General features: G+C 71.0%; 94 protein-coding genes (1 of these 94 running past the window's edge). 55 read left to right on the top strand and 39 right to left on the bottom strand.

The features are described from left to right. From BMW88_RS19025 to BMW88_RS19005, 5 genes are all read left to right on the top strand, one after another. Positions 1 to 907, top strand: the 3' portion of a protein-coding gene (locus tag BMW88_RS19025; protein WP_089952386.1) for a Gfo/Idh/MocA family protein. It extends 176 nt beyond the left edge of the window; the window shows 907 of its 1,083 coding nt (coding positions 177-1,083); its start codon lies beyond the left edge, outside the window; its stop codon occupies positions 905 to 907. Next, the gene (locus BMW88_RS19020; RefSeq protein WP_089952384.1) at positions 889 to 1,776 is read left to right on the top strand and encodes a DUF6807 domain-containing protein; all 888 of its coding nucleotides are present in this window, start codon (positions 889 to 891) and stop codon (positions 1,774 to 1,776) included. The genes BMW88_RS19025 and BMW88_RS19020 overlap by 19 nt, the downstream gene beginning before the upstream one ends. Beyond that, on the top strand, positions 1,770 to 2,471 hold the full coding sequence (locus tag BMW88_RS19015; protein WP_089952382.1) for a cupin domain-containing protein: 702 nt from the start codon (positions 1,770 to 1,772) through the stop codon (positions 2,469 to 2,471). Before BMW88_RS19020 ends, BMW88_RS19015 begins: the two co-directional genes overlap by 7 nt. After that, entirely contained in the window at positions 2,471 to 3,859 is a 1,389-nt protein-coding gene (locus BMW88_RS19010; protein ID WP_089952380.1) for a BNR repeat-containing protein, read from the top strand. The genes BMW88_RS19015 and BMW88_RS19010 overlap by 1 nt, the downstream gene beginning before the upstream one ends. A gap of 115 nt (positions 3,860 to 3,974) precedes the next feature. Beyond that, positions 3,975 to 5,738 carry a rhamnogalacturonan lyase gene (locus tag BMW88_RS19005; RefSeq protein WP_089952378.1) on the top strand — a complete coding sequence of 588 codons (1,764 nt, stop codon included), beginning with the start codon at positions 3,975 to 3,977 and terminating at the stop codon, positions 5,736 to 5,738. A gap of 143 nt (positions 5,739 to 5,881) precedes the next feature. Here BMW88_RS19005 and BMW88_RS19000 read toward each other — a convergent pair whose 3' ends face one another. Further along, positions 5,882 to 6,709 carry a helix-turn-helix transcriptional regulator gene (locus BMW88_RS19000; protein WP_089952376.1) on the bottom strand — a complete coding sequence of 276 codons (828 nt, stop codon included), beginning with the start codon at positions 6,707 to 6,709 and terminating at the stop codon, positions 5,882 to 5,884. A 130-nt stretch (positions 6,710 to 6,839) separates the two neighbouring features. Between BMW88_RS19000 and BMW88_RS18995 the strand changes: the two genes are divergently transcribed. Next, positions 6,840 to 7,772 (top strand): NADP-dependent oxidoreductase, encoded by a 933-nt coding sequence (locus tag BMW88_RS18995; protein ID WP_089952375.1) that lies wholly within the window; start codon positions 6,840 to 6,842, stop codon positions 7,770 to 7,772. Positions 7,773 to 7,841: 69 nt separating this feature from the next. Here the strand turns inward: BMW88_RS18995 and BMW88_RS18990 are convergent, their stop codons facing one another. Together BMW88_RS18990 and BMW88_RS18985 are read right to left on the bottom strand one after the other, a co-directional pair. Next, entirely contained in the window at positions 7,842 to 8,807 is a 966-nt protein-coding gene (locus BMW88_RS18990) for an acetylxylan esterase (RefSeq protein WP_143116144.1), read from the bottom strand. Between the two features lie 37 nt (positions 8,808 to 8,844). Beyond that, entirely contained in the window at positions 8,845 to 11,106 is a 2,262-nt protein-coding gene (locus BMW88_RS18985; protein ID WP_218148124.1) for a rhamnogalacturonan lyase, read from the bottom strand. A gap of 225 nt (positions 11,107 to 11,331) precedes the next feature. Between BMW88_RS18985 and BMW88_RS18980 the strand changes: the two genes are divergently transcribed. The 3 genes from BMW88_RS18980 to BMW88_RS18970 all read left to right on the top strand — a co-directional run bounded on the left by BMW88_RS18980 (position 11,332) and on the right by BMW88_RS18970 (position 18,139). Continuing rightward, positions 11,332 to 12,336: a LacI family DNA-binding transcriptional regulator gene (locus BMW88_RS18980; RefSeq protein ID WP_218148123.1), complete on the top strand. Its 1,005-nt coding sequence runs from the start codon at positions 11,332 to 11,334 to the stop codon at positions 12,334 to 12,336. Between the two features lie 279 nt (positions 12,337 to 12,615). After that, positions 12,616 to 14,877 (top strand): cellulase family glycosylhydrolase, encoded by a 2,262-nt coding sequence (locus BMW88_RS18975; RefSeq protein WP_089952368.1) that lies wholly within the window; start codon positions 12,616 to 12,618, stop codon positions 14,875 to 14,877. 181 nt (positions 14,878 to 15,058) lie between these two features. Then, a complete protein-coding gene (locus BMW88_RS18970) occupies positions 15,059 to 18,139 on the top strand; it encodes a glycoside hydrolase family 78 protein (RefSeq protein WP_218148122.1) in 3,081 nt (1,026 codons plus the stop codon). On the opposite strand, the gene BMW88_RS18965 is transcribed toward BMW88_RS18970, so the two are convergent. Genes BMW88_RS18965 through BMW88_RS18925 form a run of 9 tightly spaced genes read right to left on the bottom strand, consistent with a single transcriptional unit; the run spans position 18,123 to position 28,765 of the window. Next, on the bottom strand, positions 18,123 to 19,361 hold the full coding sequence (locus BMW88_RS18965; protein WP_089952366.1) for an SGNH/GDSL hydrolase family protein: 1,239 nt from the start codon (positions 19,359 to 19,361) through the stop codon (positions 18,123 to 18,125). The genes BMW88_RS18970 and BMW88_RS18965 overlap by 17 nt on opposite strands. Before the next feature lie 16 nt (positions 19,362 to 19,377). After that, positions 19,378 to 20,685, bottom strand: coding sequence for a rhamnulokinase (locus BMW88_RS18960; RefSeq protein ID WP_089952364.1), 1,308 nt, complete (start codon positions 20,683 to 20,685; stop codon positions 19,378 to 19,380). Then, a complete protein-coding gene (locus BMW88_RS18955) occupies positions 20,682 to 22,706 on the bottom strand; it encodes a bifunctional aldolase/short-chain dehydrogenase (RefSeq protein WP_089952362.1) in 2,025 nt (674 codons plus the stop codon). Before BMW88_RS18955 ends, BMW88_RS18960 begins: the two co-directional genes overlap by 4 nt. Beyond that, positions 22,706 to 23,860 (bottom strand): L-rhamnose isomerase, encoded by a 1,155-nt coding sequence (gene rhaI, locus BMW88_RS18950; RefSeq protein WP_089952360.1) that lies wholly within the window; start codon positions 23,858 to 23,860, stop codon positions 22,706 to 22,708. Before rhaI ends, BMW88_RS18955 begins: the two co-directional genes overlap by 1 nt. 18 nt (positions 23,861 to 23,878) lie before the next feature. Continuing rightward, positions 23,879 to 24,190, bottom strand: coding sequence for an L-rhamnose mutarotase (locus BMW88_RS18945; RefSeq protein WP_089952358.1), 312 nt, complete (start codon positions 24,188 to 24,190; stop codon positions 23,879 to 23,881). Position 24,191: 1 nt separating this feature from the next. Further along, entirely contained in the window at positions 24,192 to 25,253 is a 1,062-nt protein-coding gene (rhaS, locus tag BMW88_RS18940) for a rhamnose ABC transporter substrate-binding protein (RefSeq protein ID WP_218148121.1), read from the bottom strand. Further along, positions 25,250 to 26,209, bottom strand: a complete 960-nt coding sequence (locus BMW88_RS18935) for an ABC transporter permease (protein ID WP_089952356.1) — start codon at positions 26,207 to 26,209, stop codon at positions 25,250 to 25,252. The genes rhaS and BMW88_RS18935 overlap by 4 nt, the downstream gene beginning before the upstream one ends. Next, positions 26,202 to 27,251, bottom strand: coding sequence for an ABC transporter permease (locus tag BMW88_RS18930; RefSeq protein WP_089952354.1), 1,050 nt, complete (start codon positions 27,249 to 27,251; stop codon positions 26,202 to 26,204). The genes BMW88_RS18935 and BMW88_RS18930 overlap by 8 nt, the downstream gene beginning before the upstream one ends. Then, a complete protein-coding gene (locus tag BMW88_RS18925) occupies positions 27,248 to 28,765 on the bottom strand; it encodes a sugar ABC transporter ATP-binding protein (protein ID WP_089952692.1) in 1,518 nt (505 codons plus the stop codon). Before BMW88_RS18925 ends, BMW88_RS18930 begins: the two co-directional genes overlap by 4 nt. 108 nt (positions 28,766 to 28,873) lie before the next feature. Between BMW88_RS18925 and BMW88_RS18920 the strand changes: the two genes are divergently transcribed. Beyond that, complete coding sequence (locus tag BMW88_RS18920; protein WP_245777906.1) at positions 28,874 to 29,887, top strand: LacI family DNA-binding transcriptional regulator; 1,014 nt, start codon at positions 28,874 to 28,876, stop codon at positions 29,885 to 29,887. Here BMW88_RS18920 and BMW88_RS18915 read toward each other — a convergent pair. Together BMW88_RS18915 and BMW88_RS18910 are read right to left on the bottom strand one after the other, a co-directional pair. After that, entirely contained in the window at positions 29,880 to 30,293 is a 414-nt protein-coding gene (locus BMW88_RS18915) for a hypothetical protein (RefSeq protein WP_089952352.1), read from the bottom strand. The two genes, BMW88_RS18920 and BMW88_RS18915, sit on opposite strands and share 8 nt — an antisense overlap. Positions 30,294 to 30,442: 149 nt before the next feature. Then, complete coding sequence (locus BMW88_RS18910; RefSeq protein WP_143116143.1) at positions 30,443 to 31,876, bottom strand: hypothetical protein; 1,434 nt, start codon at positions 31,874 to 31,876, stop codon at positions 30,443 to 30,445. Positions 31,877 to 32,310: 434 nt separating this feature from the next. Between BMW88_RS18910 and BMW88_RS18905 the strand changes: the two genes are divergently transcribed. From BMW88_RS18905 to BMW88_RS18895, 3 genes are all read left to right on the top strand, one after another. Beyond that, on the top strand, positions 32,311 to 32,631 hold the full coding sequence (locus BMW88_RS18905) for a hypothetical protein (protein WP_245777905.1): 321 nt from the start codon (positions 32,311 to 32,313) through the stop codon (positions 32,629 to 32,631). A gap of 31 nt (positions 32,632 to 32,662) precedes the next feature. After that, positions 32,663 to 33,910 (top strand): nucleotide sugar dehydrogenase, encoded by a 1,248-nt coding sequence (locus tag BMW88_RS18900; RefSeq protein ID WP_089952348.1) that lies wholly within the window; start codon positions 32,663 to 32,665, stop codon positions 33,908 to 33,910. A gap of 89 nt (positions 33,911 to 33,999) precedes the next feature. Then, positions 34,000 to 34,548 (top strand): EF-hand domain-containing protein, encoded by a 549-nt coding sequence (locus BMW88_RS18895; protein ID WP_089952346.1) that lies wholly within the window; start codon positions 34,000 to 34,002, stop codon positions 34,546 to 34,548. A gap of 55 nt (positions 34,549 to 34,603) precedes the next feature. Here BMW88_RS18895 and BMW88_RS18890 read toward each other — a convergent pair whose 3' ends face one another. Genes BMW88_RS18890 through BMW88_RS18865 form a run of 6 tightly spaced genes read right to left on the bottom strand, consistent with a single transcriptional unit; the run spans position 34,604 to position 39,978 of the window. Beyond that, positions 34,604 to 35,005 carry a DUF6917 domain-containing protein gene (locus BMW88_RS18890; RefSeq protein ID WP_089952344.1) on the bottom strand — a complete coding sequence of 134 codons (402 nt, stop codon included), beginning with the start codon at positions 35,003 to 35,005 and terminating at the stop codon, positions 34,604 to 34,606. Continuing rightward, positions 34,998 to 35,879, bottom strand: coding sequence for a Gfo/Idh/MocA family protein (locus tag BMW88_RS18885; protein WP_089952686.1), 882 nt, complete (start codon positions 35,877 to 35,879; stop codon positions 34,998 to 35,000). Before BMW88_RS18885 ends, BMW88_RS18890 begins: the two co-directional genes overlap by 8 nt. Continuing rightward, positions 35,876 to 36,922: an Ldh family oxidoreductase gene (locus tag BMW88_RS18880; RefSeq protein ID WP_089952342.1), complete on the bottom strand. Its 1,047-nt coding sequence runs from the start codon at positions 36,920 to 36,922 to the stop codon at positions 35,876 to 35,878. Before BMW88_RS18880 ends, BMW88_RS18885 begins: the two co-directional genes overlap by 4 nt. Continuing rightward, positions 36,919 to 38,139, bottom strand: a complete 1,221-nt coding sequence (locus BMW88_RS18875; RefSeq protein WP_177221186.1) for a M20/M25/M40 family metallo-hydrolase — start codon at positions 38,137 to 38,139, stop codon at positions 36,919 to 36,921. Before BMW88_RS18875 ends, BMW88_RS18880 begins: the two co-directional genes overlap by 4 nt. Beyond that, a complete protein-coding gene (locus BMW88_RS18870) occupies positions 38,136 to 38,954 on the bottom strand; it encodes a sugar phosphate isomerase/epimerase family protein (RefSeq protein WP_089952340.1) in 819 nt (272 codons plus the stop codon). Before BMW88_RS18870 ends, BMW88_RS18875 begins: the two co-directional genes overlap by 4 nt. Next, on the bottom strand, positions 38,944 to 39,978 hold the full coding sequence (locus BMW88_RS18865; protein ID WP_089952338.1) for a Gfo/Idh/MocA family oxidoreductase: 1,035 nt from the start codon (positions 39,976 to 39,978) through the stop codon (positions 38,944 to 38,946). The genes BMW88_RS18870 and BMW88_RS18865 overlap by 11 nt, the downstream gene beginning before the upstream one ends. 162 nt (positions 39,979 to 40,140) lie before the next feature. On the opposite strand from BMW88_RS18865, the gene BMW88_RS18860 reads away from it, so the two are divergent. Genes BMW88_RS18860 through BMW88_RS18820 form a run of 9 tightly spaced genes read left to right on the top strand, consistent with a single transcriptional unit; the run spans position 40,141 to position 50,314 of the window. Further along, positions 40,141 to 41,286: a DegT/DnrJ/EryC1/StrS family aminotransferase gene (locus BMW88_RS18860; RefSeq protein ID WP_425434665.1), complete on the top strand. Its 1,146-nt coding sequence runs from the start codon at positions 40,141 to 40,143 to the stop codon at positions 41,284 to 41,286. Next, positions 41,283 to 42,401 carry a DegT/DnrJ/EryC1/StrS family aminotransferase gene (locus BMW88_RS18855; RefSeq protein ID WP_089952335.1) on the top strand — a complete coding sequence of 373 codons (1,119 nt, stop codon included), beginning with the start codon at positions 41,283 to 41,285 and terminating at the stop codon, positions 42,399 to 42,401. Before BMW88_RS18860 ends, BMW88_RS18855 begins: the two co-directional genes overlap by 4 nt. Continuing rightward, positions 42,401 to 43,045 carry a class I SAM-dependent methyltransferase gene (locus tag BMW88_RS18850; protein ID WP_245777904.1) on the top strand — a complete coding sequence of 215 codons (645 nt, stop codon included), beginning with the start codon at positions 42,401 to 42,403 and terminating at the stop codon, positions 43,043 to 43,045. The genes BMW88_RS18855 and BMW88_RS18850 overlap by 1 nt, the downstream gene beginning before the upstream one ends. Then, complete coding sequence (locus BMW88_RS18845) at positions 43,042 to 43,974, top strand: UbiA family prenyltransferase (RefSeq protein WP_089952333.1); 933 nt, start codon at positions 43,042 to 43,044, stop codon at positions 43,972 to 43,974. The genes BMW88_RS18850 and BMW88_RS18845 overlap by 4 nt, the downstream gene beginning before the upstream one ends. Next, positions 43,971 to 45,236, top strand: coding sequence for an FAD-dependent oxidoreductase (locus BMW88_RS18840; RefSeq protein ID WP_089952332.1), 1,266 nt, complete (start codon positions 43,971 to 43,973; stop codon positions 45,234 to 45,236). The genes BMW88_RS18845 and BMW88_RS18840 overlap by 4 nt, the downstream gene beginning before the upstream one ends. A gap of 11 nt (positions 45,237 to 45,247) precedes the next feature. Continuing rightward, the gene (locus tag BMW88_RS18835) at positions 45,248 to 46,723 is read left to right on the top strand and encodes a class I adenylate-forming enzyme family protein (protein WP_089952680.1); all 1,476 of its coding nucleotides are present in this window, start codon (positions 45,248 to 45,250) and stop codon (positions 46,721 to 46,723) included. Beyond that, positions 46,714 to 47,496: a class I SAM-dependent methyltransferase gene (locus tag BMW88_RS18830; protein ID WP_089952330.1), complete on the top strand. Its 783-nt coding sequence runs from the start codon at positions 46,714 to 46,716 to the stop codon at positions 47,494 to 47,496. The genes BMW88_RS18835 and BMW88_RS18830 overlap by 10 nt, the downstream gene beginning before the upstream one ends. After that, positions 47,493 to 48,866: a CoA transferase gene (locus tag BMW88_RS18825; RefSeq protein WP_089952328.1), complete on the top strand. Its 1,374-nt coding sequence runs from the start codon at positions 47,493 to 47,495 to the stop codon at positions 48,864 to 48,866. Before BMW88_RS18830 ends, BMW88_RS18825 begins: the two co-directional genes overlap by 4 nt. Continuing rightward, positions 48,863 to 50,314 (top strand): class I adenylate-forming enzyme family protein, encoded by a 1,452-nt coding sequence (locus BMW88_RS18820; RefSeq protein WP_089952326.1) that lies wholly within the window; start codon positions 48,863 to 48,865, stop codon positions 50,312 to 50,314. Before BMW88_RS18825 ends, BMW88_RS18820 begins: the two co-directional genes overlap by 4 nt. A 198-nt stretch (positions 50,315 to 50,512) precedes the next feature. Here BMW88_RS18820 and BMW88_RS18815 read toward each other — a convergent pair whose 3' ends face one another. Together BMW88_RS18815 and BMW88_RS18810 are read right to left on the bottom strand one after the other, a co-directional pair. After that, a complete protein-coding gene (locus BMW88_RS18815) occupies positions 50,513 to 52,813 on the bottom strand; it encodes a beta-xylosidase/alpha-l-arabinosidase (RefSeq protein ID WP_089952325.1) in 2,301 nt (766 codons plus the stop codon). Positions 52,814 to 52,820: 7 nt separating this feature from the next. Further along, positions 52,821 to 53,834: a LacI family DNA-binding transcriptional regulator gene (locus BMW88_RS18810; protein ID WP_089952323.1), complete on the bottom strand. Its 1,014-nt coding sequence runs from the start codon at positions 53,832 to 53,834 to the stop codon at positions 52,821 to 52,823. A 261-nt stretch (positions 53,835 to 54,095) separates the two neighbouring features. Between BMW88_RS18810 and BMW88_RS18805 the strand changes: the two genes are divergently transcribed. From BMW88_RS18805 to BMW88_RS18775, 7 genes are all read left to right on the top strand, one after another. Beyond that, positions 54,096 to 55,238, top strand: coding sequence for an extracellular solute-binding protein (locus BMW88_RS18805; RefSeq protein WP_245777903.1), 1,143 nt, complete (start codon positions 54,096 to 54,098; stop codon positions 55,236 to 55,238). Continuing rightward, positions 55,238 to 56,209, top strand: coding sequence for a carbohydrate ABC transporter permease (locus BMW88_RS18800; RefSeq protein ID WP_089952320.1), 972 nt, complete (start codon positions 55,238 to 55,240; stop codon positions 56,207 to 56,209). Before BMW88_RS18805 ends, BMW88_RS18800 begins: the two co-directional genes overlap by 1 nt. 1 nt (position 56,210) lies before the next feature. Continuing rightward, positions 56,211 to 57,026, top strand: a complete 816-nt coding sequence (locus tag BMW88_RS18795) for a carbohydrate ABC transporter permease (RefSeq protein WP_089952318.1) — start codon at positions 56,211 to 56,213, stop codon at positions 57,024 to 57,026. Positions 57,027 to 57,045: 19 nt separating this feature from the next. Further along, complete coding sequence (locus BMW88_RS18790; RefSeq protein WP_245777902.1) at positions 57,046 to 58,041, top strand: endo-1,4-beta-xylanase; 996 nt, start codon at positions 57,046 to 57,048, stop codon at positions 58,039 to 58,041. Positions 58,042 to 58,054: 13 nt separating this feature from the next. Further along, positions 58,055 to 59,599 carry a glycoside hydrolase family 43 protein gene (locus tag BMW88_RS18785; RefSeq protein ID WP_089952316.1) on the top strand — a complete coding sequence of 515 codons (1,545 nt, stop codon included), beginning with the start codon at positions 58,055 to 58,057 and terminating at the stop codon, positions 59,597 to 59,599. 2 nt (positions 59,600 to 59,601) lie between these two features. After that, positions 59,602 to 59,781, top strand: a complete 180-nt coding sequence (locus BMW88_RS18780; RefSeq protein WP_089952314.1) for a hypothetical protein — start codon at positions 59,602 to 59,604, stop codon at positions 59,779 to 59,781. Between the two features lie 86 nt (positions 59,782 to 59,867). Continuing rightward, positions 59,868 to 61,172, top strand: coding sequence for a jacalin-like lectin (locus BMW88_RS18775; protein WP_089952312.1), 1,305 nt, complete (start codon positions 59,868 to 59,870; stop codon positions 61,170 to 61,172). A gap of 4 nt (positions 61,173 to 61,176) precedes the next feature. Here the strand turns inward: BMW88_RS18775 and BMW88_RS18770 are convergent, their stop codons facing one another. The 6 genes from BMW88_RS18770 to BMW88_RS18745 form a co-directional block, all read right to left on the bottom strand. Beyond that, positions 61,177 to 61,335 carry a nitroreductase/quinone reductase family protein gene (locus BMW88_RS18770; protein ID WP_425434664.1) on the bottom strand — a complete coding sequence of 53 codons (159 nt, stop codon included), beginning with the start codon at positions 61,333 to 61,335 and terminating at the stop codon, positions 61,177 to 61,179. 573 nt (positions 61,336 to 61,908) lie between these two features. Next, entirely contained in the window at positions 61,909 to 62,985 is a 1,077-nt protein-coding gene (locus BMW88_RS18765; protein ID WP_089952311.1) for a terpene synthase family protein, read from the bottom strand. Positions 62,986 to 63,008: 23 nt separating this feature from the next. Then, positions 63,009 to 64,127, bottom strand: coding sequence for a flavodoxin-dependent (E)-4-hydroxy-3-methylbut-2-enyl-diphosphate synthase (ispG, locus tag BMW88_RS18760; protein ID WP_089952676.1), 1,119 nt, complete (start codon positions 64,125 to 64,127; stop codon positions 63,009 to 63,011). Positions 64,128 to 64,139: 12 nt separating this feature from the next. Continuing rightward, positions 64,140 to 65,972, bottom strand: coding sequence for a 1-deoxy-D-xylulose-5-phosphate synthase (locus BMW88_RS18755; RefSeq protein WP_089952308.1), 1,833 nt, complete (start codon positions 65,970 to 65,972; stop codon positions 64,140 to 64,142). Further along, positions 65,969 to 67,186 carry a 4-hydroxy-3-methylbut-2-enyl diphosphate reductase gene (gene ispH, locus BMW88_RS18750; RefSeq protein WP_245777901.1) on the bottom strand — a complete coding sequence of 406 codons (1,218 nt, stop codon included), beginning with the start codon at positions 67,184 to 67,186 and terminating at the stop codon, positions 65,969 to 65,971. The genes BMW88_RS18755 and ispH overlap by 4 nt, the downstream gene beginning before the upstream one ends. A gap of 91 nt (positions 67,187 to 67,277) precedes the next feature. After that, positions 67,278 to 68,291: a polyprenyl synthetase family protein gene (locus BMW88_RS18745; protein WP_089952304.1), complete on the bottom strand. Its 1,014-nt coding sequence runs from the start codon at positions 68,289 to 68,291 to the stop codon at positions 67,278 to 67,280. Between the two features lie 50 nt (positions 68,292 to 68,341). On the opposite strand from BMW88_RS18745, the gene BMW88_RS41945 reads away from it, so the two are divergent. From BMW88_RS41945 to BMW88_RS18730, 4 genes are all read left to right on the top strand, one after another. Beyond that, positions 68,342 to 68,503 (top strand): hypothetical protein, encoded by a 162-nt coding sequence (locus BMW88_RS41945; RefSeq protein WP_177221185.1) that lies wholly within the window; start codon positions 68,342 to 68,344, stop codon positions 68,501 to 68,503. 218 nt (positions 68,504 to 68,721) lie between these two features. Beyond that, positions 68,722 to 69,219, top strand: a complete 498-nt coding sequence (locus BMW88_RS41005) for a hypothetical protein (RefSeq protein WP_143116141.1) — start codon at positions 68,722 to 68,724, stop codon at positions 69,217 to 69,219. An 83-nt stretch (positions 69,220 to 69,302) separates the two neighbouring features. Continuing rightward, the gene (locus BMW88_RS18735) at positions 69,303 to 70,817 is read left to right on the top strand and encodes an ABC1 kinase family protein (protein WP_089952674.1); all 1,515 of its coding nucleotides are present in this window, start codon (positions 69,303 to 69,305) and stop codon (positions 70,815 to 70,817) included. Positions 70,818 to 71,202: 385 nt separating this feature from the next. Next, a complete protein-coding gene (locus BMW88_RS18730) occupies positions 71,203 to 71,607 on the top strand; it encodes a hypothetical protein (RefSeq protein ID WP_089952300.1) in 405 nt (134 codons plus the stop codon). An 80-nt stretch (positions 71,608 to 71,687) separates the two neighbouring features. Here BMW88_RS18730 and BMW88_RS18725 read toward each other — a convergent pair whose 3' ends face one another. The 6 genes from BMW88_RS18725 to BMW88_RS18705 form a co-directional block, all read right to left on the bottom strand. Further along, complete coding sequence (locus tag BMW88_RS18725) at positions 71,688 to 72,113, bottom strand: nitroreductase family deazaflavin-dependent oxidoreductase (protein WP_089952298.1); 426 nt, start codon at positions 72,111 to 72,113, stop codon at positions 71,688 to 71,690. Between the two features lie 160 nt (positions 72,114 to 72,273). Then, positions 72,274 to 73,236 carry a galactofuranose ABC transporter, permease protein YjfF gene (gene yjfF, locus BMW88_RS18720; protein ID WP_089952297.1) on the bottom strand — a complete coding sequence of 321 codons (963 nt, stop codon included), beginning with the start codon at positions 73,234 to 73,236 and terminating at the stop codon, positions 72,274 to 72,276. After that, positions 73,233 to 74,216: an ABC transporter permease gene (locus tag BMW88_RS18715; protein ID WP_089952295.1), complete on the bottom strand. Its 984-nt coding sequence runs from the start codon at positions 74,214 to 74,216 to the stop codon at positions 73,233 to 73,235. The genes yjfF and BMW88_RS18715 overlap by 4 nt, the downstream gene beginning before the upstream one ends. Continuing rightward, positions 74,213 to 74,359, bottom strand: coding sequence for a hypothetical protein (locus BMW88_RS41940; RefSeq protein WP_177221184.1), 147 nt, complete (start codon positions 74,357 to 74,359; stop codon positions 74,213 to 74,215). Before BMW88_RS41940 ends, BMW88_RS18715 begins: the two co-directional genes overlap by 4 nt. Further along, the gene (locus BMW88_RS18710) at positions 74,356 to 75,888 is read right to left on the bottom strand and encodes a sugar ABC transporter ATP-binding protein (protein WP_089952293.1); all 1,533 of its coding nucleotides are present in this window, start codon (positions 75,886 to 75,888) and stop codon (positions 74,356 to 74,358) included. Before BMW88_RS18710 ends, BMW88_RS41940 begins: the two co-directional genes overlap by 4 nt. A gap of 82 nt (positions 75,889 to 75,970) precedes the next feature. After that, on the bottom strand, positions 75,971 to 76,945 hold the full coding sequence (locus BMW88_RS18705; RefSeq protein WP_425434668.1) for an ABC transporter substrate-binding protein: 975 nt from the start codon (positions 76,943 to 76,945) through the stop codon (positions 75,971 to 75,973). A 156-nt stretch (positions 76,946 to 77,101) separates the two neighbouring features. Between BMW88_RS18705 and BMW88_RS18700 the strand changes: the two genes are divergently transcribed. The 6 genes from BMW88_RS18700 (at position 77,102) to araA (ending at position 86,324) form a co-directional block, all read left to right on the top strand. Further along, positions 77,102 to 79,573, top strand: coding sequence for an alpha-L-arabinofuranosidase C-terminal domain-containing protein (locus BMW88_RS18700; RefSeq protein WP_245777900.1), 2,472 nt, complete (start codon positions 77,102 to 77,104; stop codon positions 79,571 to 79,573). Further along, on the top strand, positions 79,570 to 81,024 hold the full coding sequence (locus BMW88_RS18695; RefSeq protein WP_089952288.1) for a family 43 glycosylhydrolase: 1,455 nt from the start codon (positions 79,570 to 79,572) through the stop codon (positions 81,022 to 81,024). The genes BMW88_RS18700 and BMW88_RS18695 overlap by 4 nt, the downstream gene beginning before the upstream one ends. Positions 81,025 to 81,134: 110 nt before the next feature. Next, on the top strand, positions 81,135 to 82,121 hold the full coding sequence (locus tag BMW88_RS18690) for a LacI family DNA-binding transcriptional regulator (RefSeq protein WP_089952286.1): 987 nt from the start codon (positions 81,135 to 81,137) through the stop codon (positions 82,119 to 82,121). Between the two features lie 356 nt (positions 82,122 to 82,477). After that, on the top strand, positions 82,478 to 84,151 hold the full coding sequence (araB, locus tag BMW88_RS18685) for a ribulokinase (protein WP_089952284.1): 1,674 nt from the start codon (positions 82,478 to 82,480) through the stop codon (positions 84,149 to 84,151). Further along, complete coding sequence (locus tag BMW88_RS18680; RefSeq protein WP_089952282.1) at positions 84,151 to 84,804, top strand: L-ribulose-5-phosphate 4-epimerase; 654 nt, start codon at positions 84,151 to 84,153, stop codon at positions 84,802 to 84,804. Before araB ends, BMW88_RS18680 begins: the two co-directional genes overlap by 1 nt. A 17-nt stretch (positions 84,805 to 84,821) precedes the next feature. After that, the gene (gene araA, locus BMW88_RS18675; RefSeq protein ID WP_089952280.1) at positions 84,822 to 86,324 is read left to right on the top strand and encodes an L-arabinose isomerase; all 1,503 of its coding nucleotides are present in this window, start codon (positions 84,822 to 84,824) and stop codon (positions 86,322 to 86,324) included. On the opposite strand, the gene BMW88_RS18670 is transcribed toward araA, so the two are convergent. Further along, complete coding sequence (locus BMW88_RS18670; RefSeq protein ID WP_089952278.1) at positions 86,294 to 87,133, bottom strand: alpha/beta fold hydrolase; 840 nt, start codon at positions 87,131 to 87,133, stop codon at positions 86,294 to 86,296. The two genes, araA and BMW88_RS18670, sit on opposite strands and share 31 nt — an antisense overlap. Before the next feature lie 153 nt (positions 87,134 to 87,286). Between BMW88_RS18670 and BMW88_RS18665 the strand changes: the two genes are divergently transcribed. The 3 genes from BMW88_RS18665 to BMW88_RS18655 all read left to right on the top strand — a co-directional run bounded on the left by BMW88_RS18665 (position 87,287) and on the right by BMW88_RS18655 (position 91,077). Continuing rightward, the gene (locus BMW88_RS18665) at positions 87,287 to 88,030 is read left to right on the top strand and encodes a hypothetical protein (protein WP_143116140.1); all 744 of its coding nucleotides are present in this window, start codon (positions 87,287 to 87,289) and stop codon (positions 88,028 to 88,030) included. 156 nt (positions 88,031 to 88,186) lie between these two features. After that, positions 88,187 to 90,163: an RICIN domain-containing protein gene (locus BMW88_RS18660; protein ID WP_089952274.1), complete on the top strand. Its 1,977-nt coding sequence runs from the start codon at positions 88,187 to 88,189 to the stop codon at positions 90,161 to 90,163. 11 nt (positions 90,164 to 90,174) lie between these two features. Beyond that, positions 90,175 to 91,077: a cellulose-binding domain-containing protein gene (locus BMW88_RS18655; RefSeq protein WP_143116139.1), complete on the top strand. Its 903-nt coding sequence runs from the start codon at positions 90,175 to 90,177 to the stop codon at positions 91,075 to 91,077. Here the strand turns inward: BMW88_RS18655 and BMW88_RS18650 are convergent, their stop codons facing one another. Continuing rightward, complete coding sequence (locus BMW88_RS18650) at positions 91,078 to 92,061, bottom strand: LacI family DNA-binding transcriptional regulator (RefSeq protein ID WP_089952270.1); 984 nt, start codon at positions 92,059 to 92,061, stop codon at positions 91,078 to 91,080. Between the two features lie 65 nt (positions 92,062 to 92,126). Here BMW88_RS18650 and BMW88_RS18645 point away from each other — a divergent pair, with 65 nt between their 5' ends. The 13 genes from BMW88_RS18645 to mmuM all read left to right on the top strand — a co-directional run bounded on the left by BMW88_RS18645 (position 92,127) and on the right by mmuM (position 109,965). After that, complete coding sequence (locus tag BMW88_RS18645) at positions 92,127 to 93,302, top strand: MFS transporter (protein ID WP_089952268.1); 1,176 nt, start codon at positions 92,127 to 92,129, stop codon at positions 93,300 to 93,302. A gap of 244 nt (positions 93,303 to 93,546) precedes the next feature. Then, positions 93,547 to 95,730 carry a pectinesterase family protein gene (locus BMW88_RS43350; RefSeq protein WP_245777898.1) on the top strand — a complete coding sequence of 728 codons (2,184 nt, stop codon included), beginning with the start codon at positions 93,547 to 93,549 and terminating at the stop codon, positions 95,728 to 95,730. Next, positions 95,727 to 96,602 carry a carbohydrate ABC transporter permease gene (locus BMW88_RS18635; protein WP_218148120.1) on the top strand — a complete coding sequence of 292 codons (876 nt, stop codon included), beginning with the start codon at positions 95,727 to 95,729 and terminating at the stop codon, positions 96,600 to 96,602. Before BMW88_RS43350 ends, BMW88_RS18635 begins: the two co-directional genes overlap by 4 nt. Next, positions 96,599 to 97,480, top strand: coding sequence for a carbohydrate ABC transporter permease (locus tag BMW88_RS18630; protein WP_089952266.1), 882 nt, complete (start codon positions 96,599 to 96,601; stop codon positions 97,478 to 97,480). Before BMW88_RS18635 ends, BMW88_RS18630 begins: the two co-directional genes overlap by 4 nt. Positions 97,481 to 97,489: 9 nt before the next feature. Continuing rightward, the gene (locus BMW88_RS18625; RefSeq protein WP_089952264.1) at positions 97,490 to 98,758 is read left to right on the top strand and encodes an ABC transporter substrate-binding protein; all 1,269 of its coding nucleotides are present in this window, start codon (positions 97,490 to 97,492) and stop codon (positions 98,756 to 98,758) included. Beyond that, complete coding sequence (locus BMW88_RS18620) at positions 98,755 to 99,900, top strand: enolase C-terminal domain-like protein (RefSeq protein ID WP_089952262.1); 1,146 nt, start codon at positions 98,755 to 98,757, stop codon at positions 99,898 to 99,900. Before BMW88_RS18625 ends, BMW88_RS18620 begins: the two co-directional genes overlap by 4 nt. Positions 99,901 to 100,070: 170 nt before the next feature. Continuing rightward, positions 100,071 to 101,003, top strand: a complete 933-nt coding sequence (locus tag BMW88_RS18615) for a pectate lyase family protein (protein WP_089952261.1) — start codon at positions 100,071 to 100,073, stop codon at positions 101,001 to 101,003. Positions 101,004 to 101,246: 243 nt separating this feature from the next. Beyond that, positions 101,247 to 104,123, top strand: a complete 2,877-nt coding sequence (locus tag BMW88_RS18610; protein ID WP_089952259.1) for a glycoside hydrolase family 48 protein — start codon at positions 101,247 to 101,249, stop codon at positions 104,121 to 104,123. An 11-nt stretch (positions 104,124 to 104,134) separates the two neighbouring features. Continuing rightward, positions 104,135 to 105,409, top strand: a complete 1,275-nt coding sequence (locus tag BMW88_RS18605; RefSeq protein WP_089952257.1) for a lytic polysaccharide monooxygenase — start codon at positions 104,135 to 104,137, stop codon at positions 105,407 to 105,409. After that, complete coding sequence (locus BMW88_RS18600; RefSeq protein ID WP_143116138.1) at positions 105,409 to 105,861, top strand: hypothetical protein; 453 nt, start codon at positions 105,409 to 105,411, stop codon at positions 105,859 to 105,861. The genes BMW88_RS18605 and BMW88_RS18600 overlap by 1 nt, the downstream gene beginning before the upstream one ends. Before the next feature lie 19 nt (positions 105,862 to 105,880). Continuing rightward, entirely contained in the window at positions 105,881 to 107,623 is a 1,743-nt protein-coding gene (locus tag BMW88_RS18595) for a glycoside hydrolase family 6 protein (RefSeq protein WP_089952254.1), read from the top strand. Positions 107,624 to 107,858: 235 nt separating this feature from the next. Then, a complete protein-coding gene (locus tag BMW88_RS18590; protein ID WP_218148119.1) occupies positions 107,859 to 108,884 on the top strand; it encodes a LacI family DNA-binding transcriptional regulator in 1,026 nt (341 codons plus the stop codon). Between the two features lie 184 nt (positions 108,885 to 109,068). Further along, complete coding sequence (mmuM, locus tag BMW88_RS18585) at positions 109,069 to 109,965, top strand: homocysteine S-methyltransferase (RefSeq protein ID WP_281249416.1); 897 nt, start codon at positions 109,069 to 109,071, stop codon at positions 109,963 to 109,965. Between the two features lie 160 nt (positions 109,966 to 110,125). Here mmuM and BMW88_RS18580 read toward each other — a convergent pair whose 3' ends face one another. The 3 genes from BMW88_RS18580 to BMW88_RS18570 form a co-directional block, all read right to left on the bottom strand. Continuing rightward, the gene (locus BMW88_RS18580) at positions 110,126 to 112,960 is read right to left on the bottom strand and encodes a glycosyl hydrolase family 95 catalytic domain-containing protein (RefSeq protein WP_089952248.1); all 2,835 of its coding nucleotides are present in this window, start codon (positions 112,958 to 112,960) and stop codon (positions 110,126 to 110,128) included. A 24-nt stretch (positions 112,961 to 112,984) separates the two neighbouring features. Further along, positions 112,985 to 114,328, bottom strand: a complete 1,344-nt coding sequence (locus tag BMW88_RS18575; RefSeq protein WP_245777897.1) for an extracellular catalytic domain type 1 short-chain-length polyhydroxyalkanoate depolymerase — start codon at positions 114,326 to 114,328, stop codon at positions 112,985 to 112,987. A 339-nt stretch (positions 114,329 to 114,667) separates the two neighbouring features. After that, positions 114,668 to 115,343: endo-1,4-beta-xylanase (locus tag BMW88_RS18570; protein ID WP_177221183.1), on the bottom strand; the 676-nt coding region annotated here is incomplete at its 5' end.

Here is a 115,343-nt window from a genome sequence, read left to right as displayed (position 1 = left end):
GCTCCGCGCGGAACGGCTCGACCTGGTGCACGTGTGCACACCACCGCGCCACCACGTGCCGATCGCGCTCGACTGCCTCGCCGCGGACGTGCACGTGCTCGTGGAGAAGCCGCCCGCGTTGTCGCTGAGCGAGGTCGACCTGCTGGTCGAGGCCGAGCGGGCCTCGGCGGGCCGGGTCGCGACGGTGTTCCAGCACCGCTTCGGCCCCGCGGCCATCCGGTTGCGGCGGATGGCGGCGGAAGGCGTGCTCGGCAGGTCGCTGGTGGCGAAGTGCGACACGCTCTGGTACCGCGGCGACGCCTACTTCGAGGTGCCGTGGCGCGGCACGTGGGACAGCGAGGGCGGCGGCCCGACGATGGGCCACGGCATCCACCAGTTCGACCTGCTGCTGTCGATCCTGGGGCCCTGGAGCGAGATCCGGGCGCTCGCGGCCCGGCAGGCGCGCGCCGTGCAGACCGAGGACGTCTCGATGGCGCTGGTGACGTTCGCCGACGGCACCGTCGCCTCGGTGGTGAACTCCCTGCTGTCGCCCAGGGAGACCTCGGAGCTGAGGTTCGACTTCGAGCGCGCCACCGTCGAGGTCGAGCACCTCTACGGCTACACCGACGCGCACTGGGCGATCACCCCGGCGCCCGGCCACGACGACGTGGCCGCGAGCTGGCGGGAGAAGCCGTCCGGAGTCGTGAGCGGCCACCGGTGGCAGCTGGCGGCGGTCCTCGACGCGCTCGACAGCGGGGAACCGCCACCGGTCACCCTCGCGGACACGCGGATCACGATGGAGTTCATCGCGGCGCTGTACGCCTCCGCGTTCACCGGCACGGTGGTGAAGGCCGGCGACATCGGTCCGGACGACCCGTTCTACAAGTCCATGGAAGGAGCGGGTGCCCCGTGGGCGGACGCGCGGTGATCACGAGGCAGGACGACGAGGTGCTCGCCGTGTCGGTGGGCGGCGTCGAGATCTTCGAGTACGTGCACAGCCCGTCGACGCCCGCGTTCGAGGGGCCGAAACCCTACCTGCACCCCGTGCGCTCGCTCGCCGGTGACGTGGTGACGGCGTTCCGGCCGCACGACCACCGCTGGCACAAGGGCGTGCAGATGACCGCGACCGACGTGTCGGGCGAGAACTTCTGGGGCGGCGTCACCTACGTGCGCGACCGGGGTTACGTGGCGCTGCCGAACGTCGGCACCATGCGGCACGACGAGTTCGAGATCGCCGCGGACGAGGCGCGGGTGACCGAGCTGCTGTCCTGGTTCACCGAGTCGGGCGAGCACTGGGTCCGCGAGCGTCGTGAGCTCTCCGTGCGCGACGTCGAGGACGACGCATGGACGCTGGAGTTCGCCACGACGCTGATGAACCTGCGCCGGGAGCCGCTGGTCTTCGGCAGCCCGACGACCAACGGCCGCGAGCTCGCCGGCTACACGGGGTTCTTCTGGCGCGGCCCGCGGTCGTTCACCGGCGGCGAGGTGATCGCGGCCGGCGGGGGAGCGGGGCAGGAGATGATGGGGGAGGTGGCGCCCTGGCTCGCGTTCATCGGTCATCACGACGAGGTGGACCGCTCGTCGACGCTGCTGTTCGTCGACCACCCGGACAACAAGGGCACGCACTGGTTCGTGCGCAGCACACCGTTCGCGGCGGTCAACCCCTCGTTCGCCTTCCACGAGACCGTCGAGCTGCCCGCGGGCGAGTCGCTGAGCCTGCGCTACCGGCTCGTCGTCGCTTCCGGGGCGTGGGAGCGGGAGACGCTCGAGTCCTACGTGGAGGCGCACCCGTGGTGACGCCGTTTCCCGGCGGGATAGGCATCTCCGGCCTGCGGGTCTACGACTGGCCCTCGGTCGACGGCTTGTGCGGGGGATCGCCGCACGTCCACCTCGCCTGCTCCGAGTGCTACTGCGTGGTCGGCGGCACCGGCAGCGTGCAGACCCTGACCCGTCGCGGGTTCGCCTCCACGCCGTTGAGCGCGGGAGTGGTCGTCTGGTTCACGCCGGGGACGATCCACCGGCTCGTGAACGACGGCGACCTGCGGATCATCGTCGTGATGCAGAACAGCGGTCTCCCGGAGGCGGGAGACGCGGTGTTCACGTTCCCGGCGGAGGTGCTCGCGGACCCGGGGGAGTACGCGGTGGCGTCCGCCGCGGACGGCGAGGAGGCCGCCCGGCGCCGTCGCGACCTCGCGCTGACCGGGTTCCTGGAGCTGCGCCGGGGAGGCGCCGCCGCGCTCGACGAGTTCTACGCCGCCGCCCTCGCGCTGAAGCGGGAGTCGCTGGCCGACTGGGAGAAGCGGTGGCGGGACGGGGCGCTCGCCTCCGCCGAGCTGACCGGCGCACACCTGGACCGGTTGCGCCACGGCGACCCGGGGCACCTGGCGGAGGCGGACGTCCACGTCCTGCCGGCCGACGCGCCCCGGCGGTTCGGGATGTGCGGCCGGCTCGACGTGCACGATCCGGGTGGAGGAAGATCGGTGCACGGCTGATGACCAGGATTCTGCTGACCTTGCTCGCCGTGCTGTTCCTCGTGCCGGGCACCGCGCACGCCGAGCCGCGCGTCAGTCTCGTCTCCGACACGTTGCTCGACGCCTCGGCGTTGTACTTCGTCTCCTACGACGGCCTGGTGAACAACAACTCGTTCCAGCAGGACGCGATCCTCACGTATGAGGGACGTCAGTACGCCGCGTGGTACACAGCGAGCCGCAACGCCGTGATCGCGCGGCGGGACGTCGGCAGCACGCGGTGGGAATCCGTTGTCCTGTCCCACCGGCTCGGCGCCGACGACTCGCACAACGTCATCTCACTGGGAATCTCCCCGCAGGACAACACGATCCACGTCGCCATGGACACGCATAACACGCGTCTGTTCTACCTGCGGTCCGAACCCGGACTGGCGATCGGCGCGCTCCCGTGGAACGCCGCCGCGTTCGGCGAGGTGCGGCTGACGCTCGGCGGCGTGGAGCTCGGGCCGATGACCTACCCGCGGTTCGTGGTGACGCCCGAGGGCGGGTTGCAGTTCAGCTACCGCACGGGCGGTTCCGGCAACGGCGTCAACGAACTGGCAGAGTACTCCGGCGGCACGTGGCGCAAGCTCGGCGCCTGGACGTCCGCGACGGGGCCGTACACCGGCCCGAACGGTGTCGTCTCGACCACGCGGAACATGTACCTGCACGGGCTGACCTATGACCGGAGTGGACGGTTGCACGCCGCTTTCACCTGGCGTGAGGGCAACCCCGGCGTCCTGTGCAACTCGGGAGGCCTCACCAACCACGACACCGGGTACGTCTACAGCGACGACCGCGGCCGAACGTGGCGCAACGGCGGAGGAGCTGTCGTGGGCACGACCGGCGGCACACCGGTGGGCATCGGCTCGCCGGGTCTCGTGGCCGATCCGCTCGATCCCAACCACGGCTTGATGAACCAGGAGAGCCAAGCGGTGGACGCCCGTGGCCGTCCGCACGTGGTGATCAGCTACGTGCCCGGCCGGTTCACCCAGTGCGTGTCGGACTACGCCCGCCAGCGCGCCCAGCACGGCCGTGTCTTCCACGTCTTCCGGAACGCGGACGGCACGTGGACCAAGCGGGAGGTACCGGTTCCGCCGGAGCACACCCAGCGCACGAAGGTGGTGTTCGACCGCGAGGACAACGTCTACCTCGTGATGCCGCGCGGGAGGATCGTGGCGGCCAGCGCGTCGAGCGGGTGGACGGACTGGACGACGTTGTTCGACCGGCCTTCGCTGCGGGCGTTCGGGGAGGTCAACGTGGATGCTTCCCGCCTCGTCCCGCAGGGCGTGCTGTCGGTGCAGTACCAGCAGACCTCCAGCGGCACCACGCCTTCGCCGATCCGCGTCGCCGACTTCCGCCTGGGCCCGTGACAAAGTTCAATGGCTGACTTTTTCGAATCGGCCGTCGAAGACGGATCGGACCCGCGGTGTTCGACCCGTTCGACGCTATCGTCCTCTTGAAACGTTTCAATTCGGGAGGGGAAGGATGAAGCGGTCAACTCTTTCGGCACTGCTCGCGGTCGTGCTGGCCGCGGGTGGCGTGCCCGCACTCGCCCAGGACGCGCAGGTCTTCCAGGACCGCGCGCTGGTCAGCGTCCGGTCGGTCCACGGCGACGGCAACTTCGTCTCGTGGCGGCTGCTCGGCTCCGACGCCGCGGACGTGGCGTTCGACGTCTACCGCGACGGCAGGAAAGTCAACTCCTCGCCGGTGACGACGGCGACGAGCTACCTCGACACCGGCGCGCCCGCGACGGCGTCCTACGTCGTGCGACCGGTGACGGGAGGCGTGGAACCGGCGGCGGCCACGCGTCCGGTCGGGACGCTCGCGACGAGCAGGGACGTCCCCCTGCAGATCCCGGGGTCCGGCTACGTCGCGAACGACACGTCGGTGGGCGACCTGGACGGCGACGGCGAGGTGGAGATCGTCCTGAAGTGGGATCCCGCCGACGCCAAGGACAACTCGCAGGCAGGCCGCACGGGCAACGTGTACCTGGACGCGTACAAGCTCAACGGCACCCGGTTGTGGCGCATCGACCTCGGCCGCAACATCCGCGCGGGCGCGCACTACACGCAGTTCCAGGTCTTCGACTACGACGGCGACGGCAGGGCGGAGGTCGCCGTCAAGACGGCGGACGGCACGAGGTCCGGCACCGGGCAGGTGATCGGCAACGCGAACGCCGACCACCGCAACGCCGACGGCTACGTCCTCACCGGGCCGGAGTTCCTCTCGGTGTTCCGGGGTACCGACGGCGCCGTGCTCGACACCGAGAACTACCTGCCGCCACGCGGGAACGTGGCCTCGTGGGGCGACAGCTACGGCAACCGGGTCGACCGCTTCCTCGCCGGCACCGCCTACCTGGACGGCTCCCGGCCGAGCATCGTGATGGCCCGCGGGTACTACACCCGCAGCGTGATCGCGGCCTGGGACTTCCGCGGCGGCCAGCTCACGCACCGGTGGACGTTCGACTCGGCGGCCCAGTCCGACCGGGCGGCCTGGGAGGGCAAGGGCAACCACCAGCTCTCCGTGGCCGATGTGGACGGTGACGGCCGCGACGAGATCATCTACGGCTCGATGGCCATCGACGACAACGGCCGGGGCCTGTGGCAGAACAACACCCACCACGGCGACGCGCTGCACGTCGGCGACTTCATCCCGGCCAGGCCGGGGCTCGAGGTGTTCAAGCCGTCGGAGTGGACCACCGAGGTCACCCACTGGATGGGCGACGCGCGCACCGGCCAGATCACCTGGAGCGCACCGGTCTGCGGGTGCGACAACGGCCGTGCCGTCGCCGCCGACATCTGGGCGGGCAACCCCGGCGCCGAGGCGTGGTCGGCCTCGGTCGGCGGCCTGCGCAGCGCGGCCACGGGCGCCCAGGTCTCCGCGCGCAAACCGGGGTCGATCAACTTCGTGGTCTGGTGGGACGGCGACGTCCAGCGCGAGCTGCTGAACGGCACCACGATCGACAAGTACGGCCCCAACGGGGACACGCGGCTGCTCACCGGCTCCGGCGTGGCGTCCAACAACGGCACCAAGTCCACGCCGGCGCTGTCCGCCGACATCCTCGGCGACTGGCGCGAGGAGGTCATCTGGCGCACCTCGGACAACCGGGCGCTGCGCATCTACTCCACCACCGAGCCGACGTCGATCCGGCGGCCGTCGCTGATGGAGGACCGGCAGTACCGGGTGGCCGTGGCGTTCCAGAACACGGGGTACAACCAGCCGCCGCACCCGAGCTTCGCCTCGCCCTGACCGAGCGGTTCCCGCCTGTCGCGCAGAGCGCGGGTGCGGTGGCGACAGCCGCATCTCGCGCTCGGCGCGAAGGCGTTGAGCGCACGGGAAAGCCGGTCGTGGCCGGGGATCGCCCTGGGACGGCGACATGATCGCCCGTGGCGTCAGGACGCCGGGGCGGTGGCCCAGCTCAGCAGCATGCCGAGTGCCTCCGCTGTCGGCGACCCGGTTCGCGGCAGGTAGGTGAGCAGGGAGCGGTCCGGGCGCGCGGGCACGGTCAGCACGTGGTAGTCGAACTCGAGGGTTCCGGCGACCGGGTGCACGAGGCGGGCGGTCCCGAGCCGCTTCTCCCGGACGTCTCCGGTCGCCCACAACCGGCGGAACGGCTCACTGCGGATGGCCAGCTCCCCGACGAGCGACGCCAGGCCCGCATCGCCGGGCCGGCGACCGGTCGCGAGACGGAGCTGGGCGACCGTCTCCGCGGCGATCTCGTCCCAGTTCGCATACCGGGACCGGGCTCCCGGGTCCAGGAACAGCTGCCGTGCGGCGTTGCGCGGGTGTGGCATGCCGCTCACCTCGAAGACCGCCTCCGCCGCGGCGTTCACAGCCACGATGTCCAGGCGAGCGTCGAGCAGCAGCGCGGGCGCGTCGGCGATCGTGTGCAGCAGCCGCACCAGCGGCTCGTCGGATGCGTCCGCTGCCGATGCCGCGCCGGTCCGCTTCGGGCGGGCGAGGTTGCCCAGGTGCTCGGTCTCGACGTCGGAGAGCCGCAGTGCCCGCGCGACAGCGTTGAGCACCTGGTCGGAAACCTGTGCGGTGCGGCCCTGTTCGAGCCGCACGTAGTAGTCGGGGCTGACCCCGGCGATCAGCGCGACCTCTTCCCGGCGCAGCCCCGGCACCCGCCGACGGGTCACGCCCGCCGGTAGCCCGACCTCGTGGGGCTGGATGCGCTCGCGCCGGGTGCGAAGGAACTCGCCGATGTCCGTCTCCACCCGAGCGACGGTACGCCGTCGTGGTGGCCGCAAGGTGGTCCTGCCGGAACCAGGTGCCGGGGTGCCTGTCCCGTCCTCCGGAAGCGGTCGACAGTGGGGTCGGCAACCGGGCCACACGGAAGGCGGGCAGATGCGAGCGGCAGTGGTGAAGGAGTTCGGCGGGCCGGAAGTGCTCCAGGTCATCGACGTACCGACGCCGGAGCCAGGGCCGGGCGAGGTCCTCGTCGAGGTGGCCGGCGCCTCGGTCAGCTTCGCCGACGTCATGGTGCGGACGGGCCTCAACGTCCAGTACGGCGCGACCGCCGCACGAGAGCAGTTCGGGCTGGGTGCGGACGTGGCGGGCACGGTCGCCGCGGTCGGCGCCGGGGTCACCCGGTTCACCGTCGGCGACGCCGTGGTCGGCACGCAGGAGCGGCTGGACCGCCCACTGGGGGCGCAGGCGGAGTACGTCCTGCTGGAGGACTGGGAGCTCGCTCCGGCGCCGGTGGGCGCCGGCCTCGTCGAGTCGGCCACCCTGGGGCTGAACGCGACCACCGCGGACCAGGCTTTGGACGTACTCGGGCTGAAGCCCTCGCAATGGCTGCTCGTGTCCGGCGCGGCCGGTGGGGTGGGTCTCTTCGCGGTCGAACTGGCGCGGCTGCGCGGGCTGCGGGTGATCGCGCAGGGCCGGGCGCGGGACGAGGAGCTCCTGCTGCGCGCGGGCGCGGAGCGGTTCGTTCCGAGCGGTGACGACCTCGTGCCCGCGGTGCGCCGGCTGGTGCCCGGCGGTGTGGACGCCGCGATCGACGCCGCCGACCTGCGGGCTGGTGCGGCGGACGCCGTGCGGCACGGGGGTGCGTTCGTGTCGCTGCTCAACTCGGCACCGATGGCGCGCCGGCAGGTCCGGATGACGAACCTCGCGTGGCACACCGACGGCGAGCGCCTGGCCAAACTCGCCGCGTACGCCGGTGCCGGCCTGATCAGCCTGCGGGTGGCGACGACGTTCCCGCTTGCCCGGATCGCGGACGCGCACGAGGCGCTGGCCGCGGGCGGGCTCCGCGGGCGGATCGTGCTGGTTCCCTGACCGCACCGGGGTGGGAGGTGGTCGTCCCCCTGACGGCCCGGGAACCGCCCGAGCCGCGGGACCGCGGGTTCAGAGGTGCTCGCGCAGGTGGCGCAGCTGCGTCTCCAGGTGGCTGGTGGGCGTGGTGTGCTTGCCGAACGGCGACACCGTGATCTCCTTGGGCGCGCGGACCTCGTGGTACGCGGCGTACACAGTGGACGGTGGGCACGTCTCGTCCATCAGCCCGACGCTGAACAGGCACCGCGCGGTGATCCGCCGGGCCAGCAGAGCGCAGTCGACGTACCGCAGCGTGTTCAGCGCGGTGGGCACGAGCGCGTCGTGCTGCGCGAGGAAGTCGCTGATCTCGGTGTACGGCGGGGTGGTCCCGATGCGGATCGCGCGGTGCAGGTCGCACAGGAACGGCACGTCGGAGTGGCAGACCCGCACCCGGTCGCCGCGCAGTGCCGCCGCGGCCAGGGCGAGCGCGCCGCCCTGGCTGCCACCGGTCACGGCGATGCGACCGGGGTCCACGCCCGGCAGTCCGGCCGCGACGTCCACGGCGCGCGCGGCGTCGAGGTAGAGCCGGGTGTAGTAGTAGTCGTCCGGGCTGGAGATGCCCCTGGTCATCACGCCGGGGTGCTCGGGCCCCGTGCCCGCTCCCGCGTCGGCCGTGGCGCCCACGGACCACCGCCCGCCCTGGGCCCGGCTGTCCATCACGAACGACGCGAAGCCCAGGCTCGGCAGCAGGGTGTGCTGGGCGGGCACGCCGCGGCCGCCGCCGTAGCCGATGTACGTCACGACCACCGGCAGGGGAGCGTCGCCGGGTGGCCGCAGGTACCACCCGCGGACGGGGTGACCGTGCGCGCCGGAGAACTCCACGTCGTACACCGACAACGGCCGGTAGAGGTCCGGCTCGTGCGGCGTCAGCACCGGTGGCGTCGCGGCGGCCGCCGTCCTGGCGAGCTGTGCGGCCCACCACCCGTCGAGGTCGTCCGGTTCCGGCGTGGTGACGCGGTGCCGGAGCAGGTCTTCCTCCGGCATGTCGACAACGGGCACTCGGCTCTCCTCCACAATGTCGCGGTCAGTGCGCCCCTCACCGTACGACGTGCCGGCGTGCCGGGAGGGGAACGCGCGCCCAGTCGACGTCCGAGGCGAGGTGGAAGCCGGGGTAGGAGGGCTGGTTGTAGGAGGTCTGCTGGCGGGCGACCTCCACGCGGTACTGGCGGTCGTGCATGAGCGTGTACATCTTGTGCCTGGTCGGCTCGGTGCTGAGGTGGAACCGCAGTGCCGTGCTGTCCTGGGTGCGCACCACGAGCTCCTCGCGCCAGTCGCCGAACACGTCGGCCACGAGCGAGGGGTTTCCCTTGGTGCCGTTGTTGGTGCGCGTTCCGGTGGCCGTGAGCAGCGTGCCGCGCCGCCAGTCGTCGACGGTCGGCGTGACGTCCTGGGCGCCGTTGACGATCTGCGTGGTCAGGTCGCCGGCCCAGCGGATGCTCATGTTCGTCCCGGGTGACCGGATCTCGAGCTGCCGGCCGTCGGCGCTCCAGATGCCGGCGGAACCGGACCCACCCGGCATGGACGCCCACGTCTCGATGCCGCGCACGTCCGGCCGGACGTCGCCGATCAGGCCGCGGCCGGTGTCCAGCCCGGAGTAGGCGCCGTAGACGACTTCACCGGTCCGCGCGTCGCGCAGGGTGTAGCCGTAGGGGGCCGACCACGCCCCCTCGTGCACCATGTGGATCTCGAGGCCGGGGCGGTCCGGGTCGATGTCGGTGACGTGCAGCGCGTCGCCGTGGCCGATCCGGACCTCGGCGCCGGGGTCCGCGCTGCCCGGTGGCAGGACGCCGGTGGAGCTGTACTCCAGCGATCCGTCGTCGTCGAGCGTCGCGCCGCCGTAGACGACCTCCTGCCGGCCGTCACCGTCGACGTCGGCGACGCTCAACGAGTGCGCGCCCTGCGTGGTGAGCCTCGCGTGGCTGGGGTTGGTGCCGTCGCGGCCGTGCGGGCTGTCGCGGAACGGGTTCGTCATCGGCACCCAGCCGCTGTCGGCGAGCCACCTCTTCGTCAGCCTCCTGCCGTTCCAGTCGTAGGCGGCGACCGCGGACCGGGTGTAGTAGCCGCGGGCGAAGATCGCGGACGGGCGTTCTCCGTCCAGGTACGCGACTCCGGAGAGGAACCGGTCCACGCGGTTGCCCGGTTCGATGCGGCTCATGGCGTAGTCGCCCCACATCAGCCCGTCGTCGTGGCGGCCCGGTTCGTAGCGGACGGTCTGCAGCTCCCGGCCCGTGGCGCCGTCGAACACGGTCAGGTACTCGGGCCCGTCGACGACGAACCCGGCGAACTGCCGCAACCTGTTGCCGGCGCTGCGGGAAGGCGCGTAGACGTCGAGGAAGTGGTCGGCCAGCGCGGCGGCGTCCGGTTCGGACAGCGGGTAGGGGTGGCGCTGCTCGATGCCCATCGCCTGCTCCAGCGTCGCGGGCCAGCGCCCGGCGACGACCTCGGGGTGCGCGTGCCAGCCCCGGAAGACGCCGATCAGGTGCCTGCGGTACCCCTCGGGGCTCAGCCGGTGGTCGTCGCTGTGCGCGTGGCCCGCGCGGACGTCCTCGCGCGGCATCGTGATGAACCGCTCGCGGCCGTCGCGGCCGATGGTCCTGGTGCCCGGCGCCGTCTTCGTCATCAGCTCGGCGCGCCCGTCGCGGTCGAAGTCGTAGACCAGGAACTGCGTGTAGTGCGCGCCCGCGCGGATGTTCACGCCCAGGTCGATCCGGTGCAGCAACGTGCCGTCGAAGCGGTACGTGTCCAGGTACACCGGCCCGGTGTAGCCGACCTGCGAGACGTCCTTGGAGTTGCTGGGATCCCACTTCACGACGTACTCGTACCGGCCGTCGCCGTCCACGTCGCCGACGCTGACGTCGTTGGCGGAGTAGGTGTAGCTCTCGCCGGCCGGCGTCACGCCGTCCGCGGGCTTGCGCAACGGCAGGTCGTGGTGCGCCGCCGCCCACGGCGTCACCGCCCTGCTCCGCCCGAGCGGCACCCCGCGCACGACGGGAGCGACCTGGTAGCGCGCGCCCGGCGGCGCGTCCTGATCGGTGTAGGTGGTGCTGTCGGTGACGGTCGCGACGCGCCGCCCGTCGCGGTAGACCGCGAAGGCCGGTCCCGCGAGTCCGGTGGCGGTCGCGCCCGTGGCCTCGTGCCCGAGCAGGCGCCAGCTCAGGTGCACGCCGTCGCCCGTGGTGGCCGCGACCAGCCCCCGGTCGAGCCGTTCGCCGTATCCAGGTCGCGCGGATGCGGGTGGTTGCCCGGCCAGCAGGACGATGACCACCAGCGGGAGCAGAACGCTTCGTCGCAGGTCCACGGCGGCAACGATGACCCTTCCGCACAGCGCTCCGCAAGGGTCAAATGCCATGCCAGATAAGCGGGTAAGCGTTTTCCGCGACGGTGTGTCGAATGCAGTTCGACGTTCGACGAAGCGTCTGGGTACGGTCAACCGTCAATTGGGAACGTTCCCGCAATCGGCGGTCAACGAACGCGGCATCTGTCCGTAATGTCGTCGAATCGCTTCAACGCCGGAGGTGTCGACGTGGTCACCATCGCGGATGTGGCGAGGCATGCCGGCGTCGCGCCGAGCACCGTCTCCTACGTGCTGACCGGCAAGCGGTCGATCTCGCCGCAGACCCGGTCCAAGGTCAGGGAGAGCATCCGGCTGCTGGGCTACCACCCGCACGCCGGCGCGCGGGCGCTCGCCAGCAGCAGGACGAACGTGGTGGCGCTGGTCCTGCCGCTGCGGCCCGGCGTGCACCTGCCGGCGCTCATGCGGTTCGTGACGGCGGCGGCCACCACCGCGCGCAAGCACGAGATGGACGTGCTGCTGATGACGGCGGACGAGGGTGCCCAGGGGCTGCGGCGCGTCGCGGGCAGCGCCCAGGTCGACGGCTTCCTGATGATGGACGTCGAGCTCGACGACGACCGCGTTCCGCTGCTGCGGCAGCTCCCGCAGCCGTCCGTCCTCATCGGACGACCGGCCGCGGTCGCCGGGCTCACGTGCGTCGACCTGGACTTCGAGGCGGCGGGCGGGCGGTGCGTCGACCACCTCGCCGACCTCGGTCACCGCTACATCGGCTTCCTCGGCGCGCCGAGCGTGGTCTACCAGCGCAACACCGGGTCCGCGCAGCGCGCGATGGCGGGGTTCGGCGCGGCGGCCATGCGGCGCGGCATCGCCTCGACAGCGCTTCCGGCCGACGACGACTACGAGTCGGTCCTGCACTCCGTGCGCGCCTTGCTGCGCGCACAACCGGCGATGACCGCCCTCGTCGTGCACAACGAGGCGGCGCTCGGCTGGGTCGCGGGGAGCCTGCGGGTGCTGGGGCGCCGGGTCCCGGAGGACATGGCCGTGGTGGGCATCTGCCCGGACGACCTCGCCGAGCAGTTGCAGCTCACCTCCGTGCAGCTACCCGCGGAGGAGCTGGGGCACCAGGCGGTGGAGCTGCTCGTCGCACGGCTCAACGGACAGCCGGTGCCGCCGCTCACCCTGCTGGCGCCGAAGCTCATCGGCCGCGCGAGCACCGCGCCGCGTCCGCGCGGCTGACCTCGTCCGGAGCGCCTGGGGCGTGGTAGCGACGGCACGAGAGCTGATCTCGCGCGGATCGTCCGGGTCCGCGGCGGTTTCCGGTGAGCCTGTCGTGGACGGGCCGGTGGAGCCGGGTTCTGTCCGGCCGGACATCCCGACGTCATCGGGTTGTCCGCAGCGGACAGGTTCGGGCGGTGGGCCAACCGGCGGTGCCGTCGGGTCATCGGCTGGCTAAGGTCCGAATTCTGGGAGCGCTCCCAGAACTCTCATCGTCGAGACTTTTCCCAGGAGGTCGTCGTGACCTTGCGATTTCTCCGAGCGGTGGTGACCGGTCTGCTCCTGGCGGCCTGCGTCGTCATCGCCCCGGCCGCGGTGAGCGCCGCGGCCCCCGCGCGCATCATGGCGCTGGGCGACTCCATCACCGGCTCACCGGGGTGCTGGCGAGCGCTGCTGTGGAAGCACCTCCAGGACACCGGCCACACCGGCGTCGACTTCGTCGGCTCGCTGCCCGCGCCCGGCTGCGGCTTCGCGCACGACGGCGACAACGAGGGGCACGGCGGCATCCTGGCGACGAACATCGTGCGGGACAACCTGCTGCCGGGCTGGTTGTCCTCGGCCCGGCCGGACGTGGTGCTGATGCACCTGGGCACCAACGACGTCTGGAGCAACGTCCCCACGGCCACGATCCTCAACGCCTACACCACGATGCTCGGCCAGATGCGGGCGAGCAACCCGGCGGTCAAGCTCGTCGTCGCCCAGCTCGTCCCGATGAACCCGGCCAACTGCTCCGCCTGCGGGCAGCGGGTGATCGACCTCAACAGCGCGATCCCCGGCTGGGCGCGGGCGAACAGCACCGCCGCCTCACCGGTCACCGTGGTCGACCAGTGGACCGGGTTCGACACCGCGGCCGACACCACCGACGGCGTGCACCCCAACGGATCCACCGGCATCCAGAAGATCGAGAGCCGCTGGTACCCGGCGGTGGTGGCCGCCCTGGGCGCGCAACCCCCGGCGGCGGTGGGTCTGCACGTCGAGGGGACGAAGGTCGTCGAGGCGAACGGGTCCGCGTTCGTCATGCGCGGCGTGAACCACGCGCACGTCTGGTACCAGAACCAGACCAGGGCCTTCGCCGACATCAAGTCCTTCGGCGCCAACACGGTGCGCGTCGTGCTCGGCAGCGGCCAGCGGTGGGGACCCACCCCGGCCGCCGAGGTCTCGAGCGTCATCGCGCTGTGCAAGCAGTCGAAGCTGATCTGTGTCCTCGAAGTCCACGACACCACCGGGTACGGGGAGCAGAGCGGGGCCGCGAGCCTGGACCAGGCGGCGACCTACTGGATCAGCGTGGCCGAGGCGCTCAAGGGTCAGGAGAACTACGTCATCATCAACCTGGGCAACGAGCCGTTCGGCAACAACGCCGAGGTCAGCGCCACGTGGGCGAGCGCAACGAGCGGGGCGATCAGCCGCCTGCGCGGCGCGGGGCTGCGGCACCTGCTGATGGCCGACGCGCCGATGTGGGGCCAGGACTGGGCGAACATCATGCGCGACAACGCGGCCTCGGTGCTCAACGCCGACCCGCAGCGCAACACCGTGTTCTCCATCCACATGTACGGCGTCTACAACACCGCGGCGAAGGTCAACGCCTACTTCGACGCCTTCCGGACCGCCGGCCTGCCCCTGGTGGTGGGGGAGTTCGGGCACAACCACAGCGACGGCGACCCGGACGAGGACACGATCATGGCCCAGGCGCAGGCCCGCGGCCTCGGGTACCTCGGCTGGTCGTGGAGCGGCAACAGCGGCGACGTCGCCTACCTCGACATGGTCAACTCCTTCAACCCCGCGAGCCTCACCCCGTGGGGTGAGCGCTTCCTCAACGGTGCCAACGGAGTCCGGCAGACGTCCAGGGAGGCCACCATCTTCGGCGGCGGTCCCGGTGACACCCGGCCGCCGTCGGCGCCCGGCACCCCGGCGGCCTCGGGCGTGACGTCCACCGGCCTCACCCTGAGCTGGACGGCGTCGACCGACGACGTCGGCGTCACCGGTTACGAGGTGCTCCGCGCGGTGGGCAGCGGCTCGTTCGCGCAGGTGGGCTCGACGGCGACGACGACGTTCGCCGACACGGGCCTGAGCCCGTCGACCACCTACCGCTACCAGGTGCGGGCCAGGGACGCGGCGGGCAACGTCTCGGCCGTGTCGGGCACCGGCACGGCGACGACGAGCGCGGGCGGTGGCACCGGCGCGTGCAAGGTCGGCTACTCCGCCCAGAACTGGGGCGGCGGCAACGGGTTCACCGCGAGCGTCACCATCACCAACACCGGTACCGGCGCGGTGAACGGCTGGACCCTCGCCTTCAGCTACCCGAGCGGTCAGCGCGTGACCCTGCCCGGATGGGGAGCGGCGTTCACCCAGTCCGGTGCCGACGTCACCGCGACGAACCTCGCGTGGAACGGCACGCTGGCGCCGAACGCGTCGGCGAACATCGGGTTCAACGGCACGCACGGCGGCTCGAACCCGGCGCCGACCTCGTTCTCCCTGAACGGAAGTGCCTGCACGACGGCCTGATGCGGCGACCACCGGCCCCGGCGCACCGCCGGGGCCGGTTCGCGTTTAAACGATTCAAACGAGCTGTCCGGTTCAGGACAGCTTGGTCGCGTGCGACTTGACACCTCCCGCAAGTCCCAAGACCCTGGCTTCCGCCTCGCGGTGTTGAAACGTTTCATCCAGCGACGAAGGTGGAGACGACGTGCGCAGACGGGAGTTCCTGAGGACATCGGCCGTCGGGCTGTCGGCGGCGGCGCTGCCGGTCGGGACGGCGCAGGCCGAACCGGACGAGCGGCCGGGCGGGATGCGCGTCGTGCGCACCACCGTGGAGTACGCGGAGACGTTGCTGGGCACCGACGTCACCCGGCCCCGGCTGGGCTGGGTGCTCGCGGCGGGCGGCACCGGCGCCAGGCAGACCGCGTACGAGGTGGAGGTCGGCACCGCACCGGGGCGTGCCGACGTGTGGCGGTCCGGCCGGGTCGCCTCCGACCGCACGACCGGAATCCCGTTCGAGGGCGCGCCGCTGAAACCGCGCACCCGTTACCACTGGCGCGTTCGCGTGTGGGACGGCGCGAACCGGCCGTCGCCGTGGAGCACGGGCAGCTGGTGGGAGACCGCACTGCTCGGCACGCCGTGGCAGGCGCGCTGGATCGGTGCACCGGACACCTCGATCGGCTTCACCGGCGCCTCGTGGATCTGGTCCGCCACGACCCCGGCGGCGAGCCGCTGGTTCCGCACCGCCGTCGACCTCCCGGCGGACGCGGTGCGCGCCCGGCTGGTCGCGACGGCGGACGACGACTTCACGTTGTACGTCAACGGGTCCCAGGTGCTGCACGTACCGGAGGAGGCCGACGTCTGGAAGGTCGGCCAGCGCGCGGACGTCACCGGGCTGGTGGGCAGGCGGGCGGTGCTCGCCGTGCGGGCCACGAACAGGTCGGAGGGGCCGGCCGGGCTGCTGGTCCGGCTGCTCGTCGACCTCCGGGACGGACAGCGCGAGGTCGTCACCGGCCCCGGCTGGAAGGTGGCCGAGACCGAGCAGCCGGGGTGGCAGAACGCGGACTTCGACGACTCGGCCTGGACGCCGGCCACCGTGCTGCACCCGTACGGACAAGGCCCCTGGGGCGCGGGCGTCACGGTGCGGGAGCAGCCTGCGCCGTTGCTGCGCAAGGAGTTCACGCTCGGCAAACCGGTCCGGCGGGCCCGGCTCTACATCTCCGGTCTCGCCTACCACGAGACGGAGATCAACGGCCGCCACGTCGGTGAGCGGGTGCTGGATCCCGGGTTCACCGACTACGACAACACCGTCCTGTACGCGACGCACGACGTCACGAGCCTGGTCCGCGGCGGCCGCAACGCGATCGGCGTGACGCTCGGCCGCGGTTTCTACGGCATGAAGACGCCGAACGTGTGGCGGTGGGAGCGGCCGCCGTGGCACGACGAGCCGAAGCTGCTGGCGCAGCTCGAGATCGACCACCCGGACGGCACCCGCACGACGATCACCTCCGACGAGTCGTGGCGGCTGACCGACGGCCCGACCGTGTCGAACTCCCTCTACACCGGCGAGACCTACGACGCCCGGCTCGCCCCGCGCGACTGGACGAAACCGGGCTTCGACGACAGCGGGTGGCAGACCTCGCCGGTCCGGCCCGCGCCGAAGGGCGCGCTGAAAGCCCAGGAGCACGAACCGATCCGCGTGGTCGAGTCGGTCACACCGGTCGCGGTCGCGACCCCGCGGCCCGGCGTCTTCGTGGCGGACATGGGGCGCACGATGTCGGGCTGGACGCAGCTCACCGTCACCGCGCCCGCGGGCACGGTGGTGCGGCTCAAGCACGGCGAGACGCTGAACGCCGACGGCACCGTGCGGATGGAGAACGGTCACGTCACCGGCAGCCGCATCCAGCTCGACGAGTACGTCTGCGCCGGCGGCACGGAGACCTGGGAGCCGAAGTTCTCCTACAAGGGCTTCCGCTACGTCGAGGTGACCGGCCTGACCTCCGCGCCCCGGCTGGTCGGCAGGGTCGTGCACTCGGACGTGCCGCAGGTCAGCACGTTCCGGTGCGCGGAGCCGCTCTTCGAGCAGTACGACGCCGCGATGCGCCGCACGGTGGTGAACAACCTGCACGGCATCCCCACCGACACCCCGACCTACGAGAAGAACGGCTGGACCGGTGACGCCCAGGTCGGCACGCCGTCGATGCTCGCCGAGTTCGGCCTGGCCAAGTTCTTCACCAAGTGGCTCGGTGACCTCGCGGACAGCCAGGACGAAGCCGGGCAGCTCCCGGTGATCGTGCCGAGCGGGGGCTGGGGATACCGGGAGCTGGCGCCCGCGCCGGAGTGGACGACGGTGTACCCGTTCGTGCTGCGCGAGATGTACCGGATCTACGGCGACGACCGGCTGCCCGCGCAGCACTGGCCGGTGCTCACCCGGTACCTGGACTGGGAGATCGGCAGGCTGCGCGACGGGCTCGCGGTCACCGCCCTCGGTGACTACCTGCCGCCCGGCTCCGGCGGCCTGCCGCCCGAGGACACCCGGCTCACGGCGACCGCCTACCTCTACCGGGCGTTGCTGCACACCGCCGAGCTCGGTGACGTGATCGGCAGGCCCATGCCGCGGTACCGCGAAGTCGCCGCGAACCTGGTGGAAGCGTTCAACAAGACCTTCCTCGACGGCTACTACCGCACCGCCCAGGACCCGGACTACCGGCAGACCTCCAACGCGATCCCGCTGGCGTTCGGCATGGTGCCCGCCGGGTCCGTCCAGGCCGTCGCCGACAAGCTCGCCGCCGAGATCCGGGCGAACGGCAACCACGTCAACGTCGGCTGTCTCGGCGCGAGCGTGTTGTTGCAGGCGTTGAGCGACCACGGCCACGCCGACGTCGCGCACGCCATGGCGACGGAGCGGTCGTACCCGAGCTGGGGCCACTGGTTCGAGAACGGCGCCGACACCATGTGGGAGATGTGGGACACCGGCACGCGCTCGCGCAACCACTACTTCAAGGGCACCGTCGTGCAGTGGCTGTACGAGCACGTGGCCGGGTTGCGACCGGGTGACGCGGGATACCGGACGTTCACCGTCAAGCCCAACGCCACGGCTGGGGTGTCCTGGGCGCGTCTCGAGTTCGAGAGCGTGCGCGGACGCATCGGCGTGGCGTGGGCCAAGGTCGACGGCGTGCTGCGCCTCACCGTCAAGGTGCCGGTCGGCTCCACGGCGGAGGTGCACGTGCCCGGCGGATCGGTGGTGCCGGTCCCGCACGGGCGCTGGACGTTCAGCGGAACAGCCTGAGCGGAACGGCCTCGGCGAGCATGCGGTAGCCCGCGGGGTTGAGGTGCAGGTGGTCCCCGACGTCCGCGGCGGGCACGAGCCGCCGCGGACTCGCGGGATCGCGCACGGCGGCGTCGAAGTCCAGCACGGCGTCGAACCGCCGGCTCGCGCGGATCCAGCGGTTCACCGCCTGCCGGGCCGACTCGCGCAGCCCGCCGGGGTCGTCGTAGTTGCTGCCGCCGAAGGGGAGGAGGGTCGCGCCGTAGACCTCGATGTCGTGAGCACGCGCGCGGTCGACGATCTGCTGGTAGGCGGCGATCAGGTCGTCGGCGACCGCCTTCTGCGCCGGCTCGGTGGGCTCGGCCGTGCCGATGTCGTTGACGCCCTCGAAGAGGATCAGCCACCGGACCCGGCTCTGCGCGATGAGGTCGCGGTCGAGCCGGGCCAGCACGCTCGGGCCGAGCCCGTCGCGCAGCACCCGGTTGCCGCCCGCCGCCTGGTTGAGCACCGGGACGTCGTTGCCGCGCAGGCGGTCGAAGAGCTGGTCGGGCCAGCGGTCGTTGCCGTTGGTGGTGGAGCCGCGCCCGTCGGTCAGCGAGTCGCCGATCACCACGACGGCGTTCGCGGAGGACTGCACCTCGACGCCGCTGAGGAAGTACCAGTGGTCCACGGGTGTCGCGCCGGGCAGCTCCACGGCCTCGGTGTGGTTGCCGGCCAGGAGGTGGGACGTGGTGCGGGAACCGGGGTGCGAGGTGATCTCGGCGGATGCCTGCCCGCGTGCCAGGTAGGTGGTCACCGCGAGGTTCGTGCCGGCTTGCAGGGTGAAGTCCAGCGGGTCGGACACGACCAGCGCGCCCGGCGGGACGTCGGCCCAGGGGTGGCCGTTGAACGTGACCCGGCGCGTGGTGCCCGGCTGGACCGCGCTGACACCCGCGCGTCCGTTCTGCGGCAGTGCCACGGTGACGGCGGTGAGCGGGAGCACCGCGCCGCCGAAGGCGTTGCTGAAGCGCAACCGCATCCGCCTCCCGCCGGTGGTGACCCGGACCGTCTGGCGCAGCGTGGCGTCCGCCAGCACCACACCCTCCCCGGTGAAGGGCGGCGGCGGCATGTTGTGCGGTTCGGTGAGCTGGGGCATCGCCACCCAGGTGTGCACCCAGCGGGAGCGGGAGGGAACTCGGGCTCGCGCCACGGCGGGGGTGAGCACACCGGTGGCGGCCAGGCCCAGGAAGGAGCGCCTGCGCATCTGTGCCGTCCTTTCGTCAGCGGGGCTGATAACGGCGGAGCGGCTGCGTCCTTCCTACCAGCTTCCGGAGGTCGGCGAGAGTGCCCCGGACGGCTCCGGCGGCACGCGCCTGCACGAGGACGTTGCCCAACGCGGTCGCCTCGGCCGGTCCCGCCACCACGGGCAGGCCGCAGGCATCGGCGGTGAGCTGGCAGAGCAGCTCGTTGCGCGAGCCGCCACCGACGATGTGCACGACCTCGACCTCCTTGCCGGACAACCGTTGCGCGTCCGCGATGGCGTCGCGGTGGGCCAGCGCGAGACTGTCCAGCACGGACCGCACGACCTCCGCCCGCGTCATGCTCTTCCCGCACCAGCGCTCGATGCGGGAGGGCATGTCGCCGGGAGGGAGGAACACCGGGTCGTTGGGGTCGAAGACGGCCCCCGTGGCGGTCGCCGCCTCCCGCAGCAGCGGTTCCAGCTCGGCGCCCCAGACCCGCAGGCATTCCTGCAACAGCCAAAGCCCCATCACGTTGCGCAGGTAGCGGACGGTGCCGTCGACGCCTCCCTCGTTGGTGAAGTTGGCCGCCTTGCTCTCCGGCGTGAGCACGGGTCCGGTGAGCTCGACGCCGACCAGTGACCAGGTGCCGCACGAGATGTAGGCGAACCGCTCGGTCTCGGCGGGCACGGCGACGACGGCGGAGGCGGTGTCGTGCGAGCCGACCGCGGTGACCGGGATGCCGCGGTGGGTGCCGGCCGGGTCGCCGGGGTGGCGCAGCGCCGGGAGCAGGCCCGGCGGCAGGTGCCGGGTCAACCCGTCCGACCACCGTCCACTCCGGACGTCGATCAGGCCGGTCGTGGTCGCGTTGGTGTACTCGGCGCCGCGTTCGCCGGTCAGCCAGTAGGAGATCAGGTCGGGGATGAGCAGGAGGTGGGCGGCCTGGGGCAGCAGCGGTTCCGCCATGAGCTGGAACATCGTGTTGAACGGCTGGAACTGCAGGCCGTTGATCTCGTACAGGCCCTCCGGCGGCACGATGCCGTCGGTGCGGGAGTCGCGGTAGTGCACGGGCTCGCCGAGCAGCTCGCCGCGCGCGTCGAGCAGGCCGTAGTCGACGGCCCAGCTGTCGATGCCGATGCTGTCGATGCCGTGGCTCCGGCTTGCGAGCCGGAGCCCGGTGAGGACCTCGCGGTACAGGCCGGACACGTCCCAGTGCAGCGCGTCCCCGCGGCGCACCGGCCCGTTGGGGAACCGGTGCACCTCCTCCATCCGCACCTCGTCCGCGGTGACGATCCCGCGCACCACCCGGCCGCTGGACGCGCCGAGGTCGACGGCCGCGACCACCGTCATCGCAGGAACGCCGCTGCCACACCGGCGTCGACCGGCACGTGCAGCCCCGTGGTGAGCGACAGGTCGCCGGCGGTCAGCGCGAACACCGCCGCCGCCACGTGCTCGGGCAGCACCTCGCGCTTGAGCAGCGTGCGCTGGGCGTAGAACGCGCCGAGCTCCTCCTCCGGCACGCCGTAGACGGCGGCGCGCTGGGCGCCCCAGCCGCCCGCGAAGATGCCGGACCCGCGCACCACGCCGTCGGGGTTGATGCCGTTGACCCGGATCCCGTCCGCGCCCAGCTCGGCGGCCAGCAACCGCACCTGGTGCGCCTGGTCGGCCTTCGCGGCGCCGTACGCGACGTTGTTCGGGCCCGCGAACACCGCGTTCTTGCTGGAGATGTAGACGATGTCGCCACCCATGCCCTGCGCGCGCATCACCTTCGCCGCCTGTTGCGACACCAGGAACGAGCCCTTGGCCATCACGTCGTGCTGCAGGTCCCAGTCCGCCTCGGTGGTGTCCTCCAGCGGCTTGGAGATCGACAGCCCGGCGTTGTTGACCACCAGGTCCACCCCGCCGAACGCGAGCACCGCCGCGCGGAACGCCTCGGCGATCCCCGCGGCGTCCGTGACGTCCACGGTCACCGGCACCGCCACGTCGGCCGATCCGATGCTCTCGGCGACCTCGCGCGCGCCGGCGGCGTCGCGGTCGGCCACCACGACGCACGCGCCTTCCGCGGCCAGCCGCCGGGCGACCGCCCTGCCGATGCCCGACCCGCCGCCGGTGACGAGTGCCACCCGCGTGGCGAGCGGCTTGGGCTTCGGCATCCGCTGCAGCTTGGCCTCCTCCAGCGCCCAGTACTCGATGCGGAACTTCTCGCGTTCCTCGATCGGCGTGTACCGCGAGACCGACTCCGCGCCGCGCATCACGTTGATGGCGTTGACGTAGAACTCGCCGGCCACGCGCGCGGTCTGCTTGTTCCTGCCGAAGCTGAACATGCCGACCCCCGGCACGAGCACGACGGCCGGGTCCGCGCCGCGCATCGGAGGGCTGTCCGGCTCGGCGTGCCGCTCGTAGTACGACCGGTAGTCGTCGCGGTAGGCGTCGTGCAGCTCCTTGAGCCGCGCGACGACGTCCGGCAGCGGCGCGGACGGCGGCAGGTCGAGCACCATCGGCCGGACCTTGGTGCGCAGGAAGTGGTCGGGGCACGACGTGCCCAGCGCGGCCAGCTCCGGGTGCCGTTCGCGGGAGAGGAAGTCCAGCACCACCGCGGTGTCGGTGAAGTGGCCGACCTGGGGGCTGTCCGTGGAGGCCAGGCCGCGGATCACCGGCGCGAGCGCGGCGGCCCGTTCGCGGCGTTCGGCCTCGGGCAGCGGTTCGTGGACCACCGGGCCGAACGGTTCGGCACGGCCGTGTTCGTCCAGGTAGCGCTGCGCGGTCTGGATGATTTCCAGCGACCGGGCCTCGCACTCCTCGCTCGTCGCACCCCACGCGGTGATGCCGTGCCCGCCCAGGACCACGCCGATGGCCTGCGGGTGGTCCCGCCGCACGGCCGCGATGTCCAGGCCGAGCTGGAAACCGGGCCGCCGCCACGGCACCCACACCACGCGTTCGCCGAAGCACGCCTTCACCAGCGCCTCGCCGTCCGCGGCGGTCGCGAACGCGATGCCCGCGTCCGGGTGCAGGTGGTCGACGTGGGCCGCCTCCACGAGCCCGTGCATGGCCGTGTCGATCGACGGCGCCGCGCCGCCCTTGCCGTGCAGGCAGAAGTCGAACGCGGCGACCATCTCGTCCTCGCGCTCCACGCCGGGGTACACGTCGGTCAACGCGCGCAACCGGTCGAGCCGCAGCACGGCGAGCCCCGCCTCCGTCAGCGTGCCCAGGTCACCACCGGATCCCTTGACCCACATCAGGTCCACCGGCTGTCCGGTGACGGGGTCGGGCGACGAGCCCTTGGCGGAGGTGTTGCCACCGGCGTAGTTGGTGTTGCGCGGATCGGCTCCGAGCCGGTTGCTCCGCCGCAGCAACGCTTCGACCTGCTCCATCACGCACCCCACCCGGCGGCCTCGCCGCCGACTCGTTCCCGGACGATCCGCTCGGCGTACCCGGACCGCCGGTACGCGGTCATCGGGTCCGGGTCCAGCCCCATCTCCTCGCGCAGCTCGCGCAGCAGCGGGCGGACGTCGGTGTTGTAGGCGTCCATCAACGCGCCGTTCGCCGCCAGCACGTCACCGGCGCGCTGAGCCGCCGCCAACGCCTCCCGGTCGACCAGCAGCGCCTTGGCGGTCGCCTCCTGGACGTTGAGCACCGAGCGGATGATCGCCGGGATCTTCGGCTCGATGTTGTGGCACTGGTCGAGCATGAACGCGATGCCCGCGGCCGGGTCCAGCGCGTCCGCCAGCACGATCTCGTGCATGATCCGGAACAGCTGGAACGGGTCGGCCGAGCCGACCATCAGGTCGTCGTCGGCGTAGAAGCGCGAGTTGAAGTCGAAGGCGCCGAGCTTCCCGGCCCGCAGCAGGAACGACACGATGAACTCGATGTTCGTCCCCGGCGCGTGGTGCCCGGTGTCGATCACCACCTGCGCCTTCTCGCCCAGCTCCAGGCAGTGCGCGTACGCCGTGCCCCAGTCCGGCACGTCGGTCGCGTAGAAGGCGGGCTCGAAGAGCTTGTACTCCAGCAGCATCCGCTGGTCGTCACCGAGCCGGTCACAGGTCTCGCGCAACGCCTCGGCGAGCCGGTCCTGCCGGGCGCGCAGGTCGTCCTGCCCCGGGTAGTTGAGGCCGTCGGCGAACCACAGCTTGAGGTCGCGCGAGCCCGTCTGGTCCATGATGTCGACGCACTCGAGCAGGTGCCCGATCGCCTTGCGCCGCACCGCCGGGTCCGGGTGGCACACGCTGCCGAGCTTGTAGTCGTCGTCCTGGAAGACGTTGGAGTTGATGGCGCCGAGCGCGACCCCGCGGTCGCGGGCGTACTCGGCCAGCTTGCCGTAGTCGTCGGTCCTGTCCCACGGGATGTGCAGCGCGACGGTCGGCGCGACACCGGTGAGCCGGTGCACGACCGCCGCGTCGTCGATCTTCTCGTAGGGCGTGCGCGGAACACCCGGCTGGGCGAAGACCTTGAACCTGGTGCCGGAGTTGGCGTACGCCCACGAGGGCGTCTCGATCCGTTGCCCGCGCAACGCGTCCTTCACACTCATCGTTCTCCTCAAAGCGTCTCAGTCGAGGTGGAAGACCTCGTCGAGCGGCCGCATCCGTTCGTCGGCGTTGCCGTCGCCGACGAAGAACTCCGCCATCTCGGCCTGCCAGCGCGCGTTCACCCCGGTGCGGGCCATCCCGGCCAGCGCCGCGTCGAAGTCGTCGCACTCGAGGTAGCCGACCAGCAGACCGTCCCCGGCGAGGAAGAGGGAGTAGTTGCGCCATCCCGCCTCGCGCAGGGCGGCCAGCATCTCGGGCCAGACCTCGCGGTGCCGTGCCCGGTACTCGTCGAGCCGGTCGGGCCGGACCCGCAGGGTGAAGCAGACGCGCACGTCAGAAGTCGAACTGGTCGATGTTGTCCTTGGTGAACACGGTCGGCGGTCCGAGGACGACCTCGCCCTTGGCGCCGATCGTGTACTCACCGAGGTCACCGGCGTCGTACTTCTCGCCTTCGGCACCGGTGATCTGGCCGGAGGCGAGCGCGGCGGCGGTGCGGGTGGCGAGGTAGCCGAGCTTGCTCGGGTCCCACAGCGCGAACGACTTGACCGTGCCGTCCTGGACGAACTTGCGCATCTGGTTCGGCGTGCCCAGCCCGGTGAGCTGCACCTTGCCCTTGTACTCCGACGAGCTGAGGTAGCGGGCGGCGGCCGCGACACCGACGGTGGTCGGCGAGATGATGCCCTTGAGGTTCGGGTGCGCCTGCAGCAGGCCCTGGGTCTTCTGGAACGACGTCTGGTCGTCGTCGTTGCCGTACGCGGTCTCCACGAGCTTCAGGCCCGCGTACGCGGGCTTCGCGAGCTCGGTCTTCATGACCTCGATCCAGGCGTTCTGGTTGGTGGCGTTCGGCGTCGCGGACAGGATCGCGATCTCCCCGCTGCCGCCGACCGCCTCGGAGATCAGCTTCACCTGGCCGGCCGCGATCTCGTTCGAGGTGGCCTGGTTGATGAACACGTCCCTGGCGTCGGGCGCGGCGTCGGAGTCGAACGTGACGACCTTCAGCCCCTGCGAGCGCGCGGACTTGAGCGCCGGCGCGACGGCGTTCGCGTCGTTCGCGGAGATCACCAGCGCGTCCTGCCGCTGCTGCGCGGCGGTGTTGATGTAGGTGACCTGCGAGGAGGCCGCGGCGTCGGACGGGCCGGTGGCCTTGACCTCGGCCTTGATCGAGCCGCCCGCGTTCTCCGCACCCTTCTGCGCCACCGCGAAGTACGGGTTGTTGACCTGCTTCGGCAGGAACGTGATCTTCAGGTTCTCCTTGAGCGGGGCGTTCGGGTCGGCTTTCGCGGAGCCGGTGGCGGCACCGGTCTGCTGGCCGGCGCTGTCCTTGGTGGTGCCACCGCAGGCGGTGAGCGCGACGGCCCCGGACATCACCAGGGCGAGCACCAGGCGTGTGTTCATGGCGTGACCTTCCTCAAGGTTGCGACGCGTCGGGTGATCGAGGGGGCGAGAACGCTCACCAGCAGCAGGAGACCGGTGACGATGGTGAGGACCTCCGTGGAGGTGTCCTGCAGGATCAGCAGGTTGCGCAGGCCGCCCAGCAGCAGCACGCCCGCGAGCACGCCGAAGAGCGAGCCCCTGCCGCCGAAGATGGACACGCCGCCGAGCAGGACCGCGGCGACGACGGCCAGTTCGAGCCCGACGCCGTTGTCCGCGCGGGCGCTCGAGAAGCGGAACGTGTAGACGATGCCCGCGACCGCGGCCACCGCACCGGCGAGCACGAAGAGCGTGAGCTTGACGCGCTTGACCCGGATGCCGGAGAAGCGCGCGCCCTCCTCGTTGGCGCCGATCGCGTAGACGGACCGGCCGAACGAGCTGGCGTGCAGGGCCACGCCGAACAGGAGCGCGAGGACGGCCGCCAGCACGATCGGGTACGGGATGTCCGTGCCGGGCACCGGGGTGGTGCCGAAGTCCGTGTAGGCGGCCGGGAAGTCGGCGACCGCGGTGTCACCCAGCACCACCAGCGCGAGGCCGCGGTAGAGCGCGAGCGTGCCGATGGTGACCGCGAGGCTGGGCAGGCCGAGCCTCGTGACGAGCAGCCCGTTGACCGCTCCCGCCAGCGCGCCGGCGACGACGACCACCGGGAGGATCGTCTCCAGCGGCCAGCCGGCGTTCCACAGCCAGCCCACCAGCGCGCTGGCCAGGCCCAGCACCGAGGCCACGGACAGGTCGATCTCGCCCGCGACGATCACCAGCGTGAGGGGCAGCGCGATGAGCGCGATCTCACCGATGTCGAGGCCGAGGTAGAAGAGGTTGCCGCCGGACAGGAACGACCCGTCCGTGCTGACCTGACCGGTCAGCGCGACGACGATCAGCAGGAACACCAGCGCGGTCTCCCACCGCAGGAGGTTACGCATGGCTGGTCCCTTCCGCGCTGCGCAGGGCCCTCGCGAGGCGCAGCGCCAGCAGCCGGTCGACGGTGATGGCGCTGAGCAGCAGCGCGCCGGAGATCGCCTGCTGCCAGAACGCGGGGATCTGCAGCACCACCAGGCAGCTCGTGATGGTGCCGAGCAGCAGCGCTCCGAGCGCGGCCCCCGCGACCGTCCCGGATCCGCCGAAGATCGCGACGCCGCCGACCACGACCGCCGCGACGACCTGGAGCTCCAGCCCGGTTCCCGCGGCCGCGTCGACCGTGCCGTACCGGGCGACCCACAGCGCGCCGGCCAGCCCCGCGACCAGTCCGGACAGGACGAACGTGGTCAGCGTGCGCCTGGCGACCGGGATGCCCGCGAGCGCGGCCGCCTCGGGGTTGGAGCCGAGCGCGTACAGCTCGCGTCCGGACCGGTAGGAGCGCAGGTAGACGGCGGCCACCGCGACGATGGCGAGGGTGATCAGCACCAGGACCGGGATGCCGAGGACCCGGCTGCTGCCCAGGGCGAGCAGTGCGTCCGGGAGGTCGGCGGCGTTGACCTGCCTGCCTTGCGCCAGCGCGTAGTCGACGCCGCGGAAGACGTACAGCGTGCCGAGGGTGACCACGAGGCTGGGGACGTTGCCCAGCGCGACGAGGAGACCGTTGAGCAGGCCGCAGGCCAGCCCGACGGCGACGCCGAGCCCGATGCCCGCCAGGAGCGGGGTGCCGGGGTGGTCGGCGAAGTGCTGCGCGGTGAGGAAGGCGGACAGCCCGAGGACCGACCCCACGGACAGGTCGACGTTGCGGGTCACCACGACCAGGGTCTGGCCCACGGCGAGGAGGGCGACGATCGAGGCGTTGAGGAGGAGGTCGCGCAGGCTCTGCGGCTGGACGAACCGCGGGTTCACGATCGCCGTGGGGATGACGACCAGGGCGAGGGCGACGACGATGCCGAGCTCGCGGACCCTGCCGACCCTGGTGGAGAGGCGGCGGGCCGTGGTGCGGCGGTTCGAGGGTGGCGCGACGGCGTCGCCGAGCTGGGTCGTCATGGCGCCACCGGCTGTCCGGCCGCCGCCAGCGCGACCCGGTGCTCGGTCGCCTCCGCCCGCGACAGCTCCTCCACCAGCCGGCCCTCGTGCATCACCAGCACCCGGTCGGCCATCCCGAGCACCTCCGGCAGCTCCGAGGAGATCATCAGCACCGCCACGCCCTGCCCGGCCAGCTCCGACAGCAACCGGTGCACCTCGGCCTTGGTCCCGACGTCGATGCCGCGCGTCGGCTCGTCCACGATCAGCACGGAGGGCTGGCGTGCCAGCCACTTGGCGAGCACGACCTTCTGCTGGTTGCCGCCGGAGAGAACACCGACGGGGTCGCTCAGCCGCGCGAACTTCAGCCGCAGCTTGACCGCCCAGTCCCGGGCCAGCGCCCGTTCGGAACGGCGGCGCAGCAGCCCGAACGTCGACAGCCTGCCCAGCGAGGCGAGCGCGGTGTTGCGCTCGATCGACGCGTCCATCACGAGGCCCTGCTGGCGGCGGTCCTCCGGGACGAACCCGATGCCCGCGGCCATCGCGGCGGTGGGGGAGCCGTGCTTCAGCTCCTTGCCGCGCACGAGCACGGAACCGCCGTCGGGCCGGTCGATGCCGAACACCGCCCGCGCGACCTCGCTGCGCCCGGCGCCGACAAGTCCCGACAGCGCGACGATCTCGCCCGCGCGCACGTCGAACGACACGTCGGTGAACACGCCCTCACGGGTCAGGCGCCGCACGGACAGCAGCACCTCGCCCGGTGTCGTGTCCTGCTTGGGGAAGAGCTGCGACAGCTCGCGGCCGACCATCCGCCGCACCAGCGAGTCCGGTGTCTCACCGGAAAGCTCACCAGACCACACGAACTCGCCGTCGCGCAGCACCGTGGCCCGCTGGCACAACGCGAAGACCTCGTCGAGCCGGTGCGACACGAACAGCACCGCCGAGTCCTGGTCGCGCAACGCCCGCACCACACCGAAGAGCCGCTGGACCTCGTGCGCGGACAACGCGGCCGTCGGCTCGTCCATGACGATCACGCGGGCGTCGAAGGACAGCGCCTTGGCGATCTCCACGAGCTGCTGGTCCGCAATGGACAGTCCCCGCGCCGGACGGGCCGGGTCGAGCCGCACACCCAGGCGGGAGAACAGCTCCGCCGTGCGGGCGTGCATCTGCGCGACGTCGATGCGGCGGCCGAGCCCGAGCGGCTGGCGGCCCATGAACACGTTCTCCGCCACGGACAGGTCGCCGAACAGCGTCGGTTCCTGGTAGATGATCGCGATGCCCGCCGCGAGCGCGTCGGCAGGGCCGGAGAACTTCCGCGCGACGCCGTCGACGAGCACCTGGCCCGCGTCCGGGCGGTGCACCCCGGCGAGCGTCTTGATCAGCGTCGACTTGCCGGCGCCGTTCTCCCCGAGCAGCGCGTGGGCCTCGCCGGGCAGCAGCCGCAACGACACTCCGGACAACGCGCGCACGGCGCCGAAGGACTTGCTCACCTCGTCCAGTGCCACCACCGGAGGTCGGTCCACGTCCGTCTCCTCGATGTTGAAACGTTTTAACGGCTGAGTTACGTGCACTCTGGGTGCGGCGGGGCAGCATGTCAAGAACCGACAGGTACGATTCGTTGTCACGTTTCAACAAAGGAGCCGCTCGTGAAGCCGTCAGTGGGCATCCGCGACGTCGCACAGCACGCCGGCGTGTCGAACGCGACCGTCTCGAACGTGCTGAACCGGCCGGACGTCGTCGCGCCCGCCACGCGCCAGCGGGTGCTCGCCGCGATCGAGGAACTCGGCTTCGTGCGCAACGAGTCCGCGCGGCAGCTCAGGGCGGGCCGCAGCCGGGTGATCGCCTACGTCGTGCTCGACGCGGCGAACCCGTTCTTCACCGACGTGGCCCGCGGGGTCGAGGACGCGGCGAGGGAGGCGGGGTTCTCCCTCTTCCTGTGCAACAGCGCCTCCGACGGCAGCCGTGAACGCGACTACCTGGAACTGCTGCACGAACAGCGCGTCGAGGGCATCCTGATCACCCCGGTCGACACGGAGAGCGCGGGGTTCGCCGATCGCGGCACGCCCGTGGTGCTGGTCGACCGCGAGACGGCGGACGGCACGCGCTGCTCCGTCGCGGTGGACGACGTGCTCGGCGGCGAGCTGGCGGTGACCCACCTGATCGAGAACGGCCACACGCGCATCGCGATGGTCGGCGGCCCGTTGTCGATCCAGCAGGTGCGCGATCGCCGCGAGGGGGCAGTCCGGGCGCTGACGAACGCGGGACTGCCCGCGGACGCGCTCACGTTCCTGGAGACGAGGGGCCTGCAGGTGGCCGAGGGCCGGGGCGCGGGGGAGCGGCTGGTGGGCCTGCCGTCCTCGCGGCGCCCGACGGCGGCGTTCTGCGCCAACGACCTGCTCGCGCTGGGGCTGCTGCAGTCGATGACCCAGCAGGGGCTTCGGGTGCCGGACGACCTCGCGGTGGTGGGCTACGACGACATCGAGTTCGCCGCGGCCGCAGCCGTTCCGCTCACGTCGGTGCGCCAGCCTCGCGAGCAGCTCGGCCGGACCGCGACCCGGCTGCTGCTGGCGGAGCACGAGCAGGACCACGAGCACCGGCACGTGAAGTTCCAGCCGGAGCTCGTGGTCCGCGCGTCCACCGCGGTCAAGCGGTCTACCTGACGAGCGTCATTTCCCGCTGTTCTTCGACAACGCTCGAATTGTTCGGCGGGAGGTAGACGTTCAGCGACGCCGAGGCGAATGCGACGCCCTGGCGGAACGCTTTCGTGCGCGACACCACGGTGACGTCGACCTTGTGGAATTCGCCGGTGCACGGCACGCTCGCGATGTACTTGTCACCCGTAGCGAGCTCGCCGCGCACGTTCTGCGTGACCTGCACCCACAGCGACCCGGACGCGCCGTTCTGGCACATCACCCGCATCGGCACGGTGACCGCGACACCACGGGCCTCCAGCTTGGCCTGCACCGCGACGGCGACCGCCGCCTCCACCGGCGGGGTCGCCGCCGCGGGCAGGGCGGTCGCGACCAGCGCCGCCGCGGCCAGAAGAACGGTCGAAAAAGCACGCACTGTATTTCCACCTCGTTTTCCGAAGGGCTTTGCGACTTATCAGGCGCGAAACCGACATTAGCCAGCTCCTGATCGGCCGGGCGAGGGGCCAAATGTCGAAGCTCATTCGTCGAGGTGAACGTGGTGAGCGGTGCGGTGTTTCGCGTGCTTCACTCGCCGCGCGACAGGTACTTCTTGATGCAGTGGACGACGCCGAGCCGGCTCGCGAAGGCGTTGAAGTCGGCGAGCCGGACCACGGAGAACCCGAGCCCCGTCCACAGCCGGTCCATCTCGTCGTCGACCACCGCGAGGTCGGCGTGCTCCCCGTGCCCGAACGTGGGCAGGTAGACGCGCTTGCCCCGGGAGCTGTTCTCCACCAAGCAGTTGTTCCAGGTGATGTGGTGCCACGACCGCACCTGGACCGAGGTGTCCTGCTGCGCCCCCGCCGCCGCGAGCTCGGCCACGACCTCGCGCAGCTCGGCGCCGTCCGGGGTGCCGGCGAAGTCGCGCAGCGCGGAGAACGGGAGCCGCTGGGTGATCTCCGGCCGGTGCACGAGCGGGTTGCGCCCGACGGCGAACCCGCGCTGTTCGAGGTCGGCCGCGATCTCGTCGTAGGCGGCCTGCAGGGCGAATGGCGACTTCGTGCCCAGCGCGCTGTCGGCGAGCGCCGGGCTGCCCACGAGCACGCGGAACCTGCCGTCGTCGGCCGGACCGGCCAGTGTCACGAACATGTCGATGTGGAAGATCGGCTGGAGGTCACCCGTGCCGCCACCGGGCAGGTCGAGGAAGTACTCGCCGCCGTCCACCGTCGCGTAGTACCTCTTGAGGCCCAGCGGGCGTTTCGTGCCGACGAGGTGCAGCTCGCGGGTGCTGTCGACGTGCCGGCCGAAGAGCTCGCGGGCGAACTCGACCTCGGTGCGGCCCTCCGGCACGCTGACCGGCAGCTCGCCGGTGCGGATGAGGTCGAGCGTGTCGAGGAAGTAGTCGGTGCCGAGCAGCCAGAAGTCGTCGCCGACGAGGCAGTTGCCGCCTTGGAAGACGAGCGGGGCCTGGCTCGCCCGCACCGAGGTGAACTCCTCGACGCTGTCCGCGATCAACGAGTCACCCGAGCGCGGGAACGACCACGGCTCCAGCAAGTACGTGTGGCTGTCCTCGGTGTCGTCGGCGTCGACGAGCGCCAGGTAGGCGTCCTCGGCCCAGTCGGTGAAGTCGACGTAGTCGGGCATCGGCACGTGCGCCACGTTGCCCTCGGGATGACCGGCCGCCCGGAACCACTCCGCGACGGCTTGCCGATCGCTCTCGTGGTGCACGACGACGAACCGCGTTCCCGCGCGCATCGAGTTGATCACCGAGCGGTAGCCGGCCGTGAGCTCGGGCGAGTGCACCCCGTAGGAGGGGAACGACAGCAACAAGCTGTCGATCGAACCCGCCCACGACGAGATCAGCCGGGGGCGCTGGACGCCCGGCCGGGCGCGGAACACGTTCAGCGTGGCGGCGCGCGCGGAGCCGAGGGCGGGGAACAGGTCGCGGTCGGTGCGCTTGTGGTGCGGCGCGTGGGGGACCAGGAAGCGGTAGGTGGCGTCTCCGTACGTGCCGGCACTCACGGTGGACCTCCGGGATCGGCGGATCGTGGAGGTGAGGATCCCACGGTCGAACACCGCTGCGGATTTCGGCCGTCTCGTTGGCGGCCGTGTGTCGCCGGGGGCGGCACGGTGGCACGGGTGTCACCGCGGACCTTGGTCACCTGGCCACCGCAACCACCCCATGTGCCACCCCTCGGCCACTTCGCCGCCGACGGACCACCTCGCTCCGCAGACCACCCCGCGTGCCACCGCGAGCAGCTTGTTGACGCGAGTGTCACCCGTTCACGGGAACGTCCTGGGTGGACGAACACGCAGAGGCGCACCGAAGACCTTCAACCGCATGCTCCCTCCCGCCCGACCGCAACCTGGACGCGTGATGTTCGGGAACAAACCCACTGATAGCGGTGAGTGACTGTTAGCGTGCGGAGAGCGATATCCCGGATGTGGAGGCTTCGATGAAACGCCTTGTCACAACAACAATCGCCACGCTCGCCACTACCACCTTCCTCGCCACGACGACCACGACGACCGCCGGCGCACTGGCTGCGACCGGCCGGGTGGCGGTGTTCTCGACCGAGGCCACGCCGATCGAGATCTTCGAGAACCCCAGCGGCTGCAACAAACTCGCACCGGACGCCCACGTGCTCGTCAACCTGACCGACAGCGACGTCATCGTGCACGGCGACCCGCTCTGCCTGGGGCCCGGGCTGGTCGTCGGGAAGGAGCACGGCTCGCACGTCGCCGCCGGCAGCGGTGCGTTCTCCGTCAAGGACTGACCCTCATGTGACAAGTCGGGAAAGGACACGCGTGTCTGTCGATCTTGTCGTGGTCGGCGTCGGCTACGTCGGACTGCCGCTCGCCGCCGAAGCCGTCGCCGCCGGGTTGTCGGTGGTCGGGTACGACACCTCGCCTGAGGTGGTGAGCGCGGTGGCCGACGGCCGCTCGCACGTGCTCGACGTCTCGGCAGCCCAGTTGCGGGACATGAAGGCCAGGGGTTTCACCGCCACCTCCGATCCGGCGGTGCTGAGCGAGGCCGAGACGATCACGATCTGCGTGCCGACCGGACTCGACGCCGGGGGTGGGCCGGACCTGTCCGCCGTGCGGGCCGCGGCCACGACCATCGCCGGACACCTGCGGCCCGGCACCCTGGTGGTGCTGGAGTCGACCAGCTACCCGGGGACGACCGACGAGGTCGTCCGGCCGATCCTGGAGCGGAACGGGCTGATCGCGGGCGAGGACTTCCCGCTCGCCTGCTCGCCCGAGCGGATCGACCCCGGCAACCCGAGGTTCGGCCTGCGCAACACCCCGAAGGTCGTCAGCGGTTACACCCCGTTGTGCGCCAAGCACTGCGCCGCGTTCTACGGGCGGTTCGTCGACACGGTCGTGGTGGCACGCGGCACCCGTGAGGCGGAGATGGCCAAGCTGCTGGAGAACACCTACCGGTACGTGAACATAGCGCTGGTGAACGAGATCGCCGTGTTCTGCGACAACATCGGCGTCGACGTGTGGGACGTGCTGCACTGCGCGGCGTCCAAGCCGTTCGGGTTCGCGCCGTTCGTGCCCGGTCCCGGCGCCGGCGGGCACTGCATCCCGGTCGACCCCCGGTACCTGCTGGACAAGGCCGATCGTGCGGGCACCCGGCTCGGTGTCGTGCACGCGGCACGGCGAGTGGACGACCAGATGCCTTCGTACGTGGTCGAACGCGTCAGGCGGATGCTCGCGGAATGCGGCAGAGCCCTGCGGGGGACGACCGTGCTGCTGCTCGGCCTCACCTACAAGGCGGACGTGCCGGACACCCGCGAGTCCGCCGCGGTGCGGATCGCCCTGCGCCTGCGCGCGCTCGGCGCGATCGTGACCTACCACGACCCGGTGGCCGGTGCGGTGCCCGAGCTCGGGCCGCCCGTGCCGGACCTCGACACGGGTCTGCGGACGGCGGACGCCGTCGTGCTGCTCGTCGCGCACCGCGACTACGACCTCGGCCGGGTGGCGAGGACCGCCCGGCTGCTCTTCGACGTGACGGGCCGAGTTCCCGGAGAGGAGGTCGTGCGCCTGTAAGCGCGCCCGTCACAGGGGTGCCTGCCGGGGTGAGGCCCGGCAGGCGGACATCAGCTCATCTGAACTCACGCGACAAGGAGTGTGCCCGAATGACCGCCGCAACGACCTCCACGGCCAAGAACGACCGGCTCAAGAAGCGTTTCGCGAAGTGGGACGTCAACCACAACGGCCGGATCGAGAAGTCCGACTACGAGTCGGAAGCCCGCCGGATCATCGACGCGTTCGGCGAGGATCCCTCGTCGCCCCAGGCTCGTTCTCTGATCGACTCGTTCACGAGCATGTTCGAGTACCTGGCGAACAAGGCGGGTGTCGGACCGGACGGCGCGATGTCCGAGGAGCAGTTCATCGAGGTGGCCGAGGCGCAGATCTTCCAGGACGGCGACTCGGGGTTCAACCGGGTCGTGCGTCCCACGATCGCGGCGATCGTGGGGATGTGCGACACCGACGGGGACGGTGAGGTGAGCCCGGCGGAGTTCGGCAAGTGGCTGAAGGCCGTCGGCGTCGAGTCTTCCGCCGCGGACGAGGCGTTCCGGACGATCGACGCCAACGGCAACGGCAAGCTGACCGTCGACGAGCTCGTGTTCGCCGTGCGCGACTACCACATGGGCAAGCTGGACGTGCCGCTGCTCGGCAAGTGACCGAGTGGTGAAACGGGCCCCAGGCGGATCAGCCTGGGGCCCGTTCCGGCTGTGGTCACCTCGACTGGGTGAAGCGCACGTCCAGTTCGGGCTTCAGGCCGAGATCGGGCCCGGTGCGCGGCTCCGGCACGTGGATGAGGATGTTGTAGTGGTTGGGGAAGTGGCACCCGTCGAACCCGAGCACCGTGCCCACCCGGACCCCGCCGATCCACACCTCGTCCCCGCGGTCGATCACGCCTGCGCAGCCGATCTCGGCGAACCCGAGGAACCCGACCCGGTCGATCCGCGCGCCGGGCGTGGTGTCGTCGTGGTCGGTCGTGACCAGCTCGTGCACCTCGCCTTCGCGCACGCACCGGCTGGCGAACGGCTCCAGGCTCATGCCTCGGTCGTCGCGCTGGTGCACCAGCACTTTCACGACCGTGGCGGTGATCTCCCGCTTCGGCCCGTCCTCACGCATGGGCTTCCCTCCGGTACGCCTCGTCCACGATGGACAGCGCCGCCAGACCGCCGTCGGACCACGCCGCCCCGAGCCGCACCGCCTCGGCGAACTCGCGCAGCACGCCCGCGTACTCGTGCCGCAGCGACTCCTTGAACTCCGGGTAGCCGGCCAGCAGGTCCGCGTGGTGCACCGACCCGTCGCCCAGCCGGACCTCGACGTCCTTGACCTCGCCGGAGAACGACCAGTCGAGCTGCACGGTGGCGCGGTCGAGCACCAGCACCGCCTGGCGGTCGACCCCGGCGTCGTCCCGGTCGATCCGCACGCCGCGCAGCGCCACCGGTCCGAGGAAGAGCCGGACGAGGTCGAGCGCGTTCGGGCCGTTGTCCGCGACGCAGCCGCCGCCGCACCGCGCCGCGTCGAGGTACCAGCGGTCGCGGCCGACGTGTTCCTCGATCCGTTCGAGGTACCGCACGGTCAACGACTCGATCGCCGCGTCGCCGATCTCGTCGCGCAACGCGAGCACGTTGCTGTTGTAGCGGCGGTGGAACGCGGTGAACAACGCGACCTGCCGCCGGGCGGCCAGGTCGGCGAGATCACGGCCGTCGGCCAGCGTGGTGGCCAGTGGCTTCTCCACGCACACCGGCAGTCCGGCGTCGAGCACGTCGCGGCACACGGTGGCGTGCACGTCGTTCGGCGCGGTGACGACCACCGCGTCCAGCCCGCCGGCGGCGAGCAGCTCGCGGTGGTCGCGGTGGGCAGGTACCCCGTGACCCGTCAGCACCGCCGGGTCGCGGTCGCAGACGGCGGCGAGCGTGAAGTCGGGGGACCTCTCCAGCGCGGCCAGGTAGAACCGGGAGATCACGCCGAGGCCGATGACGCCGAGCCGCATCATGCGCACACCCCCGTCACCGACCGCAGTTCCTCGAACAACGCGCGCGGCACGGGCACCCCGTGCTCCCGCAACCGCGCGGCCCGTTCCCCCTCGTGCCAGCCGGGGTACGACACCGGGGCCGCGGGGTCGAGCGCGGGCCAGCCGCGCACCGCGGCGAAGAGCGCCGCCGCGTCGGCGGCGAAGCCCGTGCGCAGCAGGTCCGGCGCGATCGCGACCGCCAGGACGCCGATGTCGTCGTCCCTGCCGGGGTCGGTGGACAACGCGCCGAGGGCGGCGCCGGGCACCAGCGCGGCGAGCACCTCGACCAGCAGGCCCAGGCCGTAGCCCTTGTAGGCCCCGGTCGCGGGAGCACCGCCCAGCCACAGCAGGTGGGCGTCGCCCCGGTCGAACGCCGCCGGATCGGTCACCGGCGTGCCGTCGGCGGTGGCGAGCCAGCCCGGCGGGATCGGCTCGCCCACGCGGGCCGCGGCGCGCACCCGGCCGGTCGGCACGACGGTGGTGCTCATGTCCAGCACGAACGGGTGCGCGCCGCCCGCGGGACAGGCCAGCGCGAGCGGGTTCGTGCCGAGCATCGGGGCGGCGCCGCCGGGTGGCCGGGCGATGCGCTGGCCACCGCAGTTCGACGCGATCAGACCGATCATGCCGTGCGGCACCGCCCGAGCGGCGTGGTGGCCCGCGCAGCCGATGTGGGTCGCGCCGCGCACCGACACCATCGCGATGCCGTACCGCGAGGCCCTGTCGCAGGCCAGCTCCATGGCTTCGCTGGCCGACCACAACCCGAGCGCCCGCCGGGCGTCGGCGAGCACGCACGCGCCCAGGTCGGTCTGGATCACCATGTCCGCCAACGGATCCGTGCGGCCGTCGGCGAACAACGGGAGGTACAGCCGAGTGAGGTTGACCAGGCCGTGTGACGTCATGCCGGTCAGTTCGCCGTGGCACAGCGCTTCGGCGGCGATCACCGCCCGATCGGCGGGCATCCCCCTGCCGGCGAACACCTCGGCCACCGTGGACAGCAACGTCCGATAAGGCACCAGAACCGTCATGCTCCTCCATTCCTGGTGAACCGCAGGACGATGTCGCGCACGATGCCGCTGAACCGGTCGAGCTCGGCGACGTCGGCGAACTCGCCGCGGGCGTGAGCGTTGTTGGCGCCGAGCGAACCCGGCCCGAGCACGGCCGTCCGGGCGCCCGGTACCCCGGCCAGCCAGATCGCGTCGCAGGTGAAGGCCGGTTGGTCGGCGGGCCACCCTGGCACGATCGCGTCCAGCAGTGGGATCTCCTGAGCGGGCAGCGCGGGCAGGCCGCGCTTGGCCCACCGCAGGCTCGTGATCGCCGCGGCGTCGGCGGCGGTGCGGTGGAAGAGGGGCACGTCGCGGAAGCGTTCGGAGAACTCGGCGAGGCCGGTGCGCAGACCGGTCTCCATCGCGGCGCTCATGGTCCGTGCCGACTCCGCGCCGTCGTAAGCCATGTTGACCAGCAGCTCGCCGCTGCCGTAGACGCGGTTGTGCAGCCGGCCGGTGTGCAGGCCGGCCACGCAGACCTGGCCGCGCGGCGCGAGCCCGGCCGCGAGGTGCTGGGCGAGGAACCCGAGCAGCACCGTGGCGTTGTGGCCCCGGTGGGGCTCGTCGTCGATCGCGTCGTCGCCGTCGACCCGCACGCTCGCCGTCATGGCCGCGGTGCAGCGCGGCAGGTACCGCAGCCCGGTCGGCTCGCAGAAGATGTTGAGCCCGCCGTGGAACCCCGCCTCGACCAGGGGCCGGGTGCCGAACGTGCCCATGGCACCCCCTTCCTCGCCGGACACGGCCTGGATCAGCACTCCGGTGTCGCGGCCGACCGCGGGGTCCGCGGCGACCGCGGCCCGGATCCCGGCCAGCACCGCCACGGCGGGCCCCTTGGCGTCGATCGCACCGCGTCCGTGGAACCTGGTGCCGTCGAAGCCCTCCGGTTCGAACGGCGCCACGGTGTCGAGGTGCACGTTGAACATCACGGCCGGCTCAGAGGGACCGAGCCGGAGCACCAGGCTCGGCTGGCAGGCGAGGAACTCCGGCCCCACGTCGTGCAGGACCGACGGCACGTCCGGCCGGCGGAGCACCGCGGGTTCGGGTGCGGCGAGGTGCGCGACGCGGAAGCCGACGCCGGCCGCCGCCGAGGCGAACACGTCCATCGCCTCCCACAGGTGCACTTCGGCCGTCGTCTCCAGCGGACCCGCGGTCGGCAGGCTGAGCAGGCGCAGCAGCAGGTCTCGGTCCGGTCCGATCACCGGAGGAGTTCCGCCATCGCCCGGCCCGCCGCGATGAACGACGTCACCGCGTCGCCGGCGAGCTCACCCGGCTCGTGCGGTCGCAGGGCGAGGTGCGGTTCCAGGGACCAGGCACCGCGGTAGCCGTTCGCCCGCAACGCCTTCACGCAGTCCGCCACTCGTGCGGCGCCCTCGCCGGGGATCGTGAACCCGTGCGCGTCCGCGTCCTTGACGTGCACGTGTTCGACGTGGCCGACGATGTCACCCAGCAGGTCGAAGCCGTCATACCCGTGCACGACACCGTTGCCGGTGTCGAACAGCAGTTTCAGCGCCGGGCTCGCGACCTCGTCGAGCAGCTCGAGCATCCGCGCGGCGCTGTCGCCCGCCCAGCCCGAGCAGTTTTCGTGCAGCAGCGTCACGCCGGCGGCTTCGGCCCTGCGGGCGAGCACCCTGATCCGCGTGACCACTCCGGCGCGCCACTCGGCACCGCTCAGGCCGTCGTTGGGGTACGACATGATCCGGAGGTACCGGGCGCCGACCGACCGGGCCCGCCGCGCGAGCACGTCGAGCTCGGCGAGGTCCTGCTCGAAGTCCGCGGTGATCGGACGGGCCCAGTTGCCGATCCGCGAGTCCAGGCAGACCACCCGGAGCCCGCTGTCCGCCAAGGCCGCCGCCGCGGCGGCGAACCGGTCGTCGGTGAGGTCGGCGACGGCCAGCCGGTCGATCGTGCGCAGCTCGATCGCGGGCCAGCCCAGCGCGGTGAGCACCCTGACCTGGGTGGCGAGGTCGTGCGCCGCCTCGTCGGTGATCCCCGCCAGCACCGGGTCAGCCGGCATGGTGCGCCACCGCCACGGGGCCGGTCTCCGTGCGAGCCGCGGGCACCACCGGCTCCGCGCAGATGTTCTTGGCCACCGACAAGAGCTGGACGACCTCGGCGGCGAAGTTGAACCCGCGCGTCTGCTCGCCACCCGCCCGGAACCTGCGGTACGCCTGGATCATCCACTCGGTCAGCGAGTCGTCGCGGAGCACCAGGTGCTCCCGGCGGCCGTTCGCCAGCAGGGTGAGCTGCGAGTGGTCGTCGTCATCGCTCACCGCGAAGTGCCCGACCGCGCTGCCGCCGGCGAAGTCGATGGTGACCCGCCGCTCCCGCACCGGGCTGGTGAGGTCGGAGCTGATCTCGGTGCGCACGCCGGAGTTGTGCCGCAGACCGATGTCCGCGCCGCCCATCCGGGGGCAGCACTGCCCGTCCACCTCCAGGTCCGCTCCCGCCGCGTGGGTGACCCGCGCGGCACCGGCCAGCCGCAACGCGAGCGCGACGCCGTGCGGCAGCTCGACGTCGAACGCCGTCGGATGACCCGGCGCCGCGAACGAACGGCGGAACCGCGGCTTGTTCTGCACGATGGTGATCGACTTCGGCGCGCCGAACGGCCCGGAGTGCGTCAGCTCGATCAGCTTTCTGGTGAGCGTGCTGGTGAGCCACGGTTCGACGACCTCGATGTGCAGCCGGTGCTTGCGCCGCACCCGGATGATCCGCGCGAGGTCGTCGGCGTCGGAGGCGAGCGGTTTCTCCACGACCATGTTGCGGAAGCCGAGCTCGGCCAGCTCGGTGATCACCGCGTGCCGCTCGGTCGGCGGCGTGCAGACGTGCACCACGGTGTTCGCGGGATCGAGCCCGCCCGCCGCCGCGCGGATGCTCGTCGTGGCGACGAGGCCGGGCCGCTGCGGCGGCGTCCGGCGCGGGTCGCACCCCACGACGTCCTGCCCACCGAAGAGCTGCGGGTCGCGCGCCCGCGCTTTCGCGAGCACCGGCAGGTGCAGGCCCGCTCCGGCGCGGCCGAGTCCCACCACGAGTGACTGCACGGTTGAGCCCCATCTTCGAGCAGGAATTCAGGCCGATTCGACGCTAGCGGCAGCCGAGCCGCAGGTGTCAACGGCCGCCACTCCTTCTTGACCAGGAAGAGTGAACCGGATCACCGGCCGGATCGGCTGCCCTACTCTCGGAAACGGTCATTCGCCACGGAGGTGGGTACGCTGTCGGTCCCTTTCCACGTACAATCGGCCACATTCGCAGAACTGTGGCCCACGACTCGGCGACACATTGTCGACGTGATCGAGAATGGCAAATACTCACACGGCCACAAGGTCGCCCGGCTGGAGTCCGCGCTCGCCGCCTACACCGGCGCCAGGTTCGTCATCGGGGTGAACAGCGGCACGGACGCACTGGTCCTGCTGCTGCGGGCGGCCGGTCTGCGGCCCGGCGACGAGGTCGTCGTTCCCGCGTTCTCGTTCGTCGCCTCGGCGTCGTCGGTCGTGCTCGCGGGCGGTCGTCCCGTGTTCGCCGACATCGAGCCCGGCGGGTACGGCGTCGACCCCGCCTCCGTGGCGCGCGTCGCCGGCGAACGCACCCGGTTCGTGATGCCGGTGCACCTGTTCTCGCAGCTCGCGGACATGGACGCGCTGCTCGACGTCAGCCGGGGGCTCGGCCTCGCGGTGGTCGAGGACAGCGCGGAGGCGATCGGGATGCGGCATCGTGGCACGCACGCGGGCCTGCTGGGCGTGGGCGGCGTGCTGTCGTTCTTCCCGACGAAGACGCTGGGCGCGATCGGTGACGCCGGGGCGGTGCTCACCGACGACCCGCGCATCGCCGGCGTGGTCGACGCGTTGCGCCACCACGGCAGGTTCGGCCGCACGATCGACAACTTCCCCGGCATCTCGACGGAGACCGGGCTGCCCGGCATCAACAGCAAGATGGACGACATCCAGGCCGCGGTGCTGCTCGCGAAGCTCACCCGGCTCGACGCCGACATCGCCCGCCGGGCGCGGCTCGCCGCGCGGTACGCGGAATCGCTCACGGGACTGCCGGGCGTGCGCAAACTGCCCGAGGCCCGTCCCGGTGGCGTGTTCTACGTTTACGTGATCGAAGCCGAGGCGCGCGACGAACTGGCCGCGCACCTGTCGGCGCGCGGTGTGCAGACCGAAGTCTATTACCCGGTTCCCCTACACCTGCAGCCGTGCTTTCGCTACCTGGGACACCGTTCCGGTGATTTTCCGAATGCCGAAGCGGCGTGCCGCCACACCCTCGCGCTCCCTCTTTATCCGGACCTGTCCGAGGCGGACGTCGAAAAGGTCTGCGGCGCAATTCGCGACTTCTACCGAGGACGGTCATGAGCGTGCCCTTCTTCCCGCCCGACCTCTTCGACGACGAGCGGGACGTGCTGCTGGGCATCGTCGAGAGCATCGGTCTGGCGCCGGAGCAGAAGTTCATCCTCGGCGCGCACACCGCCCGCTTCGAGGAGGTCGTCCGCGCCGCGGTGGGCGCCACCGAGGCGATCGCCTGCGGCAGCGGCACCGCGGCGCTGTCGCTGGTGCTGCGCGCCATGGACGTGGGGCCCGGCGACGAGGTGATCGTGCCCGCGTTCGGCTGCGCGCCGCTCGCCGCCGCCCCGGCGGTGCTCGGGGCCGTGCCGGTCTTCGCCGACGTCGACCCGTGGACGATGGTCGCCGACCCCGCCGAGGTCGAGCGGCTGATCTCCCCGCGCACCAAGGTGATCATGCCCGCGCACATGTTCTCGGTGATGGCCGACATGCCCGCGATCCGCGCGATCGCCGACAGCGCGGGCGTCCGGCTGGTCGAGGACGCCGCCGTCGCCCAGGGCGGCGTGCTCGCCGGCAGGTCCGCCGGCATGTGGGGCGATGCCGGCGTGTACTCGTTCGTGCAGGTGAAAACGTTCGGCATGCCGGGGGAGGGCGGCATGGTCGTCACGGCCGACCCCGAGCTCGGCGCGGCGGTGCGGATGCTGCGCAACCACGGCCAGGACGGCAGGACGCGGTTCGTGCACCACCGCATCGGCTACAACAGCCGGTTCGACGAGATCATGGCGGCGTTCCAGCTGCACCGGTTCGCCACGTTCCCCCACCGGCTCGAGCGCCGGGCGCGCATCGGTGAGTACTACACCGAACGCTTCGCCGACCTGGCCGGCTGCGGCGTGCTCGCGCCGCCGCCCGGCGGCGACGGCCGGTGCTACTACGTCTACTCGTTGCTCGCCGAACGCCGGAACGCGTTGCGCGATCACCTTGCCGCACAGGGCATCGGCTCGCACGTCTACTACCCGGCGGCACTTCCGCGCCAACGCGCGTTCGCCCCGTACGCCCGTGGCGGCGCCTGGCCGGCCGCCGAGCTGGCCGCGCGGCGCACGCTGGCCATCCCGATCTACCCACATCTGACCGATGCGCAGGTGGAACACATCGCGGACGCGGTGTGCCGATTCGCCAAGGAGTCGTGATGAAGGTCCAGGCAACGCAGGTCCCCGCACCGGACGAGATCGCGGACGAGTGGCGCAGGCGGGCCGACCGCCCCGGCCTGACCCGCGTCATGCGCGCCTCGCAACCGGTCGAGCTCGTCGAGAGCACGACCATCCGCACCCTCCAGCTCGTCACCCACTACCTGCGTGCGCTCGGCCCGGTCGGTTCCGCGCTGGAGATCGGGTGCGGCATGGGCAGGATCACCCCGGCCATCGCCGCGCGGGCAGCCGCCGTCACCGCGATCGACATGACACCGCGCATGCTGGAGCTGGCCCGCGTGGCCTGCGCCCACCTGCCGGGCGTCGAGTTCCGGCAGGCGGCGGTCCAGCGTCTCCCGTGGCGGGACAAGAGGTTCGACGTCGCGATCTGCGTGTGGGTGCTGATGCACGTGCTGGACGACGACGAGATCGCCAGGGCGTGCCGCGCCATCGCGGGCGCGGCACGGCACCTGGTGCTGGTGGAGTACGAGCACGCGGACATCCCGGTCGGCCGGTACTCCCGGCTGCGCGACCTCGACGAGTACCTCGCCCTGCTGCCGGGTTCGCGGCTGGTCGAACGGCAGGAGCTGACCTACGGCGGCGACCGCTCCTTCGCCGCGCTGATCGCCTTGGAGGACCGGCGATGACGGCGTTGGCGGCGACCACGAGAACCCGTGGCAGCGCTTACTTCCGGCTCGCGAAGCTGGACATCCTCGACTACTACCTCGGCGTGGTCGTGGTGTGGACGTTGCTCGTCCCCGCGCTGCGGTTCGACGCGGGCGTGCTCACCACGACCGGGGTGTTCCTGCTCGGCGAGGTGTTCGTGATCGCCGCGATGGTGGCGCTCGACGACCTCACCGGCTACCGCGACGGCAGCGACGTCACCAACTACTCGCCCGACGACCCGGCGCGCAGGCGGTACCGCAAGCCGCTGGTGGCGGGCACGCTGACCGAGGACCAGGTGCTGCGGTTCGCTCAGGTGACCGGTGTGGTCGGCGCGCTGCTGTGGCTCGCCGCCATCGCGATCGCGCCGCACACTCCGTTGTGGACGGTCGTGCTGATCGCCGTCACGTACTTCTTCTCGTTGCAGTACTCGTGGGGCGTGAAGCTGAGCTACCACGGTTTCCAGGAGTTCTTCATCGCCGGGCTCGGCTGGGCGCTGGTGCTGGCGCCGTACGGCCTCGCCACCGGCGCGGTCGACGGCTTCGTGCTGGCCCAGGCGCTGCTGTTCGGGCTGGGACCGCTGCTGTTCGGCGTGTACTCCAACACCAACGACGTGGTGGGGGACCGGTCGGTCGGCAGGCCCACGGTCGCGGCGCTGACCTCACCGCGCGGCAACATGGTCTTCGTCATCGCGGTGTCGGCGGCGGAGCTCGCGCTCGTCCTGGCGGTGCCCGTGCTGGGCGGTCCGTGGTGGTTCCCGCTCGCTCTGCTGCCGACGATCGCCCTGCGGGCCAGGCAGGTGTGGATCGGGTTCGCCCGGCACGACATCCTGCGGGCCAGGAAGCTCGGCATCCGCATCCACCGGATCACCGTGCTGGCGCTGGTCGTCGTGAACCTGGTGGTCTGGACGTGACCGACCTCGACGTGGCCGTCGTCGGCGCCGGCGTCGCCGGGCTGACCACCGCGTTCCGGTTGCGCGCGACGGGCAGGCGGGTGCGGGTCTTCGAGGCGGCCGACGTCGTGGGCGGCCGGATGACGACGGTGCGCGAGGACGGCTTCCTCATCGACACCGGCGCCGAGCAGATCCCCGCGGCCGGCTACCCGGAGACGTGGAGACTGCTGGGAGAGCTCGGCATCGATCAGGCCGCGGTGCCCAGGATCGGGCGGGGCATCGCGATGTGGCGCGGCCGGGCGCGGCCGGGCGTCGCGAGCGCACGCGGCCTGCTCAGCGGGGCCGGCCTGCCCGTGCGGGCCAGGCTGGAGCTGCTGCGGTTGCTGCGCGGGCGGTTCGACCTGGAACGCCCGGAGGACTCGACGCACGCCACGATCGCGCAAGCGTGCCGGGGTGACCTGCTCGACTACCTGTGCCAGCCGGTCGTGTCGGGGTTCTTCGGCTGGGACCCCGCACGGTCCGCCATCGCGCCGTTCCTCGCGCTGCTCACCTCGATCGGCCCGGCGTCGACCTGGCGGACCTACCGCGACGGCATGGACGCGCTCGCCCGCGCGCTCGCCGCACGGGTGGACGTCACCACCTCGGCTCCGGTCGACCGGGTGGCCGACGACGGTTCCTCCGCGCGGATCTTCGTGGGAGGCGAGGAGATCAGCGCCCGCTCGGTCGTGCTGGCCGTGCCCGCACCGGTGGCGCGCCAGGTGTTCCCGGAGCACGGATCGGAGTTCATCGACGCGTGCTCGTTCTCCTCGGTGGTGAAGGCCCACCTGCTGCTCGACCGCCCGCTGGGCCGTCGTGACTACGCGGTGGTCGTCCCGACCGCCGAGAACGGCACGGTCTCCACGGTCATCTTCGACCACCTCAAGCACCCCGGCCGCGCACCGCGGAACCGCGGCCTGGTCACGGTCATGGCGCACCCGTCGGTCGCCGGGGACCTGATGACGGCACCCGACGCCGAAGTGGCGGAGCGGCTGACCGGCGCCGCCGAGCGCCTGGTGCCTGGGCTCCGCGCGGCGACCCGCAGGGTGGTCGTGCGGCGGTTCCGGCACGCGCTGCCCGAGGCGACACCGCGGGCGCTCGCGCTGCGCCCGGAGTTCGAAGCGGGGCTGGGCGGGGCCGTCGACTACGCGGGGGACTGGGTGTACCTGAGCCCGTGCAGCGAGGCGGCGGTGCGGTCCGGCCTGCGCGCGGCGCACCGCCTGGCCAGGAAGGAGGAACGGGTGTGAAGCCGCACGACATGGGCACGTTGTTCGACCAGTGCGCCGGCGCGGCGACGACGGTGCGCCTGGACCGGCCGTTCGACATCGCGCCCGGCGGAGGCGACACCTACACCGTCGCGCAGCTCGCCGAGCTGGTGCTCGGCGCCGCGGGATGGTTGTCCGAGGCGGGGGTGCGGCCCGGTGACCGGGTGGCCGTCGTCAAGCGCAACCACTGGGACTACGACCTGCTGGCGTGCGCGGCGGTGCGGCTCGGCGCGGTGCCCGCGCTGCTGTCCTGCCACCTGCCCGACGACACGCTGGACATCCTCATCAAGCGCCTCGACCCGGCGCTGGTCGTCACCGACAGGGCCCTCGGCGCCTCCAGGGTGCTGCGGATCGACGAGTTCACCGCCTCCCGGCCACCGCCGCCGCACCGCAGGCACGACGACGATCCGTTGATCATCAACCACACCTCCGGCACCACCGGCGTGCCCAAGCTCGTCGTGCACACCACCCGGACGATCATCGACCGGCTCGCGCGGCCGGAGTCGGTGCGCTGGCCGGTGATCGGCACCCGGCGTGACGACGTGATGGGCAACGCCAGCTCGTACGCGCACGGTCGCACGTTCTGCTGGACTGCGTCAGCGCTGTGCCTCGCACCGCGGGAGATCGTGATGCTGAGCGACGCGTCCTCCGCGGCGCGGATGTTCGGCGCGCACCCGCCGACCGTGCTGGAGGCGCTGCCCTCGGCCTACGTGCGCTGGCGACCGCTCGCGGCCGGGCCGGACAACCCGTTCCACGCGGTCCGCCGGTTCGTCAGCACCTACGACGCGATGCACCCGCCGGTGATCAGGACGATGCTGCACGCGTCACGCCGCAGGCGTCCACTGTGGATGCAGGGGTGGGGGCAGACCGAGACGGGGCCGCTGTCGTTCCGGTTCCTCACCCGGCGCACCGCGCACACGACCCGCGACCTCGGCCGGCCGATGCCGGGAATGGCGCGGCTGCGCGTGGTCGACCCGCGGACGCTGGAACCGGTGCCGCGCGGCACCCCGGGGCTCGTGTTCGCCCGCACCCGTGCCCGGTGCGCGGGCTACGTCGGCGAGCAGGACCGCTGGCAGGCCAAGGCGGACGGACCGTGGTGGAACACCGGTGACCTCGGCATCGTGAGCCGCACGGGCGCGGTGACGCTGCTGGACCGCGAGGTGGACGCGGCGGCGGGACTCAGCTGCCTCGCCGTGGAGGACACCGTCGAGGACCGGCTGCCCGGCGTGGTGGAGTGCGTCGTGCTCGCCGCGTCCGGGAGACCGCCGATCCCCGTCGTGGTGACCGACGCGGAGCTGGACCCGGCCGGCTGGCGGCTCGCGGTCGCCGAGCTGCCGCCGATGGCCGAGCCCGTGGTGCTGCGCTGGGACGAGGTGCCGCGCACCGCGACCGGCAAGGTGCGCCGGCTCGAACTGCTGGCGCGGCTGGTGGGCGCCACCGACACGAACGGCTCAGGGAGGTGGACGTGACCACGACCTACGTCTTCGACAACCACAGCGTGCACGCGACCGAACAGCACCGGTGCCTCAGCGAGGCGTACGACCCGTTCACGCTGGCCCGGCTGGCCGAGACCGGCGTCGGTCCCGGCTGGCGCTGCCTCGAGGTCGGCGCCGGCGGCAGCGGCGTCGCCCACTGGCTCGCCGCCCGCGCCGGCTCGGTGCTCGCCACGGACATCAAGCCAGAGCACATCGCGCCGGCGCGCGGGCTCGTGGTCCTCCAGCACGACATCGTGCACGACCCGTTGCCGGACAACGAGTTCGACCTCATCCACGCGCGCCTGGTGTTGCAGCACCTCCCCGAACGCGAGGAGGTGCTGCGCAAGCTGGTGCGCGCGGTGAAGCCCGGTGGGTGGCTCCAGATCGACGAGTTCGACATCTCCTACGGCCCGGTGCTGCTCGCGCCGGACGACCAGGCGGCCCGGCTCTACGAGGCGTTCCTCGCCGCCAAGGAGCGGACGTTCCGCGCCGCGGGCGGGGACGGCACGTGGGGCAGGCAGGTCGCCGCGTCGATGGCGGCGGCCGGGCTCGTCGACGTCGACCCGGTGCCCGCGCTGTTCCCGTGGCACGCGGGATCGCCGGGCGTGCGGCTGCTCGTGCACCACACGCACCACCTGCGGGACAGGCTGGTCGCGGCGGGCATGACCGACGAGCAGCTCGCCGGGGTGCGGGCGGTGATGGCGGACCCGCGGTTCCGCGCCTCGTCCTGCGTCGTCTACTCGGTGCACGGGAGGCGGCCCGCGTGACCCTCTCGCTCGACGCGGTGTCCGTGTCCGTGGCCGGACCGCTCGACCTGCCGCTCGCCGGAGAACTGGACGTGCAGGCCGCGTGCGGGGTCATGCACGTGCACGGCCGCCGCTTCGGCAGACCGACGCCGCTCGGCTTCGGCTACGCCTCGATCGTCGCGGCCGAACTGGCGGAGCTGGGGGCCCTGGCGCTGGCGTTCGCGCGGCACCGGGGAATCCCGCTGCGCGCGGTGTCCACCTCGCTGGCGCAGGCCGCCCTGCTCGCCGTCGCGCAGTACCTCGCGGCGGCGACGGCGGACGAGCCGGACGAACCGCATCCCCCCGGCGGCCCGCCGTTCCACTCGGCCGAGGGAGTCGCGTTCGAGATCGAGGCGCTCGACCCCTCGGTGTGGCAGCGCTTCTGGGCCGAGCTGGGCGCGGACGGCCACGCGGTGTCGCGGGGGTGGCGGCCGTTCCTGCACCGGTTCGCGACCGCGACCTGTCCGCTGCCCCTGCTGGCCGACGTGCTCGCCGCGCACCCGTTGGCGCGCATCACCGACGTCGCCCGCCGGACCGGCATGACGCTGGTGCGGGTGGCGGAGCAGCCGGTGAGCCACGTGCCCGCCTTCGTGCTGAGCGGCGCGAGCGGCGGTCACCGGCGCGGGCGGTCCGCTGATCCACTTCCTCTGGCCGGGCTGGTGGTGGTCGAGTCGTGCCGCCGGGTGCAGGGTCCGCTGGCCGGGCACCTGTTGCGGCTGCTCGGCGCCACGGTGCTGCGCGTCGAACCGCCCGGCGGTGACCCGTCGCGCTGGGTGCCGCCCACCGCCGGCGGCACCTCGGCCCGGTTCCACGCACTCAACCGGGGCAAGGACGTCGTCGAGATCGACCTGGGCACCCCCGGCGGCCGGCGGGAGCTGCTCGACCTCGCGGCGGACGCGGACGTGTTCCTGCACAACTGGGCGCCGGGCAAGGCGGAGCAGTGGTCGTTGCGGCCTGCCGACCTCGCCGCGGTGAAGCCGGGGATCGTGTACGCGCACGCGTCGGGCTGGGGCACCGAGCTGGGCCCGAACCCGCCGCTGGGGACGGACTTCGTCGTGCAGGCCCACAGCGGGGTCCCGCCATCGCTGATGACGATCGTCGATGTGTTCGGCGGAGTCGTGAGCGCGCACGGCGTCGTCGCCGCGCTGGCCAGCGGCGCCACGCGGGTCGACTCGTCGCTGCTGTCCGCGGCCAGCAGGCTGAACGCCCGGTCACGGCGCCGATGCGCCGCACCGCTGACCGTGCCGGTGTGCGACGACCTGACCGCGCTCGCCGCGGACCCCCGGTTCGCCGGCGCCCTCGTCCGGGACGGTTGCGTCCTGGTCTCCTCGCCGTGGGAGTTCACGTCATGACGTGGGTGTCCGCCACCGGAACGGTCCTGCGCGACCTCGTCCCGGCGGAGCTGCGCCGCGGCTGGGTCGCCGCAGGGCACTGCCCGGACCGCGACCTGCACTCGTTGTTCCGCGACCGGGTCCGCGAGCACCCGGACCGCACGGCGCTGGTCGACGACGAGGGCGAGCTCTCCTATGCGGAGCTGGACCTGCTGGTCCGAGCTCTCGCCGCCCGGCTGCCGTACGGCACGACCGACATCATCGGTGTCCAGGAGCCGGACGGACGTGCCGCCGTCGTCGCCGAGCTGGCGGTGCTCGCGGTCGGCGCGGTGGTGCTGCCACTCCCCGCGGACGCCGGCTCGTTGCTCTCCCGCGCCGGCGCGAGCGCGCTGATCGCCGGCGGGGCCGTCAGCGGTAAGGAGGGCACGAACACCGCGGAGCACCCGCGACCCCACCCCGAGGCGCCGGCGAAGATCCTGCTGTCGTCCGGCTCGGAGAGCGAACCGAAGATGGTCGCCTACTCCCACAACGCTTTCGCCGGTGGTCGGGCCAACTACCTGCGCGCCCTGCACGGTGCCGGCCCGGCTCCCCGGGACCTGGTGCTCGTCTCGCTCACCTCGTCGTTCGGCTCGTTCGGCGTGCCGATCACGTTGTGCTGCCTGGGTGGCACGCTGATCGTCACCCGGCGGTTCGCACCGGCCACCGCGATGCGGCTGATCGCCGAGCACCGCCCGACGCACGTGTTCGCGGTGCCGACGATGTGGCACCGGCTGGTGGACCACCCCGGCGACGTCTCCGGCCTCGTCGCGCTGGTGTCGAGCGGCGACGTGCTGCCGCCCGCGACACTGGCCGCGTGCCGCGCGCGGTTCGGCGTCGACGTGATCACCGTCTACGGCTCGTCGGACGGCGTGAACTGCCACACGACGACACCGGAGAACGGCGTGGGCGTCCCGGACCCCGCGGTGTGCGACATCCGGATCGTCGACGGCGAGATCTGCGCGCGAGGCCCGATGACACCGCTGTGCTACGTCGGCGCGCCGGAGCTGGACGCCCGCCACCGGCTCGACGGTGGCTGGGTGCGCACCGGCGACCGCGGCCACTTCGACGGGGAGGGCCGGCTGCACGTCACCGGCAGGGCGAAACGCGTGGTGATCCGCGGCGGCTACACCATCAGCCCCGCCGAGGTGGAACTGGCGATCGGCGGGCACCCGTCGGTCGGTGAGGTCGCCTGCGTGCCGGTGCCGGACACCGAGCTGGGCGAACGGCTCTGCGCGGTCGTGACCGTCCGCGCGGGACAGTCGCTCGACCTCCCCGGCCTCACCGCGTTCCTGTCCGCGCGGGGGCTGGCGAAGCCCAAGCTGCCCGAGTTCCTGCTCACCGTGCCCGATCTGCCTACGGGTCGCACCGGCAAGGTCTGTCACCGCACGCTGGCGCAGGTCGCTGCGGATCGGTGTGGAGTGAGCGCGTGACCGCGCGGCGCGGGCCGGGTCTCGGCGCGCTCGGCAGTGGTGGTGGTTCCGTCGTGTAGCTGAGGTTTCCGCTCTGGCGGACCTGTCGCACCGGCAAGGTCTGCCACCGCACTCGGCACCCGCGGCGGCCCCTTCGTGAAAGCCGACGATCCCGCTCCGCCCGGCCGCCCCCTTGGTCGCGGCCGGGCGGAGCGCCCATCACGGGTTCGTGGTGAACACCGGTGTCATGGTGCGGTCGAACCCGACCTCGCGGCGGGGCCCGGTCAGCGTGAGCCGCAGCGAGGTGTGGATGGTCGCGCTCGACGTGCCGATGTGCAGCTCGACGTCACCGGGGTCGACCTGGCGGCGACCCGCCCGGCCGGTGTAGGAGGTGAGGTCGGCGTGCAGCTCGGCGGTGACCGTGCGGGTCTGGCCCGCGGCGAGGTCCACCTTGACCGCGCCGATGAGCTGGCGGACGGGCCGCGCGACCTCGGCCACCGGGTCGTGCAGGTAGATCTGCACGACTTCGGCGGTCGGGACGTCCATGTCGTTGCGCACCACCACGTGCACCCGGCAGGTCCCGTCGGTCGGCCACTCGCGCTCCTCGCTGCCCACCGTCACCCAGGTGGCGGGCGCGTAGGACAGGCCGTGCCCGAACGGGAACAGCGGGGTCGGGTCGACCGTGCTGACCTCCGTGCGGGCGGCGAGCTGGGGGGTCAGGTAGGTGGACGGCTGGCTCGAGCCGGCGCCGGGGAAGCTGACCGGGAGCCTGCCGGACGGGTTGACCCGTCCACCGAGGACACCCGCCAGCGCCGAGGCGCCCTCCTCGCCGGGGTAGAAGCCGCACACGATGGCGGCCAGCCGGTCCGCCTGCCGGGAGAGGTCGTAGGGCCGGCCGGAGAGCAGCACGAGCACGACCGGCATGCCGGTGTCGAGCACCGCCTCCAGCAGCTCCTCCTGGCGGCCGGGCAGGGTCAGGTCCGCGGCGTCGCAGCCCTCGCCGGAGGTGCCCTTGCCGAACAGGCCCGCCTGGTCGCCGAGCACGACGACGCAGACGTCGGCCTGCCGTGCCGTCTCGACGGCCTCGGCGATCTCCTCGTCGGTTCCGCCGAGCACCGGGCAGCCGCGGGCGAACACGACGTCGTGGTCCTCGCGCAGGGCCTCCAGCACGGTGGCGACCTCGATGCCCATCTCCGCGTCCGGGTGGTGCACGCCGACGTGCAGTGGGAAGGAGTAGCAGCCCATCATCGCGCCGGCGTCGTCCGCCCGCGGGCCCACGACCGCCAGGCGCTTGCCGCTCAGCGGCAGCACGCCGTCGTTGTGCAGCAGCACGATCGAGCGCTCGGCGACCTCGCGGGCGAGCGCGCGGGACTCGGCGTCGTCCAGGTCGACGTTCGACTGCGGTGCGGGGGAGTAGCCGGGGTCGAGCAGTCCCAGCTCGAACTTCTGCGTCAGCACGCGGGTCAGCGCCCGGTCGACGAGGGCGATGTCCACCCGGTCGCGGTGCAGACCTTCGAGCAGCGGCTCGCCGAAGCAGTCCACGGTGGGCAGCTCGACGTCGATGCCGGCGCTCAGCGCCTGCGTGGCCGCGTCCTCGCGGTCGGCGGCGACGCCGTGCAGCTTGTGCAGGAACGCCACGGAGAAGTAGTCGGCGACCACGGTGCCGGTGAAGCCGTACTCCTCGCGGAGCCGTCCGGTGAGCAGGCTCGGGTCCGCGGCGGCGGGGAGACCGTCGTTGTCGGCGTAGGAGTTCATCACCGACCTGGCGCCGGCCCGCAGCGCCATCTCGAACGGCGGCAGGATCACGTCCGCGAACTCGCGCGGCCCGATCGACACCGGTGCGTGGTTGCGCCCCGCCCGTGAGGACGAGTACCCCGCGAAGTGCTTGAGCGTGGACACGACCCCCGCCGACTCCAGGCCCGCGACGTAGGCGGCGCCGATGGTGCCCACGAGGTGCGGGTCTTCGCCGATGGTCTCCTCGACGCGGCCCCAGCGCAGGTCGCGCGTGACGTCCAGGACGGGGGCGAGGCCCTGGTGCACGCCGAGCCTGCGCATCGCGTCGCCGAACTTCGCGGCCATGCGCCGCACCAGGTCCGGCTCGAAGGTCGCGCCCCAGCACAGCGGCGACGGGTACACGGTCGCCTGCCACGCGGCCAGCCCGGTCAGGCACTCCTCGTGGACCACGGCGGGAATCCCGAAGCGGCTCGCCTCGACGATCTGCCGCTGGGTGCGGGCGAGGGTGCGCGCACCGACCTCCGGCGCGATCGGCCGGGTGCCGAAGACCCTGGTGAGCTGACCGATGCCGTGCCGGGTCAGCTCGTCGAAGTCCTGCGGTGCCACGGCGAACTCGTGCTGGTGCGGCGCCATCTCACCGGCGGCGTCGATGCCGGCCCAGATGCCCTGCAACTGCGCGATCTTCTCCTGCACGGTCATCCGTGCGATCAGGTCGCGCACGCGTTCGTCGACGGGTGCGTGCGGGTTGCGCCAGAGCTCGTCCGGCGTGGTGGCTTCTGTCGTCACAGCAACCTCAAGGAGTCAGTGGGCGGGTCGACTGCCGGATGACCAGCTCGGTGCCCAGGGTGAGGTGGGTGTCACCGGGCTCGTCGCCGTTGATGAGCCGCACCAGCAACCTGACGGCGCGGTGGCCCATCTCGCGGATCGGCTGCTGCACCGTCGTGATCGGCGGTGTGCACAGCGCGGACTCGGGGATGTTGTCGAAACCGACCACCGAGAGGTCTTCCGGCACCCGCAGGCCGAGCTGGCGGGCCGCATCGATGACGGCGATGGCGGTGATGTCGTTGGCGGCGAACACGGCCGTCGGCCGGTCCGGTCCGCTCAGAAGGTCGCGGGCGGCCGCGGCGGCCACGACGGCGTCGTAGTCGCCCCGGCGGACCAGGTTCTCGTCCACCGCGATTCCCGCGCTGGCGAGTGCCCCGCGGTAGCCGGTTTCGCGCTGCTGGGCGGATTTCAGGTCGTCGCGGCCGGTGAGCATGGCGATCCGGCGGTGACCGAGCTCGAGCAGGTGCTCGGTCGCGAGCCGTCCGCCGTGCAGGTTGTCGGAGTCGACGGTGGGCAACGCCGCGCGACCCGTGTGGGGGTCGACGGCGACGACGGGGGTGCCGGGCAGGCCTTCCAGATCCACGGCGGGCGTGACCAGCACGGCGCCGTCGACGAGGGTGCCGCTCAGCCGGGTGAGGTACCGCAGCTCCCAGCCCTGTGGATCACCCGTGCGGCCGCCGGCCGAGTAGACGACGAGCTCGAAACCGGTGCCGCGGATGGCATCCGCGGCACCCTTGAGCAGTTCGGTGCTGAACGGCTCGATGTCGGCGACCAGGATGCCGATGACGTTCGTGCGGTGGTTGCGCAGGCTCTGCGCGACCAGGCTCGCCTCGTACCCCATCTCCTTGATCACCGACTGCACTCGCGCGAACGTGTCGGCGGAGACGCCGTACCGCTGGTTGAGGACCTTGGACACGGTGGCTACCGAGACGCCGGCTTGAGCGGCGACATCCCGGATCGTGACGCGTTGGCGTGGAGGCACGGGCTCAGGCTAGCCGTGGAAAACGTTATCGACAACGATTGACACGAGACGTCCGACGCGAGAGTCTCTCCGGCATCACGCATCTCACACCCAGTCCAACTCGGCCGACGTCGTCAGGAGTGGACCTCAATGCGTTCCAAGAAGCCCCTTGCCCTCTTCGCCGCCGCGGCGCTGGCACTGGCCGGGTGCGGTGGAGGCGGAGACGCCTCCACCGAAGGTCCAGTCACGCTCACCTGGTGGCACAACCGAACCACTGAACCGATGAAGTCGAAGTGGCAGCAGATCGCCGACGACTTCCACAAGACCCACCCGAACACCTCGTTCACGGTCGAGCCGCTCCAGAACGAGCAGTTCCAGACCAAGGTGCCGTTGGCACTGCAGGGAAACACCCCGCCCGACCTCTTCCAGCAGTGGGGCGGCGGCGCGCTCGCCGACCAGATGAAGTCCGGCAAGATCGCCGACATCACCCAGGCGTCGTCCGGCTGGATCGGGCCGCTCGGCAAGTACGCCGACGGCTGGAAGGTCGGCGGCAAGCAGTTCGGCGTCCCGTACCAGATGCACGCGGTCGGCTTCTGGTACCGCAAGGACCTGTTCGCCACCGCGGGGATCACCTCGCCACCGACCACTTTGGACGAGCTCAACGCGGCGGTCGCGAAGCTGAAGACCGCCGGCATCGTGCCGATCGCGCTCGGCGGCAAGGACCGCTGGCCGGACGCGTTCTACTTCGGCTACTTCGCGGTGCGCCAGTGCTCGGTCGACGCGTTGAAGAAGGCCGTCGAGAAGACCGAGCTGACCGACCCGTGCTTCACCAAGGCGGGGGAGAACCTCAAGGCCTTCCTGGACACCAAACCGTTCCAGGACGGGTTCGTCGGCACTCCCGCCCAGCAGGGGGCCGGCAGCTCGGCGGGCCTGCTCGCGAACGCCAAGGCCGCCATGGAGCTGCAGGGCGACTGGGAGCCGGACGTGATGCGGGCGCTCACCGAGGACAAGGACCTCGACTCGAAGCTCGGCTGGTTCCCGTTCCCCAGCGTGCCGGGGGGACAGGGCGACCCGACCGTGCTGCTCGGCGGCGGTGACGGGTTCTCCTGCACCACCCGCGCGGCCAAGGCCTGCGGGGAGTTCCTGGAACACCTGGTCGGCGACGAGGTGCAGAAGATCCTCGCCGAGACCGGATCCGGCCTGCCGGTGCGGGAGTCCGCGGTGGCCTCGCTCAAGACCGAGACGCACAAGCAGATCTCCGAGGCCATGAACAAGGCTTCGCACCTGCAGTTCTACTTCGACACCGCGTTCCCGACCAACGTCGGTCAGGCCCTCAACGACGCCATCGCGAACTTCTTCGCGGGGCAGGGCGGGCCCGACACCATCGTGCAGTCGGTGAGCAAAGCAGCTGCCGGGAACAAATGATGAGTGCCGCGATCACCACGCGGCCGCCGACCGCCCCCGTGCCGCACGCGCCAGCGGCCGGGGGCACCCGGCGGCGGTCCCGACTGCGAACCCGCCTCGAGCTCGCGCTGCTGCTCACACCGGCCCTGGTGCTCTTCACCGGGTTCGTGCTGGTGCCGATCGGCGTGGCCGTGGTCTACAGCCTCTACTCGTGGAACGGCTTCGGCCCGCTCACGGACTTCGTCGGCCTGCAGAACTACGTCGACGCCTTCTCCGGTGACGTCTTCCAGGGCGCCATCGGGCACAACCTGCTGATCGCGACGCTGTCGATCATCGTGCAGCTGCCGCTCAGCATCGGTCTGGCGTTGCTGCTCAACCGGAAGCTGCGGGGCCGGACCTTCCTGCGGATGGTGGTCTTCGCGCCGTACGTGCTCTCGGAGGCCGTGACCGCGGTGATCTGGCTGCTGATGCTGCAACCGGGCGGTTTCGTCGACGAGATCCTGCGCGGCGTCGGCCTGGGCGGGTTCGTGCGGCTGTGGCTCGCCGATCCGTCGATCGTGCTCTACACGCTGTTCGTCGTGATCACGTGGAAGTACATCGGTTTCGGCGTGATCCTGCTGCTGGCCGGGTTGCAGGGCGTCCCGCCCGAGCTGCGGGAGGCCGCCGCGCTCGACGGCGCGAGCGCCTGGCAGACCACCCGGCACGTCGTGATCCCGTTGCTGGGACCGACGATCAGGATCTGGATCTTCCTGTCGGTGATCGGGTCGCTGCAGCTCTTCGACCTGGTCTGGATCATGACGCTCGGCGGTCCCGCCAACGCGTCCACGACCATGGCGACCTACCTGGTCGACCACGGCTTCAAGCGGTACGAGTTCGGGTTCGGCAGCGCGGTCGCGGTGATCCTCTTCATCATCTGCTTCGTGTTCGCGTTGCTGTACCAGAGGTTCGCCTTGCGCCGGGACACCCAGGGCGCTTTGACGGGGGTGCGCTGAGATGGCACGTCGCAACTCCGTCGGCTACCTCGCCGCGATCGCCGTCATCGGCGTGACGGTGGTGCCGCTGTTGTTCGTGGTGCTGGGCGGTTTCCGCACCACCGCGCAGATCAACTCGTCGCCGGCGGGGTTGCCCGGCCCGTTCGTGTGGGACAACTACGCCGAGATCGCGAGCTCGCCGCAGTTTTGGCGGCTGCTGGGCAACAGCGCGCTCATCGCGGTGATCGCGACGACGCTCGCGGTCGTGCTCGGTGCGATGGCGGCGTTCGCGCTGTCCCGCTACGCCTTCCGCGGCCGCGAGGGGTTCTACACGCTGTTCACGCTGGGGCTGCTGTTCCCCCTCGGCGTGGCGACGCTGCCGCTGTACCTGTGGCTGCGCCAGCTCGGCCTGCTCGAAAACCCGCTCGGTGTCGCCATTCCGGAGGCGGCGTTCTCGCTGCCGGTCACCATCGTGATCCTGCGGCCGTTCATGCACGCGATCCCCGGCGAGCTGGAGGACGCGGCGCTGCTCGACGGCGCCGCCAAGCTCGGCTTCTTCTGGCGGATCCTGCTGCCGCTGTCGCGGCCGGCGCTGATCACGGTGTCGGTGCTCGCGTTCATCACCAGCTGGAACTTCTACCTGTTGCCGTTGCTGGTGTTCAACGACTCCACCAATTTCACCCTCCCGCTCGGCGTGGCGATGTTCCAGTCCGAGCACACCCAGGACACCGCGAAGGTGCTCGCCTTCACGGCGCTGTCGATGATCCCGGCGCTCACGTTCTTCGTGCTCGCCGAACGCCGCATGGTCGGCGGCCTCACCGGTTCTGTGAAGGGCTGACAGGCAAGGGAGAAGATCCATGCGTACTCGATTAGCGGTCGGCATCGCCGCACTGGTGGTGCTGATCCAGGCGGTTCCCGCGTCAGCCGCGGGTCCGTTGAAGACCATCACGAAGAGGTATGTGGGCAGTGCGGTGGCCGTCCAGCACCTCACCACCGAGGCCGACTACCGGTCCGTGCTCACCCGCGAGTTCGACAGCGTCACGCCCGAGAACGAGATGAAGTGGGGTGTGGTCGAAGCCGTTCGGGGCCAGTACGACTGGTCCGGCGCGGACGCGATCGTCGACTACGCCCGCAAGACCGGCAAGACCGTCCGGGGACACACCCTGGTCTGGCACAGCCAGCTGCCGGACTGGGTGGACGACCTCGACGCGGCGGAGCTGCGCGGCGTCGTCAAGGACCACATCAGGACCGAGGCCGGCCGCTACCGCGGCAAGATCCGCGCGTGGGACGTCGTCAACGAGGCGTTCAACGAGGACGGCACCCGCCGGCCGACGGTGTTCCAGGAGAAGCTCGGCGACCGCTACATCGCCGACGCCTTCCGCTGGGCCCACGCGGCCGACCCCAGGGCGAAGCTCTACATCAACGACTACAACGTCGAGGGGATCAACCCCAAGAGCGACGCGCTCTACGCCCTGGTGAAGTCGTTGAAGCGGCAGGGCGTGCCGATCCACGGCGTCGGCATCCAGGCCCACCTGTCGCTCATGTACGGCTTCCCCGCGGGTGTCCGGGAGAACATCGCGAGGTTCGCCGCGCTCGGCGTGGACGTCGCGATCACCGAGGCCGACGTGCGGATCCCGCTGCCCGTCACCCCGGAGAAGCTGGAGGCCCAGGCCGACTACTTCGACCAGGTCTGGGACGCCTGCCACGCCGTCCGGCGGTGCGTCGAGTTCACCACGTGGGGCTTCACCGACCGGCACTCGTGGGTGCCCGACGTGTTCCCCGGTGAGGGCGCGGCCTGCCTGTTCGACGAGAACCTGAGGCCGAAACCCGCGTACACCCGGATCAACCCGTAACGGGAGTGTCCACTTGGCACAGTTCCTGAACCCGGTCCTGCCCGGCTCGCACCCGGATCCCTCGGTGTGCCGGGCGGGATCGGACTACTACCTGGTGACCTCGACGTTCGAGTACTTCCCCGGCCTGCCGATCTACCACAGCCGCGATCTCGTGCACTGGCGGCTGCTCGGCCACGTGCTGGACAGGCCGTCCCAGTTGCCGTTGCGGGGCGTGCGCGCCTCCGGTGGCCTGTACGCGCCGACCATCCGGCACCACGACGGCGTGTTCTACGTGGTGTGCACGCTGGTCGACGGCACGGCGGAGACGGGCAACTTCGTGGTGACCGCCACCGATCCGGCCGGCGAGTGGTCGGAGCCGACGTGGCTGCCGGAGGCCGGCGGGTTCGACCCGTCGCTGTACTTCGACGACGACGGCAGGGCCTGGTGGACGGCGACCCGCGAGGTGCCCGGCGGCCGGCAGGGCCAGACCGAGGTCTGGTTGCGCGAGTTCGACCCGGTCCGGCTGGAGCTCCTCGGCGAGGAGCACGTGCTGTGGCACGGCGCGATGCGCGACTCGGTGTGGCTCGAAGCGCCCCACCTGTACAAGGTGGACGGGCGGTACGTGCTCCTGTGCGCGGAGGGCGGCACCGACTTCGAGCACTCCGTGGTCGTCGCGACGGCCGACGCGGTCACCGGCCCGTACCGCGGCTCACCGCTCAACCCGGTGCTGACGCACCGCCACCTCGGCCGCGACCACCCGATCGCGGCGACCGGGCACGCCGACCTGGTGTGCACGCAGAACGGCCAGTGGTTCGCCGTGCTGCTCGGAACGCGGCCGTACGGCGGTTATGTCTACAACCTCGGCCGGGAGACGTTCCTCGTGCCGGTGACGTGGGAGGCGGGCGGCCCCGTGTTCAGCCAGGGCACCGGCCGCGTCGAGGCCGCGTACGACGTCCCCGACCTGCCGGCCCACCCCTGGCCCGAGACCGGGCACACCGACGACTTCACCACGTTCGACCCCAGGTGGATGTTCCTGCGCACGCCGGACGAGGTGTTCTGGTCGGTGACCGACCGGCCCGGCCACCTCCGGCTGCGGGTGCGGCCGGAGTCGATCACCGATCCGGTCACGCCGAGCGTGGTCCTGAGGCGCCAGCAGCACCAGAACTACCACGTGTCCTGCGAGCTCGAGTTCGAGCCGGCCGGGCCGACCGAGGCCGCGGGCCTGGTGCTGCTGCAGAACAACGACCACCACGTCCGGCTGCTGCTCGGCGCCGAGCGCGAGGTCACCCTCGTGTGCCGCTCCGGTGGACGGGACTCGGTGCTCGCGCGGACGCGGGTGGCAGAGGGTGTAGTGCGGCTGTGCGTCGAGGCGGTCGGCCAGGAGCACCAGGCCCTGGTCGCCGCGGGTGCGGAGGAGTGGCGGCTGCTGGGCGAGCCGTTCGACGGACGCGTGCTCAGCACCCAGGCCGCGGGCGGGTTCACCGGTGTCCACATCGGACTGTACGCGACCGCCGACGGCGCTCCGAGCGAGTCGTGGGCCGACTTCGGCAGCTTCACCTACCGCGCGCTGGAGGGGTGACCATGCACGTCTGGTACGGCAACCGGGCCGACTTCCACACCGACGTCGCCGGTGCGGCGACCGGCGAGGCCCGTGACCGGCGGTGGCCCGGCCGGGACCGTCCGGCCGCGGGCCGGCGTGGTCGTGGGAACGCCCTGACCCGGTTGCTGCGGCGTGCGTTCCCGCTTTCCGGTCTGCGCTGACGAAGCACGCGGGTGATCGACGGCGTTCGAGTCGAATGCGGTCGAACACCCCCGGCACGGTCCCGGATGCCATATGAACTTGATTCATGTTGACGCGACTCGCGGTCGCGGCCGGCCTGGTACTGGCACTGGCCGTCCCCGCATCGGCCACCCCGCCGTCGAGCGGCACGTTCTCCGTGCTCAGCTACAACATCGCGGGGTTGCCGGAGGGGCTCTCCAGCGGCAACCCGAGGGTGAACACGCCGATCATCGGCCAGCGGATCCGGCCGTACGACGTGGTGCACGTGCAAGAGGACTTCAACTACCACGCCTCGCTCTACGCCAACAACACGCATCCGTTCCGCACACCGACCAGCGGTGGCGTCCCGTTCGGCGACGGCCTCAACACGCTGGCCGACCACCCCTACTCCGACCTGACCCGCGACAGGTGGGACCGGTGCAACGGCACGGACTGCCTGACCCCCAAGGGGTTCAGCTGGTCGCGGATCCGGCTGGCGGAGGGTGTGCTGGTCGACTTCTACAACGTCCACGCGAACGCCGGTTCCGCGGACGCCGACCTCGCCGCTCGGCGGGCGAACATCAGTGAGCTCTCCCGGTTCATCACCGCCAACTCGGCCGGCAACGCCGTCGTGGTCGCCGGGGACACCAACACCCGGTACACGCGCGCCGGCGACAACATCAGGGAGCTGGTGAGCGCCAACGGTCTCACCGACGCCTGGGTGCAGCAGGAGCGCGGTGGCGTGCCGCCCGCCGCCGGGAGCCCGGCGCTCGTCTGCGACGACCGGAACGTCAGCGACGCGTGCGAGGTCGTCGACAAGATCCTCTACCGGGGGAACCGGTACATCGCGCTGAGCCTGAGCCGGTACGGCAACGAGAACGCGCGGTTCCGGACCTCCGACGACAAGATGCTGTCCGACCACTACCCGATCGCGGCGGAGCTGCGGTGGACCCTCGACCCCGAGCTGTCGGTCAGCGACGTGGCCGGCGGACCGCACGGCACGCCGTTCACCGACGTCGCTGCGGTCCCCGTGCGGAAGCAGGCCGCCGAGGTGGCCATCCGCACCGGATCCCGCGTCGACCGAGTCGGGCTGACGTTCGCGGACGGCACGTCGTTCGCCCACGGCGGTGGTGGTGGCACTGAGCAGCGCCTCGCGCTGGGGGAGGGAGAGCACCTGCGATCGGTCACGCTCCACTCCGGCCGGCACGACGGACGCACCAGGATCTTCCGCGCGGCCTTCACGACGACCGCGGGAAGAACTCTGGCGGGTGGCACCGCGACGCCGAGCTCCGTCACCCTCACCGCACCCGCGGGCTGGCACATCGCCGGCTTCCACGGTCGTTCGGGGGAGGAGCTCGACGCGCTCGGCGTGATCTACGCGCGCGTGCCGTGACCCGTCACTTCGGGTCGAGCACGAACACCGGGATCTGCCGGTCGGTGTTCTGCTGGTACTCGGCGTAGTTCGGGAAGGCCGCGACGGCCCGCTCCCACCACTCGGCCCGCTCGGCGCCGTCGACCTCGCGGGCGGTCTGGGTTGTCGATTCCGAGCTGTTCATCAGCCGGTGCAGGGATCTGGTTCTGCCGGGAACTGATTCGCCTGCCCGACTGGGAAAGGTTGGTTCCGGGTGGTTCAGGGCGTCGTTGACATGGCGGGCTTCTGCGTTGATACCGGCGCCGGCCAGCGGGAGGTCGAGCGTGGGTACGTGGTCGGTGAGGAGTGCCTTTGTGCTTGCCGTTGCCCACTGCCGAACCGGCGCTGTTGAAGCGGGCGTGGCCACTGCCGTCGCCCCACTCGAGGTAGGGGTGGGTCCGCTCGTCGCGGTACTCGACGACGAAGTTCAGCCGCGCCGTGTATTGCGTGGTCGCCATCGACCAACCGCACGTCGATGGCTGTGACGTCGCCAGGTGTCTGCACACGGGGCTCCAGCGCACGAGCTGCAGGGACCCGTCGGGTCGCTGATCGGTCTTCCGGACACTGCACTGAGCGTGGACGAGAACAGCGACGTGCACGTGGACGGGTTCATGCGCGAACTTCTCGACGACGCGTTCTCCCGGGCCGACTTGGCGCATATCTCTGAGAAGCGCGAGCTGGACAGGCTTGATGCCATGCGTGTGAAGGGCGCTGTCCGTCATGTCTCGGGATCCCACCACCAGGCGATGGATGGCATCGTGGGAGCAGAACGTTCTTCGAGGTCTTGCTGTTCGATGACGCGTGCGCCGATGGCCAGTTTCTCGACCACCGACCAGTCCTCAGGATCGAAGACGGTGTTGTAGCGGGCGACCGAGAGGCTCCAGTCGATGTTGCCGCGAATGACGTGGCCGAGGCCTGTCAGGTAATCGCGCAGCTCCGGGCTCGCTTTGCTCAGTTGTCGCTCTCGCAGTTCGAGGAATTGGCGCAGGGCGCGGTCCCTGAGTGCGACGACCTCTTGCAGTGCCCGGTGAGGAGACCAGCCGTGGGCGTGCATGAGGACGTCGACGAGGTTGCATCGGTCTGTGCGGCCGCGGATCTCCTTGTAGCGGGAGATGCGGTCGTTGTCCCAGATCGCGATGGTCCAGCAGGCCTCCGTGAGTGCCCGCACGGCCGGGGAGTCCATCTCGTGGCCGGGGACATCGCGGCCAGGACCGAGTTCCATTGCTTCCATCATGGTCGTGACCACTGGGCCGCCGCCGTCGTGGAACCGGGCGATGAGGTACTGCTCCAGTGGCAGCGTGTGGTCTTGGCGTGAGCCGGCGTTGATCTGGACGACGCCGAAGAGCCATTGGCGGTGCGCTTCGAGCCACCGGCGGAACTGGACCGGGGTCGCGCAGTCGCGGAACCGCACTGCGATGTCGTGCAAGGCGATGAGGAACGGGTCATCGCCGCACAGTCTGTGGTTGACGCCTTCGAGCATGCGCAGCAGCCGGGCGACCAATGGAACCAGTTCCGTCAGGTCTTTGCCGTCGCAGCGCACGTCGTCGAATGCGAATGCCCAGTGCACGAAGTCGGCGTAGACGCGGAGCCGGTCGGTGCTGCCGTGCGGTGCGGTGCGCGCGGCGAACTCTGCGGATGCTGAGGCGAGGACACGAGCTTGGTGGTGTTGGTCCGGGCAGATTCCGATTCGCTGGGCCCACTCCATCGAACTGTCGGCCAGCTCGTGGAACTGGCCCTGCACCGCGGGCGGGATCGGGCAGTAGAACGGCGGGACGGTGATCTGGGTGTCGGTCATCTCTCTGCTTTTCGCTCGAGGGGTCATTCGGATGCGGTGTCGCCGGCGATGCGCATGGCCTCTTCGATGAGCGTTTCGACGATCGCGTGCTCGGGTACCGTCTTGACGACCTCGCCCTTGACGAAGATCTGGCCTTTGCCGTTGCCCGACGCCACACCGAGGTCTGCTTCGCGTGCTTCTCCCGGGCCGTTGACGACGCAGCCCATCACCGCGACTCGCAGCGGGATCTCCATTCCCTCCAGTGCTGCGGTGACCTGTTCGGCGAGGGTGTAGACGTCCACCTGCGCGCGGCCGCACGACGGGCACGACACGATCTCCAGCTTGCGCGGCCGCAGGTTGAGCGACTGGAGGATCTGGATGCCGACCTTGACCTCTTCGACCGGTGGTGCGGACAGCGAGACGCGGATCGTGTCGCCGATGCCTTGGCGCAGCAGTGCCCCGAACGCCACCGCCGACTTGATGGTGCCCTGGAACGCAGGCCCGGCCTCGGTCACGCCGAGGTGCAGCGGGTAGTCGCACTGCGCGGCGAGGATCTCGTACGCGCGGACCATGACCACCGGGTCGTTGTGCTTCACCGAGATCTTGACGTCGTGGAAGTCGTGCTCGGCGAACAACGACGCCTCCCACATCGCCGACTCCGCCAACGCTTCCGGCGTCGCTTTGCCGTGCTTGTCCATGAGGCGCTTGTCCAGCGAGCCGGCGTTCACGCCGATCCGGATCGGCGTGCCGTGGTCCTTGGCTGCTTGCGCGATCTCCTTGACCTGGTCGTCGAACTTGCGGATGTTGCCAGGGTTCACCCGCACCGCCGCACAACCGGCCTCGATCGCGGCGAAGACGTACTTCGGCTGGAAGTGGATGTCCGCGATCACCGGGATCTGCGACTTCTTCGCGATCGCCGGCAGTGCTTCGGCGTCGTCGGCCGACGGGCAGGCAACGCGGACGATGTCGCAGCCGGCCGCGGTCAGCTCGGCGATCTGCTGCAGGGTCGCGTTGACATCGGCGGTGGGCGTCGTGGTCATCGACTGCACGGAGATCGGGAAGTCGCTACCGATCCCGACTTCGCCCACGTGCAGCCGGCGCGTCTTGCGTCGTTCGGACAGGACGGGTGGCGGGGCCGGCGCGGTGGTCAGGGGCAGTGGGATGGCGGGCACGGCTCAGCCGCCCGGGTGGTGATGGGTGGGCTGCTGCGGGTTCGTCATGGTGTCCTCCCTGAAAACGTGGTGGCGCACGGTTTCGGCGATGCCGGTGGCGTCGAGGTGGTGCCGGTGCAGCAGGTCGGGGCGCTCGCCGTGCGGCAGGAACTCCGTCGGCAGCGCAAGTGTGCGCAGCCGGGGTGGGTGGTTCCGGCGGGAAAGCAGGTGTGCGAGGCGTTGGCCGAAGCCGCCGGTGCCGGCGTTGTCCTCCACGGTCACGGTCAGGCGGTGTCGCGCGGCGAGCTCACCGAGGACCTCTGGCAGCGGGGTCGTCCACCGGGGGTCGGCCACGGTGACGGCGATCCCGGATTCGGCCACGAGGTCGGCCGCGCGCAGGCACGCTTCGGCGCGGCCTCCGACGGCCACCAGCAGCACGGTGGCCGACGGGTCCGCGCGCAGCAGGTCGACGCCGCCGACCTGGCCGATCGCCTCGAGATCGGGGCCCGCTCGGCCTTTGGGGAAGCGCAGGACCGTCGGACCCGTGTCCTGGGTGAGGCACTCCTGCAGGAGCTCCCTCAGCCGGGCCGGGTCGCGGGGCTCGGCGATCCGGATGCCGGGTACGGCGGGCAGCACGCAGGCGTCCCACATGCCGTGGTGGCTGGCGCCGTCCGGGCCGGTGATGCCCGCGCGGTCGAGCACGAACGTCACCGGCAGGCCGTGCAGCGCCACGTCCATCAGCACCTGGTCGAACGCGCGGGTGAGGAACGTCGAGTACACCGCGACCACCGGGTGCAGTCCGCCCATGGCCAGGCCGGCGGCGGCGGTGACGGCGTGCTGCTCGGCGAGGCCGACGTCGAAGACCCGGTGGGGGAACCGCCGGGCGAACGGGTGCAGTCCGGTGGGGCGCAGCATGGCCGCGGTGAGGCACACGACGTCCGGGTTGCGAGCTCCCAGCGCCACGATCTCCTCGGCGAACTCCTGGGTCCAGCTCCGCCCCGCCCGCGCCGGCGTTCGTCGCGGGTTCACCGCGTGCTGGCAGTCGGCTTCGTCGTTCTCCGCGGGCGGGTGTCCTTTGCCCTTGGTCGTGACGCAGTGCACGACTACCGTGCGGCCCGAGGCTTTCGCTTGCCGCAGTGCGTGTTCGACGGCCGCGGTGTCGTGCCCGTCGACCGGACCGAGGTAGCTCAGCCTGAGGATGCCGAAGAAGCCGGGCCACGGGTCGCCGCGCTCGTCGTCGAAGGCGCGTGCCCGCAACGCACCGAGGTGGTCGGCGATCGCACCGACCGTGGGCGCGTAGGACCGGCCGTTGTCGTTGAGCACGATGACCAGGGGCCTGTCCGGGGCGGCAGCGAGGTTGTTGAGCGCCTCCCACGCCATTCCGCCCGTCAACGCGCCGTCACCGACTACGGCGACCACGTGCCGGGTGTCCCCGCGCAGGCGTAGCGCGGTAGCGAGGCCATCGGCATAAGACAGGGCCGTGGAGGCGTGAGAGTTGCGCATCAGGTCGTGCTCGGATTCGGCAGGATCGGGGTAGCCGGACAGTCCGCCGGCTTGGCGCAACGTGTCGAACCGGTCCCACCGCCCGGTGAGGACCTTGTGGACGTAGGCCTGGTGGCCGGTGTCGAACAGCACGCGGTCGTGGGCGGTGTCGAACACCCGGTGCAGCGCGATGGTCAGCTCGACCACGCCGAGGTTCGGGCCGAGGTGCCCGCCGGTCCGCAGGACGGCGTCAACGAGGAAGCGGCGGATCCGGATGGCGAGACCGGGCAGGTCGCCGGCGGCGATGTCGCGCAGTTCCTCCGGTCCGGAAGGGAGGCCGAGGAGCGCGGGTGGCCCCGCGGTCTGCCGGGTCACCGCCGTTGCGCTTTCTGCGGGACGGCGAAGGTCACTGTTTCGGTGGCGACCCTGTGGGTGGTGGTCTGGAGAGGACCGAGTCCCCGCAGGGCGCTCAGCACGTCGGTGACCAGCTGGGGTGGCGCGGACGCGCCGGCGGTGAGGCCGACGCGGCGTGCGTCGGCAACCCATTCGGGGCGGATGTCGCCGAGGTCGTCGATGAGGTGGGCCGGGGTGCCCAGACGCCGGGACAGCTCGACGAGCCGCACCGAGTTGGACGAGTTGGGTGAGCCCAGCACGAGGACCAGGTCCGCCTCGGCGGCGATCGCGTGCAGGGCGTGCTGGCGGTTGGTCGTGGCGTAGCAGATGTCGTCGGACTTGGGCCCCCGCAGCGCCGGGAAGCGGTGGCGCAGCGCCGCGACGATGTCGCGGGTCTCGTCCACGGCGAGCGTGGTCTGACTCAGGTACGACACCCGTTCCGGGTCGGGCACGTCGAGGTTCGCGACGTCGTCGACGCTGCCGACCAGGCGCATCCGCTCTGGGGCGTGGCCCATCGTGCCTTCGGTTTCCTCATGCCCGGCGTGGCCGATGAACACCACCGTGTCGCCCCGCCCGGTGAAGCGCAGTGCCTCGGCGTGGACCTTGCTCACCAAGGGACACGTCGCGTCGATGACGTCGAGGTGCTGCTCTGCGGCCTGGGCGCGCACCGCCGGCGAGACGCCGTGTGCTGAGAAGACCACCGTTGCACCCTCGGGCACGTCGTCGAGTTCTTCGACGAACACCGCACCGAGGGCCTCGAGTTCATGCACCACATGGCTGTTGTGCACGACCTGCTTGCGAACGAACACCGGCCCGTCGACAGTGCTCAGGCTCCGCCGGACGGCCTCGATCGCTCGTTCGACGCCCGCGCAGAACGAGCGCGGCTCGGCGAGCAGAACCTCCCGCGGGCCAGTCGTGGCCGCCCACCTGGTGACCACCGAGCGTACAACTTCGCCTGCGCGCGATCCGCCGCTACGGGTACAGCGCACCGCGGCCGCGAACACGACCGACGGCTCACCGCCGTGCGAGGCAGTGGCCGACCAACCGCGCACGGGAACCGCTCCAGCCGGAGGATCGCCTACCCGCAGTACCGCCCGATGAACCGGAATGCCCGCACGGCGCAGCGTTGCGGAAAGCAGTGGCTCCGCTCCGCACACAACGCCCGCATCACCAGAGCGATGGATCGCTGTCGCCACGATCGCGTCCCCGAGCTGGATCCCTGGGACGTCTGCCCACGCTCGCAACGGTTGCACCGCTGCTGTTCCGCACGGGTCTTGGTGGGTGTGGTCAGTGTTCACGGGCGGCCACCAGGTGTGCGAGAGCTGTCAGCTCGGTGGCGGGACCGGGCGCAGGGTCGACCGCGTGCAGGCAGTTCAGCGCCAGCTCGACGTGCCGGAGGGCTTCGGCCTGCGTGCGTTCCCGAACGCCCACTCGCTCGATCAGCGTGGCCGCGGCGTCGAGATCCGCTTCGTCCAGGGGCTCGGCCCGTCGGTAGAGCGCCGCGAACGCCCGGCCCTCGCCCGAATCGGAATCGAGTGCCATGATCACCGGGAAGGTCTTCTTCCGCGACCGCAGGTCCGAGCGAGTGGGTTTGCCGGTGACGGCAGGGTCTCCCCAGATGCCGAGAAGGTCGTCGACCATCTGGAACGCCAGGCCCAGGTGGTGGCCGAAGCGGCGCAGATGGCCCACGGTGTCGGCCGGCGCCCCACCCATCGCGGCACCCACCGCGCATGCGCAGCCGAACAGAGCGGCGGTCTTCCCCGCCACCATTCGCATGTACTCGTCGTGCCCGACTTGTGGCCGGTCTTCGAACTCGACGTCGTCGCTCTGCCCCCGCACCAGTTCCAGCAGTGCCCACGTGAGCGCTCGGCCGGCCGCCAACGTCCGGTCCGATGTCACGGAGACCAGCACGTCGAAGGCCAAGGCGAGCATCGCGTCGCCGGCGAGGGTGGCCACCGGCACGCCGAATGACGCCCACACCGTCGGCCGGTGCCGTCGCGTGTCGTCACCGTCGATGATGTCGTCGTGCACCAGCGAGAAGTTGTGCACCAGTTCCACCGCGGCCGCCGCGTGCACCGCAGACTCCGCGCGGCCACCGACCGCCTCGGCCGAGAGCAGGACCAGTGCTTGCCGCAGGCCCTTGCCGGCGGACCCGCTCACCGGACGACCATGCCGGTCCGCCCAGCCGAACTGGTAGCCAACGGCTTTCGCCATCGGTTCGGGCAGTCTTCCCACGGCCTCCCGCAGCGCGGGATCCACGAGATCACGCGCCCAGTGCAAAGTATGTTTCGACTGCTGCATCAGTGGGGGTGTCAACAGACCCTCCGCTCGAATTGTCACAGTAGGCGGGCGTGCGCCACCGAAGCAGCGACGCACTTTCTCATGCCTTTACCCGGCTGTTGCCCGAGCATGGAAAGCCGATCAACGGCTCGCAGCGCGGGGTGCACCTGTCAATCGAATGGAAAGGGAAAATTCCGTCGACGGACACGTCGCTGGGCGCCGCTCTTGGCTGAACGGCAGCGCTCTCCGCGTCGAGGCCAAGCGCTGTCCAGCGGGTGGCTGTACCTGTGGTGCTCGCTTTCAGTCACCCGCTCCGTGCACTCAAGGTAGCTGAGCCGACACAGAGCGCGCAAAGGTCCAACCGAGTTACTTCGGGCTTGGAAAAGCACACCCGAATGTCCCTCCAAGTCAGCGACGAGAGCAGCATGCGTAACTCTCCGTAATCTGCAATTTGCAGATCTTGATCCGCTTCAGCTTGTGGCTGAGCGATCGGGATGATTTCCACTGGCAGAACTTCTCAAGTCGACTGGCGAGCTGCATAGAATCAATTCTCGCCGTCCGGTGGATGACCATTGTCCGCATTGGACATCTCGGCAGGAGTCAATTCCGGACACCGTCTTCAGCAACGGAGGAAGTCATGGCTCGAACCATCCGGCAGCGCCGGGGGATCATCCGGTTCCTCGGCAACATCGTCGACGACACCAAAGACATGGTCGACGACATGCTCGACCGCGCCCGCGACGTCGAGCAGGACCTGCGATCCACCGCCCGCGAGGCCTTGGACACCGACGACGAGGACGACGAGGAGCCGGCGGCGGACATCGCCTCTCTGCAAGCCGCCCTGGCCGAACTGAGCGCGAAGGTCGATCAGCTCGCCGCGCTGCGGAAAGCGGCAGACGAGACTCCGCGGCGCTCAGGAAGCGACGAACCGGTCCCGGCACAGCCTTGACGCCCCAGCGGGTGCAGGAGCGGCGGGCCGCCCTGCTCGCCGTCGTCCCCGCCTGATCCGACCAACCGATGGAGAGCACAACCGTGCGCGAACACCGCTTGTGGGCCCTGGTGGCCGCATTGAGCCGCGTGGTGCGGTCCGAACTGCACCACGGCGGTCGCTCCGGCGACGACGCCGCGGAGGGTCCGAGCCGTGCCCAGCGTCGGGCCCGCGAAGTCCGCCTTGCCTTCGAACGGCTCGGTCCGTTCTACATCAAGGTCGGTCAGATGCTCTCCACCCGGCCGGACTTCGTCTCCGAGGAGATGATCGCCGAGTTCCGCACGCTGCACGACACCGTGTCCGTCCAGCCGTTCTCGCTCTTCGAACCGGTGCTGATCGCCGAGCTGGGAAGTCGGTGGCGCGGGCGGTTCCGCACCATCGACACCAGCCGCCCTCTGGGCGCGGCGTCACTGGCCCAGGTCTACGCCGCCACCCAGCCCGACGGCAGGCCGGTCGTGGTCAAGATCCAGCGACCCGGCATCGTTCCGCTGGTCACGCAGGACATGGCGTTGCTGCGCCGGGCGGCGAAGCTGGTGACCAAGGCGTCCCCCGGATTCGCCGAGGTCATCGACGTCGAAGCCATGCTGGGTCTGCTGTTCGACGCCATGCGCTCGGAGCTCGACTTCACCCTCGAAGCCCGGCAGATGGACCGTGCCCGGGCCGATGTCGCCATGTTCAAACACCTCGACGTGCCCGAAGTGCTCCTGGCCACCCCGCGCGTCATGATCCAGAGCCGGGCACCGGGCCAGTCGATCCGCGACGCCAACCCCGCCGACTTCCCGGACGCCGAACGGCTCGCCATCGGCCGCGACCTGCTCGCCTACATGTACCGCAGCTACTTCACCACCAAGTTCTTCCACGCCGACCCCCACCCCGGCAACATCTTCGTCCACCCCGGCGAAAAGGCGTCGCTCATCGACTGGGGCATGGTCGGACGCATCGACCGCCGCACCAGCCAGGCCATCCTGCTGGTCCTGACCAACGTCGCCATGAACGACGGCCAAGGACTGGCCCGGGCCTGGACCGACCTGGGCCGGGCGACCGACGGCGCCGACATCGCCGCGTTCCAGAACGACATGGAAGCCCTTGTCCCGCACGTGGCGAGCGCGTCGCTGGAGGAGCTGAACCTCGGCGTCACACTCACCGCCATCCTCAAGAGCGCCACCAAACACCGAATCCGCACCAACCCCGCCATCGCCGTCCTGGGCAAGTCCTTCGCCAACCTCGAAGGCTCGATCCGCTACCTGGCGCCCGAGCTGAGCATCACGGACACCTTCCGTGACCAGCTGAGCGACATCATGCTCGATCTCCTGGAGGACACCGTGTCCGAACAGCAGCTCGCCCGCACGGTCCTGGAACTGGTCTCCGGCGGCACCAGCGCGATCCAGCAGATGCAGAACATCCTGCGCGACCTCAGCAGCGGACGCCTGCACATGCGTGTCACCCAAATCGCCCGATTGTCGCCGGCCACCCAGAGACGGCGGATGATCCTGGGCGCGGCACTGGCCTTTTATCTCTGGCGGCAGCGACCTCAAGCGCTTCGGGCCGCAGAGCGATGAGGGGGTCAGTCGCGGCGCTTCTGCGAGCCGTTGCGCTGGCGGCTGTGAAGGGTCGGAGAACTCGCCCCTGAACTGACCGCGCTGTCCACCAGCCAGCCGACCGGCACACCCACCGCATCACCCACGACCTCGCCGATGTGATGGGAAGGCGATGACTTGTCCCAGCACCCCGCATTCGCCATGGCCGCCACTGGACTGCTCGTGATCAGTCTCGTCGACGTCTCACCGTCGGTCTCTCTCGCAAGCTGGGTCGCCTTCTTCGTGGTAGTCGTCGGATGGGTTTTCTGTACCCGACGCCGCATCCGTCAATGACAGGACCTTCTGCACCGGTAGGGGGCAGTGGTAGTCATGCAGCCTGACTGACTGGCGTGGTCGTGATTGCTTCGTGTTCGATGGGGTCAACCGGCCGAGCTGCCAGGCGTCGACGGCGGTGGTAGGTGCGTTGCTGAACGTCGAGGGCGACGTGTGGCGTGACGCCCGATGGCGTCTGCGGGTCGTCGTGGCCGGGCTGGGCACCAACGACTTCTCCACCGCGCTCGTACCGGGCGAGCCGTGGACCCCGGAGAGCTGGTCGCCGAGTACAAGGCCGCTACCAGGGGTTCTCGGCGAGTTGTGGGCCAGGTACGGCACCGGCACAACGATCGTCGTGAGCGTGCCGGAGGCGATGGGGACGTTCGCTGACGCGGCTCGTCAGGTCGTGCAGGAGCGCGGCGACCCCCGCGTCCACCTTGCGACTACGCCGATCCGGCGCTCGACCGGCTCGGGTGCGACTGGCACTCCTCGGCCGTGACCACCGGCTGATCGTGGAGGAGCTGCGCGACTACCTGGCGGGGCTGTCCCTGCGCTGATGAGCGGGACAGCCCCGGGCGGTCACTTCGGGTCGAGCACGAACACCGGGATCTGCCGGTCGGTGTTCTGCTGGTACTCGGCGTAGTTCGGGAAGGCCGCGACGGCCCGCTCCCACCACTGCGCCCGCTCGTCGCCGTCGACCTCGCGCGCGACGTAGTCCTTCGTCACGGTCCCGTCCTGCAGCTTGAGCTCGGGGTAAGCCTGGATGTTGTAAAACCACGTCGGGTGCGCGGACGCGCCGCCGTTGGAGGCCACGACCGCGTAGCTCCCGTTGTGCTCGACGCGCATGACGGGGGTGTAGCGCAGCTTGCCGCTCTTCGCCCCGCGCACGGTCAGCAGCACGATCGGCCTGCCGAGGACCTTGACGCCCTCGGTCGTGCCGGTGTCGAGGATGGTCTTGGTCTGGTCCTGCACCCACTCGGTGGGGCTGAGTTCCACGTTCGTCATACGACGATCAAACACCCCGTGGTCCCCGGCCGCATCCCTGCCCCGGTCATCGGGCGGCCGAGTGTGGGCTCGCGGCCGGATCCCCCGGCCGCCGCCACGGGTGCCTCCGCGGTCCTCGGCGCGGTGGCGTGGCACCGCCACCTCGCCGAGGACCGCCGGGTTACCGCCGGACCATGGTCCGTTGCACCGCGATGAACACCAGCAGCAGCACGCCGATCACGATCTTCGTCCACCACGAGCTGAGCGTGCCCTGGAACGAGATCAGCGTCTGGATCGTGCCGAGCACCAGCACTCCCACCAGGCCGCCGAGCACGTAGCCGACGCCGCCCGCCAGCAGGGTCCCGCCGATCACGACGGCCGCGATGGCCTCGAGCTCCATGCCGACGGCGTGCAGGCCGTAGCCGGACAGCATGTAGAGGCTGAACAGCAGACCCGCCAACGCCGAGCAGAAACCGCTGATGACGTAGACGCCGACCTTGGCGCGGGCGGTCGGCAGCCCCATCAGCATCGCCGACGACTCGCTGCCGCCCACGGCGTAGACCGTCCGGCCGAAGCGGGTGCGGTGCAGGACGTACAGCGCCGCGACGACGACGAGCAGTGCGATCACGACGTTGTAGGTGATGGTCACGCCGCCGGGGAGCTTGATCGCCGCGGTGGCGACGTCGCGGAACGTGCTGTTCTTGATCGAGACCGACTCGACGCTGATCACGAAGCACAGGCCGCGGGCCAGGAACATGCCGGCGAGCGTGACGATGAACGGCTGGATGTCGAAGCGGTGGATCACGAGCCCCATCAGCAGGCCCAGCGTCGAGCCGATCACCAGCACCGCGAGCACCACCAGCGGCACCGGCCAGCCCGCGCGCAGGCCCGCGGCCGTGACCATCGTCGACAGCGCGACGACCGAGCCGACGGACAGGTCGATGCCGCCGCTGAGGATCACGAACGTCATGCCGGCGGCGAGCACGATGAGGAACGCGTTGTCGATGAACAGGTTCGCGATCACCTGTCCGGAGGCGAAGCCCTCGTAGCGCGCCGAGCCGACACCGAAGGTGAGGACGAACAGCACGACGGTCGCGAGGACGGGCAGGAACCGCGACGGCACCCGTTGCGCGAGAGCGGTCATGACGAGACGGCCACCTTCCGGAAGCTCAGTGCGGCACGGGCCTTCGGCGCCTGGACCAGGCACACGGCGATGACGACGACCGCCTTGAAGACCAGCGTCACCTCCGGGGCGACGCCGATCGTGTAGACGGTGGTGGTGAGGGTCTGGATGATCAGGGCGCCGAGCAGCGTGCCGGTGAGCGAGTACCGCCCGCCGGCGAGGGAGGTGCCGCCGATGACGACGGCGAGGATGGCGTCCATCTCGATCCACAGCCCGGCGTTGTTGGCGTCGGCCGCGCTGACGTTCGAGCTGATCATCAAACCGGCGATGCCCGCGCACACCGCGGCGAACACGTAGACGGTCCAGATGATCGTGCGGGACCGCACGCCGGCCAGCCGCGAGGCCTCCGGGTTCACCCCGACCGCCTCGATCAGCACACCGAGCGCCGTGCGCCGGGTCGCGAACGCCACCAGCCCCAGCACGAGCAGGCTGATCAGGATCGAGATCGGCAGGACCACGAAGCCCGCGCCGACCTGCCGGTAGGCGGTGTTGTTGACCGTGACGATCTGGCCTTCGGTGACCAGCATCGCGACACCGCGGCCCGCCGTCATCAGCACCAGCGTCGCGATGATCGGCTGGATGCCCAGCCCCGCCACCAGGAGCCCGTTCCACAGCCCCAGCACCGCGCAGAGCACCAGTGCCAGCGCCATCCCCGCGAACGCCGTGCCGGCGTCACCGGACGCTCCGATGTGGACGCACGTCACGGCGCCCGCGATCGCCGCCACCGCGCCGACCGAGAGGTCGATGCCGCGGGTGGCGATCACCAGCGTCATGCCGAGGGCGATCAGCAGCGTCGGCGCGCCGTTCTTCAGCACGTCGACCAGGCCGCCGTAGAGGTGGCCGTCCTGCATGCGCAGGGCGAAGAACGACGGCGTGACGGCGAGGTTGAGCAGCAGGAGCGCGGCCAGCGCCAGCAGTGGCCACAGCAGCCGGTTCTTCACGACACCACCTTCTTCGACGTGGTCCGGCCGCGGTGGGCGGCAGCACGGGTGCGAGCAGTCGGGTCGTCCGGGACGACAGGGTCCCGCCGCGCTGGGCGGCGCCGCTGCACAGCGGTGAGCACCGGGCCGGTCGAGGCGTTCACGACACCACCTTCTCCGGGGCCGCTCCGCCCGCGATGAGCTCTACCACCTCGTCCACCCCGGTCACCGCCCCGTCCAGCTCGGCGATCTTGCGCCGGTCGCGCAGCACGACGATGCGGTCCGCGATGCGCACGACCTCCTCCAGCTCCGCCGAGATGAACAGCACCGCGGTGCCCTCCGCGGCGAGCGCGGTGACGAGCTGCTGGATCTGGGCCTTCGCGCCGATGTCGATCCCCCTGGTCGGCTCGTCCAGGATCAGCAGCCGCGGCTCGGTGACGAGCCAGCGGGCCAGCAGGACCTTCTGCTGGTTGCCGCCGGACAGGGTGCTCACCAGCGCGTCCGGGTTCGCGGGGCGGATGTCCAGCGCCTTCAGGTACTTCTCGACGAGCTGGTCCTTGGTCCTGCGCGGCAGCGGGCGGGTCCAGCCCCGGGCCGCCTGCATCGCGAGCACCAGGTTGTCCCTGATCGACAGGTCCGCGACCAGGCCCTCGCCCTTGCGGTCCTCCGAGCTGAACGCGATGCCCGCCGCGATCGCTTGGCGCGGGCCGCGCAGCCGCAGCGGGACGCCGTCCACGAGCAGCTTGCCGGAGTCGGCCCGGTCGGCGCCGAAGAGCAGCCGGGCCAGTTCGGTGCGGCCGGAGCCGAGCAGCCCGGCCAGGCCGACGACCTCGCCCGTCCGGATGGACAGGTCGAACGGTTCGATCGCCCCTCGCCTGCCCAGCCCCGATGCCTGCACCAGCACCGGCCCGTCCGGGTGGCGCTTCTCCGCGGCGTCCTCGATCGCCTCCAGGGTGCCGAGGTCACGGCCGATCATCTGCGCGATGAGCGTCCGCCGGTCCACTTCCGCGGTGAGGTGCTCGCCGACCAGGACCCCGTTGCGCAGCACCGTCATCCGGTCGGAGATCTCGTAGACCTGGTCGAGGAAGTGCGACACGAACAGGATGGCGACGCCCTCGTCGCGCAGCACCCGCATGATGCGGAAGAGCTCGGCGACCTCGCCCGCGTCCAGACTGGACGTCGGTTCGTCCAGCACCAGCACGCGGCAGTCGACCGCGATCGCGCGGGCGATGGCGACGAGCTGCTGCACCGCGATCGGGTGCTCACCGAGGCTCGAGGCCGGGTCGACGTGCACGCCGATGCGCGCGAGCACCTGCGCGGCGCGGCGCCGCATCGCGCGGAAGTCGATGCCGCCGAGGCGGCGTGGCTCGCGGCCCAGCAGGATGTTCTCCGCGACCGTGAGGTTCGCGCAGAGGTTGACCTCCTGGTACACCGTGCTGATCCCGGCGTGCTGGGCCTCGCCGGGGGAGGAGAACGCCACGCCGGCGCCGGCCAGCGAGACCTGTCCGCTGTCGGGGCGGTGCACGCCGGTCAGGGTCTTGATCAGGGTGGACTTCCCGGCGCCGTTCTCGCCCATCAGGGCGTGCACCTCACCGGGGAACAACCGGAAGTCGACGTCCTGCAACGCCTTCACGCCGGGAAACGCGAGGCTGATGCCGCGCATCTCGACGACCGGCTGCGGTGACTCGGTCATGGGCTCTGACTTTCGTCGCTGGGGCCGCGGGACCCGCCACGCGGATGCGCGCGGTGGCGGGTCCCGCGGGTCTGGGGTGAACTCAGTACTGGCGCTGCGGGAGCGCGGCCTTGGCCTGCTCCTGGGTGAACGTGCCCTCCTCGGTCACGACCCGCGCCGGCACCTCCTCGCCCTTCACGACCTTCTTGGCGAGGTCCATCAACTGCTTGCCCAGCAACGGGTTGCACTCCACGATGAAGTTGATCTCACCGTTGGCCAGCGCCTGCATGCCGTCCTTCACCGCGTCCACGGTGATGATCTTGATGTCCTTGCCGGGCACCTTGCCCGCCGCCTTGATCGCCTCGATCGCACCCAGGCCCATGTCGTCGTTGTGCGCGTACACGACGTCGATCTTGGGCTGGGACTTGAGCATCGCCTCCATCACCTGCTTGCCACCGGACCTCGTGAAGTCGCCGGTCTGCGACGCGACGACCTTGATGTCGGGCTTGGCCGCGATCTTCTCCTCGAAGCCCTTCTTGCGGTCGATCGCCGGCGCCGCGCCGGTCGTGCCCTGCAGCTCCACCACGCTAGTGGGGCCGGACGCGTTGGACACCAGCCAGTCACCGGCCCTGCGGCCCTCCTCGACGAAGTCCGAGCCGAGGAACGTCTTGTAGAGCGACGTGTCGTCGGAGTCGATCGAGCGGTCGGTGAGGATGACGGGGATGTTGGCGCGCTTGGCTTCCAGCAGCACGGTGTCCCAGCCGGTCTCGACGACCGGGCTGAACGCGATCACGGACACCTTCTGCTGGATGTAGGACCGGATCGCCTTGATCTGGTTCTCCTGCTTCTGCTGCGCGTCGGAGAACTTCAGGTCGATGCCGGCCGCTTTGGCCTCGTCCTGGATCGACTTGGTGTTGGCGGTGCGCCAGCCGCTTTCGGCGCCGACCTGGGCGAAGCCCATCGTGATGGTGTCGCCGGACGAGCCGGTGCCGCCGCCGCCACCTCCCGAGCCGCACGCGGTGACCGCGCTCAGCAGGACCACGCTGGCGAGTGTCGTGATCTTCTTCAGCACTGGGATTCCTCCGGGGTGACGACGGTGTCGCGGAGCTCGACCGCGTGTCCGCGGTTGTCAGGTGGACAACAGTGAACGCTCACAACTTTGGCGTCAAGGCCTTGCCCGTAACGAGTTCGCAGCCCTATGTTAACGCTCACTTCCGAGCTGGGGAGGAAATCCGTGCCCACCAAGCACGTCCTGCTGTCCGCCGCGCTCGCGGCAGCCCTGCTGGTCGCCGTCCCCGGTTCGGGTGCGGCCGTCGAGACCGACTACACGCTCAAGATCGACACCGCGCACCGCGGCCCGGCGATCGACGACACGATGTACGGCGTCTTCTTCGAGGACATCAACCGCGCGGCCGACGGCGGCCTCTACGCGGAGCTGGTGCAGAACCGCTCCTTCGAGTACGACCCGGCGGACAACGCGAGCTACACCGGCATGACGTCCTGGGCGCCGCACAGCGGCACCATGGACGTCGTCGACGACGACGGCCGGATGAACGAGCGCAACCGCCGCCACCTGAGGCTGGGCCTGCCCGCAGGCGTCATCAACTCCGGCTACAACAGCGGGATCGCCGTCCAGGAGGGCCGGCGTTACGACTTCTCGGTCTGGGCCAGGACGGACCAGGCCGCCACGCCGCTCACGGCGACGGTCACCGACCCGGCGGGCGCCGCTCTGGGCGAGCCGGTGCGGATCGAGGTCAGGGGCGATGGCTGGACCCGCTACACCGGCACCGTCCACGCGCGGAAGTCCTCGACCACCGGACGGCTGCTGGTCACCGGCGGCGGCACCGGAACCCTGCGCCTCGACATGGTCTCGCTGATGCCGCAGGACACCTTCAAGGGCCACGGCCTCCGCCGCGACCTCGCCGAGAAGGTCGCCGCGCTGAAGCCCGGCTTCGTCCGCTTCCCCGGCGGCTGCCTGGTCAACACCGGCAGCCACTACGGCTACGACGCGCCGAACTACGAACGCCGCCGCTCGTACCAGTGGAAGGACACCATCGGCCCGGTCGAGCAACGCGCCACGAACTGGAACTTCTGGGGCTACAACCAGTCCTACGGCCTCGGCTACTTCGAGTACTTCCAGTTCGCCGAGGACATCGGCGCGATGCCGCTGCCCGTCGTGCCCGCCCTCGTCACCGGCTGCGGCCAGAACCGCGCCACGGACGACCCCGCGCTGCTGCGGCGGCACGTCCAGGACACCCTGGACCTGATCGAGTTCGCGAACGGTCCCGCCGACTCCACGTGGGGCCGCAAGCGGGCGGAGATGGGGCACCCCGAGCCGTTCGGGCTGACTCACCTCGCGGTCGGCAACGAGGAGAACCTGCCCGACGAGTTCATGGCCCGGTTCACGCAGTTCCGCGACGCGATCAACGCCAAGCACCCGGACATCACCGTCGTCGGCAACTCCGGCCCCGACGACTCGGGTGGCACGTTCGACCGCCTGTGGCAGCTCAACAAGCAAGCCGGCGTGAAGATGGTCGACGAGCACTACTACAACAGCCCGAGCTGGTTCCTGGAGAACAACAACCGTTACGACTCCTACGACCGCAAGGGTCCCAAGGTCTTCCTCGGCGAGTACGCCTCACAGGACAACAAGTTCTTCAACGCGTTGAGCGAAGCCGCGTTCATGACAGGCCTCGAACGCAACGCCGACGTCGTGAAGCTCGCCTCCTACGCGCCGCTTCTGGCCAATGAGGACTACGTCCAGTGGCGGCCGGACATGATCTGGTTCAACAACCACGCGTCGTGGGGTTCGGCGAGCTACGAGGTGCAGAAGTTGTTCATGAACAACGTCGGCGACCACGTCGTGCCGAGCACCGCGTCCGCCACGCCGTCCACCCTGGCGCCGATCACCGGTGCGATCGGGCTCTCGACGTGGGCGACCGCCGCGACCTATGACGACGTGCGCGTCACCAGTGCTTCCGGCCAGACGTTGTTCAGCGACGACTTCTCGGGCACCGACGCGCAGTGGACGAAGTCCGGCCGTGGCGCGTGGAACGTCGTCAACGGCGCCTATGTGCAGTCCGACGCCACCGCGGAGGACACGCTCGTCACGGCCGGTGACAGGACATGGCGTGACTACACGCTGAACGTCAAGGCCACCAAGCAGTCCGGTCGCGAGGGTTTCCTCGTCGCGTTCGGTGTGCAGGACACCGGCAACTACTACTGGTGGAACCTCGGCGGCTGGAACAACACCCAGTCCGCGGTGGAGAAAGCGGTCGGTGGCGGCAAGAGCACGCTGATCAGCAACGGCACCGCCATCGAGACCGGGCGGACGTACGACGTGCGCGTCGAGGTCCGCGGCCGCCACGTGGCGTTGTTCCTCGACGGCCAGAAGTGGGGCGAGTTCACCGACGACAAGCTCGCCGAGCCGTTCCGCCAGGTCGTCACCCGCGACCTCGCCACCGGTGAGCTGGTCGTCAAGGTGGTCAACGCCCAGGACAACGCCGCTCGCACGAAGATCGACCTGGGGGTGCCGGTGGCGTCCACGGCCCGGGCGACCGTGCTGCAGGGCCGCCCCGACGACGTGAACACCGAGTTCGCCCGGCCGATCCGGGCCAGGACCGAGCAGGTCAGGGTCGCGAGCAGCTTCACGCACACGTTCCCGCCGAACTCCGTCACCTTCCTCAGGATCAGGAGTCGCTCATGATCAACCGCCGATCCCTGCTGCGCACGGGCGGCGTGCTCGCCGCGACCGGAGCGCTCGCGTCCGGAGTCCCCGCGTCCGGAGCGCCCGCGGTCACCGCCGCGCCCGGACCGGCGGCGGAGCTGCCGACCCGCAACCCGCTCGTCGAGCAGCGCGCCGACCCGTTCATCACCCCGCCGACCGACGGCATGTACTACCTCACCGGCTCCGTGCCGGAGTACGACCGGGTCGTCATCCGCGGCGCGTCCACTCTGGACGGACTGGCCTCCGCGCGGGAGCGCACCATCTGGCGGCGGCCCGCGTCGGGCCGCATGGGCGGCTACATCTGGGCGCCGGAGCTGCACCGCATCGACGGGAAGTGGTACGTCTACTTCGCCGCCGGAGACAAGGACGAACCCTTCCGCATCCGCACCTACGTGCTGGAGTCGCCGAACGCCGACCCGCGCGAGGGCGGCTGGGTGCTGCGCGGGCAGATGGTGACGGCGTGGGACACGTTCACCCTCGACGCGACCACGTTCGCGCACCGCGGCAAGCGCTACTTCCTGTGGGCGCAGAGCGAACCCGGCATCGCGACCAACTCCAACCTCTACATCGCCGAGATGGCCTCCCCGCTCGCGTTGAAGACCGCGCCGGTGCGGATCGCGACACCGACGCTGCCGTGGGAGGTGCAGGGCTTCAAGGTGAACGAGGGCCCCGCCGTGCTGGTCCGCAACGGACGCGTGTTCGTCACCTTCTCCGCGAGCGCCACCGACGCCCGCTACTGCATGGGCCTGCTGACCGCGGACGAGAACGCGAACCTGCTGGACGCCCGGTCGTGGACGAAGTCACCGGACCCGGTGTTCACGACCCACGTGCCGACGTCGCAGTACGGGCCGGGGCACAACTCGTTCACCACGGTGGGATCGGCCGACGTGCTCGTCTACCACGCCCGCGACTACCGCGACATCACCGGCGACCCGCTGTTCGACCCGAACCGGCACACCCGCGTGCAACGACTGCACTGGAACGCCGACGGCACACCCAGCTTCGGCGTCCCGGTCGGCCGCGGCGGGCCGATCGTGCGGCTGTCGCCGTTGGACGCGCCCGCGCTCGTGGTGCGGCACCGCGAGTACCGGCTGCGGGTCGACGGCAACGTCCGCGAGCTGGGCGACACCCAGTTCCGGTTCGTGCCCGGTTTCCTGGGCTCCGGCACGGTCGCGCTGCAGTCGGTGAACTTCCCCGACCGGTACGTGCGGGTGAACGGGGACGTCATCGGGATCGACCCGTTCGAGGACACCGACGCCTACGGACGCGAGGCGAGCTTCACCCGCGTGCCGGGTCTCGCGGACCGGGACGCGGTGTCGCTCCGTGTCGGCGCGAACACGTATCTCGCTCATGACAACGGGCGTGTGGTCTTGTCCACGCCCGGTGGTGACCGCGACGCGCGCCGACGTGCCACATTCCGGCTCGAATGAGTGGACAATGGGCGCACTGCATCGATGCCGACCTGGTGTTATCGCTAACATCACCGGCGCAGATCTAGGATCGGAGACCGCCAGTGGAGAAGACCTCCCGTGACCCCGCGATGACCGATGTCGCACGACTCGCCGGGGTGTCGCACCAGACGGTCTCGCGTGTGCTCAACAACCACCCGAACGTCCGCGAGCAGACCCGGCTGCGGGTCCAGGCCGCGATCAAGGAGCTCGACTACCGGCCCAACCGGGCGGCCCGTGCGCTGGTCACCGGCAAGACGCAGCTCATCGGCGTGGTGGCGCAGAACTCGACGCTGTACGGCCCGGCCTCGCTGCTGTCCGCCTTCGAGGAGGCGGCGGGCGCGGCCGGGTTCGCCGTCAGCGTCGGCAGGGTGAAGGTGCTCGACCGCGAGTCCATCTCGGCGGCCGTGGAGCGGCACCGCGACCAGCGCGTCGCCGGCATCGTCGTGATCGCGCCGACCTCGTCGGCCGCCGACGCGCTGGCCGACGTGCCCGCCGGGGTGCCGCTCGTGACGGTGGACGGCGACCCGGGCAGGCCGACGCCGCTGGTCACCGTCGACCAGGCGGCGGGCGCGTTCGACGCCACCACCCACCTCCTCGAGGCGGGCCACCGCACGGTGTGGCACGTGTCCGGACCCGCGGACTGGTTCGACGCGGCGGGCCGCGTGCAGGGCTGGCGCCGGGCCGTCGAGGCCGCCGGTGCCGAGGTGCCGCCGGTGGTGACGGCCGACTGGAGCGCGTCCTCCGGCTACCGCGCGGGGCAGATGCTGGCGCGGATGCCCGAGGTGACGGCCGTGTTCTGCTCCAACGACCACCTCGCGCTGGGCCTGCTGCGGGCGATGAGCGAGCGCGGCAGGAGGGTGCCGCACGACGTGAGCGTCGTGGGCTTCGACGACGTGCCCGAGGCCGCGTACTTCATCCCGCCGCTGACCACCGTGCGCCCGGACTTCGCCGCGGTGGCGCGCGAGACGCTCGGGTTGCTGCTCGAGCAGATCAGCGACGGGGAGACCACCCGGCCGCGGCGGACCGTCGCCCCGGCCCTGGTGCCGCGCGACAGCGTGGCGCCGCCGCCCGAGTAGGCAGGAGCTCGGTGCCCGCTCCGGCCTCGGTGCCGGGGCGGGTGTTTTCGGCTGTCCTCAGTGGATGGCCTGTGTGGAGGGCGGAGAAGTGCCGCCTGTGCAGGAACTCGGTGGTTCCGCGCGTTGTGCGACAGTGCGATCTCGCAGCCTCAGCCGGACGCGGGAGTGCGCCCGCATCGCCTGCCAGCACCGTGAAGCAGCACGGCGCGACCGCCTCGCCGGAGCAGGTGCGCCACCCCTCTGTTTGTCGTGCGCTCACGCCGCCGCACATTTACCCCGCTCACAGGGAAATCGCGATGTCCCGGCCGCATCTTGACTCGTCGATTGTTAGCGATAACACTCAGCTCGTGACTGACATGACGATCGACCGCGACGCGTGCGTGGTGGGTGTCGACTTCGGCACGCTGTCCGGCCGCGCCGTGGTCGTGCGCGTCCGCGACGGTGCGGAGCTCGGCACCGCTGTGCACGACTACCGCCACGGAGTGGTGGACCAGGTGCTGCCCGCCACCGGCCGGCCGCTGCCACCGGAGTGGGCGCTGCAGGTCCCGTCCGACTACCTCGACGTCCTGCGCACCGCCGTCCCGCAGGCCGTCGAGGCGGCCGGGATCCGGCCGGAGCAGGTGATCGGCATCGGGACCGACTTCACCGCGTGCACGATGGTGCCGGTCACCGCGGACGGGACGCCGCTGTGCGACCTGCCGGAGTTCGCCGAGAACCCGCACGCCTACGTCAAGCTGTGGCGCCACCACGCGGCCCAGCAGCAGGCGGACCGGATCAACGAGCTGGCCCGGCAGCGCAAGGAGCCGTGGCTCGCGCGCTACGGCGGCCTCATCTCCTCGGAGTGGGAGTTCGCCAAGGGCCTGCAGTTGCTGGAGGAGGCGCCCGAGGTCTACGCGGCGATGGCCCACTGGGTCGAGGCCGCGGACTGGATCATCTGGCAGCTCACCGGCACGTACACGCGCAACGCCTGCACCGCCGGGTACAAGGGCATCCTCCAGGACGGCAAGTACCCGGACGAGGAGTTCCTCAAGGACCTCAACCCCGAGTTCGCGAACTTCGTCGCCGACAAGCTCGACCACCCGCTGTCCGCGCTGGGCGACCGGGCGGGGTCGCTGACCGCGCAGGCCGCGGAGTGGACCGGGCTGTCCCAGGGCATCGCGGTCGCGGTCGGCAACGTCGACGCCCACGTCACGGCGCCGGCCGCGCAGGCCGTCGAGCCCGGCCGGATGGTCGCGATCATGGGCACCTCCACGTGCCACGTGATGAGCGGCGACGTGCTGCGCGACGTGCCGGGCATGTGCGGTGTCGTCGACGGCGGCATCGTGCCGGGCCTGTGGGGGTACGAGGCGGGGCAGAGCGGCGTCGGCGACATCTTCGCCTGGTTCCTGCGCAACCAGGTGCCACCCGTCTACCACGAGCAGGCGCGTGAACGCGGCATCTCCGTGCACGACCTGCTCTCGGAGCTCGCGTCCGGTCAGGCCGTGGGGGAGCACGGCCTGGTCGCACTGGACTGGCACAGCGGCAACAGGTCCGTGCTGGTCGACCACGAGCTGTCCGGTGTCGTCGTCGGCCAGACGCTCGCCACGAAGGCGGAGGACGTCTACCGCGCCCTGCTCGAGGCCACGGCGTTCGGCACGCGGGTCATCGTCGACGCCTTCACCGACGCGGGTGTGCCCGTGACCGAGCTGGTGATCGCCGGCGGGCTGGTCAAGAACCCGTTGCTGATGCAGATCTACGCCGACGTCGTGAACCTGCCGCTGTCGGTGATCGGCTCGGCGCAGGGCCCCGCGCTCGGCTCCGCGATGCACGCCGCGGTCGCGGCGGGCGCCTACCCCGGCATCCGCGAGGCGGCGGCCGCGATGGGGGCGGCGCGGCGCGAGGTCTTCACCCCGGTTCCGGAGAACGTCGAGGCCTACGAACGTCTCTTCCTCGACTACCTGGAGCTGCACGACTACTTCGGTCGCGGTGCCAACGACGTCATGCACCGGCTGCGGGGGTACCGCCGCGCCGCTCTGGAGGGGAAGAGCTGATGTCCGCCACGGCAGAACTGCGCCGCACGGTGGCCGAACTGCACCGCGAGCTGACCCGCTACGAGCTGGTGAGCTGGACGGCGGGCAACGTGTCGGCACGGGTGCCCGACCAGGACCTGATGGTGATCAAGCCGTCCGGGGTGTCCTACGACGAGCTGGGCCCGCACGCGATGGTCGTGACGGACCTGCACGGCAAGCTCGTCGAGGGCGAGCTCGCGCCGTCCTCGGACACCGCGGCGCACGCGTACGTGTACCGGCACATGCCCCACGTCGGTGGCGTCGTGCACACCCACTCCCCTTACGCGACGGCGTGGGCGGCGCGCGGCGAGCCCATCCCGTGCGTGCTCACGATGATCGCGGACGAGTTCGGCGGCGACATCCCGGTCGGGCCGTTCGCGCTGATCGGCGATGACTCGATCGGCCAGGGGATCGTGGAGACGTTGCGCGCCAGCAGGTCCCCGGCCGTGCTGATGCGCAACCACGGCCCGTTCACCATCGGCGCGACGGCCCGCGCGGCCGTGAAAGCCGCGGTGCTGCTGGAAGACGTCGCCAGGACCGTCCACTTCGCACGCCAGCTCGGCAGCCCCGACGTGATCGAGCAGCAGCACGTCGACCGGCTCTACGAGCGCTACCAGAACGTCTACGGCCAGTGAGCCCAGAAGGAGACCACATGCCGGACAAGCCCCAGATCTGGTTCCTCACCGGCAGCCAGCACCTCTACGGCCAGGAGACGCTCGACCAGGTCGCCGCCCAGTCCCAGCAGATCCAGCGGATGCTGGCCGACAGCGGCCGGATCAGCGCGGAGATCGTGTGGCGGCCGGTGCTGACCGACTCCGGCGCCATCCGCGCGGTCATGCAGCAGGCGAACAACGACCCGTCGTGCGTCGGCGTGATCGCGTGGATGCACACGTTCTCGCCGGCGAAGATGTGGATCACCGGGCTGGACCTGCTGCGCAAGCCGTTGCTGCACCTGCACACGCAGCTCAACGAGGCGTTGCCGTGGTCGACCATCGACATGGACTTCATGAACCTCAACCAGGCCGCGCACGGCGACCGCGAGTTCGCCTACGTGCAGACCAGGATCGGGGTGGCGCGCAAGACGGTGGCCGGCCACGCGAGCGATCCGGTGGTCGCCGAGCGGATCGACGGCTGGGCCCGCGCGGCCGCCGGTCTCGCGCACCTGCGCTCCCTGCGGCTCGCGAGGTTCGGTGACAACATGCGCGACGTCGCCGTGACCGAGGGCGACAAGGTCGAGGCCGAGCTGCGCTTCGGCGTCTCGGTCAACACCTACGGCGTCAACGACCTCGTCGCCGTGGTCGACGCCGTGCCGGACGCGGACATCGACCTGCTCGTCGCCGACTACGCCGAGGCCTACCGGCTCCCGGCGGAGCTGGCGCGCGGGGGAGAGCGGCACGACTCGCTGCGCTACGCCGCGCGCATCGAGATCGGTCTGCGGTCCTTCCTGGACGACGGCTCCTTCGGGGCGTTCACCACGAACTTCCAGGACCTCGGCGGGCTCCGGCAGCTACCGGGTCTCGCCGTGCAACGGCTCATGGCGGACGGCTACGGCTTCGGCGGTGAGGGCGACTGGAAGACCTCGGCGCTGCTCGCCGCCGTGAAGGCCATGGGCGCCGGCACCGGCCGGGGCACGTCGTTCATGGAGGACTACACCTACCACTTCGGGCCGGGCGAGCCGAAGATCCTCGGCGCGCACATGCTGGAGGTCTGCCCGACCATCGCGGCGGCCCAGCCCTCCTGCGAGATCCACCCGCTGGGCATCGGCGACCGCGAGGACCCGGTGCGGCTGGTGTTCGACGCCGCCCCCGGCCCCGCCGTCGTGGTCGGCCTCGCCGACCTGGGCGACCGGTTCCGCCTGGTGGCCAACGAGGTCACGGTCGTCCCGCCGGACGAGCCGCTGCCGAAGCTGCCGGTCGCGCGGGCGGTGTGGCAGCCGGCCCCGTCGCTCTCGACGTCGGCGGAGTGCTGGCTCACCGCGGGCGGTCCGCACCACACGGTGATGACCCAGGCCGTGGGTGCGGAAACCCTGCGGGACTTCGCGCAGATGGCCGCCACGGAGCTCGTGCTGATCGACTCCGAGACGACCCCCGCCTCGTTCACCGACCGCCTGCGCTGGAACGCGGCCTACCACCGCCTGGCGACGGGCATCAACTGACGCGCGTGGAACTCGGCGATCTGCCGCCACATCGCGACGGGGTTGGAGTACATCGGCAGGTGCCCGCTGTGCGGGATCTCGGCGAGCTCCACCCCGTTCGCGTCGAGCACGGGGAGGTAGGACAGACCGGCGCACTGCTTGCCGTAGAGGTACAGCCGCGGGCAGGGCAGTGACAGGAACTTCGGCACCAGCTCGCCGTGGTCGGCCAGCTCGACCATCGACCGGAAGAGGGTGGGCACGGCGCCGCGGCGCAGCTTGGCCGGGAGGTTGGCCGCGAACAGGCCACCGCCGTAGCAGGACGTGTCGCGGCTGCGGTGCGCGAGCCGGAAGAAGAACTCGCCGGGATCGCGGTGGGTGAGCGCCTCCCGGCTCAGCACGCAGTCCTCGGGAGCGAGCACTCCCTTGATGTTGACGAAGCTCAGCACCCGGCCGGGCTCCTCGTGCGCCAGCAGGAGTGCCGTGAGCGCACCGGTCGAGTGCCCCACGACGTGGCAGCGCCCGATGCCCGCGCGGTCGAGCGCGGCGCGGGCGGTGGCCACGAGGAACGGCAGTGTGACCTCTCCCAGGTCGGCGCATTCCGTTGCGCCGGCACCAGGTGCGTCGTAGGCGAGGAACGGGCGTCCGGTGAAGTCGTGGCGCTGGGCGACGTCGAGGAAGTCCTCCTTGCTCGTGCCGAACCCGTGCAGGAAGACGACCGGGTCGTCGGCACCCGCGCGCCGCACCCACGCGAGCTTGACGTTGATCCCGTGGACGCGCAGGGGAACCTGCTCGTGCACGACCTCGTGGACGACCCTGTCTGCCGACGGCATGGCGATTTCCCCGGTTCTTCGCAGGTGCGGGCGGAGGCGGAACCGTGAGCATGCCAGTCGCTGTGAGCGCTCACAAGTAGTTGAACCTTTCACCTTCACGGTCCGTATCCCGTTGTGCCGGCACAAAAATTCCCCTAGCCGTGAGGTTCGAATATGTCGAGAGCGCATGCACGACCGCAACGGAGCAAGCGGGTGCTCGTCGCCGGGGTCGCCGTCGCCGCCACGCTGACCGCGGTGACCGCGGCCGTCGCCCTCGCGGGCGGAGGGAGCGAGACCGGGGCGATCGTCTGCCCACAGCCGGCCCTTCCCGCCGTGCCCGCGCGGGCGCAGGCGGAGGTGCAGCGCGAACTGGCCAACCTGGACCGGCAGCTCGCGGAGGCGAACGACCGCCTGCGCACGTCGGCCGGCGAGGGTGGTCCCGACTTCGTGCGCAACGCGATCCTGGGTCCGTTGGCGAGCAAGCGGACCGCGGCGCTGGACAGGATCGAGATCGCCGTCGGCCGGGCCGGTGAGCGGCCCCAGGCGCTGGAGAGGTTCGCGACCTGCGGACTCGGTGCGGCGCCCGCCGTGTCGGCGCCGCCGTCAGCCGTCCCGTCCTCGACGACCCCATCCGGCTCGGCCATCGAATGCCCGTCGCCGGTGTTGCCGGCGGTTCCGGCGGCCGCGCGGACCGAGGTCGACCGCGAGCTGGCGAACCTCGGCGAGCAACTGGCCGAGGCGAACGAGCGGTTGCGCACCTCGGTGGGGCAAGGCGGTCCCGCCTTCGTGCAGAACGCGATCCTGGGGCCGTTGGCGAGCAAGCGCACCGCCGCGCTGGACAGGATCGAGATCGCCGTCGGCCGGGCCGGTGAGCGGCCCCAGGGGCTGGAGCGCTTCGCCACCTGCTCGCTCGAGTAACCCTCCTCGGGGTTCGAGCGGGCAGCCCCGCCTTCGCGGGGGCGAGCGTTCCGGGGGTCCTGCCGGGCGGGTGCGCCACCGTTCGGCAGGACCTTGACGCGCCAGTGGGTTGCCACTAGATGTTAACGCGAACATCGCGCGTTCAACGGAGAACCGATGACCAGGTTTGTCGCTTTGCTCGCCGTGTCGGCCTTCACGCTCGCGACCGTGGTCCCGGTGCCGGCCGCCGCCGAGCCCGTGACGGTGCGGCCCGATCCGACCTACCAGCAGGAGCCGTTCCAGGGCTGGGGCACGAGCCTGGTGTGGTTCGCGAACGCCACCGGTGGCTACCCGGACGAGATCCGGAACCGGCTCGCCGAGCTGCTGTTCGGCGAGGAGGGCCTCAACCTCGGCATCGCGCGGTACAACGTCGGTGGCGGCAACGCCCCGGACGTGCCGCCGTACCTGCGGGCGGGCGCCGCGGTCCCCGGCTGGTGGAAGGCTCCGGCCGGTACGACCCGCGAGGACACCGACTGGTGGAAGCCCGGTGACCCGCGGTTCTTCGACGCCGCGGCGGACCCGCGGCAGCGGTGGTGGGTCGACCGGATCAAGCCGCACGTGAGCAGGTGGGAGTCGTTCAGCAACTCGCCGCCGTGGTTCCAGACCGTGAGCGGGTACGTCTCCGGCGGGTTCGACCCGAACTCGGACCAGCTCCGGGAGGACCGGATCGGGGACTTCGCCGCGTACCTGGCCCAGGCCACGGCGGAGCTGGAACGCGCGCACGGCATCAGGTTCGCCACGGTCGACCCGTTCAACGAGCCCAACACCCCGTACTGGCGCACGACGCTCGGCCCCGACGGCAACCCGACCGGCGGACGGCAGGAGGGCGCCCACCTGGGCCCCGCCCTGCAGGCGAAGGTGGTGCCCGCGATGGCGGCAGCCCTGCGCGCCGGCGGGGTGGGGGCCGCGGTCTCCGCGCCGGACGAGACCAACCCCGGCATCTTCGCCGAGGACTGGGCGGGCTACCCGGCGTCAGTGCGCGCCCAGGTCGGGCAGCTGAACGTGCACACCTACGGCACGGCACGGCGCACGTCCGCCCGTGACATCGCCAAGGGCGCGGGCAAGCCGTTGTGGATGAGCGAGGTCGACGGGCACTGGGGCTCCGGGCAGGACTTCACCGGCATGGCACCGGGTCTCGGCATCGCCGAACGCGTCATCGACGACCTGCGCGAGCTCGAACCGCGCGCCTGGCTGCTGTGGCAGGCGATCGAGGACTACAACAACATGAAGCCCGGCGCCGAGTCGCCGAACGGCATGAACTGGGGCGTCGTCCAGATCCCGTTCGACTGCGGGCCGCGGGACACGCTCGCGACGTGCCCGGCGCGCGTCAACACGAAGTTCCACGCGCTGCGCAACTTCACCCACCACATCAAACCCGGCGACCGCCTGGTGAAGGTCAACACCACGACCGACGTGGCCGCGGTGCGCGACACCGAGCTCAAGTCGGTGGTGCACCTGAACAAGACGGCGCAAAGCCAGTCCGTGACGCTCGACCTGTCGGCGTTCGCGACGGTGCGGCAGGACGCCGTGGTCCGGCCGGTCGTGACGGACGTGCGCGGCGCGTTGGTGAAAGGCGCCGCGGTGCCGGTGAAGGACCGCAAGGCGACCCTGTCCGTGCCCGCGGAGTCGGTGACCACGTTCGAGGTGAGCGGCGTCAGCGGGGTCAACCCGGCCGCCGCGCTGGGCGGGGAGCACCGGCTCACCGGGGTGCAGAGCGGCAAGTCCCTGGCGCCGTCGGGCACGTCGCTCGTCCAGCGCACCACCGACCCGGCCGCGGCGGACCAGGTGTGGCGGGTGGAGCGGCGCGCGGGCGGGTACGACCACCGCGCCCAGTTCTCCCTCGTCAACAAGGCGACCGGCCAGCGGATCGCCGCGGCCGGCGGCAACGTCGTGCTGACCTCGTCGGACAGCCCGGCCGCGAGGTGGGTGCTGTCGTCGACCGGTGACGGCACCTGGACGTTCGTCAACCACGAGACCGGCAGCCTGCTCGACGTGATCGGCGAGTCGCGGGAGGACGGTGCGAGAATCGGCCTGTACCAAGCGACGTCGGGCGCCAACCAGCGCTGGTCGGCGACCGCTGTGTCGCGCAGGTAGGGGTAGCGGTGGTGCGCAAGTGCTTGCTCGTGGTCCTGGTTTCGCTCAGCGGAGCGTGCACGGCGGCACCGCCGGAGCCCGTCACGCCCGGCCGCACGACGCCCTGGACACCGCCGACCCTGGTCAACCAGCAGGCGCGGGCGCAGGGCGTGCTGCACTTCGTGCGGGACGTGGTCGACGCCAGGACGGTCGAACTGGCCGACGGCACAACGGTGCGCATCGCCCAACTGGCGGCACCCGCGCCCTGCTGGGCCGAGGACGCGCTCTCGTTCGCCAGGACGACCCTGGTGTCCAGCGCGGTCCGCGTCAGCCCCGTCCTGTCCGGTGACGTGCACCTGGCCCTGGAGGACGGCACGGACTACGCGTTGCTCGCGGTGCGGCAAGGCGTGCTGCGGGCAGAAGGAGCCGACGGAGGGCTGCTGCCCACCGCCGAGGTCGAGGCGGCCGCCGCCGACCGCGGGTTGTGGGGTCCACCCTGCGACGGGCAGGCCGCTGCCCCACCCGCCGCCCCCACATCGCCGGAGACGACAACGCCGCCTCCCGCCACGACCGCGCCCCGCCCGACGACCACCGCGCCACCGCGTCCTCCCGCGCGGACCTGTGCCGTGGCCTACCGGGTCACCGGCCAGTGGCCGGGCGGCTTCCAGGCGGACGTGACCGTGCGCAACACCGACGCGGCGCCGGTCAGCGGGTGGAACGTGCGGTGGACGTTCCCGGGAGGACAGGCCGTCACCGAGATGTGGAACGCGGCATCGCGGCAGTACGGCGCGACCGCCAGCGCCGCGAACGTCCACTACAACGCGCAGATCCCGGCGGGCGGCTCGGTGCGGATCGGGTTCAACGGCTCGGTGCGCGGCGAGAACGCGGTTCCGGACGCGTTCACCCTCAACGGCCGCCCGTGCTCGGTGGAGTGATCAGGCGCTGTCCCGCACGACGAGCGTGGAGGGGAAGAACGTCACCCCGCCGAGGTCGAGCCGGTCGAGCACCGCGCGTGCCGCCGCCTGTGCGATCTCCTCCACCGGGTGCGTGCTGGTGGTGAGCGCCGGCCGGCTGAGCCCGGCGAACGCGATGTCGTCGAACCCGGCGACCGCCACGTCCCCCGGCACCCGCACACCGAGCGCGTGCAGCCCGTCGAGGACGCCGAGCGCGGTGAGGTCGCTGAGCGCGGAGATCCCGTCGGTGTCCGGCCACCGCGCCATGATCTCGGCGGCCGCCTCGGCGCCGCGGGCGGCGGTGAAGTCCCCGGGAACGGTCCTGGGTTCGCCACCGCTGTCGTGCAGCACCTGCCGGTAGGCCTCGACGGCGCGGTCGCAGCAGGGCAGCCAGGACGGCCCGGTGACCATCGCGATCCTCCGCCTGCCGGTGCGCACGAGGTGCCGCACGACGCCGTCGGTGCCGGAGCGGTTGTCGACGTCGAACGACGGCACGTGCCGCGTGCCGGCCCCGACCGCGGCGACCCGGCCCCGCAACGTCCCCGGCACCGTCTCCAGGGCCGGTCGCGTCGGGTTCACCACCACCAGGCCCCCGAGCCCGCGGCCGTCGGCGAGCCGCGCGAGGGAGCCGGGGTCGGCCAAGGGCAACCAGTGCAGCGAGACGCCGACCTCGCGCTCGGCGGCGACGTGCGCCGCCGACGTCAGGACGCGGCCGACGTAGGGGTCGTCGAGCACGGCGGCGGTGTGGCCGATCACGGCGATGGCGAGGCGTGTCCCGGTGCGCGTCACCAGTGCGCGAGCGGAGGCGTCCGGTACGTAGCCCAGTGCCGCCACGGCCTCGGTGACCCTGTCCCGCGCCCGCGGTGAGGCCGGCCCCTGGCCGGTGATCACCCGTGAGGCGGTCGCGCGGGACACGCCCGCGGCCCGTGCGACGTCGTCCAGCGTCGCGGTGCGTTCTCCCGTCATTTCGGCATTATTGCTGTGGAAGCGCTTCCACGTGTGTACTCGGTGGGATCGGGAAAGGAACCGGGATGACAGTCACCGTGCCACGCAGCCAGGTCCGAGCCGCCGCCGCGGGGGTGGCGGTGACCTTCGGGCTGAACGGCGTGGCCGTGGCGACCTGGTTCGCCCGCGTGCCCGCCGCCCGCGACGCGCTCGGCCTCACGCCGGGCGCGTTGGGGGTGCTGCTGCTGGCCATGTCGGTGGGCGCGTGCCTCGCGATGCTGACCGCGGGGGAGGTCACGCACCGGCTCGGGCCGAAGCTCACCGTGAGCCTGTCGGCGGTGACGGTCGCCGTGGGACTCGCCGTGGCGGGACTGGGCATCGGTGCCTTGGCGTCGGCGGCGCTGACCGCGGCCGGGATCTTCGTCCTCGGGTACGGCTCCGGCCTGTGCGACGTGGCGATGAACGTGGAGGCCGCCGAGGTCGAACGCGCCCTCGGCAAGACGGTCATGCCGCGCTTCCACGCCATGTGGAGCCTCGGCACCGTGGCAGCCGCCGGGATGGCGTCCCTCGCGGCCTGGGCCGTGCTGCCGGTGACCGCGCACCTGGTGGCGGTGGCGCTGGTCGTCGCCATCGGCACGTTGGTCGCGGCGCGCACCTACCGGCTGGCGGGCGAGGCGGAACACGGCCGCGGCAGCGGGGTCCTGGCCGCCTGGCGCGAACCCCGCACGCTGCTGGTCGGACTGCTGGTGCTGGTGATGGCCTTCACCGAGGGCACGGCGAACGACTGGGTCGCGGTGGCGTTCATCGACGGCTACGAGATCGACCCCGCCACGGGCGCCCTGGTGTTCGGCGTGTTCGTCACGACGATGACGCTCGGCCGGATCGTCGGCACGATCGCGCTGGACCGCTGGGGCCGGGTGCCGGTGCTCGTCACCACGATGCTGCTGGCCGCCGCCGGCGTGACGCTCGCGGTGTTCGCCGGCTCGCTCGTCGTGGCGGTGGCCGGCGTCGCGGTGTGGGGGCTCGGCACCGCGCTCGGGTTCCCCGTGGGGATGAGCGCGGCGGCGGACGACCCCGGCCGCGCGGCCGCCAGGGTCAGCGTGGTCGCGGTGATCGGGTACACCGCGTTCCTCGCCGGGCCGCCGCTCGTCGGGCTGCTCGGCAACGAGGTGGGTGTGCTGCGGGCGTTGCTCATCGTGCCGTTGCTGGTGCTGCCCGCGCTGGCGCTCGTACCGGCGCTGCGCCCGCCTGCGAAGGGCTGAGCCGGTAACTCGCTGATCCCAGGCGCGTGCGGCCGGATGCCGTCCGCGGCACGCGCCGATCAAGCACAGATCGACATCTTCGCCCGTTCGACGGAATTCGATTCGAAGAACCGTCGAACAAAGCCGCGAATTGTCGAATGAATTCACCTCGTTGACGCACGGCGGAAGCATTCGTAATATCCGTTTCACGATCGTGGACGGTGTTCAAGAATGTGAACTTCTTCTTTCTGAAGGGTATTCCGTCATGCGGCTTCTCGTTGGCGCGCTGGTTCTGGCCTGCGCGGGTACCGGGGTGGTGGGCCTCCCGGCGCACGCCGGCCACGACCCGGCCCGGCAGGTCCTGCCTGCCGGGGACGGCTGGGCGTCGAGCGGGCCCGGCACCACCGGCGGGGCCGCGGCGCCCGCCGGTCACGTGCACGAGGTGCGCACGCGGGCCCAGCTCGTGGCGGCGCTCGCCTCTCCGGCGCCGCGGATCATCAAGATCAGGGGAGTGATCGACGCCAACACTGACGCCGACGGGAAACTGTTGCGGTGCACCGACTACGCGACCGACGGCTACACGCTGGCCGGGTACCTCGCCGCGTACGACCCGGCGGTCTGGGGGTGGGAACGCGAGCCGGAGGGGCCGCTCGAGAACGCGCGGGTCGCGTCGGCGAAGAAGCAGGAAGCGGTCATCGCGCTGAACGTCCGCTCCGACACGACGATCATCGGCGTGGGCCGCGGCGCCGGGATCACCGGTGGCAGCCTGCGGATCCACGACGCCCGCAACGTGATCGTGCGCAACCTGACCTTCCGCGACACCCACGACTGCTTCCCGCGCTGGGATCCCAACGACAACAGCCCCGGCGCGCCGCCCGGGAACTGGAACTCGCTCTACGACTCCGTTTCGCTCCAGCGCTCCGAGCACGTGTGGGTGGACCACAGCACGTTCACCGACGAACCCAACGTCGACAGCGCGGCGCCGCTGTACTTCGGCCGGCCCTACCAGGTGCACGACGGACAGCTCGACATCACGAACGGCTCCGACCTCGTCACCGTGTCCCGCAACCTCTTCACCGAACACGGCAAGACCATGCTCATCGGGTCGTCGAACACCTCCACGACCGACCCGGGCAAGTTGCGCGTCTCCGTGCACCACAACGTCTTCCGCGACGTCCAGGAACGCGCGCCCCGCGTGCGGTTCGGCCAGGTGCACGTCTACAACAACCTCTACGAGGGCACGCAGACCTACAGCTGGGGAGTCGGCGTGCACTCCCAGATCTACGCGCAGAACAACTACATCCGCGGCATCGCTCCCGAGAAGGTCGTCTACAACTGGGGCGGGAAGGCGATCACCGACGTCGGCAACCTGGTCGACGGCGACGAGGTCAGCCTCGTGCAGGCCCACAACGCGGCGTTCCCCGACAAGGCCCTCGGCACGGACGCCGGCTGGACGCCGACGCTGAACCGCGGCCTCGAACCGGCGCGCCGGATCAGGCACCTGGAGGCCGGGGCGCGACCGGCGGGACACCACCTCGTGGTCGGCCACGGCTTCCCCACGGTGCAGGCCGCGGTCGACGCCGCACCGCCGGGGGCCGTGATCACCCTGCCCAAGGGCGTGTACCGGGAGGTCGTCAGGATCCCGGCGACCAAGCGCGGCCTCACCCTGCGCGGCGCCACCGGACGCGCCGAGGACGTGGTGGTCGACCACGACAACGCCAGCGGCACGAAGAAACCCGACGGCACCACCCACGGGACGACGGGCAGTGCGACGGCGACCATCGCGGCGGACGGGTTCACCGCCCGCGACCTCACCTTCCGCAACTCCTTCGACCGCGCGGCACACCCGGAGATCACCGCCACCCAGGCCGTCGCGGTGAAGGCGACCGGCGACCGGGTGCTGTTCGACCGCGTGCGGTTCGAAAGCCACCAGGACACCCTGTACGCCGACACCCCGGACGTGACCACGCGCTCCCGGCAGTACTACCGGGACTGCGCGATCACCGGTGACGTCGACTTCCTCTTCGGCCGGGCGACCGCCGTCTTCGAGCGGGCCACGATCACGGCGCTGGACCGCGGGCGCGACCCCAACGGGTACGTGACCGCCGCGAGCACCCGCGAGGACAACCCGCACGGCTTCCTGATCGTCAACTCGAAGATCCGCAGCGACGCCCCGGCGGGCACCTACTTCCTCGGCAGGCCGTGGCACCCCGGCGGCGACCCGGACGCGGTCGCCCAGGTGGTCGTCCGCGATACCGAGCTGCCCGCCGCGATCAAACCGGCACCGTGGACGGACATGTCCGGGTTTCCCTGGCGGGAAGCCCGGTTCGCCGAGTACCGCAACACCGGTCCCGGCGCGGGCACCGGCGCCGACCGCCCCCAGCTCAGCGACGAGCAGGCGCGGCGGCACACCAGGGACGCCTACCTGAGCGGGTGGAACCCGGCGTGAGGACCCGCACCTGGGCGCCCTACGCCCTGATCGCACCGACACTGCTCCTGATGGTGGTGTTCCTGCTCTACCCGATCGCCAGCGTCGGGTGGTTCAGCCTGCGCCAGCACACCGTCACGCAACCGTGGAAGAACGGCTTCATCGGGTTCGAGAACTTCCGCCGGATGCTGTTCGACGACCCGCTGTTCTGGCAGAGCCTCGTGTTCAGCGCCAAGTGGGTCGTCGTCGAGGTGGGCCTGCAGCTCGTGCTCGGCCTGGTCCTCGCGTTGATCGTGAACGAGACGTTCGTCGGCCGCGCGCTGGCCAGATCGCTGGTCTTCTCGCCGTGGGCCGTGTCCGGCGTGCTCACCACCGGCATCTGGATCCTGCTCTACAACCCGTCGACGGGGATCTTCCAGCAGCTCGCCCAGTGGGGCATCGGGGATCCCGGCACGTCGGTGCTCGGCGACCCGGCGACGGTGTTCCCCGCGACCGTCGTCACCGAGCTGTGGCGCGGCGTGCCGTTCTTCGCGATCCTGCTGCTCGCCGACCTGCAGACCATTCCCAACGACCTGTACGAGGCCGCCTCGGTCGACGGAGCCGGCCGCTGGCGCCGGTTCGTGAGCGTCACCCTGCCGCACCTGCGCGACGCGATCGTGCTGTCGACGTTGCTGCGCGCGGTGTGGGAGTTCAACAACGTCGACCTCATCTACACGCTCACCGGCGGCGGCCCCGCGAACCAGACCACCACGCTGCCCCTGTACGTGGCGCGCAAAGCCGTCGACTCGCACGACTTCGGCTACGGCTCGGCGCTCACCATGGCGGGCTTCGTGATCCTGCTGTTCTTCTCGATCCTCTACCTGAGGCTGTCCAAGTTCGGGAGCCGGGCATGACCCAGACACTCACCCGCCCGGCGACGACGGTCGAACCGCCGCCGGCACCGCCCCGGCGCCGCCGGCACCGCGACCCGAGCCGGTTCTTCCGCCTGCACCTGCCATTGGTGCTCTACCTGCTGTTCACGCTGATCCCGTTCTACTGGATGATCGTCTTCGCGTTCCGCCCGGCGGGGGAGACGGCGCTCGTGCCGTGGCCGATCACGCTCGAGCACTTCGACACCGTGTGGAACGGCATCGGCTTCGGTCTCTTCTTCCAGAACAGCCTGATCATCGCCCTGGGCACGCTGGTGGTCGTCACGGTGTTCGCGCTCATGGGCGGCTACGCGCTGGCGCGTTTCAAGTTCCGCGGCCAGCGGGTGTTCCTGCTCGCGCTGCTGTGCACGCAGTTCATCCCCGGCGCGATGATGCTGATCCCGCTGTTCGTGATCTTCAAGAGCGCCGGCCTGCTGAACAGCCTGACTGGCTTGATCATCGCGGACACCGCGTTCCAGCTCCCGCTCGCGCTCATCCTGATGAGCGGGTTCGTGCGCAACGTCCCCGTCGAGCTGGAAGAGGCCGCGATGGTCGACGGCTGCACGCGGCTGCGCGCGTTCTTCGCGGTGACGCTGCCCCAGCTTCGTCCGGCGCTCGTCGCCGTCGGCTCGTTCGCGTTCATCGGCGCCTGGAACAACTTCCTGTTCGCGCTGATGTTCGCGAGCAGGCAGGACAAGTTCACGCTGCCGGTCGGGCTGAGCTACGCGCTGGGGGAGTTCAACACCGACTTCGGGGCGCTCGCGGCGGGCGGAGTCGTCGCAGCGGTGCCGGTCGTGCTGGTTTTCGCCGTGGTGCAGCGGTTCCTGGTCCAGGGACTGAGCGCAGGCGCGGTCAAGGGATGAGGGAGTGAGATGAAACGACTGCTGGTCGCGCTCGCACTCGTGCTGGGCGGCTGTTCGGCCGGTCAGGGCGGCCCGACGACGATCACGTTCTGGGACAACAACGGCGGCCCCGGCCGCACGCCCATCTACCAGGAGCTGATCAAGCGGTTCGAGGCGGCGAACCCCGACGTCAAGGTCGAGTACGTGGGCATCCCGAGCTCGTCGGTGCAGCAGAAGTACGACACGGCCATCGCCGGCGGGTCGACCCCGGACGTCGGCGGCGTCACCACGTCCTACCTCGCGCACCTGGTGGGCCAGGGGGCGCTCGAGCCCGCCGACGACCGGCTGGACAGCGGTCCGCTCAAGGGCAAGCTGTTGCCGGGGCTGCTGGAGACCGTGCGGCAGACCGCGCCCGACGGCAAGCTCTACGCCGTGCCCGCGTCGGGCAACATGGACGTGATCTGGTACCGGTCGGACCGGTTCGCCGAGAACCAGATCGCGGAGCCCGCCACGTGGGACGACCTGGTCGCGGCGGCGACCAAGCTGACCAGGCCGGCCGAGAACCAGTACGGCTTCACCATCCGCGGCGGCGCGGGGTCGGTGTTCCAGCTCCTCTCCGAGGCGTACTCCTACTCGGGCATCGACAAGTTCTACGACGGCGGCAGGAGCACGGTCGCCGACCCGCGCAACGCCGAGCTCGTGCGCAAGGTCGCGGAGATGTACAAGAAGGCCACGCCCGAGGCGGACGTGAACAACAGCTACACGCAGATGGTCGCCCAGTTCACCGGCGGCACGGTGGCGATGATGCACCACAACCTCGGTTCGACGGCGGACGTGATGAAGGCTCTCGGGCCGGAACGCGTCAGTGCCATGCCGTTGCCGAAGGGGCCGTCCGGCAAACGCACGGTGGTGCCGAACCCGACCGACGGGTTCGCGGTGTTCAAGGGCGGCAAGAACCAGGAAGCGGCGTGGAAGTTCGTCGAGTTCCTGACGTCGGCGGAGAGCAACGGCTATTGGAACGAGAAGGTCGGGCAGATTCCGGCCAACACCGAGGTGCGCGGCGCCGAGTGGATTCAGAACAATCCCGCGGTGAAGATGGCGCTCGGGGTGCTGGAGGACCCGGCCACCGTGCTCGTGCCCGCGCCGGTCTACCTGCCGGAGTACTCCTCGATCACCAAGACCGACACCGAACCGCTGTACCAGAAGGTGCTGCTGGGGCAGATGTCCGCGCAGGAGTTCCTCGACCAGCTCGCGGCCAAGCTCACGACCGCCCAGCAGGACTGGGAGAAGCGGAAGTGATCGAACGGGTCGCGGTGCGCACGTTCACGACCACGGCGTGCACCTCGGTCGACGCCGAGGGCCACCGGCACCCGGCGCCGGAGCACGAGGTGACCGAGGCGCTGCTGGAGGTCACCGACACCGACGGCGTCACGGGGTACTGCCAGGTCCAGCCGGACCAGCTCCGGCCGGCGGTGCTCGACAAGCACGTGCGGCCGGTGCTGCTCGGTCAGGACCCGTGGGACCGCGAACGCCTGTGGCGGCTGCTCGCGCGACGGCAGCGCGGTGCGCACGGCGGGTTCACCGACCGCGCGCTGGGGTTCGTCGACACCGCGTTGTGGGACCTGGTCGCGCGCAAGGCCGGCCTGCCCGCGTGGAAGCTCGCCGGGGGTGCCAGGGACAAGGTTCCCGCGTACGCCAGCACGATGTGCGGTGACACCGCGGGTCTCGCGACGCCGGGCGACTACGCGGACTTCGCGAAGCACCTCGTGGCGGTGGGCTACCGGGCGATCAAGCTGCACACGTGGATGCCCCCGGTGCCCGGCGCGCCGAGCGTCTCCCGCGACGTCGAGGCGTGCCGCGCGGTGCGGGAGGCGGTGGGGCCGGACGTCGAGCTGATGCTCGACGCGAGCCACTGGTACTCGCGGACCGAGGCGCTGCGGCTCGGCAGGGCGTTGCAGGAGCTGGGCTTCTACTGGTTCGAGGAGCCGATGGAGGAGGCCTCGGTCAGCTCGTACCGGTGGCTCGCCGATCAGCTCGACATCCCGGTGATCGGCCCGGAGGTGGCGTGGGGCAAGCACCTGACGCGTGCCGAGTGGATCAGCACGGGTGCGTGCGACGTCCTGCGGGCCGGCCCGGCGGGCAGCGGCGGCATCACGCCGGTGCTCAAGGCGGTGCACCTCGCGGAGTCGTTCAACGTCGACTGCGAGATCCACGGCAACGGGTCGGCGAGCCTCACCGTGCTCGGCGCGACCGACGCCGGGCGGTGGTACGAGCGGGGCCTGCTGCACCCGCACGTCGACTTCGACCGGGTCCCGCCCCACCGCAACACCATTGTCGACCCGCTGGACGAGAACGGGGACGTGGCGCTGCCGGTGATACCCGGAATCGGTGACGACTGGAATTTGGAGCACATCGGAGTTCACACTCTTGAAGTGTGGTGATAAAGCCCCGGCCGGGTGCCGGGGCTTTATCTTTCGGCGGGAAACCCGGCTGAGAATTTCTGTCGATCGATATCGAACCTTCGAGTCGAATATCTTCGAATTGGTTGACCCCGGTGTTCCCGGCTGGTTGTGTGAGTTCTACCGTCGCTCACTCATTTTGGGAGCGTTGAATGATTCCAAAACGCGCAGCATTGATTTCCGCCGTCGCGCTGGTTCTCGGCGCGGTGTCCGTTCCCCCGGCGACCGCCGCACCGTTCGGGCTGGTCGGCTGGGCCACCCAGGGCGGTGGCACGACCGGTGGCGGCAGCGCCGCGCCGGTCACCGTCACCACCGCGTCCGCGTTCGTCGCGGCCGTGGGGTCGTCGAGTCCCGCCGTGGTGCGGGTGTCCGGCACGATCTCGCTGTCGAGCATGACGAAGGTCGCCTCGAACAAGACCATCGAGGGAGTCGGCTCGAGCTCGGCGATCACCGGTCAGGGTCTCAACATCTCCAACGCCTCGAACGTGATCGTGCGAAACCTGAACTTCCGGAGCTGGGGTGACGACGCGGTCAACGTCCAGTACTCGACCCGCGTCTGGATCGACCACAACACCTTCTCCAACGGTTATGACGGCGCTGTCGACGTCAAGCGGGCCTCCGACTACGTCACGGTGTCCTGGAACAAGTTCACCAGTCACAACAAGACGATGCTGCTGGGCCACAGCGACGGCAACGGCTCGGAGGACCGCGGCAAGCTCCGGGTGACCTACCACCACAACTGGTTCGACGGCACGCAGCAGCGCCACCCGCGGGTGCGCTTCGGCAACCCGGTGCACGTCTACAACAACTATTACGGCGGTGTGACCGACTACGGCGTCGCGTCGACCGTCGAGGCCGGCGTCCTCGTCGAAGGCAACTACTTCGAGAACACCGAGGACCCGTTCCACCGGGGTGAGGGCAGTTCGCCCGGTGGGTCGCTCGTGGCGCGCAACAACCACTTCGTCAACTCGGGAACGGGTGACCAGGGCGGCTCGGTGAAGAGCCTGCCCTACTCGTACCCGCTCGACAGCGCGAGCAGCGTGAAGAGCGTGGTCACGGCCGGTGCGGGAGCCGGTCGCGGCTGACGTGCCCAGGGGGCGTCCCGGGTGGCCGGGACGCCCCCGTCGCCGTCTGGGACCGCTCCCAGAATTCCACTCGAAGAGAGCAGTAAGAGGAACTGGAAGACGAGTGCTCATGGAGCCACATGGCCGAATCTGCGCCGCCGTTCAGTTCAAGAGTCGCTGCACCTGGGGCCGGTTGGCGGATGTGGCCCGCGTTACAGTGCTGTGAACTCTGGGAGCGCTCCCAGTTGTCGAGAGGGCGGCGGCATGACTCGACGAACACTGGCGTTGACGGTCGTGGCGGTGGTGCTGACCGGCGGGGTACCCGCCGTGGCGGCACCTGCCGCGGCGGCCTGCACCGTCACCTATCAGGTCACCAACGAGTGGAACAACGGATTCGGCGCTGCTGTGTCGATCCGCAACGACGGCGATGCGCTGAACGGCTGGAACCTGACCTGGACGTTCCCCGACGGGCAACGCGTCAGCCAGGGCTGGAACGGCGGCTTCACGCAGAACGGCGCCGTCGTGACCGTGACCAACCCCGACTGGGCGCGTGCGCTGCCCTCGGGTGGCACGGCGCAGGTCGGGTTCAACGGCACCAAGGGCTCGACGAACCGGCCACCGACGGACTTCGCCGTGAACGGCGTGTCCTGCACCGGTCCCAACCAGGCACCGTCCGTGGCGCTGACCGCGCCCACCAGCGGCGGCACCTACACCCTTCCCGCGCAGATCCCGCTGGAGGCGGCCGCGCAGGACAGCGACGGCACGGTGGCGAAGGTCGACTTCTACGCCGGCGACCAGCTCATCGCGACGGACACCAGCGCGCCGTTCAGCGGCACGTGGACGTCGGCACCGGCCGGTGACCACAGCATCACGGCGCGGGCCACGGACAACCGCGGGGCTGTCACGACCTCGGCGCCGGCGGCGGTCAAGGTGCTGTCCGGACCCGCGGTCCTGGCGTCACCGAGCACGGTGTCGGTCAAGCAGGGCCAGACGGCGACGTTCGACGTCTCGCTCGCCACGGCACCGAGCCAGCCCGTCACCGTCACGATCGCGCGCAGCGGCAGCGCGGACCTGACGGCGACCCCGGCGACGTTCACGCTCTCCGGCACCGCGAAGCAGACGGTGACGGTGACGTCGGCGGGCAACGGCGGTGAGCTCGGGACCGCGACGTTCACCGCGTCGGCCTCCGGCCACAACCCGGCGACCGTGACGGTCAAGGAGCTCGACCCGTCCACCTCGGACTTCAACAAGGCGTTCCTCGACCAGTACAACAAGATCAAGGACCCGGCGAGCGGCTACTTCCGCAAGTTCGGCGACCTGCTCGTGCCGTACCACTCGGTCGAGACGCTGATGGTGGAGGCACCGGACCACGGTCACCAGACCACGTCCGAGGCGTTCAGCTACTACCTGTGGCTGGAGGCGAGCTACGGCCGCGTCACCGGTGACTGGGCGCCGTTCAAGTCCGCGTTCGCGTCGATGGAGAAGTACATCATCCCGGCGAAGGCCGACCAGCCGACCAACGACAAGTACGACCCGTCGAAGCCGGCGACCTACGCGCCCGAGCACCCCAGGATGGACGCCTACCCGTCGACGCTGGACGGCACCGTTCCGGTGGGCCAGGACCCGATCGCGGGAGAGCTGAAGTCCGCGTACGGCACGTCGGACGTCTACGGCATGCACTGGCTGATCGACGTCGACAACACCTACGGCTTCGGCCGGTGCGGTGACGGCACGACGGCTCCCGCGTACATCAACACCTACCAGCGCGGCTCGTCGGAGTCGGTGTGGGAGACGATCCCGCAGCCCTCGTGCGACACCTTCAAGCACGGTGGCCCCAACGGCTTCCTGGACCTGTTCACCAAGGACTCGTCCTACGCCAAGCAGTGGAAGTACACCAACGCACCGGACGCGGACGCCCGCGTGGTGCAGGTGGCACTGCTCGCCCAGCAGTGGGCCACGGCCCAGGGCAAGGCCGGGGACATCGCCAGCGAGATCGGCAAGTCCGCGAAGATGGGCGACTACCTGCGGTACGCCATGTTCGACAAGTACTTCAAGCGCATCGGCAACTGCAACAGCCCCTCGTCGTGCCCCGGCGCGACCGGCAAGAACAGCGCGCACTACCTGATGTCCTGGTACTACGCGTGGGGCGGTGCGACCGACACGTCCGCCGGTTGGGCGTGGCGCATCGGTGACGGTGCCTCGCACCAGGGTTACCAGAACCCGTTGGCGGCGTACGCGTTGTCGAAGGTGCCCGCGCTCAAGCCGTTGTCCGCCACCGGGCAGCAGGACTGGGCGACGAGCCTCGACCGCCAGCTCGAGATGCTGCAGTGGCTGCAGTCGGCCGACGGCGGTCTGGCCGGCGGTGTCACGAACAGCTGGGAGGGCCAGTACGCCTCGCCTCCCGCGGGCACGCCGACGTTCTACGGCATGTACTACGACGCCCACCCGGTGTGGCGCGACCCGCCGAGCAACCGGTGGTTCGGCTTCCAGGTGTGGGGCATCGAGCGCACGGCGGCGCTGTACCAGATGACCGGTGACGCGCGCGCCAAGAAGATCCTCGACAAGTGGGTGCCGTGGGCGATCGCGAACACCACGACCGGCACGGACTTCCGGATCCCCTCGGACCTCGAGTGGACCGGAGCCCCGGACACGTGGAACGCCACCAACCCCGGCGCGAACGCGAACCTGCGGGTGCGCGTGCTCAACCACAGCCAGGACGTCGGTGTGGCCGCGTCGTACGCCAAGGTGCTGCTGAACTACGCGGCGAAGTCGGGCAACGCCCAGGCCAAGGCCACGGGTGAGGCACTGCTGACCGGGTTGCTCGCGCACCAGGACAGCCTCGGCATCACGACGCCGGAGACCCGCACGGACTACAACCGGTTCGACGACGTCTACAACGCCGCGAACGGCGAAGGCCCGTACGTGCCGCCGGGCTGGACCGGCAAGATGCCGAACGGCGACCAGATCGGGCAGGGCTCGTCGTTCCTGTCGATGCGGTCCATGTTCCGCAACGACCCGCAGTGGCCGAAGGTCCAGGCCTACCTGGACGGCGGACCGGCACCCACGTTCACCTACCACCGCTTCTGGGCGCAGGCCGAGATCGCCACCGCGTTCGCCCTGCACGCAGAGCTCTACGGGTGAGGAGTAGCGAGATGAGAAAACGCCTGGCAGCACTCGTGCTCGTCGCCGCGACGACCGGTGCGGTCCTCGTGCACACCGGTGGCACGGCGGTCGCGCACGGGTCGATGGTCTGGCCCGGTAGCCGCACCTACCTCTGCTACGAGGACGGCCGAGCCGGCGGCGGTGGCGGTGACCTCAACCCCACCAACCCGGCGTGTGTCGCGGCCGTCGCGCAGGGCGGGAAGCAGCCGTTGTGGGACTGGTTCGGCAACCTGATCAGCAACGCCGCCGGACGCCACCGGGAGATCGTGCCCGACGGCAGCCTGTGCGGACCCACCACGAAGTTCGCCGCCTACAACCTCGCCCGTGCCGACTGGCCCGCGACGCAGGTGCAGGCGAACTCCACGGTGACGTTCCGGTACAACGCGTGGGCGCCGCACCCCGGCACCTGGGAGCAGTACGTCACCAAGGACGGCTACGACCCGACGAAGCCGCTCAAGTGGTCGGACCTCGAGTCCGTGCCGTTCGACAAGGTGACGAACCCGCCGCTGGCCAACGGTGAGTACGCGTGGCAGGCCCGGTTGCCCAACAAGACGGGCCGGCACATCATCTACTCGCTGTGGCAGCGCTCGGACAGCCCCGAGGCGTTCTACAGCTGCTCGGACGTCGTCTTCGGCGGTGGCACCGGTACGCCGGACACCCGTCCGCCGTCGACGCCCGGCACGCCGGTCGCGTCCGCTGTCACCAGCAGCTCGGTGCGGCTCGAGTGGCCGGCCTCGACGGACGACCAGGGCGTGACCTCCTACCGCGTCTACCGCGGTGACCAGGTCGTCGCCACCTCGGCCACGAACTCGGTGACGGTGAGCGGGCTGAGCCCGAACACCGACTACTCCTTCACCGTGGTCGCGACGGATGCCGCGGGCAACGCTTCCACAGCGTCGCCGGGCGTCGCGGTCAGAACCACCGACGGCGGCGGTGCCGGTGGTTCCTGCACCGTGACCTACGCGCGGCCGAGCACGTGGAGCGGGGGCTTCACCGCGAACGTGACGGTGTCCAACAGCGGCACCGAAGCGATCCGCGCGTGGCAGCTCGTGTGGGACTTCCCGGCAGGCCAGCAGCTCACGCAGGCCTGGTCGTCGACCATCACGGTCGCGGACGGGAAGGCCACCGCGAAGGGCGTGTCGTACAACGCGGACCTGGCACCCGGCGGCACCGCGTCGTTCGGGTTCAACGCGACGACGACATCGGCCGCACCGGCCAACCCGACGTCCTTCTCGCTCAACGGTTCGGCGTGCGCCGTCCGGTGATGAGGGCACTGCTCGCCCTCCTGGTGGTGGGTTCGGTCGCGTTCGCCCTCCTCGTCGGGCGCGCCGAACCCACCCCGGACCTCAGCAGGGGAGTCGACGGCATCGCCGCCTGGCTGCACCGGCTGACCGACGAGTGCGCGACGGTCCGGCGGGACGAGGACTTCGCGGAGTTCGCCGGTCCGGTGCGCGCCAAGGTCTACGCGCCGTACATCGCGGAGTGGGGGACCTGCACCAAGGAGCCGTACGAACGGCTCGGGCTGCTGGTCCTGCGGCCAGGACTGGAACAGGCCTGGCGGACGGCGCTCGCGAAGGGCGAGGTCCGGGGCGACCCGGACCTCGCCTTCGGGGACGGCTTCGCGCTGACGGGTTCGGAGGGCATGGAGTACCTGGGACTGAACAGACTCGAGTGCACGCCCACCGCGTGTTCACTCATCCCGATCAAACACCATTGAAGACAGGAGATCCGGAGCAATGAGGCTCAACGGACAAAGGCGGTGGGCTGCGGCGGGTGTCGCGGTCGCCACCGCCGTGGCGACGTTCGGGGTGGCGCTCAGCGCACCCGCGGGCGCCGCACCTGGTTGCCGTGTGGACTACAAGGCGAACAGCTGGGGTGGAGGTCAGTTCGGTGCCTCGGTGAAGATCACCAACCTGGGTGACGCCGTGTCGGGCGGCTGGACCCTCAAGTTCAGCTTCCCCGGCAGCCAGCGCGTCGCACAGGGGTGGAGCGCGAACTGGTCGCAGTCGGGTGCGGACGTGACCGCGACGAGCATGTCGTGGAACGGCAACCTGGGCACCGGCGCCTCCATCGACATCGGCTTCAACGGCAGCGGCGCCGGCACCAACGACGCCAACCCGTCGACGTTCACCCTGAACGGCACCACGTGCACCGGTGACGTCGGGCCGACGACCACGACGACGACCACGACGACCACGACCACGACCACGTCCAACGGTCCTGGCCCCGGCAAGGTCGACAACCCGTACGTGGGCGCGAAGCAGTACGTGAACCCGGACTGGGCGGCCAAGGCGAACGCCGAGCCCGGTGGCAGCCGCATCGCGAACCAGCCGACCGGTGTGTGGATGGACCGCATCGCGGCCATCGCGGGCACGGTCGACTCCCGCGGTCTGGTCGGACACCTGGACGAGGCGGTGCGCCAGGCGGCGGGCTCACCGCTCGTCATCCAGGTGGTGATCTACAACCTGCCCGGTCGCGACTGCTCGGCGCTGGCGTCGAACGGTGAGCTCAAGCCCACCGAGATCGACCGCTACAAGACCGAGTACATCGACCCGATCGCCGAGATCTTCGCCAGGCCCGCGTACAAGGACCTGCGGATCGTGACGACGGTGGAGATCGACTCGCTGCCGAACCTGATCACCAACGTGACGCCGCGCCCGACCGCTGTGGCGGCGTGCGACGTGATGAAGGCGAACGGCAACTACGTCACCGGTGTCGGCTACGCGCTCGCGAAGCTGGGTGCGGTGCCGAACGTCTACAACTACCTCGACATCGGCCACCACGGCTGGATCGGCTGGGACGACAACTTCGGCGCCACCGCCGAGCTGCTGTTCCAGGCGGCGAACGCCTCCGGCAGCACGAAGGCGAACGTGCAGGGCTTCATCGCCAACACCGCGAACTACGGCGCGTTGAAGGAGCCCTACTTCAAGATCGAGGACTCGGTGAACGGCACGTCGGTCCGCCAGTCGAAGTGGGTGGACTGGAACCGCTACGTCGACGAGCTGTCCTACGCGCAGGCGTTCCGCCAGCGGGCCGTGCAGGCGGGCTTCGACGCGAACGTCGGCATGCTGATCGACACCAGCCGCAACGGCTGGGGCGGCAGTGCCCGTCCGACGGGCCCCGGCCCCACGACGAACGTGGACGCCTACGTCAACGGCGGCAAGCTGGACCGCCGCATCCACCTCGGCAACTGGTGCAATCAGTCCGGGGCCGGCCTGGGCGAGCGCCCGAAGGCGGCGCCGGAGCCGGGCATCGACGCGTACGTGTGGATGAAGCCCCCGGGCGAGTCCGACGGCGCGAGCAAGGAGATCCCGAACACCGAGGGCAAGGGCGCCGACAAGATGTGCGACCCGACCTACACCGGCAACATCCGCAACGGCAACAACATGTCGGGTGCGCTGCCGGACGCCCCGTTGTCCGGCAAGTGGTTCTCCGCGCAGTTCCAGGAGCTCATGCGCAACGCCTACCCGGCGCTCTGAGCATGAGGATGTGAGCGTGCCCATGCGGCTGGCCCCGTTCTGCGAGGCCACGCCGCGTGGGCCTGCTCTCCCTGACCTGCTGTGGTTTCCGTCGGGCAAGTTTCCAGACGCTCCCAAATTCGTCTGGACCACCTGAACTGCGCAATGTTAACGCGCACATAACACTTGATGTAGTCAGAAGGCGCTTCCTATGGTGTCGGCACGCTCGATCAGTGCAAGCGGGAAGGGAGGCTGTGTGGTCACCATCGCGGACGTGGCACGGCATGCCGGGGTCGCCCCGAGCACGGTCTCCTACGTGTTGACGGGCAAGCGGTCGATCTCCGCGGACACGAAGTCGCGGGTCCGGGAGAGCATCAGGGCGCTGGGGTACCAGCCGCACGCCTCGGACCGCGCGCTGTCGGCCGGCCGGACGAACGTGATCGGGCTGGTGCTGCCGCTGCGGGCCGGCACGCACCTGCCGGCGGTGATGCGCTTCGTCACCGCCGCCGTCACGACCGCGCGCAGGTACGACATGGACCTGTTGCTGATGACCGCGGACGACGGCGCGGCGGGCCTGCGCCGGGCGGCGAACAGCGCCCAGGTCGACGGTTTCCTCGTGATGGACGTGGAGATGGACGACGACCGGGTGCCGTTGCTCCGGCAGCTCTCCAAACCCTCCGTCCTCATCGGACACCCGGCGGCCGCGCGGGGACTCACCTGCGTGGACCTGGACTTCGAGGCGGCGGGCGCGAAGTGCGTCGACCACCTCGCCGACCTCGGCCACCGCTCCATCGGTTTCCTCGGCGCGCCGAGCGCGGTGTACCGGCGCGGCACCGGCTTCGCCCACCGGACGATGAACGGCTTCAGCGCGGCGGCGATGCGCAGGGGAGTGGCGGCGACGGCGCTGTCCGTCGAGGGCGACCACGACTCGGTGCTCAGGGCGACCAAGGCCCTCGTCCGCGCGCACCCGTCGATGACGGCGCTGGTGGTGCACAACGAGGCCGCGCTCGGCTGGATCGTCGGCTGCCTGCGCGCGGCCGGCCGCCAGGTCCCCGGCGACGTCGCCGTGGTCGCGATCTGCCCGGACGAGCTGGCCGAGCAGACCTCGCCGCTGCTCACCTCGGTGCGGTTGCCCGCGGAGGAGCTTGGCAGGCACGCCGTCGACCTGCTCGTCGCCAAGCTGGAGGGCAAGCAGCCGCCACCGCTGGTGCTGCTGCCACCCCGGCTGTCGAGGCGGGCGAGCACCCCGGACCCCGCCGCTCACCGCGGCGCGACGGGCTGACCGGCCCGCTCCCGGCGGGCCGGGACGAGACGGGCGGTCGCGGGGACACGAGGCCAGGTGCGGAAATGCGGCGCGCACCGGGCCACCGCGTCCCGAAGATCGTCCTGGAGGAGTGCGCGACCTACGGCGGAGCGGCTCTCGCGCACTCCTCCCCTCATCGTGGCCGGGCCGTAAACTCGCCGGCGTGGAACTGGCGGACGCTCTGGCACGCGGGACGGTGGTGCTCGACGGCGGCATGTCCACCGTGCTGGAGCTCGCCGGGCACGACCTCTCCGACGAGCTGTGGTCGGCCCGGTTGCTGCTCACCGACCCCGGCGCCGTGCGCGCGGCGCACCTCGCCTACTACCGGGCCGGCGCCGAGGTCGCCATCACCGCGAGCTACCAGGCGAGCTTCGCCGGCTTCGCGCACCGGGGGATCGGCGACACCGAGGCGGAGCGCCTGCTGCGGTCGAGCGTGGCGCTCGCCAGGTCCGCCGCGTCCGATGTGGATGGTCAGCGCTGGGTGGCGGCGTCGATCGGACCGTACGGTGCCGTGCTGGCGGACGGCTCGGAGTACCGCGGCCGCTACGGCCTGACCCGGCGGGAGCTGGTCGAGTTCCACCGCAGGCGTCTCGAGGTGCTCTGGGAGGCAGGGCCCGACGTGCTGGCGGTCGAGACCGTCCCGGACGTCGACGAGGCCGAGGCGGTGCTGGAGGTGCTGCGCGGCAGCGGCGTGCCCGCCTGGCTCTCCTACAGCGCCCGCGGCGACCGGACGTGCGCCGGACAACCGCTCGAGGAGGCGTTCGCGGTCGCGGCGGGAATCGACGAGGTGATCGCCGTCGGGGTGAACTGCTGTGCGCCCGGCGACGTGGCGGGCGCGGTGGCCGCGGCCCGGCGGGTGACCGGGCTGCCGGTGGTGGTGTACCCGAACAGCGGTGAGCGGTGGGACGCGGCGCGGCGGTCCTGGACCGGGGACGGGGCCGGGTTCGTCCCGCCGGTGCGGGAGTGGGTCGGTGCGGGTGCTCGGCTGGTGGGCGGTTGTTGCCGGACGGGACCGGAGGACATCGCGGCGTTGGCGGAGGGCTTGGCCGTGAGGTCGTGAGTGGCGCGAGGCCGGACGCCGTCGGGGGGCGACCGAAGGGCTTGGCCGTGACGTCGTGAGCGACCCGCCCCGGCCGACCGACAGACCACCCGCCGCCGCCACGACCGGGGCCAGCTCCGGCGAGAACACCCGTCCACGCCGAGCGCGGGGCGGAACGGCGTCAGACCGGTTGGAGTTGGAAGCGCTGGTGGTCGGCGCCGGTCACCGTCCACTGGGACATCCGGGCGCCGTCGGCGGCCGAGGCCTCCCAGACGTCCAGCGCGAGGCCGCTCTGCCTGTTGACCAGGCTGACCACCCCGCCGCCGTGGTCGACCACCCGCCACTGCGCGGCGGCCGAGCCGGTGTCGGGCTGCTGGGTGACGTCCGCTCCGCTGGCCTGGCTCGCGGCCTGGACCACCAGGCCGCTGTGCCGGGCGCGGACGCGGTGGTACCCGCCGCCGGCGTCGACGAAGTCGAACTGCTGGTTCTGCCCGCCGGTCGGGGACCACTGCTGCAGCAGCGCACCGGGTGCGGTCGACACGCCGCTGATGTCGGCGACCTTCCCGCTGTGCCGGGCGACGAGCCGGTAGTGGACGCCGGGCAGGACCGGTGTGCCCGATCCCCGGCCCGTCGCCTGGTAAGTGTGTCCGGCGAGGACGGGGAACGCGACGACGTCGGGCTCCGGCCTGGTCGGCTGGACCGCGGTGCCGGCCGACGTGTCCCGCAGCTCGAACGTGCCGGTGAAGACCCGGTTCCTGATCCGGACGGTGCCGTCGCGGTCCGGCGTCACGGACAGGCTGACGGAGCCGTCGGCGCTCCAGGTCGCACCGACGGTGTGGCCGCCGCGTCCCCGCAGGCCGGTGACGCTGCCCGCCGGCCAGGCCGGTGGCAGCGCCGGCAGGACGTGCAGCTCGCCGTTGTGGCTGTGCAGGAGCATCTCCGCGATGCCGGAGGTCGCGCCGAAGTTGCCGTCGATCTGGAACGGCGGGTGCAGGTCGAACATGTTGGGCGCCAGGCGCTCCGTCGTCACGAGCGACCGGAGGAGCTGGTGCGCCCTGGCACCCTCCTCCAGCCGCGCCCAGAAGTTGATCTTCCAGGCGAGCGACCACCCGGTGCCCGCGTCGCCGCGCAGCTCCAGGGTGCGGCGGGCCGCGGCGTGCAACTGGGGGGTGCCGCGCCTGGTGATCTGGTTGCTCGGGTGCAGGCCGTAGAGGTGCGAGACGTGCCGGTGGTTCGGCTCGGTCTCCGTCCAGTCGTGCAGCCACTCCATCACGTTGCCCCGTGCCCCGATCCGCGTCGGGGCGAGCCGCTGCCGGGCCGTCCGCACCTGCGTGCGGAAGTCGGCGTCGACGCCCAGCACCTCGGACGCGCTCGCGCAGCCGTCGAACAGGTCCCGCAGGATCTGCATGTCCATCGTCGGCCCGGCGCAGACGCTCGCGTTCGCGTGGTGGTTGAGCTCCGGCGAGTTGGACGGGTTGGTGACGAGGTGGCCGAGGCTCGGCTCGGTGACGAGCGTGTCGAGGAAGAACTGCGCGCAGCCCTTGAGCGCCGGGTAGTACGTGCGCAGGAAACCGAGGTCACCGGTGAACAGGTAGTGGTCCCAGATCAGCGTCGAGAGCCACGCCCCGCCCGTCTGCCACATCCCCGCCGCGGCGAAGTCGACGACCGAGGCGCCGCGCCAGGCGTCGGTGTTGTGGTGGGTGACCCAGCCGCGGGCGTTGTACTGCGCCTGCGCGGTGCGGGCGCCCGTCACGGTGAGGTCGTTGATCATGCGGAACACCGGCTGGAAGCACTCGCCGAGGTTGGTGGTGTCCGCCGGCCAGTAGTTCATCGGCAGGTTGGCGTTGATCGTGTACTTCGAGTCCCAGGACGGGCTCATCTGGTCGTTCCAGATGCCCTGCAGGTTCGCCGGTTGCGTGCCGGGGCGGGACGACGAGATCAACAGGTAGCGGCCGTACTGGAACAGCAGCGCGGAGAACTGCGGGTCGTTCGTGCCGGAGTGCCGGGAGATCCGGACGTCGGTCGGCTGGTCGGCCGCCGCCGTGCGCCCGAGGTCCAGCGACACGCGCCCGAACAGGGCCTGGTAGTCCGCGACGTGGCGGGCGCGCAGCGCGTCGTGGGAGAGGGCGTGGGCGGCCGTCAGGCGGGTGCGGGCGATGCCCTGGTGGTCGCCGTTGACCGTGCGGAAGTCGACGTAGCCGGTGCCGATGGAGACCAGCAGCGTCACCGCGTTCGCGCCGGCGACCCGCAGCGTCCCGCCGGAGCTCGTGACGGTGCCGCCCTCGGCGACCGCCCTCGCCAGCGCGAGGAAGCGCACCGCGCCGGCGATGCCGCGGTGCGTGCCGGAGACGCCCTCCAGCGCGATCGTCGCCGAGTCCGCGCTGGACGTGGTGGTGCGCTGCGGTGAGCTGAAGGCTGCGGTGAACGAGATCGAGCCGGGCGTCTCCGCAGTCAGGCGCACCACGATCACCTGGTCCGGCGCGCTCGCGAACACCTCGCGGCGGAAGCGCACGTTGTTCGCGGTGTAGGTCGTGACCGTCGTCGCGGTCGTGAGGTCCAGCCACCGCTGGTAACCGGACGCCGTCGCGGACGGCAGCGTCAGCCGCAGGTCGCCCACCGGCTGGTAGGCCATCTGCCCGGCCGGGCTGCCCAGCATCGTCTGGTCGATCAACGACTGCGCCTGCGTCCACTGGCCGGCGAACACCAGCCGGCGGATCTCGGCGAGGGCGCCGGCGCCCCGCGGGTTGCTGTAGTCGTGCGGGCCGCCCGCCCAGACCGTGTCCTCGTTGAGCTGGAGGCGTTCGGTGTCGGTGTTGCCGAACACCATCGCGCCGAGGCGGCCGTTGCCGACCGGCAGTGCGCGCAACCAGTCGGTCCCGGCGGGCCGGTCGTACCACAGCGACAGGTCGGCGGGCGCGCGCACGTCCGCGGAGGCGGGGCCGGCCGTCCACCCCGCCCGCGTCAGCGCCACACCCGCTCCCAGCCTCATGAGCTGCCGGCGGTTCAGATCGGGCATGGCCGTCCTCCAATGGTGTGCCTGTCAGACCACGGTGCACCGCACGCCGTTGAGCGTGAAGCCGTCCGCGGGCGCGCTGTTGCCCGTGTGCGTGGCCTGGAAGCCGATGGACACCTGGGTGCCCGGCTGGATGTTCGCGTTGTAGTCGACGTTCCGGGCGGTCACCTGGCCGGTGGTGGGGGAGTAGCCGGCACTCCAGCCGCCCGTGATGGTATGCCCGCCGGGCAGCGTGAACTGCAGCTCCCAGCCGTTCACCGCCGTCGGCGAGGTGTTGGTGATGCTGATCGTCTCGGTCAGACCGGTGTTCCAGGCGCTGACCGAGGTCTTGACCGAGCAGCCCTGGGACGGCGGCGGAGTGGTGGTGGTGGTGGTGGTGGTGGTGGTGGTCGTTGTCGTGGTGGTCGTGGTGGTCGTCGGCGGGCGGTCCAGGCCGAGGAAGGTGATGGCGTGGCCGACCATCCCGGCGGTCGGCACGTCGTGCCCGGTGCCCTGGGCGCTGATTCCCTCGACGACCGCCGCGGCGCCGGTCGCGCCGTACCGGGTGCGGGTCCAGTTCGGCTGCGGCTGGTCGGTGCTCACGGGTGTCCTGCTCACCCCGTGCACGTTCGTCCACTGGTCGAGCGCCTCGCCGAAGTTCGGGTAGGCCAGGGTGGTGTCGTTGGTGCCGTGCCACAGCTGCATCCGCGGGTAGCGGCCGGTGTAGCCGGGGTACATGGCCCTCGCCTGGTCGCCCCACTGCTGCGGGGTCTTCAGCAGCGTTCCGCCCGAGCACTGGCTGTTCCACAGCGAGCCGTCGGTCGTGGCGAAACAGCCGGCCGGGACACCGGCGAAGGCCGATCCGGCGCTGAACACGTCCGGGTACTGCGCGGCCAGCACGTTGGTCATCATCGCGCCGGACGAGATGCCCGCGACGACAATGCGCGCCGGGTCGACGTTGTAGCGCTGACGCGCGTGCGACACCATCGACATGATTCCGGTGGAGTCACTACCGCCGTTGCGGCGCAACGCGTTCGCGGTGGACACGTCGAAGCAGCGGCCCTCCCGCGTGGCCTCCGGGTAGACGATCACGTACCCGTTCCGGTCGGCGGCGGTGACGAAGTCGCGCCCACCGCCGTTGTGCACCGCGCTCGCCGATCCGGTGCAGTAGTGCACCATCACGAGCAGAGCGGGCCGCGCCGCGACGTTGTCGGGGGCGTAGACGTACATGTTCAGGCCGGTCGGGTTGGTGCCGAAGTTCGTCACCCGGACCAGGGACGCGGCGAGCGCCGGCTGGGGCACGAACGACAGCGCGACGGCCGCGATCAGCACCAGCGCGGTCGCGATGATTCCGGCGAGGCTGAAGCCGTCCAGGCGGGTGCGGGCGTTCACGACGCACCGCACATGGTGCCGGTCGGCGTGGTGACCGGGTTTCCGGCGGCCGGACGCGCGGAGCCGGCCTGCGCCGGTGGGAGTTGGGCGTGGAAGTTCGTGGTGGTCATGGTGACCTCGTCTGCTCGCTGGGTGGACGCCCGTTCCGGCTCCAGGGCAGGGCCTGGCCGCCGGACAGGGTGGAGGAGGTCCGCCAGGAGTTCGCGGCGGTGGAACCGGTGGCGGTCACGATCAGCTCCGGAGCGGGGCGGTCACCGCCCGCCCCGCCAGGCCGGCGCCCGCGGCGGACGTGTCGTCCGATCCGCGGGGCCCGCCCGTCCGTCGTGCGGTGCGGAAGCGTCAGCTCGCGGTGCAGGCCGGGTTCAGGCCGGAGCCGCTTCCGGTGCCCTGGAAGCCGAACTCGGTGGACCCGCCGGCGGGCACGGAGCCGTTGAAGTCCACATTGGACCAGGTGACGGTTCCATTGGTGCCGCTGCGGTTCGCGTTCCACGAGTTGGTCACGGTGCCGTTCGGCAACGTGGTGGCCACGCTCCAGCCGCGCAGGGCGCTCGACCCCGCGGCGACCTTGACCGTGGCGACGAACCCGTCGCCCCACTGGTTCAGCGACACCGTCGCGGTGCAGCCGCCGGGTCCGGGACCGTTGCTCGTCGTCGTGGTGGTCGTCGTGGTCGTGGTGGGGCCGGGTCCGCCTGCGTTGAGGGCGTCCAGCACGGCGGTGTAGGCGGGCTTCTTGGCGCCGGAGCTGGTGAACAGCAACGGGTTCTCACCCGTGCGCCAGGAGTCGCTGTCGCGGATGCCCCACACCGTGATACCGGTGCACCGGGCCACCGCCAGACACGCCCTGGTCACCGCGCCGTAGGCGTTGGCCTGGTTCGCACCGGCGATGTCGAGCTCGGTGATCTGCACATCCACACCCAGATCCGCGAACCGCTGGATGTTGGCCTGCATGTCCGACGGCGCGGTGTTGGTCAGATGCGCCTGCAACCCCACGCAGTCGATCGGCACACCACGGGCC

It is taken from the genome of Lentzea xinjiangensis (assembly GCF_900110955.1).
Taxonomy (GTDB): domain Bacteria; phylum Actinomycetota; class Actinomycetes; order Mycobacteriales; family Pseudonocardiaceae; genus Lentzea; species Lentzea xinjiangensis.
The sequence above is the reverse complement of the archived record's forward strand: the minus strand, read 5'-3'. Positions and strand labels throughout refer to the sequence as shown.

Coding starts and splice junctions, on each gene's coding strand:
- BMW88_RS19005 (WP_089952378.1), top strand. CDS start 3,975: ATGAAGCGGTCAACTCTTTCGGCACTGCTCGCGGTCGTGCTGGCCGCG.
- BMW88_RS18780 (WP_089952314.1), top strand. CDS start 59,602: ATGCACGTCTGGTACGGCAACCGGGCCGACTTCCACACCGACGTCGCC.
- BMW88_RS18820 (WP_089952326.1), top strand. CDS start 48,863: ATGACGTGGGTGTCCGCCACCGGAACGGTCCTGCGCGACCTCGTCCCG.
- BMW88_RS18690 (WP_089952286.1), top strand. CDS start 81,135: ATGACCGATGTCGCACGACTCGCCGGGGTGTCGCACCAGACGGTCTCG.
- BMW88_RS18845 (WP_089952333.1), top strand. CDS start 43,042: ATGACGGCGTTGGCGGCGACCACGAGAACCCGTGGCAGCGCTTACTTC.
- BMW88_RS18600 (WP_143116138.1), top strand. CDS start 105,409: ATGAGGGCACTGCTCGCCCTCCTGGTGGTGGGTTCGGTCGCGTTCGCC.
- BMW88_RS18905 (WP_245777905.1), top strand. CDS start 32,311: ATGAAACGCCTTGTCACAACAACAATCGCCACGCTCGCCACTACCACC.
- BMW88_RS18955 (WP_089952362.1), bottom strand. CDS start 22,706: ATGGAGCAGGTCGAAGCGTTGCTGCGGCGGAGCAACCGGCTCGGAGCC.
- BMW88_RS18605 (WP_089952257.1), top strand. CDS start 104,135: ATGAGAAAACGCCTGGCAGCACTCGTGCTCGTCGCCGCGACGACCGGT.
- BMW88_RS18595 (WP_089952254.1), top strand. CDS start 105,881: ATGAGGCTCAACGGACAAAGGCGGTGGGCTGCGGCGGGTGTCGCGGTC.
- BMW88_RS18775 (WP_089952312.1), top strand. CDS start 59,868: ATGTTGACGCGACTCGCGGTCGCGGCCGGCCTGGTACTGGCACTGGCC.
- BMW88_RS18695 (WP_089952288.1), top strand. CDS start 79,570: ATGATCAACCGCCGATCCCTGCTGCGCACGGGCGGCGTGCTCGCCGCG.
- BMW88_RS18930 (WP_089952354.1), bottom strand. CDS start 27,251: ATGACGACCCAGCTCGGCGACGCCGTCGCGCCACCCTCGAACCGCCGC.
- BMW88_RS19010 (WP_089952380.1), top strand. CDS start 2,471: ATGACCAGGATTCTGCTGACCTTGCTCGCCGTGCTGTTCCTCGTGCCG.
- BMW88_RS18580 (WP_089952248.1), bottom strand. CDS start 112,960: ATGCCCGATCTGAACCGCCGGCAGCTCATGAGGCTGGGAGCGGGTGTG.
- BMW88_RS18630 (WP_089952266.1), top strand. CDS start 96,599: ATGACCCAGACACTCACCCGCCCGGCGACGACGGTCGAACCGCCGCCG.
- BMW88_RS18670 (WP_089952278.1), bottom strand. CDS start 87,133: ATGCCGTCGGCAGACAGGGTCGTCCACGAGGTCGTGCACGAGCAGGTT.
- BMW88_RS18960 (WP_089952364.1), bottom strand. CDS start 20,685: ATGACGGTGGTCGCGGCCGTCGACCTCGGCGCGTCCAGCGGCCGGGTG.
- BMW88_RS18850 (WP_245777904.1), top strand. CDS start 42,401: ATGAAGGTCCAGGCAACGCAGGTCCCCGCACCGGACGAGATCGCGGAC.
- BMW88_RS18895 (WP_089952346.1), top strand. CDS start 34,000: ATGACCGCCGCAACGACCTCCACGGCCAAGAACGACCGGCTCAAGAAG.
- BMW88_RS18725 (WP_089952298.1), bottom strand. CDS start 72,113: ATGACGAACGTGGAACTCAGCCCCACCGAGTGGGTGCAGGACCAGACC.
- BMW88_RS18710 (WP_089952293.1), bottom strand. CDS start 75,888: ATGACCGAGTCACCGCAGCCGGTCGTCGAGATGCGCGGCATCAGCCTC.
- BMW88_RS18885 (WP_089952686.1), bottom strand. CDS start 35,879: ATGATGCGGCTCGGCGTCATCGGCCTCGGCGTGATCTCCCGGTTCTAC.
- araB (WP_089952284.1), top strand. CDS start 82,478: ATGACGATCGACCGCGACGCGTGCGTGGTGGGTGTCGACTTCGGCACG.
- BMW88_RS18800 (WP_089952320.1), top strand. CDS start 55,238: ATGAGTGCCGCGATCACCACGCGGCCGCCGACCGCCCCCGTGCCGCAC.
- BMW88_RS18805 (WP_245777903.1), top strand. CDS start 54,096: ATGAAGTCGAAGTGGCAGCAGATCGCCGACGACTTCCACAAGACCCAC.
- BMW88_RS18770 (WP_425434664.1), bottom strand. CDS start 61,335: ATGAACAGCTCGGAATCGACAACCCAGACCGCCCGCGAGGTCGACGGC.
- BMW88_RS18610 (WP_089952259.1), top strand. CDS start 101,247: ATGACTCGACGAACACTGGCGTTGACGGTCGTGGCGGTGGTGCTGACC.
- BMW88_RS18650 (WP_089952270.1), bottom strand. CDS start 92,061: ATGACGGGAGAACGCACCGCGACGCTGGACGACGTCGCACGGGCCGCG.
- rhaS (WP_218148121.1), bottom strand. CDS start 25,253: ATGAACACACGCCTGGTGCTCGCCCTGGTGATGTCCGGGGCCGTCGCG.
- BMW88_RS18880 (WP_089952342.1), bottom strand. CDS start 36,922: ATGACGGTTCTGGTGCCTTATCGGACGTTGCTGTCCACGGTGGCCGAG.
- BMW88_RS18995 (WP_089952375.1), top strand. CDS start 6,840: ATGCGAGCGGCAGTGGTGAAGGAGTTCGGCGGGCCGGAAGTGCTCCAG.
- BMW88_RS18645 (WP_089952268.1), top strand. CDS start 92,127: ATGACAGTCACCGTGCCACGCAGCCAGGTCCGAGCCGCCGCCGCGGGG.
- BMW88_RS18835 (WP_089952680.1), top strand. CDS start 45,248: ATGGGCACGTTGTTCGACCAGTGCGCCGGCGCGGCGACGACGGTGCGC.
- BMW88_RS18660 (WP_089952274.1), top strand. CDS start 88,187: ATGACCAGGTTTGTCGCTTTGCTCGCCGTGTCGGCCTTCACGCTCGCG.
- yjfF (WP_089952297.1), bottom strand. CDS start 73,236: ATGACCGCTCTCGCGCAACGGGTGCCGTCGCGGTTCCTGCCCGTCCTC.
- BMW88_RS43350 (WP_245777898.1), top strand. CDS start 93,547: ATGCGGCTTCTCGTTGGCGCGCTGGTTCTGGCCTGCGCGGGTACCGGG.
- BMW88_RS18615 (WP_089952261.1), top strand. CDS start 100,071: ATGATTCCAAAACGCGCAGCATTGATTTCCGCCGTCGCGCTGGTTCTC.
- BMW88_RS18890 (WP_089952344.1), bottom strand. CDS start 35,005: ATGCGTGAGGACGGGCCGAAGCGGGAGATCACCGCCACGGTCGTGAAA.
- BMW88_RS18680 (WP_089952282.1), top strand. CDS start 84,151: ATGTCCGCCACGGCAGAACTGCGCCGCACGGTGGCCGAACTGCACCGC.
- BMW88_RS18935 (WP_089952356.1), bottom strand. CDS start 26,209: ATGCGTAACCTCCTGCGGTGGGAGACCGCGCTGGTGTTCCTGCTGATC.
- rhaI (WP_089952360.1), bottom strand. CDS start 23,860: ATGAGTGTGAAGGACGCGTTGCGCGGGCAACGGATCGAGACGCCCTCG.
- BMW88_RS18625 (WP_089952264.1), top strand. CDS start 97,490: ATGAAACGACTGCTGGTCGCGCTCGCACTCGTGCTGGGCGGCTGTTCG.
- BMW88_RS18665 (WP_143116140.1), top strand. CDS start 87,287: ATGTCGAGAGCGCATGCACGACCGCAACGGAGCAAGCGGGTGCTCGTC.
- BMW88_RS18745 (WP_089952304.1), bottom strand. CDS start 68,291: ATGCAGCAGTCGAAACATACTTTGCACTGGGCGCGTGATCTCGTGGAT.
- BMW88_RS18795 (WP_089952318.1), top strand. CDS start 56,211: ATGGCACGTCGCAACTCCGTCGGCTACCTCGCCGCGATCGCCGTCATC.
- BMW88_RS18790 (WP_245777902.1), top strand. CDS start 57,046: ATGCGTACTCGATTAGCGGTCGGCATCGCCGCACTGGTGGTGCTGATC.
- BMW88_RS18765 (WP_089952311.1), bottom strand. CDS start 62,985: ATGACCGACACCCAGATCACCGTCCCGCCGTTCTACTGCCCGATCCCG.
- BMW88_RS18965 (WP_089952366.1), bottom strand. CDS start 19,361: ATGCGCAGGCGCTCCTTCCTGGGCCTGGCCGCCACCGGTGTGCTCACC.
- BMW88_RS18855 (WP_089952335.1), top strand. CDS start 41,283: ATGAGCGTGCCCTTCTTCCCGCCCGACCTCTTCGACGACGAGCGGGAC.
- BMW88_RS18870 (WP_089952340.1), bottom strand. CDS start 38,954: ATGCCGGCTGACCCGGTGCTGGCGGGGATCACCGACGAGGCGGCGCAC.
- araA (WP_089952280.1), top strand. CDS start 84,822: ATGCCGGACAAGCCCCAGATCTGGTTCCTCACCGGCAGCCAGCACCTC.